The organism is Embleya sp. NBC_00896 (genome assembly GCF_045207785.1).
Taxonomy (GTDB): domain Bacteria; phylum Actinomycetota; class Actinomycetes; order Streptomycetales; family Streptomycetaceae; genus Embleya.
This window is the reverse complement of record NZ_CP108777.1, coordinates 859,526-974,868: the sequence shown is the minus strand read 5'-3', so window position 1 is coordinate 974,868 and position 115,343 is coordinate 859,526. Positions and strand designations below refer to the sequence as shown.

The 115,343-nt window shown below is 72.4% G+C and carries 97 protein-coding genes and 5 pseudogenes (1 of these 102 cut by a window edge); 45 read left to right on the top strand and 57 right to left on the bottom strand.

All coding sequences use genetic code 11. The annotated features are described in order from the left end of the window. Positions 1–180 precede the first annotated feature (180 nt). Positions 181–1,512 carry an MFS transporter gene (locus OG928_RS37595; protein ID WP_331766479.1) on the top strand — a complete coding sequence of 444 codons (1,332 nt, stop codon included), beginning with the start codon at positions 181–183 and terminating at the stop codon, positions 1,510–1,512. A gap of 25 nt (positions 1,513–1,537) precedes the next feature. Here OG928_RS37595 and OG928_RS37590 read toward each other — a convergent pair whose 3' ends face one another. Together OG928_RS37590 and OG928_RS37585 are read right to left on the bottom strand one after the other, a co-directional pair. Next, positions 1,538–2,560, bottom strand: coding sequence for a helix-turn-helix domain-containing protein (locus OG928_RS37590; RefSeq protein ID WP_331766478.1), 1,023 nt, complete (start codon positions 2,558–2,560; stop codon positions 1,538–1,540). Between the two features lie 257 nt (positions 2,561–2,817). Continuing rightward, the gene (locus OG928_RS37585) at positions 2,818–3,537 is read right to left on the bottom strand and encodes an isochorismatase family protein (RefSeq protein ID WP_406291561.1); all 720 of its coding nucleotides are present in this window, start codon (positions 3,535–3,537) and stop codon (positions 2,818–2,820) included. Between the two features lie 205 nt (positions 3,538–3,742). On the opposite strand from OG928_RS37585, the gene OG928_RS37580 reads away from it, so the two are divergent. Further along, positions 3,743–4,420: a response regulator transcription factor gene (locus tag OG928_RS37580; protein ID WP_331768255.1), complete on the top strand. Its 678-nt coding sequence runs from the start codon at positions 3,743–3,745 to the stop codon at positions 4,418–4,420. Here OG928_RS37580 and OG928_RS37575 read toward each other — a convergent pair. Continuing rightward, positions 4,393–5,325 carry a sensor histidine kinase gene (locus tag OG928_RS37575; protein WP_406292090.1) on the bottom strand — a complete coding sequence of 311 codons (933 nt, stop codon included), beginning with the start codon at positions 5,323–5,325 and terminating at the stop codon, positions 4,393–4,395. The two genes, OG928_RS37580 and OG928_RS37575, sit on opposite strands and share 28 nt — an antisense overlap. 674 nt (positions 5,326–5,999) lie before the next feature. Between OG928_RS37575 and OG928_RS37570 the strand changes: the two are divergent. The 4 genes and pseudogenes from OG928_RS37570 to OG928_RS37555 all read left to right on the top strand — a co-directional run. Beyond that, positions 6,000–6,317: pseudogene (locus tag OG928_RS37570) on the top strand (FtsX-like permease family protein); the annotation flags it as partial. Between the two features lie 660 nt (positions 6,318–6,977). Continuing rightward, a complete protein-coding gene (locus OG928_RS37565) occupies positions 6,978–8,621 on the top strand; it encodes a GMC oxidoreductase (protein WP_331766475.1) in 1,644 nt (547 codons plus the stop codon). Between the two features lie 186 nt (positions 8,622–8,807). After that, positions 8,808–9,119 (top strand): NIPSNAP family protein, encoded by a 312-nt coding sequence (locus OG928_RS37560; protein WP_331766474.1) that lies wholly within the window; start codon positions 8,808–8,810, stop codon positions 9,117–9,119. A 136-nt stretch (positions 9,120–9,255) separates the two neighbouring features. Further along, complete coding sequence (locus OG928_RS37555; protein WP_331766473.1) at positions 9,256–9,996, top strand: class I SAM-dependent methyltransferase; 741 nt, start codon at positions 9,256–9,258, stop codon at positions 9,994–9,996. Between the two features lie 139 nt (positions 9,997–10,135). Here OG928_RS37555 and OG928_RS37550 read toward each other — a convergent pair whose 3' ends face one another. Then, positions 10,136–11,080, bottom strand: coding sequence for an alpha/beta hydrolase (locus OG928_RS37550; RefSeq protein WP_331766472.1), 945 nt, complete (start codon positions 11,078–11,080; stop codon positions 10,136–10,138). 347 nt (positions 11,081–11,427) lie between these two features. Between OG928_RS37550 and OG928_RS37545 the strand changes: the two genes are divergently transcribed. Continuing rightward, the gene (locus OG928_RS37545; RefSeq protein WP_331766471.1) at positions 11,428–11,742 is read left to right on the top strand and encodes a helix-turn-helix domain-containing protein; all 315 of its coding nucleotides are present in this window, start codon (positions 11,428–11,430) and stop codon (positions 11,740–11,742) included. On the opposite strand, the gene OG928_RS37540 is transcribed toward OG928_RS37545, so the two are convergent. Further along, complete coding sequence (locus tag OG928_RS37540; protein WP_331766470.1) at positions 11,739–13,265, bottom strand: carboxylesterase family protein; 1,527 nt, start codon at positions 13,263–13,265, stop codon at positions 11,739–11,741. The two genes, OG928_RS37545 and OG928_RS37540, sit on opposite strands and share 4 nt — an antisense overlap. Positions 13,266–13,548: 283 nt before the next feature. Here OG928_RS37540 and corA point away from each other — a divergent pair, with 283 nt between their 5' ends. Next, the gene (gene corA, locus OG928_RS37535; RefSeq protein WP_331766469.1) at positions 13,549–14,625 is read left to right on the top strand and encodes a magnesium/cobalt transporter CorA; all 1,077 of its coding nucleotides are present in this window, start codon (positions 13,549–13,551) and stop codon (positions 14,623–14,625) included. A 57-nt stretch (positions 14,626–14,682) separates the two neighbouring features. On the opposite strand, the gene OG928_RS37530 is transcribed toward corA, so the two are convergent. Beyond that, positions 14,683–15,549, bottom strand: a complete 867-nt coding sequence (locus OG928_RS37530; protein WP_331766468.1) for a class I SAM-dependent methyltransferase — start codon at positions 15,547–15,549, stop codon at positions 14,683–14,685. A 185-nt stretch (positions 15,550–15,734) separates the two neighbouring features. On the opposite strand from OG928_RS37530, the pseudogene OG928_RS37525 reads away from it, so the two are divergent. Together OG928_RS37525 and thpR are read left to right on the top strand one after the other, a co-directional pair. After that, positions 15,735–16,419 (top strand): annotated as a pseudogene (locus tag OG928_RS37525) (winged helix-turn-helix transcriptional regulator). 79 nt (positions 16,420–16,498) lie between these two features. Beyond that, positions 16,499–17,086 carry an RNA 2',3'-cyclic phosphodiesterase gene (thpR, locus tag OG928_RS37520; protein ID WP_331766466.1) on the top strand — a complete coding sequence of 196 codons (588 nt, stop codon included), beginning with the start codon at positions 16,499–16,501 and terminating at the stop codon, positions 17,084–17,086. A 117-nt stretch (positions 17,087–17,203) separates the two neighbouring features. Here the strand turns inward: thpR and OG928_RS37515 are convergent, their stop codons facing one another. Beyond that, on the bottom strand, positions 17,204–17,923 hold the full coding sequence (locus OG928_RS37515; RefSeq protein ID WP_331766465.1) for a response regulator transcription factor: 720 nt from the start codon (positions 17,921–17,923) through the stop codon (positions 17,204–17,206). After that, positions 17,920–19,104 (bottom strand): sensor histidine kinase, encoded by a 1,185-nt coding sequence (locus OG928_RS37510; protein WP_331766464.1) that lies wholly within the window; start codon positions 19,102–19,104, stop codon positions 17,920–17,922. The genes OG928_RS37515 and OG928_RS37510 overlap by 4 nt, the downstream gene beginning before the upstream one ends. A 284-nt stretch (positions 19,105–19,388) precedes the next feature. On the opposite strand from OG928_RS37510, the gene OG928_RS37505 reads away from it, so the two are divergent. Further along, the gene (locus tag OG928_RS37505) at positions 19,389–20,237 is read left to right on the top strand and encodes an ABC transporter ATP-binding protein (protein WP_406291560.1); all 849 of its coding nucleotides are present in this window, start codon (positions 19,389–19,391) and stop codon (positions 20,235–20,237) included. A 63-nt stretch (positions 20,238–20,300) separates the two neighbouring features. Beyond that, positions 20,301–22,856 (top strand): FtsX-like permease family protein, encoded by a 2,556-nt coding sequence (locus OG928_RS37500; protein WP_331766463.1) that lies wholly within the window; start codon positions 20,301–20,303, stop codon positions 22,854–22,856. Positions 22,857–22,934: 78 nt separating this feature from the next. Here the strand turns inward: OG928_RS37500 and OG928_RS37495 are convergent, their stop codons facing one another. Next, a complete protein-coding gene (locus OG928_RS37495) occupies positions 22,935–24,365 on the bottom strand; it encodes a N,N-dimethylformamidase beta subunit family domain-containing protein (protein WP_331766462.1) in 1,431 nt (476 codons plus the stop codon). Between the two features lie 297 nt (positions 24,366–24,662). Between OG928_RS37495 and OG928_RS37490 the strand changes: the two genes are divergently transcribed. The 8 genes from OG928_RS37490 to OG928_RS37455 all read left to right on the top strand — a co-directional run bounded on the left by OG928_RS37490 (position 24,663) and on the right by OG928_RS37455 (position 32,008). Next, a complete protein-coding gene (locus OG928_RS37490) occupies positions 24,663–24,821 on the top strand; it encodes a hypothetical protein (protein WP_331766461.1) in 159 nt (52 codons plus the stop codon). Between the two features lie 149 nt (positions 24,822–24,970). Next, entirely contained in the window at positions 24,971–26,032 is a 1,062-nt protein-coding gene (locus tag OG928_RS37485; protein ID WP_331766460.1) for an aKG-HExxH-type peptide beta-hydroxylase, read from the top strand. After that, positions 26,029–27,225, top strand: coding sequence for a YcaO-like family protein (locus tag OG928_RS37480; protein ID WP_331766459.1), 1,197 nt, complete (start codon positions 26,029–26,031; stop codon positions 27,223–27,225). Before OG928_RS37485 ends, OG928_RS37480 begins: the two co-directional genes overlap by 4 nt. 193 nt (positions 27,226–27,418) lie before the next feature. Continuing rightward, the gene (locus OG928_RS37475) at positions 27,419–28,156 is read left to right on the top strand and encodes a class I SAM-dependent methyltransferase (protein ID WP_331766458.1); all 738 of its coding nucleotides are present in this window, start codon (positions 27,419–27,421) and stop codon (positions 28,154–28,156) included. Then, positions 28,153–28,986, top strand: coding sequence for a class I SAM-dependent methyltransferase (locus OG928_RS37470; protein WP_331766457.1), 834 nt, complete (start codon positions 28,153–28,155; stop codon positions 28,984–28,986). The genes OG928_RS37475 and OG928_RS37470 overlap by 4 nt, the downstream gene beginning before the upstream one ends. Positions 28,987–29,052: 66 nt before the next feature. After that, positions 29,053–30,024 (top strand): phytanoyl-CoA dioxygenase family protein, encoded by a 972-nt coding sequence (locus OG928_RS37465; RefSeq protein ID WP_331766456.1) that lies wholly within the window; start codon positions 29,053–29,055, stop codon positions 30,022–30,024. 8 nt (positions 30,025–30,032) lie between these two features. After that, positions 30,033–31,163, top strand: a complete 1,131-nt coding sequence (locus OG928_RS37460; RefSeq protein ID WP_331766455.1) for a glycosyltransferase family 4 protein — start codon at positions 30,033–30,035, stop codon at positions 31,161–31,163. Positions 31,164–31,213: 50 nt separating this feature from the next. Then, positions 31,214–32,008, top strand: a complete 795-nt coding sequence (locus OG928_RS37455) for a sulfotransferase domain-containing protein (protein ID WP_331766454.1) — start codon at positions 31,214–31,216, stop codon at positions 32,006–32,008. Between the two features lie 76 nt (positions 32,009–32,084). On the opposite strand, the gene OG928_RS37450 is transcribed toward OG928_RS37455, so the two are convergent. Continuing rightward, a complete protein-coding gene (locus tag OG928_RS37450) occupies positions 32,085–33,284 on the bottom strand; it encodes an MFS transporter (protein WP_331766453.1) in 1,200 nt (399 codons plus the stop codon). 294 nt (positions 33,285–33,578) lie between these two features. Between OG928_RS37450 and OG928_RS37445 the strand changes: the two genes are divergently transcribed. After that, complete coding sequence (locus OG928_RS37445; protein ID WP_331766452.1) at positions 33,579–34,580, top strand: DUF5937 family protein; 1,002 nt, start codon at positions 33,579–33,581, stop codon at positions 34,578–34,580. 90 nt (positions 34,581–34,670) lie between these two features. Here the strand turns inward: OG928_RS37445 and OG928_RS37440 are convergent, their stop codons facing one another. Then, positions 34,671–35,798 carry a M20 family metallopeptidase gene (locus OG928_RS37440; protein ID WP_331766451.1) on the bottom strand — a complete coding sequence of 376 codons (1,128 nt, stop codon included), beginning with the start codon at positions 35,796–35,798 and terminating at the stop codon, positions 34,671–34,673. Positions 35,799–36,059: 261 nt separating this feature from the next. Between OG928_RS37440 and OG928_RS37435 the strand changes: the two genes are divergently transcribed. Together OG928_RS37435 and OG928_RS37430 are read left to right on the top strand one after the other, a co-directional pair. Beyond that, positions 36,060–36,569: a DinB family protein gene (locus tag OG928_RS37435; RefSeq protein ID WP_331766450.1), complete on the top strand. Its 510-nt coding sequence runs from the start codon at positions 36,060–36,062 to the stop codon at positions 36,567–36,569. A gap of 154 nt (positions 36,570–36,723) precedes the next feature. Beyond that, a complete protein-coding gene (locus tag OG928_RS37430) occupies positions 36,724–37,233 on the top strand; it encodes an RDD family protein (protein ID WP_331766449.1) in 510 nt (169 codons plus the stop codon). A 253-nt stretch (positions 37,234–37,486) separates the two neighbouring features. Here the strand turns inward: OG928_RS37430 and OG928_RS37425 are convergent, their stop codons facing one another. Continuing rightward, a complete protein-coding gene (locus OG928_RS37425; protein WP_406291559.1) occupies positions 37,487–40,054 on the bottom strand; it encodes a collagenase in 2,568 nt (855 codons plus the stop codon). A gap of 327 nt (positions 40,055–40,381) precedes the next feature. After that, positions 40,382–41,032, bottom strand: coding sequence for a GNAT family N-acetyltransferase (locus OG928_RS37420; protein WP_331766448.1), 651 nt, complete (start codon positions 41,030–41,032; stop codon positions 40,382–40,384). 398 nt (positions 41,033–41,430) lie between these two features. Here OG928_RS37420 and OG928_RS37415 point away from each other — a divergent pair, with 398 nt between their 5' ends. Further along, on the top strand, positions 41,431–42,369 hold the full coding sequence (locus OG928_RS37415) for a hypothetical protein (RefSeq protein ID WP_331766447.1): 939 nt from the start codon (positions 41,431–41,433) through the stop codon (positions 42,367–42,369). A gap of 324 nt (positions 42,370–42,693) precedes the next feature. Continuing rightward, the gene (locus tag OG928_RS37410) at positions 42,694–43,611 is read left to right on the top strand and encodes a helix-turn-helix domain-containing protein (RefSeq protein ID WP_331766446.1); all 918 of its coding nucleotides are present in this window, start codon (positions 42,694–42,696) and stop codon (positions 43,609–43,611) included. A gap of 127 nt (positions 43,612–43,738) precedes the next feature. Here OG928_RS37410 and OG928_RS37405 read toward each other — a convergent pair whose 3' ends face one another. Beyond that, entirely contained in the window at positions 43,739–44,329 is a 591-nt protein-coding gene (locus OG928_RS37405) for a lytic polysaccharide monooxygenase (RefSeq protein ID WP_331766445.1), read from the bottom strand. A 278-nt stretch (positions 44,330–44,607) separates the two neighbouring features. Between OG928_RS37405 and OG928_RS37400 the strand changes: the two genes are divergently transcribed. From OG928_RS37400 to OG928_RS37390, 3 genes are all read left to right on the top strand, one after another. Next, positions 44,608–45,321 (top strand): hypothetical protein, encoded by a 714-nt coding sequence (locus tag OG928_RS37400; protein ID WP_331766444.1) that lies wholly within the window; start codon positions 44,608–44,610, stop codon positions 45,319–45,321. A gap of 1,047 nt (positions 45,322–46,368) precedes the next feature. Continuing rightward, complete coding sequence (locus OG928_RS37395) at positions 46,369–46,650, top strand: hypothetical protein (protein WP_331766443.1); 282 nt, start codon at positions 46,369–46,371, stop codon at positions 46,648–46,650. Beyond that, positions 46,647–47,303 (top strand): hypothetical protein, encoded by a 657-nt coding sequence (locus tag OG928_RS37390; protein ID WP_331766442.1) that lies wholly within the window; start codon positions 46,647–46,649, stop codon positions 47,301–47,303. Before OG928_RS37395 ends, OG928_RS37390 begins: the two co-directional genes overlap by 4 nt. Before the next feature lie 85 nt (positions 47,304–47,388). Here the strand turns inward: OG928_RS37390 and OG928_RS37385 are convergent, their stop codons facing one another. From OG928_RS37385 to OG928_RS37370, 4 genes are all read right to left on the bottom strand, one after another. After that, a complete protein-coding gene (locus OG928_RS37385; protein ID WP_331766441.1) occupies positions 47,389–47,829 on the bottom strand; it encodes a MarR family transcriptional regulator in 441 nt (146 codons plus the stop codon). Then, positions 47,826–49,232: an MFS transporter gene (locus OG928_RS37380; RefSeq protein WP_331768252.1), complete on the bottom strand. Its 1,407-nt coding sequence runs from the start codon at positions 49,230–49,232 to the stop codon at positions 47,826–47,828. The genes OG928_RS37385 and OG928_RS37380 overlap by 4 nt, the downstream gene beginning before the upstream one ends. A 346-nt stretch (positions 49,233–49,578) precedes the next feature. Then, positions 49,579–49,764, bottom strand: a complete 186-nt coding sequence (locus OG928_RS37375) for a hypothetical protein (protein WP_331766440.1) — start codon at positions 49,762–49,764, stop codon at positions 49,579–49,581. Positions 49,765–49,904: 140 nt separating this feature from the next. Next, positions 49,905–50,840 (bottom strand): hypothetical protein, encoded by a 936-nt coding sequence (locus OG928_RS37370; RefSeq protein WP_331766439.1) that lies wholly within the window; start codon positions 50,838–50,840, stop codon positions 49,905–49,907. A 224-nt stretch (positions 50,841–51,064) separates the two neighbouring features. Here OG928_RS37370 and OG928_RS37365 point away from each other — a divergent pair, with 224 nt between their 5' ends. The 3 genes from OG928_RS37365 to OG928_RS37355 all read left to right on the top strand — a co-directional run bounded on the left by OG928_RS37365 (position 51,065) and on the right by OG928_RS37355 (position 53,186). After that, the gene (locus tag OG928_RS37365; RefSeq protein ID WP_331766438.1) at positions 51,065–51,742 is read left to right on the top strand and encodes a papain-like cysteine protease family protein; all 678 of its coding nucleotides are present in this window, start codon (positions 51,065–51,067) and stop codon (positions 51,740–51,742) included. Between the two features lie 7 nt (positions 51,743–51,749). Continuing rightward, positions 51,750–52,562 carry a hypothetical protein gene (locus tag OG928_RS37360; RefSeq protein WP_331766437.1) on the top strand — a complete coding sequence of 271 codons (813 nt, stop codon included), beginning with the start codon at positions 51,750–51,752 and terminating at the stop codon, positions 52,560–52,562. A gap of 294 nt (positions 52,563–52,856) precedes the next feature. After that, positions 52,857–53,186, top strand: a complete 330-nt coding sequence (locus tag OG928_RS37355; RefSeq protein ID WP_331766436.1) for an STAS domain-containing protein — start codon at positions 52,857–52,859, stop codon at positions 53,184–53,186. A gap of 89 nt (positions 53,187–53,275) precedes the next feature. On the opposite strand, the gene argS is transcribed toward OG928_RS37355, so the two are convergent. The 9 genes and pseudogenes from argS to OG928_RS37310 form a co-directional block, all read right to left on the bottom strand. Next, positions 53,276–55,000 (bottom strand): arginine--tRNA ligase, encoded by a 1,725-nt coding sequence (gene argS, locus OG928_RS37350; protein ID WP_331766435.1) that lies wholly within the window; start codon positions 54,998–55,000, stop codon positions 53,276–53,278. Between the two features lie 45 nt (positions 55,001–55,045). Next, on the bottom strand, positions 55,046–56,611 hold the full coding sequence (locus OG928_RS37345; RefSeq protein ID WP_331766434.1) for an ATP-binding cassette domain-containing protein: 1,566 nt from the start codon (positions 56,609–56,611) through the stop codon (positions 55,046–55,048). Further along, positions 56,608–57,534 carry an ABC transporter permease subunit gene (locus tag OG928_RS37340; RefSeq protein ID WP_331768251.1) on the bottom strand — a complete coding sequence of 309 codons (927 nt, stop codon included), beginning with the start codon at positions 57,532–57,534 and terminating at the stop codon, positions 56,608–56,610. Before OG928_RS37340 ends, OG928_RS37345 begins: the two co-directional genes overlap by 4 nt. Before the next feature lie 44 nt (positions 57,535–57,578). After that, the gene (locus OG928_RS37335) at positions 57,579–58,532 is read right to left on the bottom strand and encodes an ABC transporter permease (protein ID WP_331766433.1); all 954 of its coding nucleotides are present in this window, start codon (positions 58,530–58,532) and stop codon (positions 57,579–57,581) included. A gap of 227 nt (positions 58,533–58,759) precedes the next feature. Further along, positions 58,760–60,034: an MFS transporter gene (locus OG928_RS37330; RefSeq protein WP_331766432.1), complete on the bottom strand. Its 1,275-nt coding sequence runs from the start codon at positions 60,032–60,034 to the stop codon at positions 58,760–58,762. Continuing rightward, positions 60,031–61,092, bottom strand: coding sequence for an enolase C-terminal domain-like protein (locus OG928_RS37325; protein WP_331766431.1), 1,062 nt, complete (start codon positions 61,090–61,092; stop codon positions 60,031–60,033). The genes OG928_RS37330 and OG928_RS37325 overlap by 4 nt, the downstream gene beginning before the upstream one ends. Next, positions 61,089–62,210, bottom strand: a complete 1,122-nt coding sequence (locus OG928_RS37320; protein ID WP_331766430.1) for a pyridoxal-phosphate dependent enzyme — start codon at positions 62,208–62,210, stop codon at positions 61,089–61,091. The genes OG928_RS37325 and OG928_RS37320 overlap by 4 nt, the downstream gene beginning before the upstream one ends. After that, a complete protein-coding gene (locus OG928_RS37315; protein WP_406291558.1) occupies positions 62,207–63,079 on the bottom strand; it encodes a Rossmann-like domain-containing protein in 873 nt (290 codons plus the stop codon). The genes OG928_RS37320 and OG928_RS37315 overlap by 4 nt, the downstream gene beginning before the upstream one ends. Positions 63,080–63,191: 112 nt before the next feature. After that, positions 63,192–63,326: pseudogene (locus OG928_RS37310) on the bottom strand (carboxylate--amine ligase); the annotation flags it as partial. Positions 63,327–63,688: 362 nt separating this feature from the next. Between OG928_RS37310 and OG928_RS37305 the strand changes: the two are divergent. Next, a complete protein-coding gene (locus tag OG928_RS37305) occupies positions 63,689–64,549 on the top strand; it encodes an isocitrate lyase/PEP mutase family protein (RefSeq protein WP_331766429.1) in 861 nt (286 codons plus the stop codon). Between the two features lie 24 nt (positions 64,550–64,573). On the opposite strand, the gene OG928_RS37300 is transcribed toward OG928_RS37305, so the two are convergent. Further along, positions 64,574–65,368: a siderophore-interacting protein gene (locus tag OG928_RS37300; protein WP_331766428.1), complete on the bottom strand. Its 795-nt coding sequence runs from the start codon at positions 65,366–65,368 to the stop codon at positions 64,574–64,576. Between the two features lie 256 nt (positions 65,369–65,624). Here OG928_RS37300 and OG928_RS37295 point away from each other — a divergent pair, with 256 nt between their 5' ends. The 4 genes from OG928_RS37295 to OG928_RS37280 all read left to right on the top strand — a co-directional run bounded on the left by OG928_RS37295 (position 65,625) and on the right by OG928_RS37280 (position 71,648). Beyond that, complete coding sequence (locus OG928_RS37295) at positions 65,625–66,833, top strand: ATP-grasp domain-containing protein (protein WP_331766427.1); 1,209 nt, start codon at positions 65,625–65,627, stop codon at positions 66,831–66,833. Next, positions 66,830–68,545: an IucA/IucC family protein gene (locus tag OG928_RS37290; RefSeq protein WP_406291557.1), complete on the top strand. Its 1,716-nt coding sequence runs from the start codon at positions 66,830–66,832 to the stop codon at positions 68,543–68,545. The genes OG928_RS37295 and OG928_RS37290 overlap by 4 nt, the downstream gene beginning before the upstream one ends. Positions 68,546–68,715: 170 nt before the next feature. Continuing rightward, positions 68,716–70,455, top strand: a complete 1,740-nt coding sequence (locus OG928_RS37285) for an IucA/IucC family protein (RefSeq protein ID WP_331766426.1) — start codon at positions 68,716–68,718, stop codon at positions 70,453–70,455. Next, positions 70,452–71,648 carry a type III PLP-dependent enzyme gene (locus OG928_RS37280; RefSeq protein WP_331766425.1) on the top strand — a complete coding sequence of 399 codons (1,197 nt, stop codon included), beginning with the start codon at positions 70,452–70,454 and terminating at the stop codon, positions 71,646–71,648. Before OG928_RS37285 ends, OG928_RS37280 begins: the two co-directional genes overlap by 4 nt. 68 nt (positions 71,649–71,716) lie before the next feature. On the opposite strand, the gene OG928_RS37275 is transcribed toward OG928_RS37280, so the two are convergent. From OG928_RS37275 to OG928_RS37250, 6 genes are all read right to left on the bottom strand, one after another. Next, positions 71,717–72,070, bottom strand: a complete 354-nt coding sequence (locus OG928_RS37275) for a metalloregulator ArsR/SmtB family transcription factor (RefSeq protein WP_331766424.1) — start codon at positions 72,068–72,070, stop codon at positions 71,717–71,719. Next, positions 72,067–72,513 (bottom strand): SRPBCC domain-containing protein, encoded by a 447-nt coding sequence (locus OG928_RS37270; protein ID WP_331766423.1) that lies wholly within the window; start codon positions 72,511–72,513, stop codon positions 72,067–72,069. Before OG928_RS37270 ends, OG928_RS37275 begins: the two co-directional genes overlap by 4 nt. 227 nt (positions 72,514–72,740) lie before the next feature. After that, the gene (locus OG928_RS37265; RefSeq protein ID WP_331768248.1) at positions 72,741–72,995 is read right to left on the bottom strand and encodes an SIMPL domain-containing protein; all 255 of its coding nucleotides are present in this window, start codon (positions 72,993–72,995) and stop codon (positions 72,741–72,743) included. Next, entirely contained in the window at positions 72,992–73,489 is a 498-nt protein-coding gene (locus OG928_RS37260; protein ID WP_331766422.1) for an SRPBCC domain-containing protein, read from the bottom strand. Before OG928_RS37260 ends, OG928_RS37265 begins: the two co-directional genes overlap by 4 nt. 443 nt (positions 73,490–73,932) lie before the next feature. Next, positions 73,933–75,876 carry a PhoX family phosphatase gene (locus OG928_RS37255; protein ID WP_331766421.1) on the bottom strand — a complete coding sequence of 648 codons (1,944 nt, stop codon included), beginning with the start codon at positions 75,874–75,876 and terminating at the stop codon, positions 73,933–73,935. A 211-nt stretch (positions 75,877–76,087) separates the two neighbouring features. Continuing rightward, complete coding sequence (locus OG928_RS37250; RefSeq protein ID WP_331766420.1) at positions 76,088–77,176, bottom strand: DUF5937 family protein; 1,089 nt, start codon at positions 77,174–77,176, stop codon at positions 76,088–76,090. 99 nt (positions 77,177–77,275) lie between these two features. Here OG928_RS37250 and OG928_RS37245 point away from each other — a divergent pair, with 99 nt between their 5' ends. After that, positions 77,276–78,649: an MFS transporter gene (locus OG928_RS37245; protein WP_331766419.1), complete on the top strand. Its 1,374-nt coding sequence runs from the start codon at positions 77,276–77,278 to the stop codon at positions 78,647–78,649. Positions 78,650–78,740: 91 nt separating this feature from the next. Here the strand turns inward: OG928_RS37245 and OG928_RS37240 are convergent, their stop codons facing one another. The 9 genes from OG928_RS37240 to OG928_RS37200 all read right to left on the bottom strand — a co-directional run bounded on the left by OG928_RS37240 (position 78,741) and on the right by OG928_RS37200 (position 87,470). Next, the gene (locus tag OG928_RS37240) at positions 78,741–78,938 is read right to left on the bottom strand and encodes a hypothetical protein (protein ID WP_331766418.1); all 198 of its coding nucleotides are present in this window, start codon (positions 78,936–78,938) and stop codon (positions 78,741–78,743) included. Positions 78,939–79,111: 173 nt separating this feature from the next. Continuing rightward, positions 79,112–79,582 (bottom strand): hypothetical protein, encoded by a 471-nt coding sequence (locus OG928_RS37235; protein ID WP_331766417.1) that lies wholly within the window; start codon positions 79,580–79,582, stop codon positions 79,112–79,114. Positions 79,583–79,827: 245 nt separating this feature from the next. Beyond that, entirely contained in the window at positions 79,828–80,598 is a 771-nt protein-coding gene (locus OG928_RS37230; RefSeq protein ID WP_331766416.1) for a maleylpyruvate isomerase family mycothiol-dependent enzyme, read from the bottom strand. Between the two features lie 118 nt (positions 80,599–80,716). Continuing rightward, positions 80,717–82,789, bottom strand: coding sequence for a SpoIIE family protein phosphatase (locus OG928_RS37225; RefSeq protein WP_331766415.1), 2,073 nt, complete (start codon positions 82,787–82,789; stop codon positions 80,717–80,719). Between the two features lie 388 nt (positions 82,790–83,177). Beyond that, positions 83,178–83,573 carry a hypothetical protein gene (locus OG928_RS37220; protein ID WP_331766414.1) on the bottom strand — a complete coding sequence of 132 codons (396 nt, stop codon included), beginning with the start codon at positions 83,571–83,573 and terminating at the stop codon, positions 83,178–83,180. Next, the gene (locus OG928_RS37215) at positions 83,570–84,244 is read right to left on the bottom strand and encodes an ATP-binding cassette domain-containing protein (RefSeq protein ID WP_331766413.1); all 675 of its coding nucleotides are present in this window, start codon (positions 84,242–84,244) and stop codon (positions 83,570–83,572) included. Before OG928_RS37215 ends, OG928_RS37220 begins: the two co-directional genes overlap by 4 nt. Further along, positions 84,196–85,233, bottom strand: a complete 1,038-nt coding sequence (locus OG928_RS37210) for a substrate-binding domain-containing protein (RefSeq protein WP_331766412.1) — start codon at positions 85,231–85,233, stop codon at positions 84,196–84,198. Before OG928_RS37210 ends, OG928_RS37215 begins: the two co-directional genes overlap by 49 nt. Then, positions 85,230–86,342: a class II histone deacetylase gene (locus OG928_RS37205; protein ID WP_331766411.1), complete on the bottom strand. Its 1,113-nt coding sequence runs from the start codon at positions 86,340–86,342 to the stop codon at positions 85,230–85,232. The genes OG928_RS37210 and OG928_RS37205 overlap by 4 nt, the downstream gene beginning before the upstream one ends. A 90-nt stretch (positions 86,343–86,432) precedes the next feature. After that, positions 86,433–87,470 carry a LuxR C-terminal-related transcriptional regulator gene (locus OG928_RS37200; RefSeq protein WP_331766410.1) on the bottom strand — a complete coding sequence of 346 codons (1,038 nt, stop codon included), beginning with the start codon at positions 87,468–87,470 and terminating at the stop codon, positions 86,433–86,435. Positions 87,471–88,466: 996 nt separating this feature from the next. Between OG928_RS37200 and OG928_RS37195 the strand changes: the two genes are divergently transcribed. Together OG928_RS37195 and OG928_RS37190 are read left to right on the top strand one after the other, a co-directional pair. After that, entirely contained in the window at positions 88,467–89,882 is a 1,416-nt protein-coding gene (locus OG928_RS37195) for an AMP-binding protein (protein WP_331766409.1), read from the top strand. Then, a complete protein-coding gene (locus OG928_RS37190; protein WP_331766408.1) occupies positions 89,879–90,796 on the top strand; it encodes a hypothetical protein in 918 nt (305 codons plus the stop codon). Before OG928_RS37195 ends, OG928_RS37190 begins: the two co-directional genes overlap by 4 nt. Here the strand turns inward: OG928_RS37190 and OG928_RS37185 are convergent. From OG928_RS37185 to OG928_RS37170, 4 genes are all read right to left on the bottom strand, one after another. Then, positions 90,763–91,917: a tryptophan 7-halogenase gene (locus tag OG928_RS37185; protein WP_331766407.1), complete on the bottom strand. Its 1,155-nt coding sequence runs from the start codon at positions 91,915–91,917 to the stop codon at positions 90,763–90,765. The two genes, OG928_RS37190 and OG928_RS37185, sit on opposite strands and share 34 nt — an antisense overlap. Then, positions 91,914–93,848: a LodA/GoxA family CTQ-dependent oxidase gene (locus tag OG928_RS37180; protein WP_331766406.1), complete on the bottom strand. Its 1,935-nt coding sequence runs from the start codon at positions 93,846–93,848 to the stop codon at positions 91,914–91,916. The genes OG928_RS37185 and OG928_RS37180 overlap by 4 nt, the downstream gene beginning before the upstream one ends. Positions 93,849–94,014: 166 nt before the next feature. Next, the gene (locus OG928_RS37175; RefSeq protein ID WP_331766405.1) at positions 94,015–95,226 is read right to left on the bottom strand and encodes a histidine kinase; all 1,212 of its coding nucleotides are present in this window, start codon (positions 95,224–95,226) and stop codon (positions 94,015–94,017) included. Positions 95,227–95,295: 69 nt separating this feature from the next. Then, positions 95,296–97,308 (bottom strand): MMPL family transporter, encoded by a 2,013-nt coding sequence (locus OG928_RS37170; protein ID WP_331768247.1) that lies wholly within the window; start codon positions 97,306–97,308, stop codon positions 95,296–95,298. Between the two features lie 388 nt (positions 97,309–97,696). Between OG928_RS37170 and uppS the strand changes: the two genes are divergently transcribed. Further along, positions 97,697–98,476 carry a polyprenyl diphosphate synthase gene (uppS, locus tag OG928_RS37165; protein ID WP_331766404.1) on the top strand — a complete coding sequence of 260 codons (780 nt, stop codon included), beginning with the start codon at positions 97,697–97,699 and terminating at the stop codon, positions 98,474–98,476. Positions 98,477–98,501: 25 nt separating this feature from the next. Here uppS and OG928_RS37160 read toward each other — a convergent pair whose 3' ends face one another. From OG928_RS37160 to OG928_RS37150, 3 genes are all read right to left on the bottom strand, one after another. Further along, positions 98,502–98,633 carry a hypothetical protein gene (locus tag OG928_RS37160; RefSeq protein WP_331766403.1) on the bottom strand — a complete coding sequence of 44 codons (132 nt, stop codon included), beginning with the start codon at positions 98,631–98,633 and terminating at the stop codon, positions 98,502–98,504. A gap of 186 nt (positions 98,634–98,819) precedes the next feature. Next, positions 98,820–99,683, bottom strand: a complete 864-nt coding sequence (locus OG928_RS37155) for a chitosanase (RefSeq protein WP_331766402.1) — start codon at positions 99,681–99,683, stop codon at positions 98,820–98,822. A gap of 222 nt (positions 99,684–99,905) precedes the next feature. Next, the gene (locus OG928_RS37150; RefSeq protein WP_331766401.1) at positions 99,906–100,043 is read right to left on the bottom strand and encodes a hypothetical protein; all 138 of its coding nucleotides are present in this window, start codon (positions 100,041–100,043) and stop codon (positions 99,906–99,908) included. A gap of 75 nt (positions 100,044–100,118) precedes the next feature. Here OG928_RS37150 and OG928_RS37145 point away from each other — a divergent pair, with 75 nt between their 5' ends. Next, entirely contained in the window at positions 100,119–100,316 is a 198-nt protein-coding gene (locus tag OG928_RS37145; protein ID WP_331766400.1) for an MbtH family protein, read from the top strand. A gap of 49 nt (positions 100,317–100,365) precedes the next feature. On the opposite strand, the gene OG928_RS37140 is transcribed toward OG928_RS37145, so the two are convergent. Then, positions 100,366–100,941 carry a Uma2 family endonuclease gene (locus OG928_RS37140; protein WP_331766399.1) on the bottom strand — a complete coding sequence of 192 codons (576 nt, stop codon included), beginning with the start codon at positions 100,939–100,941 and terminating at the stop codon, positions 100,366–100,368. A gap of 256 nt (positions 100,942–101,197) precedes the next feature. Next, on the bottom strand, positions 101,198–101,530 hold the full coding sequence (locus tag OG928_RS37135; protein WP_331766398.1) for a putative quinol monooxygenase: 333 nt from the start codon (positions 101,528–101,530) through the stop codon (positions 101,198–101,200). A gap of 110 nt (positions 101,531–101,640) precedes the next feature. Between OG928_RS37135 and OG928_RS37130 the strand changes: the two genes are divergently transcribed. Next, positions 101,641–101,973, top strand: coding sequence for a helix-turn-helix domain-containing protein (locus tag OG928_RS37130; RefSeq protein ID WP_331766397.1), 333 nt, complete (start codon positions 101,641–101,643; stop codon positions 101,971–101,973). A 132-nt stretch (positions 101,974–102,105) separates the two neighbouring features. Here the strand turns inward: OG928_RS37130 and OG928_RS37125 are convergent, their stop codons facing one another. Then, the gene (locus OG928_RS37125) at positions 102,106–103,167 is read right to left on the bottom strand and encodes a PHP domain-containing protein (protein ID WP_331766396.1); all 1,062 of its coding nucleotides are present in this window, start codon (positions 103,165–103,167) and stop codon (positions 102,106–102,108) included. 59 nt (positions 103,168–103,226) lie between these two features. Next, positions 103,227–107,510, bottom strand: a pseudogene (locus OG928_RS37120) (toxin TcdB middle/N-terminal domain-containing protein); the annotation flags it as partial. Here OG928_RS37120 and OG928_RS37115 point away from each other — a divergent pair. Then, entirely contained in the window at positions 107,446–107,706 is a 261-nt protein-coding gene (locus OG928_RS37115) for a hypothetical protein (protein ID WP_406292088.1), read from the top strand. The pseudogene OG928_RS37120 and the gene OG928_RS37115 sit on opposite strands and share 65 nt — an antisense overlap. Before the next feature lie 359 nt (positions 107,707–108,065). On the opposite strand, the pseudogene OG928_RS37110 reads toward OG928_RS37115, so the two are convergent. From OG928_RS37110 to OG928_RS37100, 3 genes and pseudogenes are all read right to left on the bottom strand, one after another. After that, positions 108,066–109,217, bottom strand: a pseudogene (locus OG928_RS37110) (SpvB/TcaC N-terminal domain-containing protein); the annotation flags it as partial. Positions 109,218–109,227: 10 nt separating this feature from the next. Continuing rightward, on the bottom strand, positions 109,228–112,383 hold the full coding sequence (locus OG928_RS37105; RefSeq protein WP_331766394.1) for a hypothetical protein: 3,156 nt from the start codon (positions 112,381–112,383) through the stop codon (positions 109,228–109,230). 230 nt (positions 112,384–112,613) lie between these two features. Then, positions 112,614–113,429: an NAD(P)H-binding protein gene (locus tag OG928_RS37100; protein ID WP_331766393.1), complete on the bottom strand. Its 816-nt coding sequence runs from the start codon at positions 113,427–113,429 to the stop codon at positions 112,614–112,616. 506 nt (positions 113,430–113,935) lie between these two features. Here OG928_RS37100 and OG928_RS37095 point away from each other — a divergent pair. Together OG928_RS37095 and OG928_RS37090 are read left to right on the top strand one after the other, a co-directional pair. After that, positions 113,936–114,859, top strand: a complete 924-nt coding sequence (locus OG928_RS37095; RefSeq protein ID WP_331766392.1) for a 4-hydroxybenzoate octaprenyltransferase — start codon at positions 113,936–113,938, stop codon at positions 114,857–114,859. Next, a protein-coding gene (locus OG928_RS37090; protein ID WP_331766391.1) for an FAD-dependent monooxygenase crosses the window boundary here: on the top strand, positions 114,859–115,343 show its beginning. 730 nt of this gene lie beyond the right edge of the window; only the first 485 of its 1,215 coding nucleotides appear in the window; it begins with the start codon at positions 114,859–114,861; its stop codon lies off the right edge, out of view. The genes OG928_RS37095 and OG928_RS37090 overlap by 1 nt, the downstream gene beginning before the upstream one ends.

Genomic DNA, 115,343 nt, shown 5'->3' with positions numbered 1-115,343 from the left:
GGTGCGTCAAGGCGTGTGCGCGGGATGGCAAGACCTGGTGAACGGGCGCGCCGAAGCTGGGGCATCCGCATTTCCGGACCGCGGCGTATCGCCTCCCGTGACCGGCCGGTTCGCGGCCCGCCCGGCGTTACTCGGCCGGCGGACTTCCACGTCGCCCCACCTTCTCGGACGGAAATCACGATGAGCACGACTGTGCCCGAACACGACCGGCCCGCGCCGGAAGAACCATCGGTGTCCGTGTCCATACCGGTGTCCGCGTATCGCCTCGGCCCGCTGTACCTGACCCTGCCGCTGGCCAACATCGCGCTGTACATGATCTGGATCGGGATGGGCAGCTTCCTGATCCCGTGGCAGGTGGCCGAGATCACCGGCGGCAACAACCCCGACGCGCTGTCGACGGCGAGCACCACCGGCGCGGTCCTGGCCACCATCGGCAATCCGCTGTTCGGCGTGCTGTCCGACCGCACCCGGTCGCGTTTCGGCCGACGCACCCCCTGGATCCTGCTGTGCGGCGGGATCGGTTCGCTGGCCCTGGTCGGCCAGGCGCACGCGTCGTCGATCGCGATGCTCGGACTGAGCTGGGGCGTCGTGCAGTTCTTCATGAACGGCTACATGGCGGCGTCCACCGCGGCCATGCCGGACCGGGTGCCGGTGCGCAAATACGGGGTCTTCTCGGCGATGGTCGGCCTGGGCATCCCCGTGGCCACGATCATCGTCTCGCTGATCATCGGCGGCGTACCCGGCGACAAGTTCGGCCTGTCCGGGACCATCGGCGGGTTCGACGGCAGGTTCATGGGCGCGGACGGCTACTACCTGATCGCCGCCCTGGTCGCGGCGTCCGCGCTGATCTTCGTGGTGGTGTCCCCGGACAAGTCGTCGAAGCACCTGCCGCGCGAGCCGTTCGACGTCAAGGAGTTCCTGTCCGGCTTCTGGGTCGACCCCCGCAAGCACCCGGACTTCGCGTGGGCGTTCTGCTCGCGCTTCGGCGTGATGCTCGGCTACTGGGTGGTCAGCGTCTACACGATGTACATCCTCGCCGACTACATCGAGGTGCCCGGTGCGGAACTGGGCTCCCTGATGGGGTACCAGCTGATCATCAACGCGGTGGCCACGATCGTCGCCTCGATGGTGATCGGCCCGCTGGTGGACAAGGTCGGCCGGCTCAAGCCGTTCGTCCTGGTCTGCGGCATCGGCTCCGCCGCGTCGCTGGCCATCCCGATGTTGTCGCCGACCGAGAACGGGATGAACTGGTTCCAGGTCGTCAACGGCATCTTCTTCGGCACCTACATGGCGGTCGACCTCGCGCTGATGACCAAGGTGCTGCCGACGACCGGCGACGCGGGCAAGGACCTCGGCATCGTCAACATCGCCGCCGCCGGCCCGCAGATCGTCGCGCCGACCGTGGCCGGTTGGATCGTCGACGCGGGCGGCTACGACATGATCTTCCCGATCGCCGCGGTGATCTCGCTGCTGGGCGCGTTCCTGGTCCTGAAGGTACGTTCCGTGCGGTAGCGCCGGTCGGCGGCCGCGTTCGCCCTCAAGTGCCGGGCGGGCCGAAGCCGGCCCGTCCGGCCCGGTAGGTGCTGGGGGACACGCCGTATTGATCGCGGAAGACGCGGCTGAACCGGGCCGCGTCGCCGATGCCCCAGTGGGCGGCCAGGGTACTCACCGGCATCCCGAGCAGGGCCGGGTCGGCCAGGTCGCGGCGGATGCGTTCGAGGCGGCGCTCGCGGACGAAGCGGGCCACCGACACCGGCTGGTCCTGGAACAGGCGGTGCAGGTAGCGCGTGGAGACGAAGTGCGCGCGGGCGATCATCGCCGGATCCAGGCCCGGATCGTCCAGGTGGTTCTCGATCCACGCCATCATCCGGGCCCGCAGCTCGCGGCGCCGTGCCTCGGCCGCCGGGTCCGATCCGGTCTCGGGCCAGGTGTCGCCGCGTTCGGCGATCAACTCGGCGACGACCGCGCGGCACAGCGCGGTCACGGTGTCGGCCAGATGCGGATCCACGCCCGGCGCCCGGGCCCCGGTCGGCTCGGTCACCTGGGTCAGCACGCCGGCGAGCAGCGCGGCGGTGCCCCGGCTCGTGTCGATGGGCACTCCCGTCAGCGGCGCCACCCGCTCGGGTTCGGTGCCGAGCAGCCGCCGCGGCAGCACCAGTTGGGCCAGGTGGAAGGGACTGTCGAAGTCGATCCGGTAGGGCCGGGTGCTGTCCGAGATCACCAGCCGCCCGCCGCACAGCTCGCCGTCCCGGCCGTCCTGCGCCGCGCTGCCCTGACCGGCGAGCACCAACACGACGTCGTACACGTCCGCGCCGTGCGCGGCCACGTCGGCGGCGGTGCGCCGGAAGTTGTGCGGCGTCGCCTCGATCCGCGCCAGGTCGATCGGGCCGAGCGGATGGTGCCGCAGCCGGCCCGCGAACCCGCGCCCCGCCGGGCGCTCCAGCTCCGCGGCGAAGAAGAAGTCGTGCACGATCGAACGCCACGCGTCGAAGTCGCCGACCCCGACGTCGGTGTCCCGCCCGGCGCCGCCGACCGCGGATCGCGTCCGTGATCCGTTCACCGCACGCTCCTTCCTCGCCTGGCGATTCGATTTGATTCGGTTCGGTTCGACTCGACACTATTCGACGCGACTCCGGGTGCGATGGGGAAGCGCGGGCCGGGGGCGGAGCCGGCCGGGCCGGAGGCGGGCCGGGGAGCGGGTGGGGATCAGGTTCCGGCGCGGCTCCGCCGCTCGTACAGGTCGATGAACCAGGTGTTCGTCGGCTTCATGCGCACCGGCCTCGGCGATGTCCTGCACCGTGACGCCGGCGTATCCGGCTACCCGGACCTCGGGACCCTCGTGACCCGGCAGGGTGAGGGGGCAGGGTGGTCGATCAGGTCGAGCACGTCGGAGGTGGGGCGGACGTCGCCGAAGTTGCGGTAGATGGTGTGCAGGGTGGCGTTGTGGTCCCGGTCGCGGCGGGCCGCGTTCGCGTCCGCGACCAGGATGACCCGGTAGCCGAGGGTGGCGGCGTCACGGGCCGAGGATTCACAGCAGACGTTGGTGACGGTGCCGGTGATCAGGACCGTCTCGATCCGGCGCTCGGTCAGCAGTTCGGGGAGCGGGCAGCGGCCGGGGAAGAACGCGCTGGCCGCGGACTTCTCCACGAACAGGTCGGCGTCGTCGGCCCGGAGGCCGGCCCACAGGCGCTCGGCCGGTGGCCCGGTGCCGCCCGAGGTGCGGTAGAGCTCGGCCACCACCGGGCCGTAGAACTCCTCGGTCACCGGCGAACCCGCGCCCACCGCGGGCAGGACCCAGGCGACGGTGCCGCCCGCCGCCCGCAGGCGATCGGCGAGCCGGTGGATGTTGGGCACGATGCCACGGCAGTAGGGGTTCTCCGCGACGAAGAACGGCACCATGTCGATCACCACGAGCGCGGTGCGGGTCGGGACGAGGTGTGTGAACGCGAAGCGGCGGCCACGACGCGCCTCGTGCCGGGCGTACTCCCGGTTCTCGATCCGCCAGTCGTGTTGCGTGGCGTCGGCGTCCGGCGGCAAGGTTCCTCCCGGTCCTCGGCGGATGTCCATCATGGACCGACGCCGTCGGGCGCGGCCGGCCGGTTCGGCCATCCGGTCGACGGGTCCGGCCGCTCCGGGGTTGGAGTCCGGCGGGGGCTCAGGGTTTTCTCAGCACCGGCCTGCTCTGCTGGTGCGGTGGGTACGGGCCGTGGACGGCACGGGCGACGACGAGGATGGTGTGGGCGTGCGGGTGTTGGTGGTCGAGGACGAGGTTCCGCTGGCGGAGACCGTGCGCCAGGGGCTGGCCGACGCCGGATTCAACGTGGACGTGGTGCACACCGGCACCGACGGACTGTGGGCGGCGACCGAGAAAGCCTACGACGTGATCGTGCTCGACATCATGTTGCCCGGCCTGAACGGCTATCGGGTGTGCGAACGGCTGCGCGCGGCCGGGGTGTGGACCCCGGTGCTGATGCTCACCGCCAAGGACGGCGAGTACGACCAGGCGGACGCGTTCGACCTCGGCGCCGACGACTACCTCACCAAGCCCTTCAGCTTCGTGGTCCTGACCGCCCGGCTGCGCGCGCTGGTCCGGCGCGGCGCCCCGGTCCGCCCCGTCGTGCTCACCGTCGGCGATCTGAGCCTGGACCCGGCCCGGCACAGGGTCGAACGCGCGGGGGAGGAAGTGCGGCTGACGCCCCGTGAGTTCTCCCTGCTGTGCTTCCTGATGCGGCGCGCCGGCGACGTGGTGACCAAGACCGAGATCCTGGAGAACGTCTGGGACACCCACTACGACGGCCCCGCCAACGTCGTCGAGGTGTACGTCGGCTACCTGCGCCGCAAGATCGACCAGCCGTTCTTCCACCACTCGATCCAGACCGTCCGCGGCAGCGGCTACCGGCTGGTGGACGACCCCGCCTGATCCTCGTCCGAGGCCTGCGGCAGCACGACCCGAAACACCGCGCCGCCTCGCGGGGCCGCCTCGACGTCGACCGTGCCGCCGTGGACGGCGACCACCTCGCGGACGATGGCCAGCCCGAGGCCGGTGCCCCCCGACCCGCGGCGGCGGCTCTCGTCCAGCCGGACGAATCGCTCGAAGATCCGCTCGCGGTCCTCGATCGGCACACCGGGCCCGTCGTCCTCGACCTCGACGATCGCGTGCCCCGCCGACTCCCGCAGCGTGAAGCGGACGCCGGCCGCGGCGTGCGCGGCGGCGTTGTCGGCGAGGTTGCGCAGCACGCGGGCGAGTCGATCGGCGTCGCCGCGCACCCGCACCGGGGTGATCGCCGCCGACACGGCCAGGCCGGGGTGCTGGGCGGCCAGGCGCCGGCGCTCGACGTCGACGAGGTCGTCCAGGTCCACGTCGACGAGCCGCGGCCGAAGCTCCTGCTCGTCCGCGCGAGCCAACAGGAGCAGGCTGTCGACGAGTTGGTCCAGTCGTTCGACCTCGGTGGTCAGCAGGTCGACCAGGCCCGCGTCCCGTGCGGCCAAGCGGCGGGTGCCCAGCACTTCGAGGCCGGTGCGCAGGGTGGTGAGCGGACTGCGCAGCTCGTGTCCGGCGTCCGCGACGAACCGGCGCCGGGCGTCGACCTGTTTCTCCAAGCGGTCGAGCATCGCGTTCATCGTCTCGGCGAGCCGGGCGACCTCGTCGCGTGCCTCGGGCACCGGGACCCGGTCGCCGAGCCGGGCCGCGCCGATGCCCGCGACCTTGCGGCGGATCGCCTCCACCGGGTTGAGCGCGCGGCCGACGAAGGCGTACGTCGCGCCCGCGACCACCACGACCAGGATCGGAAAGCCCACGATCAGCAGCGCGGCGGCGCCCTCCATGCTGCGGGCGATCGGTTCGAGGGACTCGCCGACCAGGACGGTGTAGATCCCGTCGGGCATGGCGACCCCGGTGGCCGCGACCCGGTAGCGGTCGTCCCTGCGGGACTTCCGCTCGCGATCCTCGCTCCGGAGCCGCCCGGCCGCGGGGCGCAGCGACGACATCGGCGGCCGGCCGTCGAGTGTGGCCGACCACGCGATCACCACGCCGTGCGGATCCAGCACCTGGACCTGCGTCGACCGGCCGCGATCCGCCGGGAGTTCGCCGCGGGCCATGCCGCCGCGGGCGAGGTCGGCGCCCACCGCGCGGGCCTGCCGGTTCGTGTCGGCGTCGACCGTGCGGACCAGCGATTGGTGATAGAGCAGGACGAACGCCGTCACCGCCGCAGCCAACACGAGCGCCACCACCACGGCGGCGACCAGCGCGGAACGCGTCCGTACCCCGGCGTGGCGCCGATACCATCCCCACAGCCGCGCCCACATGGCCGTCACCCTAGGGCCTGTCTTCAGTCCCGCGTCGGGCTCCGCGGCGTCCGGCGCCGTGCATCGGCGTGCCGGGGAAGCGCTCGCATAGTGGTTCTATTCGGCGCGGCGGACCGCCGGAGCGTGTCGGCGCTGCGCGTGGAGGCCGTGAGGGCGCTGCCCGCCGCCGACAACCTGAGCGTTGACACGGGTACGTCTTCGAACGCCGCCGCGAGATCGGCATGTTGCGCGCGATCGGGCTGGACCGCAGGCGGGTGCGCACGATGATCCGGCTGGAGTCCCTGGTCATCTCGGCGTTCGGCGCGGCGCTGGGGATCGTCCTGGGCGGGTTCCTCGCGTGGGGAATCCTGGGCACGCTCGAATCGAGCATCCCCGGGCTCGGTCTGATCGTGCCGTGGACGAGCGTCGGCGGCCTGCTGGTCCTGGGCGTGGTCGTCGGGATCGTGGCCGCCGTCCGGCCGGCCCGCACGGCCGCGCGTACGGACATCCTGACCGCGATCGGCACCGAGTAGCGGGTCCGGCCGGCGGCGCATCGGCCGGCGGTGTGCTCGGCGCGGGTCGTCGACGCCGCGCTCGGCCTCCGGCGCGAAGTCGAAGCTCGGCCACCGGTCTGGCAAGCCGTCAACAGCCGAACGTCCCGGCGGGATAACCGAGTTCGGTCGCCGCGAAGTCGCGACGGCCTCGGGCAGGGAGCGGCCGGCGCGGCGAACTCCCATACCCGGTAGCGCCGTCGGCGGTCCAGCGTCCGTGTCCCGGTTCGCCCGCCTGCTCCGGTGGCCGGCCGCCGAGCACGATCTGCGTGATCAAGCCCCACACACTGCCCTGCGTGACACCCTCCGGCCATGGGATCCCCGAGCCCGGCGAGACCGAGATCCGCAGCTGTGTCGACCGGCCGTATCCGGTCCGCCGGCTCCTCCTTTCCGCGCCGCGCGAGGGCGCCCCGCCGCGACCTGTACGCGTCGCGCAACACCCGTGCCACACAAGCCGGTTGGACCTCGCTTCGGGCAATAGGCGATTGTTTCGAGGTGGTTTCCGTTACCGCACATCGACGTTCCGCGACCTGATGGCAAAGGCATGGCGTCGGTCGCATGTTACTCATGAGTATGCCGTGACTTGTTGCGCGATCACCTCTAGAACTTGTTCCCACTCCACCCCAGAGTGAGGAACGTCACATGAGTGATTCTGCCAGGCGCAGCACCGGTTCCAAGGGTTTTTCGCGCCGCGGTTTCATAGTAGGAACCGGTTCTATTCTGGGTGCCGCGGCCTTCGCCGGCCGCGCCTCCGCCACCCCGCCACAGGCCGCCCCCGCAGCCGCTCCGATCCCCTCCGGAGCACACGTCCCGGCCCTGGTGATCGGCACCGGATACGGCGGCTCCGTCGCCGCTCTGCGTCTCGCCCAAGCGGGCGTCGACGTGCACATGATCGAGATGGGCATGTCCTGGGACACCCCCGGCCCGGACGGCAAGATCTTCGCCAACACCACCACCCCCGACTCCCGATCCTTCTGGCTCCGCACCAAGACCAAGCAGCCGATCAGCAACTTCCTCGGCTTCCCGATCGACAAGGACATCTCCCGCTACACCGGGATCCTGGACGCCGAGGAGTTCAGCGGCATCACCGTCTACCAGGGCCGAGGCGTCGGCGGTGGCTCACTGGTGAACGGCGGTATGGCGGTCACCCCCAAGCGGGAGAACTTCGGCGCGATCCTCCCCTCGGTGAACGTCGACGAGATGTACAACACCTACTACCCGCGCGCCAACACCGGCCTCGGGGTGGCCACCATCGACCCGGCCTGGTTCGACACTGCCGACTGCTACCAGTACGCCCGGGTCGGCCGTAAGCACGCCCAGCGATCCGGCTTCCCGTTCGTCTTCGTGCCCACCGTGTACGACTGGGACTACATGAAGCAGGAGGCCGCCGGCACCGTCCCCAAGTCCGCACTGGCCGGCGAGATCCTCTACGGCAACAACTACGGCAAGAAGTCGCTGCAGAAGACATACCTGGCCCGCATCAAGGAGACCGGAAAGGTCACCATCTCGCCGCTGCACAAGGTCACTTCGGTCTCCCCGGCGACCGGTGGCGGCTACACCGTGGTGATCGACCAGATCGACACCACCGGCGTCACCACGCTCACCAAGACGGTGACCGCGGACAAGGTGTTCTTCGCCGCCGGCAGCGTCGGCACCAGCAAGCTCCTGGTCAAGCTCAAGGCCACCGGCGCGCTGCCCAACCTGAACAGCGAGATCGGCCAGGGTTGGGGCGACAACGGCAACGTCATGTGCGGCCGCGCCAACCACATGTGGGATCCCACCGGGGCCCTCCAGGCGTCCATTCCCACCGGCGGCATCGACAACTGGAACGCCGGCGGCGCGTTCGCCGAAATCGCCCCGCTGCCCACCGGCATCGAGACCTTCGCCTCGTTCTACCTGTCGATCACCAAGAACCCGAACCGCGCCCGGTTCTCCTGGAACGCCGCGACGGGCCGGGCCGATCTGGACTGGCAGGCATCCTGGAAGCAGCCGTCCATCGACATGGCCAAATCGATCTTCGACAAGATCAACGCGAAGGAGGGGACGATCTACCGGACCGACCTCTTCGGCACCTACAAGGTCTGGGGCGATCACCTCACCTACCACCCGCTCGGCGGCGCGGTGTTGAACCAGGCCACCGACAACTACGGTCGGCTGCACGGCTATTCCGGCCTATACGTGATCGACGGCGCACTGATCCCCGGCAACACCAGCGTCAACCCGTTCGTCACCATCACCGCCCTCGCCGAACGCAACATCGAAAAGATCATCGCCACCGACCTGTAACCCCACCTCGAAAAGAACATCGCCCGAAGAAGCCCAGAGGGCAGGCCTCCGACGAGGCAAGCGAGGCAAGCCCAAACCCGGGGCCGTCCGAATCCGCCGGGCGGCCCCGTACACCGGAGCAGAGGTGTCGTCGTCTCGACCGAGGCCGCCTTTGGGTCCCGGGCCGGGACGCTGCATCATGTGGGCGTGATCACCATTCATCTGAAGTACGAGATCGACGCCGACAAGCTTGCGGACTTCGAGGAATACGGTCGCCGCTGGGTCGGGCTGGTCAACCGGTTCGGCGGCACCCACCACGGCTACTTCCTGCCGAGCGAGGGCGACAGCGACATCGCGTACGCCCTCTTCTCCTTCCCCGACTTCACCACATACCAGCAGTACCGCACGGACAGCGCGTCCGATCCCGAATGCCAAGCCGCGATCCAACTGGCCCATGACACCCGCTGCATCAAGCGCTACGAACGCCGCTTCCTCCGGCCGCTCGACGGCGTGTCCTAGGGCGTGTCTTCAATCCCCCGCCGAGCACCACGACGCCCTAGCACTGCGACAGCACTCGCCGGGACTTCTCGTCAGGGTGGTCGGCGGGCATAAATGCGTCGACAGTGCTCCTCGGTGCCCGGCAAAGTGGCCGCCCGTGACGAGCAGTGAGTTGTGGACCCGTGCGACCGCCGACCGCTACGACGCCGAGGAGACCGAGATGTCCTCGGCCGCCGTCCTCGGGCCGACTCTCGCCTTCCTCGCCGAGTTGGCCGGAGACGGCCGGGCGCTGGAGTTCGCCATCGGGACCGGACGAGTGGGCGTCCCGCTCCGGGAACGCGGCGTGCCGGTAGTGGGCATCGAACTGTCCGAGCATATGGCGGCGGTGCTGCGACGCAAGATCGACCAGGACACGCTGCCGGTAGCCATCGGGGACATGGCCACCACCGTCGTCCCCGGCGAGTTCACCCTGGTCTATCTCGTCTACAACACCATCACGAACCTCCTCACGCAGGACGAACAGGTCGAGTGCTTCCGCAACGCCGCACGTCATCTGGAGCCCGGCGGCCGATTCGTCATCGAGCTGGGCGTGCCGCCGCTGCGGTTCCTGCCGCCCGGCCAGGTCGCGGTGCCGTTCGAGGTCTCCGAGCAGCATCTCGGCTTCGACACCTTCGACCTCGTCGAGCAGATTCTCGTCTCGCACCACTTCACCCGCGACGGCGACGACGGCCGCTACCGCCGCGGCAACTCCCGGCACCGGTACGCCTGGCCGACAGAGCTCGACCTGATGGCACGGATCGCCGGACTCGAGCCGGAACGTCGCGTCGCGGACTGGGACGGGGCACCGTTCACTCAGGACTCCGCGAAGCACATCTCCGTGTGGCGCAAGCCGACCTGAGGTCGGCCACCGGGCCGTCGACGTAAGCTGTGCCTGTCTTGAAACTCCTATCGGGAGTTCAAGCGTCGCCGGCAGATCGGTGCGCGTCCGAGGGCCGCAATCTCGTCAGATCAAACACGGTCGCCGTACCGGGGATCGATCAGCCGAGGAACGCTACGAGTTCGTCGATCACGGCCTGCGGCTGCTCCTCGGGGACGTAGTGCCCACAGGCGTCGACGCGCACGACCCGCACGTCGGTCCCCTTGGTGGGCATCAGGTCGCGGAGGTAGGCGTAGTTGCTCTCGTCGCCGCCGAGCGCGAGGATCGGCGCGTCGACCGGGGCGTACGTCGCGGCGTCGGCGATGTCCCGGTTGAAGGTCCGATACCAGTCGTTGCCCGCGCGGATCGCGTCCGCGGTCGAGTAGGCCCGCGTGTACACCTGCCGGGAGTGCTCGTCGATGTCGGCCGGGTCCTTCGCCTGGCGGTCGAACAGCCAGTCCACGAGCAGCCGGGTGCGGCCGTCGAGCAGTTGCTCGGGGAGTCCGCGGACCTGGTTGAAGGCGAACCACCACAGGTAGGAGCGCGGCCCGGCCTCGATCACGCCCTCGACGTGCTGGTCGGGCTCGGGCAGCAGGCCCATGTCGGCCCAGCCCCGGTCCGGATGCGGCACGTCGAGCAGGGATATCTTCAGCGTCGCCTCGGGGTGATTGGCGGCGAAGGCGTAGGCGACCATGGCGCCGATGTCGTGTCCCGCGATGTGGATCGCGTCCAGGCCGAGCAGGCGCGCCAGTTCGCGGATGTCGCGCGCCATGGTCTTCTTGTCGTAGCCGTCGGCGGGCTGTGCGGAGCCGCCCATGCCGCGCAGGTCCACGGCGATCACCCGGTAGCGCCGGGCCAGCGCGGGCATCACCTTGTGCCACTGCCACCACGTCTGCGGCCAACCGCCCAGCAGGAACAGCGGTTCGCCGGCACCACCTTCGACGTAGTGCAGGCGGACACCGTTGACGTGTGCGTGGTGGGAGGTGAAGTCGCCGTCGAGCGAGCGCGCCAGGGCGGCGTCGGACAGGGCGTCGAAGAGGGGGGCGGTGGGCAGGGCATCGGACATGACTGTTCCTCGCGTGGCGTGGGGGAGGGGCGCGAACGCCCCTGCGGGCGCGAACGGGTAGGGGCGGACCCGGACCGTTCGACCATACGAATATCTCGTACTATCGATCGTACGAGACTTTCGTACATGGGCGCGTGCGCTGTCAACCGTCGGCCCGTCCCCGGCCCCCCGGCCGCGTCCCCGACCCCGTTCCCGAGCCCCGTTCCCGAGCCCCGTTCCCGAGCCCCGTTCCCGAGCCCCGTTCCCGAGCCCCGTTCCCGAGCCCCGTTCCCGAGCCCCGCCCCCCGGCCCCGCCCCCGGCCCCGTCCCCCGTCCACATCCGTACGAGATCTCCGTACAATAGGGACATGGCCGTCCTCCACCACCCCGACGTCGAGCGGATCGAACTCGTCGACGTGCTGGCCGCTCTCGGGCACCCCGTGCGATTGGCGATCGTGCGCGCGCTGGCGTCCGGTGAGGAGACCTTCTGTGGCGCGATCCTGCCCGAGGTGCCCAAGTCCAGCCTGACCCACCACTGGCGCGCACTGCGCGAGAGCGGCGTGATCCGTCAACGCCCCTCCGGCCGCAAGCTTTACCTCACCCTGCGCCGCGACGACCTCGAGGCGCGCTTCCCCGGCCTGCTCGACCTCGTCCTCCTCGACGGATCGGCGACCGCGACCTAGTGCCGCGCCCGGCACCAGCCGGTCGCGGGCTCGTTCGCGAGGTGGGTCACCGCGGTCGTGACGGTGTCGAAGCGCATGGTCGTGCGGGACCGTCGGTCGTAGGGCGCCCAGTGCGGCAGGGCCGGGTGGTTGGGGTCGCCGGTGCGGACGAAGGAGATCCAGGCCCGGTGCATGGACGCGGCGAGGCCGTCCCTGACCCGGACGTCGATCCCGTCCAGGAACGGGGCGTGCGACCAGTTGTCGAAGTTGTCGAAGGTGAAGGGCAGTTCCAGGCAGTGCGGGGCGCCGAGCCGGCCGCCGTGCGCGGGGGTGGGGAAGTCGAACTCGTAGACCCGGACCGGGCGTCCGCCGGCCGCGCGGGCCTCGGCGAACGCGAGGGTGGGTGTGCGGAACGCCTCGTCGGTGGTCATGTCGATCAGCACGTCGACCGGCCGCGCGCCGGGCCGGGCGGCCGCGTACGCCGCGTATGCCTCTTCGCTGCCCTCGCCGAACGTGGCCCGGGCGTGGCGTAGCACCTGCTCCTTCGTGGTCGAGGCGTACCTCTCGTCGACTCCGAAGCTGAAGGCGGCCTCCTCCCTGGTCCAGCCGATCAGGACGTCGATGTCGGCGCCGGGACCGGTGAGCAGGTTCTCGACGGGTTGGCGCGGGATCGTCGAGGCGTCGAGGACCGGGAGGAACGGCACGACCCAGTGGCCCCATTCCATGGTGGTCATGAGGAGTTCGACGGACGCCTCGATCAGCCGGGGCCAGGGGATCGCGCGCAGTTCGTCGAGGTCCTTCGTGCCGACGATCTCCAGGTAGGCGGCCGTGCGGGCGAGGGCTTCCGCGGGCGTGGCCATCGGCATGGCGAGCGGGACGCTCTGGAGGATGGCCCGGTGGAACAGGCGCTCGGCGCCGGGCCGGCCCGCGAGCGCCGCGGTGGAGAGGGCGCCGGCGGACTGGCCGGCGACGGTGACGTTGTCCGGGTCACCGCCGAACGCGGCGATGTTCTCGTGTACCCAGCGCAGCGCGGCGAGTTGGTCGGTGAGCCAGACGTTGCCGTGTTCGCCGCCGTCGCCCGACTCGAAATACAGGAAGCCGAGCGGCCCGAGTCGGTAGTTGAGGTTCACCACGACCAGGTCGCCGTTGCGGGCGAAGGTCTCGCCGGAGTAGTTGGGCATGGCGCCGGACCCGGAGACGAACGCGCCGCCGTGGATCCAGACCAGGACCGGTCGGGCGCGGTCGTCGGCGCCGGGCGTCCAGACATTGAGGGTCAGGCAGTCGTCGTCGAACGGCGGGAAGCCGTGACCGCCGAGCACGGGGTCGCCCTCGCGGAGCGGCTGCGGTGAGCCGGCGCCGTGCGCGGTGGCGATCAGCGTCCCGCTCCAGCCCGGGTGGGGCGCGGCCGGGCACCACCTGAGCGGCCCGACGGGCGGGGCGGCGTAGGGGATGCCCTTGAAGACGGCGACACCCCCCTCGACGGTGCCGCGGATTCGACCCGCGCGGGTGTGTACCTCGGGTGCGGGGTGCTCTTGTACGCGCATGATGTGGCGCTTCCTTCCACGGCGTCGGCGAACCGTCGGCACCGCCCGTGCGCTGCCGCTCGGGAGGGGTTCGGGAGAGCCGACGCCCATAGAAACCTACCGAGTGCACGGTTTGTTTTGGCGCGATTCCCAAGTTAGGGCGTAGGAATGACGAGCGTCAATCACGTGCGAGATATCGAGTGGGCGACGGCCCGCGAGTGTTGTGTGGGAGGGTCGCGGCAAGGGGCGTGTTCGAGCGCGGCGTGGCGGCGGTGTCCGTCGCGCCGGGAGAAGGGGAGCGGATATGGGCGCGCGGCGCACCACCAGGCGGCTGCTTCATCGGGTCGGCGGCCACAAGCGGGTCCGGGCCGATCTCGAACGCAGGCCCGTCGTGGTGGACTGCGCGCTGTACGACAAGGGCGTCCGCCGGCCCGGGGAGGTCGCCCTCGACGAGGCGCTGGACGCGGCCGAGGCCGGCGCCGGGACCTTCGTGTGGATCGGGCTGCACGCGCCTCGCACCGAGGACCTGGCCGAGATCGCGACCGCGTTCGATCTGCATCCCCTGGCGGTCGAGGACGCCGTCAACGCCCACCAGCGCCCGAAGCTGGAGCACTACGACGACACGTTGTTCCTCGTGCTCAAGACGATCGTCTACGTCGAGCACGACGCGCTCACCGCGACCAGCGAGGTCGTGGACACCGGGGAGATCATGGTCTTCGCCGGCGAAAAGTTCGTCGTGGTCGTCCGACACGGCAGCGCACCGCCGCTGACCGAGTTGCGTCGGTCGCTGGAGGCCGATCCCGAGATGCTCGCGCGCGGGCCGGCCGCGGTGGTGCACGCCATCGCCGACCGGGTCGTCGACGACTACCTGCGCGTCTCGGACAAGATCGACGAGGACTTCGAGAAGCTGGAAGAGGACGTGTTCTCGACCCGGCGGACCAACGACGCGGAGAGCATCTACCAACTCAAGCGCGAACTGATCGAGTTCAAGCGCGCGGTGCTGCCCCTGGGCCGCCCGCTGGAGCAGCTCATGGGCGGCGGACTGCCGGGCATGGACGGCGATTTCGACGCGTACCTGCGCGATGTGGCCGACCACCTGGCCCAGGTCCGGGAACGACTGGCGAGCCACGCCGAACTCCTGGACGGAATCCTGTCGGCGAGCCATGCCCAGGTGACCGTCCAGCAGAACACCGACATGCGCAAGATCGCGTCCATCGCCGCGATCCTGGCCGTGCCCACGCTGCTCGTGGGGATCTACGGCATGAACTTCGACCACATGCCCGAACTGCAATGGACGTACGGCTACCCGGCCGTCCTGGCCGGCATGGTCACCATAAGCGTGCTCATGTTCCGCGCGTTCCGCCGCAACGGCTGGCTCTGACCGGCGCGCCGGGGCATCGCGGCATCCGGGCACCGATCGGTCGAGGCCGGCGCCCGATCAGCCGCGCTTGCGGGCGGTGAACAGCAGGTACTCCCAGTCCATTTCGGTGGTCCCGGCACCGGCACCGGCACCGGCACCGTGGTCGTGCCGGCGGGCGAGGTCGGCGAGGTCGCGGTCCAGCGCGGCGACCCGGTCCGGGTCCTCGGCGATGGCGCGGTAGGTGGCGATGGTCGGGCCGTAGTGGGACTTGAAGTAGTCGCGGAACGCCTCGGGCCGGTCGAACCGATCGATGCGCACCGGCTGTCGGCGCGCGTCGACGTCCGTCACCCGGTCGCCCAGCAGCGCGCGCACGTGGTCCGGATCGCCCCACAGCGGCGGCGGCTGCGCCCCGGGAGGGGGCGGGGGAGCGTAGGGCTTCATCGTGGCGAACATCCGCCCGATGAAGCCCTCCGGCGTCCAGTTGAGCAGGCCGATGGTCCCGCCCGGACGACAGACGCGCACCAACTCGTCGGCGCTGACTTGGTGATGCGGCGCGAACATGATCCCGACACAGGAGAACACGGTGTCGAACTCGCCGTCGGCGAACGGCAGCGCCTCGGCGTCGGCCTCGCGCCACTCCAGCTTCGCGCCGCGCTCCGCGGCCGATCGCCGGCCGGCCTCCAACAGCTCGGGCGTGAGGTCACAGGCCACCACGTCGGCGCCGGCGAGCGCCGCGGCGACCGCGGCGTTGCCGGAGCCCGCCGCGATGTCCAGGACCCGCTCGCCGGGGCGCACCCCGCACGCCCGGACCAGGACCGGCCCCAGATCCGGGATAACCTCGGCGGCCACCGCGGGGTAGTCGCCCAGCGCCCACATCGCCCGATGCTTGGCCTTCAAGGCGCGGTCGGCCTCGACCGCTTCGCTCGCTTCACTGGCTTCACTCATGACGGCTCCCCACTCGGCTCTCCCCGGAGTCGTTCCGGCCTTCGAACCGAGGCTAGGAACGGGCGGATTCGCTGCCTAGTACAAGTTCTGTACCGAGGGGCGGATCACTCCCGACTCCCCCGAGCCGATGCGGGGGCCGGCCGATTCGCCCGGCTCGCGCCCCGGCCACACCCTAGGCTGCGGGCATGGGGTCGCAGTACTACCAGTTCTGCCCCGTCGCCAAGGCGATGGAATTGCTCGACGAGCGTTGGACCATCCTGATCGTTCGCGAACTGATGGCGGGTAGCGAACACTTCAACGAGGTGCGCCGCGGTGTGCCGCGGATGTCGCCCACCCTGCTGTCCAAACGGCTCAACCAGCTGGCCCGCGCCGGCATCGTGGAGCGGCGGGCCGACGGCAGGGACGTGCGCTACGTGCTGACGCCCGCCGGCCTCGAACTGCGGCCGGTGGTCGAGGCGCTCGCCGTCTGGGGCGTCCGCTGGATCGGCCGGGTCGGGGACGAGGACCTCGACCCGAAACTGCTGCTGTGGGACATCCGTCGGCACGTCGACCACGAGGCCGTCCCGGACGGGCGGACGGTGGTCGCGTTCGGTTTCCCGGACCTGCCCGCGCGCACCCGCAGCTGGTGGCTGGTGGCTGGTGATCGGCTCCGGCGAGGCCGACGTCTGCGACTTCGACCCCGGGTACGAGGTGACGGTCACGGTGACGGCCGGCCTGCGACACATGGTCGAGGTCTGGCGCGGCGACCTGGGCTGGGTCGACGCCCTGCGCTCCGGGGCGATCGAGGTACGCGGCCCCGAAGCGCTGCGCCGCAAGGTGCCCGGGTGGTTCACCCTGCCGCCGTTCGCCTCGGTACCGCGCCCGATCTGAGCCGCGCGGCGGGTCGGCCCCGGCGTCCGGGGGTGGGCCGCCGTGCGCCGGTCGGCGTGGATGCGATACGAAATCCCCTGTGACCGATGACGACCCGACCCCGCCGACGACCGTCCGCCTGTTCGTGGCCCTGGCCCCTCCCGACGACGCGAAGGACGAACTGCATCGCGCGCTGCGGCCCGTGTACGCCGCGCATCCGCTGCTGCGCTGGAACCGGATCGAGGACTGGCACATCACGCTGGCCTTCCTCGGCGAGGTCCCGGCCGACGTGGTCCCGGAGTTGCGTACGCGGCTCGCCGACGTCGCGGCGTCCGGGCGGCCGATCGCGCTCGAACTCCGCGGCACCGGCCGGTTCGACGAACGCGTCCTGTGGAGCGGCGTCCACGGCGAGCTCGAGGACCTGCACGCACTCGCGGAGGCGACCCGCGGCGCGGTCCTGGAGTGCGGCATCGCACTGGAGGACCGGCCGCTGCGCCCGCACCTGACGCTGGCCCGTGCGCGCCGGGGCAACCCCGACGGCATCGGGGCGGCCGCGAGGGAACTCGCCGGATTCACCGGGCGGCGCTGGCAGGCGGAGCGCCTCCACCTGGTCGGCAGCAACGTCGGCCGCGGCCCCGGACCGATCCGCTACCGCGACGTCGCCGCCTGGCCGCTCGGCGCCGGCTGAGCGCGGCGCCGGTTCCGCGTCGACGACCGCCGGCGCCCGCTCGGGCCTGTTCAGCCCCGAGGCCGACACCTCGACGAAGCCGTGCGGGTGGGTCCGGTCCCGAAGGCGGGACGCGGGTCATCGAGGCCCGGTGTCCAGGGGGTTCGAGGCGCGGTCGGTCTGTGGCGAGACCAGGCCCGCCTCGTACGCGGTGATGACGAGCTGGATCCGGTCGCGGGCGTCGAGCTTGGCCAGCAGCCGGGCCACGTGGGTCTTGGCGGTGGCGGGGCCGATGAACAGGTGGGCGGCGATCTCGGCGTTGGACATGCCGCGCCCGACCAGGGTCAGCACCTCGGTCTCGCGCCGGGTGATGCCGGCGAGCCGGCCGACGCGCGGCGGCGGTGCCGCGGGCCCACGGTCGGCGACGGGTTCGGGACGGCCGGCGAACTCCTCGATCAGGCGGCGAGTGACGCTCGGTGCGATCAGCGCGTCGCCCGCGGCGACCACCCGGATGGCGGCGAGGAAGTCGTCCAGGGCCATGTCCTTGACCAGGAACCCACTCGCCCCGGCGCGCAGCGACGCGTAGACGTTGTCGTCGTCGTCGAAGGTGGTGAGCATGACCACGCGCGCCGTCGCCGAGTCCGCCGTGATCAGCCGGGTGGCCTCGATGCCGTCCATCCCGGGCATCCGGATGTCCATCACCACGACGTCGGGTCGAAGTTCGCGGACCAGGTCCACCGCGTGGGCGCCGGTGCCTGCCTCCCCCACGATCTCCAGGTCGGGGGTGGCGTCGATGAGCAGGCGCAGCCCCGAGAGCACCAACGGCTGGTCGTCGGCGAGCACGATCCGGATCGTCATGCCGGCAGCCTCGCCGCGACCCGGAAGCCGCCCTCGGGTCGGGACCCGGCGCTGAACCGGCCGTGCAGCAGCGCGACCCGCTCGCGCATCCCCGCGATGCCGTAGCCGGATCCCGCCGTCCCACCGGTGCGTACCGGGCCACGCCCGTCGTCGACGATCTCGATGGCCAACTCCTCGTCTCGATACTCCACGGACACCCGACAGTGGTCGGTGCCCGAATGCCGCACCGTATTGGTGACCGACTCCTGGATGATCCGGAAGGCGGCCAGGTCGACCTCGGGGGGCAGCGGGCGCCGTTCGCCGTGCCAGTGCACCTCGACCCGGACGCCGGCGTCCGCCGACGTCTCGGTCAGCCGGTCGACCGCCTCCAAGCCCGCCGCCGGAGCGGTTCTCGGCGCATCCGCCTCGGCCTGCCGGAGCGCGCCGAGCATCCGCCGAAGGCCGGCCAACGTCTCCCGGCTGGTGCTCTCGATCACGCCCAGCGCCTCGCGCGCCCCGGCCGGGTGGACGTCGATGACCCGGCCCGCCGCGCCGGCCTGGATGGCGACGATGCCGATGCTGTGCGCGACCATGTCGTGCAGTTCACGGGCGATCCGCAACCGCTCGGCCTGGACCGCCCGGAGGGCGGCCTGCGCGCGCAGACTCTCCCCGTACTCGCGGCGCCGGCAGATCGAGTTGCCGGCCATCCAGGCGATGACGGTGGCCGAGGCGATCGGCGCCGCGACACCGAGCAGGCCGGGTTGCCAGGCCCCCTCCACGCCGATCCGCCAGCCGCCGAGCTCCGCGGCCAGGGCCACGACGGCCGCCGCGGTGGCGATTCGGCGCGGACGGGTGGCCGCGACGTACAGGACCAGCACGTCGGTCGCCGCCAGGAACAGCGCCCACGGCCGGCCCAGGAACACGACCGCCGCCACCGACTCGGCCAGCATCAGGGCCAGGACCGGCAGCGGCCATCGGCGGGCCAACCCGATCGGCAGCGCCGTCGCCACCGCCAGTGCCGCCCAGGCCCCGAGCCCCAGGTGCAGGAGCCCGGACGGATGCGGCTTCCCCGGCAGCGGGTCGTTCGGCCGCAGGCCGTAGAACGCCGACGCGAACGCGACGGCCGCGCCCCATGTGAGCGCCGTCCACGCGCCCGGCCGGATTCGCCCCAGCAGTGGGGGCGGCGGCAGTTCTTGATCCATTCGCGGAGCGTAGCCGGCCGCTCCGTTGCCGGGCGTCCCCCCTCCGGCGTACGCCCCGCGGGCTACCGGCCCTCGCGCGCTGTCCGCCCGCGTCCGGACGCCGCGAGGGCCCGGCCTGCGACAGCGTGATCCCGGCGCAACCGCCGCCTTCCGACGGCCGGTTCCGTCGAGGGGCGACGGCGCGTACCCCCTGACGTCGCGGCCGACCGCGCCGGACGTCACGGCCGGGTCCGGCCGTCCGGATCCCCCACCCGATCCGCCCACCTTCCCGACAGGAGCACTCCGTGACCACGATCCCGGCGACGAACGCGTCCGCTTCCCACACGGGCCGCCCGGCGGCCGCCCGCGCCACCGGCCTCGGCAAGGTCTACGGCGCGGGCGAGACCCGCGTGGTCGCCCTGGACGACATCGATGTGGAGTTCCCACAGGGCGAGTTCACCGCCATCATGGGCCCCTCCGGCTCCGGCAAGTCCACGCTGATGCACTGCATGGCCGGGCTGGACAGTGTCTCCAGCGGTTCCGCGACGATCGGCGAGATCGAGCTGGTCGGTCTCGGGGACCGGCAGCTGACGCGGCTTCGGCGGGACCGGATCGGCTTCGTCTTCCAGGCCTTCAACCTGCTGCCCACCCTGACGGCGCTGGAGAACATCACGCTGCCGGCGGCCATCGCCGGCCGAAAGCCCGACCGGGATTGGCTCGCTCGCGTGGTCGACACGGTCGGCCTCCGCGACCGCCTCGCGCACCGCCCGTCCCAGCTCTCCGGCGGTCAGCAGCAGCGGGTCGCGTGCGCCCGCGCGCTGGCGAGCAAACCGGACATCATCTTCGCCGACGAACCCACCGGAAACCTGGACTCCCGCTCGGGCACCGAGATCCTGTCCTTCCTGCGCATCTCCGTCCGCGAGTTGGGCCGGACGGTCGTGATGGTCACCCACGACCCGGTCGCCGCCTCCTACGCGGACCGCGTGGTCTTCCTCTCCGACGGCCGGATCGTCGACGAACTGCGCGAGCCGACCGCCGACACCGTCCTGGACCGGATCCGCCGCCTCGACACCGGCACCGACACCGGCACCGGCGGCGGGACGGGCGGGCGCTCCGAGCGCGCCGGTACCGGCACGCGCACGAGCACCGCCTGAGCACGCCTGAGCACCGGCACGAGCAGCCGCCCGCCCGAACCGACCTCACCCTGGACCTACCTCATGTATCGCACCGCACTCCGCAATGTGCTCGCCCACAAGGGCCGGCTGGTGCTGACGGCGCTCGCCGTCATGCTCGGCACGGCCTTCGTGGCCGGCACCCTGGTCTTCTCCGACACGGCCGACCGGGCCATGCGCAACAGCAACTCCGAGAACTACACCGACGTATCGGTGCTGGTCACCGACGAGGCGGCGGGCTCCAGCGCGATGGCCGCCCGAAAGGACAAGAAGAGCTTCGCGCAACTGACCGACGCCACGGTCGCCCGGCTCGCCGCGCTGCCGGGCGTCGAGCGGGCCCGCGGCCTGGTGACCGGCTTCGTCGGCGTCGCCGACAAGAGTGGCGACCTGATCGGCCCGGTCTGGAGCGACCGGGGCGCCAACTTCGTCCCGGACGCCGCCGGCAACGACGCCCGCTACCCGATGACAGCGGGTCGCGGGCCGCGCACCGGCACCGAGATCGCGCTCGACAAGGAGACCGCGAACAGGGCCGGCTACAGCATCGGCGACACGGTCCGGATCGCCGCCAACGGCCCGGCCGTGCAGGCCACCCTGACCGGCGTCTTCCGCACGAACGACCCCATGGTCGCCGCGGGCGGCACGCTGACCCTGATGGATACCGCGAGCGCGCAGCGGATGCTGCTGACGCCCGGTCAATACGACAGCATCGCGGTGACGGCCGAACCCGGCGTCTCCGAAAGCGCGTTGCCCGCCGAGATCACCCCCGTGCTGCCGAGCGACGACCGGTTCACGGTCGAGACGGGCCGACAGCTGAAGGACGATCAGGCCGAGCGGATCGCCCAACGGAGCAAGGGCATGCGAACCGCGCTGCTCACCTTCGCCGGCATCTCGCTCTTCGTCGGCATGTTCATCATCGCCAATACCTTCACGATGCTGATCGCCCAGCGCACCAGGGAACTCGCCCTGCTGCGCGCCCTGGGCGCCGGCCGCTCCCAGGTCACCACGTCGGTGCTGATCGAGGCGCACGTGATCGGTGTCACCGCCGCCGCGGCGGGTCTCCTGGTCGGCATCGGACTCGGCGCGGGCCTGAACGCGGGCATGAAGGCGCTCAACCCGACCATGCCCACCGGCGCGCTGGTCGTCACCCCGACGACGGTCGGCGTCGTCTTGGCGGTGGGCACGCTGATCACGGTGCTCTCCGCCGCGCTGCCCGCGCTCCGCGCCTCGCGGATCCCGCCGCTGGCGGCGATGCGCGACGGCGACGGGCCGGCCGGCCCCAAGGCCCTGGTCGGCCGCACCATCGTCGGCACGCTGCTCACGGCGGCCGGACTGGGCCTCATCGCGCTGGGTGCCTCGATCAAGGGCCACCGCGGGTCCTACCCGATCGAATTCGGCGCCGTGCTCGCCCTGATCGGCGTCTTCGTCCTGCTGCCGCTGCTCGCCCGCGCGGCGACCGCGCCCGTCGGCCCGGCGCTGGCCCGGCTGTTCGGCACCCCCGGCAGGCTGGCCCGGCTCAACGCGGTGCGCAACCCGCGACGGACCGCCGCGACGGCCGCCGCGCTCACCATCGGCCTCACCCTGATCACCGCGCTGAGCGTGATCGGCGGTTCGGTGACCAAGGCGCGGAACACGGCCGTGACCAACGGTTGGCGGGCCGACTACATCGTCGTGATGGGGCACAACGGTCTCGCCCCGCAGCTCGTGAGCGCGATCGCCGCGGCCCCGGGTGTGGTCGCCGCCAGTCCCACCGCCAGGGTGTACTGGGAACTGGACGGCACGACCGTCCCGGTCGAGGGCCGCGACGCCGACAGCTTCGACCGATTGGTCGACGTCACGATGCGCGGCGGCTCGACCGAGGCGCTGAAGCAGGGCCGGGCGCTGATCAACGCCGAGGTGGCGGCGAGTCGGCGGCTGTCGGTCGGCTCCACCGTGCGGGTGCGGTACCCGGACGCGTCCACGGGCACCATCACGGTAGGTGGCGTATTCGAGGACAACCCCATGCTCGCTTCGGTGCTGATGTCCAACGCCGCTATCGCCGAGCGCCAACCGCACGCCTACATCAGCGACATGCTGGTCAAGGGCACCGACGGCGCCACCGCGGCGCTCAAGCAGGCCATCAAGGACGCCACCGGCGGAAACCCGATGGTCGACGTGAGCAGCAAGCAGGACATGCGGGAGCAATCCGGCCGCACGGTGACCCTCGGCCTGAGGATCATGTACACCCTGCTGGCCATGTCCGTGCTGATCGCCATCCTGGGTGTGATCAACACGCTGGCCATGTCGGTCGTCGAGCGCAGGCACGAGATCGGCATGCTGCGGGCGATCGGCCTGGATCGCGGCGGCGTCAGGCTGATGGTCCGGCTGGAATCGGTGGTGATCTCCGTCTTCGGCGCGGTCGTCGGGGTGGCGCTGGGCACCTTCCTGGCCTGGGCCGCCGTCAGCACGCTGTCCACCTCCATACCGGGCATCCGCACGGTGATCCCGTACGGCAGGGTGCTGCTCTTCGTGCTCCTGGCCGGGCTGGTGGGCATGATCGCCGCCTGGTGGCCGGCCCGCCGCGCCGCGGGCCTGGACATCCTGGCGAGCATCGCGCCTCGCTGACACCGACCCGTGCCGGGCACCCTCGCGGGCCGCCCGGCACGGGGTGCGTCGCGCCCGGCCGGTGGGGCGATCGGGTCGTCAGGGGCGGGTCAGCAGGGTGAGGACGTTGTGGGTGATCGTGCGGACTTGTGGGTCGAGGGGGAGGAGGCGGGGCCAGTCGGTGGTGGCGGCGGTGAATACCGTGCCGCCGTCGGTGTGGAGGCCGAACGTCGCGGCCCGGTCCGGGTGGTCGTCCTCGCGGACCGCGGCGTGCCAGCCGGACGCCGGGTCAGAGGGGAGGTCGGCCACGCCCAGGATGGTGAAACCCGCGGGTGTGCCGTCCTTGCCGGTCGCGAACGCCGGCCCGTGCGGCTCGCGCGCGTGGGCGGCACCGTCGCATTCGTAGCCCACGAGGGCGTGTTCGGCGCCGAGGATGTCGCCGTCGCGCAGGCCGGTGCCCGCGAACACCTCGTGGTCGGTGTGCTGGACCGTGAAGCCCAGCGGCGCCCGGCGGCCTTCCCAGTGGCCGCCGCCGTTGCGGTAGCTGACGCCGGTCAGCGAGTTCTCCGGTTCGGATTCCCACCAGTGGTCGGGGCCGCCGCGCAGCCGGTCGGCATCGGCGCCCGCGGGCGTGCCGGGCGCGTACTTCGCGCAGCGCACGGTGCTGCCGTCGGCGGCGAACTCCACCCGCCACCAACAGGTGTTCGCCCCGAACACGGCGATGTTGCCGCCGCGGTCGCGGAATTCGGTGACGTGTCGTCGGTTCCGCGCGCTCCAGTACTCGTCGTGCCCGGCGGAGAGCAACAGCCGGTATCCATCGGTGAGATGGGGATCCTCGTGCAGGTCGAGGTCGGTGCAGTAGTCGCTCGTGAAGCCCGCGCGTTCCGACCAGGCGATGAACGGGGCGTCCCAGTGCGCGAACGTTTGGCGGGGCGTGCGCGGGTCGTGGGCGTCCGGGTGGCCCTTCACCGGTCCGCCGATGCCGCCGCCGGGCCGCCGCAGGGTGATCGTGCGGATGCCGGTGCGCCGGCCGGCGTCGTCGGGGTGCGTCGATCCGTACAGGCTTCCGCCGCCGCTCAGGTTGTACGCGTGGTAGGTCAGGATCGGCACCTTGTACAGGATCCGTGCCCGGCCGGTTCGGCGCGGCGTCACCACGAACAACAACCGCGAGTGCCGCGCGTCCAGCGACTCGGCGTGGGCGGGCGGTGGTTCGAGGGGTCCGTCGGTCTGGTCGCGCAGTACCGCGATGTACACGCCCGACGGCCAGTGATCGGGGACGGCGAAGTCGTAGCCGGGCCAGTGCCAGTCCTCGTCGTGCCGACCGGCGGGTACGTGCCGGCCGACGAGCCCACCGATACCGCCCATGTGGCGCGGCTCGGCCCCGCAGCGGAAGAAGTCGGCCCGGAACCGGGCCGCTCGGGTCGACACGTGCAGCCGCAGGGTCTCCCCGGCCCGTACGCCGGCCCTGGCCGGATAGCCGTCGACGGTTGGACGGGCGGCGGAATCGGTGTCGGGCCGCGGATCGGACACGGGTTCCTCCGGGGTGTGGGCGATGCGATGAACGGCGCACGGCGCGGGCGGCTGTCGATCCGGACAAAGTCTGTCGGCTGCCCACCTCCGCAGGAACAGGCGTATCCAGACGTTTCATGAATCTCCCGGCACGAATCGGGGCGGCCCGTATTCGTACCATCGCGTTCGGTGACGTGCGGGACGACCCCCTTCGGCCACCGATCCGGGTTCGCCGGCACGCCGGGACACGGGCGCGAACGCGCCGGCCACGCCTCGGCCGGTTCTCGCCCCCTCGGATCGGTCGCTCTTGGCGATCGCATGATCACCCATGATGCTGATCCCGCCGTCGAGGACCCGTCGTCGGGGCGGGCCCCGGCGGACCGAAGGGAGCTGGACATGAACGAGGTCATCGAGCCGGTCACGCCGGAGGAACTCCCGGAACTGCCGTTGTTGATCGACCTTCCGGGCGACCAGTAGCCGTTCGCGCGTGACACACGCGGCGGCCCTCGGTCCGCCGCGTGCCACAGCGAAACCGCTGCCAACAGCGAAACCGCTGCCAACAGCGAAACCGCCGTCCGGCACACCCGCCGGCGGATGCCCGTTCGGTGCGGAAGAGGGGTACGCACATGGACATCGAGCCGGACGCGGCGGCGGCCGCACATGATCAGGACAGGGTTCGGCGGCTCACCCACAGCGCGCTGAGCCGCGCGGAACTGCTGCGCCCCACCGACTCGACCGAGACCCCGCCGGACGACGAACTCGCCCACCCGGCCGTGGTCGAGGTCGCGCACGCCGCACAACGCGCGCTCCGCCAAGGGCCCCTGCCCACCGGGCGCCGCGCAGAACTCGCGGACGGACTCGACCTGGCCCTCGAACAAGCGCGGGCCACCCCCGCGGACACGCGGAGCACGGCCTCGTGGCCGGTCGAACTCGCCGGACCACAACCGCACTTGGCCAGGGCGGTGACCCGCGCGCTCGCCGGCAAGCCCGCCGCTGCTGCTGCGCCCGACCGCCCGGCCCGACCGACGACCTGCGCGGTCGCGACGTGGACGGACGCCGAACGCGAGATCTTCGACCGGGCGGCCACGCTGCTGGCCGCGGTCTGGCCCGGCATGCTCGACGAACTGACCCGCACGACCCGCCAGATCGTGCTGCTGCGCGGGGAAGCCATCGACGGATTCACCGACTTCACCGTGCACGGCGCGGTATTCCTCAACCGCCATCGCCTCACGCCGGAGACCGGGCCGGCCGGCTCACCCGGGATCCCGGGCGAGCTGCGCCTGGCGGAGGCGCTGGTCCACGAGGGAACCCATCAGCGCTGCAACGCGGCACTGGTGTCGACGCCCTTCTGGAGCCGCGACGCCGACCGGGCCGGCCCGGTGGTGACGCCGCTGCGCGCCGACCCGCGGCCGCTCGGCGGCTTGTTCCACCAGATGGTGGTGCTCGCACGCGGCGCGACGTTCCACCGACGGCTCCTCGACCGCCTCCCCGACCATCTGCCGGGCCTCCTTCCGGGTATCCTCCCGGGCCGCCCGATCGACCGCGAAGCGCTGCGGTCCGGACACGCACGCCGGCTCGACGACGTCCGGCGGGCCGCCGCGACCCTCGACGAGCACCGGTCCAGGCTCACCGAAGCGGGCCGGCGGCTGTTGGCCCAGGGGATCACCATCGCCGGGGCACCGGGATGAGCCGACCGGACGCGCCCCCCGCACAGCCGTGGGCGGCACAGGTCTTCCAACCCTTCCCCGAGGCGCGAGGCATCGTGTTCGCCCGCGCGGCGGCGCGCTCCGCGCTGTTCACCGGGGTCGACCCCCGCGCCGGCGACGACGTGGTCGTCGGCAGCGCGGCCGGATTCGACGCGCGGGACACCGCCGGCAGGGCCACGGGCGAACTGATCGAGCGAATGGCCAACATCGTGGCCGGGCGCGCCGCAGAGGCCGAGGGGCAACCGATCGCCACCCACCGGGAGTTGCGCCGCGCCGGTCGGCGGGCCGTGGACCCCGGGCTGCTGGACCCGCGTGCCCACGCCGCCGCGAACGGCGACGAGGCACGGGACGCGGTACACCTGTGGGTGCCGGGCCGGTCGTTGTCGACCGGGGACGAGGTGCTCGTGCCCGCCGCGGCCGTGTACCTGCGGCACCGGCCCCCGTCCCGCTGCCGGGCCGGCGGCGCGGCCGGGTCCACCGGTGTCGCGGCGCATCCCGACGAGGCGTCGGCGATCGGCCACGCCGCGTGGGAGGTCCTGGAACGCGACCTGATCCGACGCAGTTGGTACCAGGTCGAGACCGCGCCGCCGGTCGCCGTGGAGCTGCGGCTGCGGGCCGACCTGACCGAGTCGCTCGCCGCGTTGCGGGTGACCGCGACCGGCTTCCTCCTGCCCGCGCCGGCGGGCGTGGCCTGCGTGGTCGTGTGCGTGCACGGCCCGGAGGGCACCGGGCAGACCTTCGGGGCACGCTGCGGCCCCGCCGCGGACGTGTCGGTGTCGGCGGACAAGGCGGCATACGAGGCCCTGATGGTCCGGTGGAGCCTGGACACGGCGATCGCCCGGCGCGGCTGGGACCGGTGGGCGGGGGCCACGGCGCCGCGCACCGCGCTGGAACACGCGCTGTGGGCCTTCCACGGGCAGGACAGCCTGGGCCTGTGGCTCGCCGACGCACGCGCGGGGCCGGCGAGCCCGTCGGCGCGCGCCGTCGACGCGGGCTCCGTGCTGGCCGCGCACACCGGCGGGGACGCGATCGCGGTGCCGACCATGTCGGCGCAGGCCCGGGAGGCCGGACTGCACGTGGTGCGGGTGGTGGCCCCGGGGGCGTTCGCGCTGCCGAGCGGCCCGCCCGGCGCCGGCGGCCCGCCACGATCGCGCCGACCACATCCCTTCGGCTGACGGCCGGCCGGATCGCCCGGTCCGCCGTGGCCGTCGGGTACGCCCGCCCTGCCCTTCCCGCAGTTCCTGCCATCCCCGCCGTTCCCGATGTTCTTGCCGTCTCCGCCGTCTCCGCCGTCTCCGCCGTCCCCGCCGTCCCCGCCGTTCCCGAAGTTCCTGCCGTCCCCGCCGTTTCCGAGGAGGACCGTTCGCGATGACCGAGCAGGACCCGTCCCACTACGCAGCCCGGTTCGCGGCCAACTACGACGACTGGTTCCCCTCGTACGTCACCGACAGCACGGTCGAGCGCCTCGCGCTGCTCGCGAAGGTCGCGGGTGGTGGTCCGGTGCTCGAACTGGGCTCCGGCACCGGCCGGGTGGCCCTGCCGCTGGCCGCGCGGGGCCTGGAGGTGCACGGCGTCGAGGCCGCCTCGGAGATGACCGACCGGCTTCGTGCCAAGCCGGGCGGTCGGGACATCCCGATCACCGTGGGCGACTTCAGCCGTGTCCCCGTCGACGGTGCGTTCGCTCTGGTCTACGTGGTCAACGGGACCTTCTTCGAACTCGACAGCCAGCACGACCAGGCACAGTGCTTCGCCCACACGGCGGACCACCTGCTCCCCGGCGGACTCTTCGTCCTCGACGCGCACGTCCCCGAGGCCCTGGTCGCGCCGGACGCCGCGGTGGCCACCCTCCCGATCCGGGGCGGGGGAGTGACGGTGCGCCTGCGCCGGGTCGACCGCGCCGCGCAGCGCTACACCTCGCACTACCTGATCTTCGACGGCGGCGGCATCCACCACGTGCCGGTGTCCTTCCGATACGCGTCCGCGGGCGAACTCGACCTGATGGCCGCGATGGCGGGGTTGCGCCTGCGCGAGCGATTCGGCGGGTGGGCGGGCGAGAAGTACACGGCCGCCAGCACCTACCACGTCTCCGTGTACGAACGACCATGAGGAGAAGCCTGGTGGACCCGGACGCGTGCATGCGGGAGAACCGGCGGCAGTGGGAGATCTGGACGCCGCTGAAGGCCGCCTCGAGCTCGTACGCCCTCGACGACTTCCGCGCGGGCGGACTGCGACTGCGCGCGCAGGAGCGCGCCGAGGTCGGCGAGGTGGCCGGCCGAACCCTCCTGCACCTGCAGTGCAACATCGGCCTCCCCACCCTGTCCTGGGCCCGGCTCGGCGCACAGGTCACCGGCGTGGACTTCGCCGCCGAGGCGGTGGCGATCTCCCGCGACCTCGCCGCCGACGTCGCACCGTCGGCCCGGTTCGTCGAGGCCAACGTGTACGACCTGCCGGACGTCCTCGACGGCACCTTCGACATCGTGCACACCGCCCACGGCGTCCTGGGATGGCTGCCCGACCTGCGCCGCTGGGCCGAGGTGGTCGCGCACTTCGTCACCCCGGGCGGCTTCTTCCATCTGTGGGAGGCCCATCCGGCGGCGTGGACCTTCGACAACACCACGACCGAACCCCGACTCCGGCCGCACCACCCGTACTTCGGGCAGAACGAGCCACTGTGGTTCGAGTACCGCAGCCGGCACGCCGTGCCCGACGCCGACGTGGAGAGCGTGGAGTGCTCGTGGGGGCACACGCTCGCCGACATCGTCTGCGCGCTGACCGGCGTGGGCCTGCGGATCGACTACCTGCACGAATGGCCCTTCGCCGACTGGCGGATGTTGCCCTTCCTGCACGAAGGGGAGGACGGCTGGTGGCACCTGCCGCCCGAACTGCCCTCCTTCCCACTGTCGTTCTCCCTGCGGGCGAGCAAACCCGCCGGCTGACCGGCGCCGCCGGCCGCACCGCACCCGCGTCCTCGAAATCCGCGTCTTCGAACGGGAGGCCCACCCATGTTCGCGTCCGCCCGAAACCCCGGCCCGGCTCCGGTCGACAGGCACGCACCACTGGAAGTGCGCCCCGGCCCCGACTCCCTCGGCGCGCCGCTGCGACGGGTGGTCGACGAGGGTCGACTCGTCGTGATCAAGCGCGGGCTGCAACACCTGAACGCCCTGGAACCGCTGCGCCGTGCGATCGCGGTCGCCGCCCGCGAAACGCTTCCCGCCGACGCCGCCCGCACCCTGGAGCGGGACGGGATCGAACAGCTGCACGCCGCCGCGACCGTCGAGGAGGCGACAGCCCTGCGCACCCGTCTGGAGACCCTGATGCGGCCCATCGCCGCCGACGCGATCCTCGACTTCGCCGCGACGGCGGACCCCGAGGGACCACCGGTATACGTGAGCCGCCATCTCGGCGTACGCACCATGCTGCCGCACGCCGTGGTCGCGGGCCGCGACGAACTCGCTCCGCTCGCGGGCTTCATGGTGCCCAACGCGCTGCACGTCGACTCGTGGTTCAACACCACCCTCAACTCGGTCAATCTGTGGATCGCCCTGGGCCGAGTCCGCCCCGGCAACGGCCTGCTCGTCTACCCCGACCTCTACCGTCGACCGGTGCGCAGGGTCGGCTACGGCCTGGCCCCCGACCAGGAGCTCGGCGCCCCGGTCCGGTTCACCCTGGACGCCGGCGACATCCTGGTGTTCTCGGGAGACCACGTGCACGCCTCCGAGACCAACACCACCGACGAGACCCGATGGGTCCTCACCAAGCGCGTCAGCATCGGAGCCCCTCGGTTCAATCCGAAGGGCAGCGGCTGGGTCCCCTACGACGACCCACGCCTGCTCCGCGGCCCGTTCCGGAGGTCGGCCTCCCTTCGATCCCGGGCCACCCGCGCGTACGGCAGGCACCTCCTGCGCACCGCCCTGCGGCGACCGCCCGGCTACGAACGCCCGCAGCCGTCCGCGCCGTCGGCCGGCCAGGCGTAGCCGGCGGCATGCGAATCGCGTACCTGCACGCCGGGAGCATCCCCTCGGTCTACGCCAACGGCATCCACGTCATGCGCATGTGCGACGCGTTCGCCGACGCCGGACACGACATCACCCTGTACGCGCTGCCCGGCACCCAGCCGGCCGACGATCCGCACGCCTATTACGGGGTCCGGCATCGGTTTCCCATCCGGGGAGTGCCCGCCCCGGACTACACCCCGGCCGGCTACTGGGCGCGCGCGGCACGGGTGCGCGCGCTGCTCCTGCGCGACACCGCCCCCGACCTGCTCTACGGGCGTGATCCGTACAGCCTCGCCCTCGCGTCGGACATCGCGCCCTTCGTGTACGAGACCCATCAACTCTGGGGCGACACCTATCCGACCAGGGTGGAGCGTCGCCTGCTCGCCAGGCCGACGTTGGCCCGGGTCGTGGTGATCACCCACGCGCTCGCGCGCGACTTCCGGCAGGCGCACGATCGGTCGGCGCGGCTGCCGCTCCTCGTCGAGCCCGACTGCGCCGACGTGCCCGACCACCAACCGGCGTCGCCGGCACCGGACCTGCCCGGGCGGCCCGGGGTGCCACGCATCGGTTACGTGGGCCACCTCTATCCCGGGCGCGGCATCGACTTGATCCTCGACCTCGCCGACCGGCTCCCCGGCCTCGACTTCCACCTGGTCGGCGGCACGCACGAGGACCGGGTCCGGTGGGAGGAACCCTGTCGACTGCCCAACGTGTACTTCCACGGACATCGTCCGCCCGGTGTCGTGCCCGCGTACTTCCCGCTCTTCGACGTGGTCCTGGCCCCGTACCAGGAGAAGGTGTACGCCGCGGGCGGGCTCGGCGAGACGAGTCGGTGGGCCTCCCCGATGAAGCTCTTCGAGTACCTGGCTCACGGCCGCGCCGTCGTCGCCTCCGACCTGCCGGTCCTGCGCGAGGTGCTCCAGGACCGGGTCAACTGCCTGCTGTGCCCACCGGCCGACAGGGCGGCATGGGTGGCCGCGCTCACCGAACTGTGCGCCGACGGGGCACTTCGGCGGGCACTCGGCGACGAGGGTCGCAGGCAGGTCGTCGAGCGCTACACCTGGCGCGAACGCGCCGAGCGGGTGCTCGCGGCCCTCGACCGTCCGGCCACGGTGTGAACCGCGCCGACCGCGTACACCGCCCACACCGCGTGAAAGGGGCAGCGCCCATGACGTTCGTGCCGGCCGACGACGCCGACGTGTACATCCTGTCCTTCCCCAAGTGCGGACGCACCTGGCTGCGTCTGCTGATCGTCAAGGCGCTCTCGCTCGGTTTCGAGCTGCCCATGGAACTGTGCCGCGACCTCGAACCGGCCGATTTCGCCCGGGCCGCACCCGAGTCGCTGCCCGTCATCGCGTTTCTGCACGACGGCGACCCCGGCGGGAGGTCCCCGGCCGAGCAGAATCCGGACAAGAGCTGGTACGCCGACCGCAGGGTGGTCTTCCTGACCCGGGACCTGCGGGACGTCATCGTGTCCCACTACTTCCAGCGCACCCGCCGGCAGACCCACCCGTACGTCGGGACCCTGTCCGAGTTTCTCGACGAGGAGCGGGGCAGCCTCAGGTCCTGCATCGCCTACTGGAACATCTGGCACGCCCACCGACACACGCCGAGCGCGTTCCTGGACCTCTCCTACGAGCGATTGACCGACGACCCCGCGGGCGAACTCGGCCGGGTGCTGGCCTTTTGCGGAGTGCCCGCCGTGGATCCGGCGGTGCTGGAGGAGGCGGTGCGGTACGCCGCGTTCGCCAACATGCGCGCGATGGAGGCGACGGGCACCCTCGACTCGCGGCGCCTGCGTCCGGGCGACCCGATGGACCCGGAGTCCTACAAGACCCGACGCGGGGTGGTCGGCGGCTACCGGGACTACCTGACGCAAGATCAGATCCGGTTCGTGAACACCGTGATCACCGAGAACCTGACCGCGAGCCGACACCCCGCGGCCTTCGCCGCGGGACCGTAGGACCCGGCGGCCGCGGGGGCGGGCCTCGAACGCCGTGCGGGTGGACGCGGAGCACGGCGCCCACCCGCACGGCCGGTCAGCCCTGCTCGGCGGCGAGCACGCCGAGTCCTCGTGCTCGGCCCGTTCGGGCGGGGCCTGTCCGCAGGACGGCAAGGGCCGCGACGGTCAGCAGTCCGCCGACCAGGAACGTGCCGCGGACGCCGACGACGGGCAGGAGCAGACCGCCGAGCAGCGCGCCCGCGGCCACGCCCAGGTTGAACGCCGCCGAGTTCGCCGCGAGGGCCATCTCGGTCCGGCCCGGCGCGACCCGCAGGACCTGGTTCTGGGCGGCCATGAAGAGCGGGCCGACCGAGGCGCCGAGCAGCGCGAGCATGGCCACCACGACCGGCTGCGATCGCCCCGCCGCCCACAGCGTGAGCAGCGCCAGGGCCTGTCCGACCACGGGGACCGTCAGCGTCGCCCTGGGGAAGCGGTCGAGGAGCGGCCCCGCGCACGCGACGCCCACGATTCCCGCCGCGCCGAACACCAGGAACAGGGCGCCGACCGCGTCGTCGGAGAAGCCGCCGACCTCGTCCAGGAAGGCGACGATGTACGTGAAGCCCGCGAAGACGCCGGTGACGGACAGGGCCGTGGTCGCCACGACGATCCTGAACCGGCGGGCGTCGGGAGTGGCGCCGTAGGCGGCGTGTCCCTCCTCGGGGCGCGAGGTCGGCAACAGGACGGCGACCACGACGAGCGCGACCAGGCCCAGTCCGCTCAGCACCAGGAACGGGGCGCGCCAACCGCCGTGCCCGCCCAGCCAAGTGCCGGCCGGGACGCCGAGCACCGTGGCGAGCGAGCCGCCGATGGACAACAGGCCGAGCACCCGACCGCGCCGCTCCGGCGCGAACAGCCCCACCGCCACGGGTCCCATCACGGCCCAGAAGAGCGCCTGCGCCAGCGCGGTCGCCACCCGGGCCGCGAGCAGGACGCCGTACGCCGGGGACATCGCGGACAGCCCGCTCGCGAGGACGAGCACGGCCAGCACGCCGCCGAGCACGAAGCGGCGCGGAATCGCCCGGGTCGCGTGCGCGAGCGGCAGCGAGAAGGCGGCCACGGTCAGGCCGTATCCGGTGACCAGGGCGCCGACCGCGGCCTGCGTCACGTGGACGTCGGCCGAGATCAGGTCGAGCAGTCCGATCGGCAGGTTCTCCGTGGTGTTGAACGTGAACGCGGCCAGCATCAGGGCCGCGACCACGGCGCTTCGGCGCCAGGTGGCGGGACGCGTGACGGGCATCCGTCCTCGTTTCGGTGCGTGGGGTGGGATTCGCGGCCCGCGTTCACGCCGGCCGGGTCGGCGCGCGGGTCGCGCTGCGCATCTCGCGCTTCGAGTAGCGCGTTCACATCTCGCGCTTCGAGTCGCGTGCTACGCATCTCGCGCTTCGCATCTCGCACTTCGCGTCGCGCACTTCGCGTCTCGCGAGCACGATGCGGCAAGCCTGCCCGGTCGCCGTGCCGCCCTCTAGACTTTCGGCTTGAGCCGAATCCCGGCCGAATCCCGGCCGAATCCCCGAACCGGCCGGAGGGCGCGATGGCGCTGCGCATGCACCTGGATGCCGAGGATCTGCTGGGTTGCCGGTTCGCGATCTCGCCGCTGTGCCAGACGCACGAGGCGGTACGGACGCTGCGCCGGACGGAGCGGCACGCCTACCACCGGGCCTGGCTGCGCCGTGCCGGCGCCGCGACGGATCTCGACCTGTCCGCGCTGTGGCTGTTCATGCCGTTGCCCGGCGGGTACACGCCGGACTTCCTGGGCCCGCCGCCGGACACGCCGTATGCCTCGTTCGAGGAGGAACTGGCCCGCATGCGGGCCATCGATCCGGCGTCGGCCAGGGCCGAGATGGCCCGCTCGCTGGCGTGCACCCCGGGCGCCGCCGAGTCACCGCGCGGGCGGGCGGCGCTGGAGGATCCCGCGGCCGCCGTGCAGGAGTTGGCCGACGTCACGGAACGGGCCTGGCAGGCATTGGTGGCCCCGGACTGGCCGCGCCTGCGGGCGCTGCTGGAGGCCGACATCGCCTACCGTTCACGGCGGTTGGCGAACGGGGGCCTGCGGGCGCTGTTCGCCGATCTGCATCCCGCGATCGGCTGGGCCGACGAGACCCTCACGCTCCCCACCCGCGGCGACGTCCCCGGGGTGCAACGCCCCGCCGGTCGAGGCGTGTTGTTGATGCCCAGCGTCTTCGTGTGGCCGGACGTGGTGAGCGGCTTCGCCCCGCCGTGGCAGCCCACCGTGATCTATCCCGCGCGGGGAGTGGGTGGGTTGTGGAGCGACGCGCCCGCCGGGCTGCCGGATCCGCTGGTACGCCTGCTCGGCCGCAATCGCGCCGCCCTCCTGGCCGGCCTCGGCGATCCGGCCGGCACCACGGCGCTCGCCCACATCCACGGCCTGGCCCCCTCGTCCGTATCCGCGCACCTCGCGGCACTGCGCGACGCGGGGCTGCTGGTCTCGCGCCGACACGGCCACCAGGTGCTCTACGAGCGCACGCCACTGGGTACGGCGTTGGCCGAGGCGGCGCGAGCCCGGATCAGGTAGCGCGGATCCGCCGGCCCGCCGCGGCCGGGGACGGGCGACGTCCCCGGCCGGGACAACCGAGCCGCGCACTCGGCTCGGTCGGATCGTCCGCTAGCGGACCGCGCAGAGTCGATTGATCAGCGCCGCGAGCAGGGCCGTTCGGGTGGGCATCGTGGTGACGTCGACGAACTCGTCCCGGGCGTGCGGGTGGCCGCCGACCGCGCCGAGGCCGTCCAGGGTGGGTACGCCGATCGCCGCGGTGAGGTTGCCGTCGGAGCCGCCGCCCGAGCGCACCGACTCCGGGGGTCGTACGCCGATCTCGCGTGCCGCCTCGCGGACGTGGTCGAACAGGTCGCGGGACATGGCCTCCTCCATGGGGTAGCGGTTCACCTCGCCGTCGACCACGAGTTCGGCGCCGCTGACGGTGGGGGTGAGCGCGCGCATGTGCGCGTCGACGCGATCGAGTTCGGCGCGGGTCCAGGCGCGTACGTCCACGTAGAGGTGCGCGAGTTCGGGCACGGTGTTCCGCGTCGCGCCGGACGAGGCGATCGTCGGCGTCGCGGTCGTGCCCGCGTCCGGGCGCTGCACCGGTTGCACGGCGAGGATCTGGTGGGCGAGTTCGATCGTGGCGTTCACCCCGCGTTCGGGTTCGAGGCCGGCGTGCGCGGCGTGGCCCTGTACCCGCAACCGGTACGCGGCCATGCCCTTGCGGGCGATCTTCACCGCACCGTCGGCCCCGCTGGGCTCGCCCACCAACACGGCCGGCGCGGTGGCGGCGACCTCCTCCACCAGGGGTCGCGAGTTGACGGATCCGGTCTCCTCGTCAGCCGTCAGCAGCAGCCCCACCTCGCCGCGAGCCGAGCACAACCGGGCCGCCTGGAGCATCTGCACGATGCCGGCCTTCATGTCGAACACGCCCGGTCCGCGGGCGATCCCGGCCTCGATCGAGAACGGCAGCTCTGCGAGGGTGCCGAGCGCCCAGACCGTGTCGTAGTGCCCGAGCAGGAGCGGCGCCGGGCCCTTGGGGCGCCACAACAGGTGGGTCACGCCCGCCAGGACGACCCGCTCGGGGGCACGCCCGAGCGCGGCGGAACCCGCGTCGGCGAGCAGGTCGGCGCACGCGTTCAGCGCGGTCGGGTCTTCGGACGGTGACTCGCAGAGCACCAGGTCGCGTAACAGGTCGAGCATCGGGGACAGTTCGGCGGAGGCTTCTTCGAGCAGTCGCACGGAAGTCGTCATGACCGGATCCTCACCCGTCACGGGCCCGCCGACCCGAATTCGTGCGTGGGGCGCGCGTGCGGGCGCGCGCAACTCCCATTGCCCGTACCCCGACACGACACCGAACGAACGAACGCCCCCCGGCCACCGAACTCGTCGAGGCCGTGACCGCGGTCCTGGAGCGCCGAGCCGCCCGCTCCTCCTCCTGAACCGTCCCAGGAAGGGCGGCCGAGGCCGAAACTCTCGTGCGATGTGCCGGCGGGCCCAGTAGCGTTGCCGGTCATGACACCTCCTCGGCTGCGCCCCGCCTATGACGCCGATGAGCGGACCCAGCTCGTCGGGTGGCTCGACATGCAGCGGGCGATCATCCAGTGGAAGTGCGACGGCCTGTCCGAGGCGGACGCCCACCGGTCCGTGCTGCCGGCCTCGCCGTACATGACGATGGCGGGCGTCCTCTCCCACCTGCGGTGGGTGGAGCACCTCTGGTTCGAGGTCATCCTGATGGGGCGGCCGGCCGTGGGGCCGCGGTTCGAGGGCCCCGAGGACGCCGACATGATGGTCGAGGGCGTTCCGCTCGCGCAGCTCCTGGCGGAGTACGAGCGGCAGTGCGTGGTGTCGAACGAGATCGTGACGGCCCGGTCGCTGGACGAGGTGGGCCTGCATCCGGATTTCCGCGCCTCCGCCGCGACGCTGCGATGGATCATGTTCCACATGATCGAGGAGACCGCCCGGCACGCGGGTCAGGCGGACGCCATCCGGGAGCTTCTCGACGGTGGGAAGGGCTACTACTGACGGAGGCCGCGGAAACCGGACGGTCGACCCGGGGTGTCACCTGATCGGCCCACCCCGGGCCCCTCCGATGTGCCGGGGTGGCCGAAGGGGCGCAGGCTCGATGGGACGGCCCGCCGCGTCCCGGCCGGCTGCTTCATTCCAGCGAGGTGCTCCCATGGCGACCTACGGAGGCTCGGCGCCGATATTCGGCCGCCACTCGGTGGCGAGCGAGAAGACCACGGTGGTCACGCGCCGGGTGGCGCAGTACATCGTCGACGTCATCGCCAACGGCGTCCTCAGCGCCATCCCGTTCCTGCTCCTGGTGGCCGCGTCGACCGACTCCGCCGGCAACGTCGAGGGCGGTACGGCCACCTCGGTGCTGTACGCCATCGCGATCGTGCTCGCCCTCGCGGTGAGCGTCTGGTACTGGGTGCTGCGTCCCGCCGCACATCGCGGCCGGACGTTCGGCATGGCGCTGATGCGCATTCGGGTCGTCGACGCGGACACCGCCGGCGAGGCGCGCAAGGGTCAGCTCGTGATCCGGTGGATCCTGCTGATCGTCGACACGCTCTTCGCCGGCCTCGTCGGCCTGATCACCATGCTGGTGAGCAAGCGGCACCAGCGTGTCGGCGACATGGGCGCCCACACCCTCGTCGTCCGCGACCGCGGCCCACGCGTGTACTGAACTCGAAACCCGAAACGCCACCCCCCCGACCCGGAGGCCACCCACGCGGCGACAGCCGCACCGGTGGCCTCCTCCCACACGAGCGGGCAACGCCGGGCGCGGCACGCCCGCGCCCGGCGTCCTTGGCCGAGAGCGTGTCGTGACGGCCTGAAGGCGATGTGAGGCCCCACCGGCAGCCGGTCCGTTGCGCGCCCGGCGGCGGGGCCCTGGTTCGGGCCCCGCCGCCGGGGTGTCGTTTGGTGGGTGGGTGGGGTCAGTAGGTCGTGGTGACCGTGGTTCCGGTGAAGGCCTGCTGGCCGTACAGGGTGATGTAGTGGTAGCCCTCGGACGGGGACGTGATGGTCAGGGTTTCGGCGTTGCCGGTGTTGGCGGAGCGGGACGTGTAGGCGGTGTTCGTGGCCCAGGTGTTGCTGTTGTAGTACAGGTCGGCGTTGCCGGTACCGCCCGTGGAGACGATGTCCAGCCGGGACGTGCCGGCCGGGGTGTAGATGTAGAGGTAGGCCGTGTTGCCCGTGCCGGCCGACAGGGCGCTGCGGCGGCAGTTCTTGCCCAGGGCGCGGGTGTCGGGGTCGGTGCACTCGGTCGCGCCGCCGCCGCCGTCACCGGTGACGGTGACGCTCTGCGAGACGGTCGCGGTGGCGCCGCGGTTGTCGGTGACGGTCAGCTTCGCGGTGTGGGTGCCGGCGGCCGCGTAGGTCCGGCTCGGGTTGGTGGCGGTCGAGGTCGAGCCGTCGCCGAAGTCCCAGGCGCGGGTCGCGATCGTGCCGTCGGGGTCGGTGGAGGTGTCGGTGAACGTCGCGGTGTTCCCGTTGACCGCGACGGTGAAGTTCGCCGTCGGCGGGCGGTTGCCCGCGCTGCCGCCGCAGTCGCCGGCCGCGCAGGCCTCCAGCCACGTGTACCAGTCGCTGTCGTAGCGGGAGCCGATGGTGCCGGTCAGGAAGGAACGGGCGCCGTTCCAGTCGCCGGTGCGGTAGTAGCCGAGCAGCCGGGTGACGTCCTCGGGGTGCTTCTGGAGCATGTACCGCACCGCGAGGTAGCCCCAGCGGTAGATGCGCGTGGTGTCGTGGTCGTAGGTGGTGTCGAAGAGCGTGCTCAGGGCGTAGGTGCGCTTGGCCGCCTCGGTGATCGCCGCTTCGTAGGTGATGTCGCGGTAGGAGTAGGAGACGTACTCCGCGAAGCCCTCGATCCACCAGATGGTCGGGGTCGAGACGCCGGCGTTGAAGTCGCCGAACATGTCGAATCGGCCGTCGAGGTAGTGCGTGTACTCGTGGTTGAGGTTCCAGATCTCGAAGACGGGCTTGACCCACTCGGCCTCGTAGGCGATGAAGCGCGGTTGGTTGCCGGCCGCCGCCGGGTCGCCCTCCAGGTACATCCCGCCGTTGTTCGTGTTGATGCCGAAGATCGCCCCGGCATAGGTCTGATAGTCCTTGCTGGAGTCGAACACCACTACCTCGATGGTGGTGTTTTTGTCGTTCGCGACCGGACCGCTGTCCCGGGCCACGCCGTGGAAGTACGCGTCCTGGTTGCGCAGACTGGTGCACGCCGTGGCGAGGTCGGACGAGGTCAGCTGCTGGGCGCGGATGCGGATGCTCGGGCTGCACGTGTGGTCGACGGTCAGCACGGCGGCGATCAGCCGGGCCTGGAGATCACACGTGTTGTAGTAGGCGCACTCCGCCTTGTCGTGGAAGTCGACCAACTCGGCCAACGCGACCCACAACGCGGCGGTCGGCCCGGTCATCGAGCTCTTGTTCAACTGCGCGCGAACCAGCGGGCGCACCTTGGCCTGCAGCGCCGGGTGTTGCACGAAGCGGGCCAGTTCGCGCCCCGAGTTGGCGGTCAGGTAGGCCTTGTCGGTGCCGAGCAGGTCGTGGTGCGCGGTCGCGAACGCGTCGAGCGCGTCGATCACGCTGGGGTCGGCCTGGACCGCGGTGACGAAGTCCGGCACCTGGTGGCCGCGGAAAAGCACGGTGAAGACGTTGTTGACCGCGTTGACCATCCACCACGACGCGTCGTAGGAGCTGTCGTAGTCGGCCATCAGCCGTTTGACGACGGACAGGTATCGGGCGTTCTCCTCGGCGCTGTCGATCAGCGTGACGCTCTCGGAGAGGGTCTCGCCGTTGGCGTCGGTGACGTCCGAGGAGTGGGCGTTGGCGAAGAACGTGTCCAGGCCGGACCGGATCGCCGTCTGCAGCGTCGGGCCATAGGTGCCCACGGTCTCCGGGTTGTACCAGTGCACGAAGTAGCCGGCCCGCAGGAAGAGCACGAGCTGGGGCATCCCGGTGGTGGCGTTGCCCGGGTAGGAGACCGCGGTGTCGCGCATGGCGTACGCGACCGTGGTCATCTGGGCTTCACGGAAGACGTTGTAGGCGTCGGTCCCCGTGACGCGGAAGAGCGTGTTGACGCACTCCGTGGTCGACGCCTTGATCTGCTCCACGAGCGCCGGGCCGGTCCGGCTCGCGAAATCGGCGACCGAACAGGCCGCCGCCGCCTTGGCGTTCGGCCGTTCGGCCATGGACGGGCGGGCCGGCAGGCGCGCCGCCGAGGCGTCGGCGTAGTCGCGCCGCGCGTTGTCCTGCGCCGACGCGGACAGCGGCGGCCGGTCGGGCACCGGCAGCGGCTTGCCCTGGGTGTGCGGGAACTGAGCGTCCGCGGTGCCGGGTTCGGGGGCGGCACCGGTGGGGGGCGTGGACGCGGTCGTCGACGTGGCGGGATCGGCGGGGACTGCCGATCCGGGTTGAGTCAGCAGTCCAAGGCCCATGGCGAGCGAGATCGCGACGATGGAGATTCTGCGGACTGTTCGTCGTGCCGGGTTGGTTCGCAAAGACCGTCTCCTTGCGGGACAAAGGCACACGCTGAAGTGCGCCTCTGGAGGGGGTGGTTCACGGCATGAGCGGTTCGGTACTCGGAATCGGCCCGGGGAGACCGAAGCGTGGCGTGCGAAGTGCCTGACCTGACCCTGCCTGCACTTGAATCACCAGTGGTGACAAGGCAGTTCGTGCCACAGCGGCACCGGAGGGGAGCGTCCGGAGAACCGCGTGACATGTACCATGTCACAAATCACATATTGCGTGAAGGCCTGATGAACACCGAGTGTGGCCAACGGAATCGGCCGGGTGGGCTCGCAAGATCGTCGCCGACCCCGACTGGTCTAGACCTTGATTATTGGTCCAGACCTTAATACGCTCGCTTTTACTGTGTGAGCCGGGCCATCGGCGGTTCCGTCCGCCGATGATGTGTCCCGCGCCGAGGCACGAACGTGACCGGGTGTCGCGGATAGGTTTCGCGAATCCCGGACCGCGCTTCCGGGGACGGTCCCGGTGGGGCGGAGGAGCCGGCCCATGTAGTACTCGTCGATGTCCGTGCCGTCGATGTGCAGGGCCGCACGGCGCAGGCCCTCGATCCGGAAACCGCAGCGCAGGTACAGGCCCAGCGCGGCCCGGTTGTGTGTCATCACGGTGAGCTCCAGGCGCCGCAGGCCCCGGTCGTGTGCCCGCGCGATCGCCGCCTCCAGCAGAGCACGGCCCAGTCCCCGCCCGGCGTGCGAGGAGCGCACGCCCATCACGACGTATCCGGTCCCGCGCGCACGCGCGTAGGGCAGGACCGATACGTCGACGTAGCCGACCGGTTCACCGTCGAAGCAGATCAACCGATAGGAGGGATCGGGGAGTTCGGTGCCCCGCTCCCCGGGCTCCAGGAGCATGTAGCGGGATTCCCGGTCGAGTGTCGCCTGCAACGCGAGCAGTCCTGCGGCGTCGGTGGGGTCGGCCGGCCTGATCTTCACATCCGTGTCCGTGTCCATGCGCGGATCCCTACCCGGCCGCGTCCGCCGGTGCGCGACCGGCAGCGGCGCCCCGGCGTGTTCGTGGTCGGCGTCCGCCGCGATCACGCTCGGGGGCTTCCGTAGGGGTCTCGTACCCCCAGGGTTGTGGCCGGCCACGGCTCGCGTACCACCTCCGTCGTGGTGGGCGGACGCGAGTGCCGTCCGTGGGTGTCCACCCGGCTCGTTCGGCGGCAGGAGGTCGTCCCGCGGGATCTCGCGGAGACTGGATCCCAGGCCGCATCGCTCGCCGAAGGGCGCGGCCACGATCACGAACTTCGGTGCAGATCACGGCTGTTCGAAGGATCGGACCAGGTCGCCGGGCACGTAGCGGCGACCCGGTCGTCGACTCGACCACCACACCCGAATGGAGCCCCACCATGCGCATTTCCAAGACCTCCCGGCTGCTCGGCGTGCTGACCGCTGTCGCTGTCGCCTCCTATGCCGCGCCCGCCGCGATGGCCGGCACCGTTCCCGAGGCGTCCCCGACCCGGGCCGCGTCGGTGGTCGACGAGGCCGCCGGTCGCCAAGCGGTCGACGTCGGGGCGGGCGTCGACGGACTCTCCGCGCCCGCGTCGGCCGCGCCCGGCCCGATCACTTTCCGGGTCTCCACGTCCCACGCCCGACACGGACACGTGGGACTGGTCCGGCTGAACCCGGGGGTGTCGTTGGAGACGTTCGTGCCACACCTGGTTCGCGCGCTCTCCCACGACCCCGAAGATGTCAAGGCCGGAGGGCGCGCATTGACGCGCGACGGCGAGTTTCTCGGCGGCGCGGCGACCGTACCCGGCAAGACCGTCTCCTTCAGCCTGGTCCTCCAGCCCGGGACGTACTACCTGATCGACTTCCTGGACTTCGAGACCGCGACCCCGGCGGGCCCCGACCGTGTTCGTGCGCTGACCGTGGCGGGCAGGCCCGCGACGGGCGAGACGCCCCGGCCCGAGGCGGTGATCGCCTCCGTTCCGGGGACGAATCCGCGGTTCGTCGCGCCGGCCCGGATCCGACCCGGCGCGCCGCTCCTGGTCGTGAACCTGCTTCCCGGGCAGGTCAACGAGGCCATCCTGTATCCCGTTCCGGCCGGCACGACCGACGCGCAACTCGCCGACTTCTTCCGGGCGTTGGACAAGGGCGAGTGGTCCGCCCCACCGTTCGACACGGCCGCCGGCCTCGGCGCGACACCGCTCTCGCCGGGGCGGTCCCTCGTGTTGGAAGCCCCCGTCACCCCCGGCCGGTACGCCCTGGTCACCTGGGTCCACGACATCGGCGACGCCCACCGGTTGGGGGCCAAGGGAGTGCACGGCCTGATCGACGTCGAGTAGCCGCCACCGCGCGGGAGCGGGGCCGGCGCGGTGCGGACGTGGCGCGACGGCAGGGTGGGAGTGGCGCGGCGGCGGGGCGGGAATGGGCAACGCGCGGGCACAGGCGGAGCACGAGCGGACCATACGCGTGGCACAAACGGATGGAAAGCTTCCGGAAAAGGGCGAGAAACAGTCGGTCGAAGGACTGTCGGGACCGGCCGCGCGTCGCTAGCATCCGAGCGTCCCGAAACCACGTGACGTCCCCGTCTGCGAACGGTCGAACGTCCCAGAGAAGCCCTCGGGGCGGGTGACGACACGGTCGCGATCCTCCCGGAGGCGTCCGCCATGCCGCACCGCTCGCTCCTGTCGCCCGCGCACGAGGTCGTCGAGGTGCCGCCGCACCCGCTCCTGCGGCCCGGCGTCCGGTTGTACCGGGGTCTCCGCGTCGAGTTCGACCGACCCCGTAAGCGGCTCGAACTACCCGTCGGTTGCGCGACGTTGTTACTCGGCTTCGATCACCGCATCCGGGTGGGGCCGGTGGAGGACGGTGCCGAGGCCGCGGCCTCGACACGGACGTTCACGTCGCTGTTCGCGGGCATGCGGACCCGGGCGGTGGTCGGCGAGCACACGGGGTCGGTGCACGGCATCGAGGTCGTGATGCACCCGTGGGCGGCGTACGCGATGTTCGGGATCTCGATGCACGAACTCGCGGAAGCGCTCGTCGACCCGTCCGACTTCGCCGGCGCCCGGATCGGCCGGCTCACCGACCGGCTCGCGGAACTGCCCGACTGGCCCGCGCGGTTCGCCGTACTCGACGCGACCCTGATGCGGTGGCAGGCGTCGGGGCCTGGGGTGGCGCCGCGTGTCCTGCGGGCCTGGGAGTTGATGGTCGACTCGGGCGGCGGTATCCCGATCGGTCTGCTCGCGGCCGATCTGGGCTGGAGTGAACGTCAGTTGGAACGCCGCTTTCGCGAACAGCTTGGCGTCGCACCCAAGTCCGCGGCCCGCGTGCTGCGATTGCAGCGCGCGCTGCGGCTGCTGATCGCGGGGCGCCCGTTCGCCGAGATCGCCGCACGGGCCGGGTTCTACGACCAGTCACACCTCAACCGCGAGGTACGTACCGTGACGGGGCTGACCCCCGGCGGATTCCTGGACCGGAAGTCGGCGACCCCGGCCGGGCCCTCTCGACTCGACGGAATGGTGACGACGCTGCTGCTGTCCCCGTCCGGGCCGACCCTGTCCGCAAGCCCCGGACAGGCCTGACGGGTTCGTCCCACCCGGGGATCGGGCGCGCCGGAAGGGGACACCGTTTCGGCGTACCGGCGCGGGACCGGCGTACCGGCGTACCGGTGGGCCGGCCGCCGACGCGGCCCACCGGCTCAGGCGCGGATCAGAAGGTGACGTCCGAACACTGGTAGAACGCGTTCCCGGTGTCGTTGATGTCCCAGACGGCGAGGATCACCGCCTTTCCGCTGCGCCCGCTCGGGAGGGTGCCGGTGTGCGAGACGGTGGCACCCGGCTGGGCACCGTTGTAGGGGACGGACAGGAAGGGGGTGCTCTCCAAGGTCGCGCGGGTGATCGGCTGGGTGGGGTCCCAGCCAGCCTTGGTGACGAAATAGCGGAACGAGGTGGTCGAGTGCCGCGCGGTGAGCTTCCAGGTGAACGTCTTGCTCGACCCGGACGTCACCGGCGTGCTGGGCCAGGTGCCGTTGCGCGGTGCATCGAGTTGGGCGAAACGGGCGTTGCCGCCCGCGCAGATCCTGCCGTCGGCGGGTCCGCGTGCGGGGAAGCCCTTGGGGCCTTCCACGCTTTGCGGTTCCCACTGGATCTCGCCACAGTTGGTCACGGTGCCCTGAGCGCAGTACGCGGCTCGGCTCGGTGGGCTCGTGGTCCAGCCGTGTGCGTTGGCGGTTCCCGCCATGATCAACGGAATCGAGACGGCGGGGACGGTCAATGCCGTCAGGATGGTCCTTTTGCGCATGGAACTCTCCTGGGGGACGAGTGAATGCGAAGGACGGTCGAACGGTCCGGGTCCGCGTCGACGCCATGTGGCCACCGGCGGTTCACGTCGGTGACACTCCTCAAGCTAAGAGGTGCAGACCACTGGGTCAATGGTCTGGACCAAAGCCATATTGCCGAAACCCCCTCACCGACAAGGGAGTTGTGCAACCATGCCGACCTCGCAGCCGGCGACGTGGACACTGCGCGTGGCGGCTGGGAGCCTTGGGTACGGACCACACACGCATCGGGGGATGACACGTGGGTTTCTTCGACCGGGACCTTCCGTCCGGCACGGGCGACGACGAGCCGGCCGATCAGGTGCTGCACGCCGCCCACCCCGACGAGCCGCGGATCGGCCCGCCGACGGAATACTTCGCGCCCGGCATCCTGCCGTGGACCCGCGAGTTGGGCGCGGGGCCGACCGCTCGGGTGCGGCTGCTTCGGGTCGAGGTCTGGCCGAACGGCATCGGGCTCGAACTCGGCACGTACCGCAGGGTCGGCCGGCCGACCCGGATCCCGGCGCCGTTCCCGTTCGGCGCGGGCGACCGCGAAGGGCTGCACGTGGGCGTCCTGTTCGCCGACGGCACGCGCGCCTCGTCACTGGTCGGGCGGCCCTCGCCGACGGAGCCGGCGATCGAGCCGACCCTGCGCCTGCTCGGTGGTGGCGGCAGCACGTTCCACCACCTACATCGCGCGTACCTCTCGACGCTGCCGCCCGAGGGCCCGTTCACCGTGATCGTGGACTGGCCCGCCGAACAGGTCCCGGAGACGCACACCGTCCTCGACGGGACGGCCGTCCGCGCCGCCCTCGCCGACACGATCGAACTCTGGCCCGACCTCCCACCGGGCCCACCCTGGCACGGGGTCGCCCACATGGCGCAGGTGACGGTCTCGGGCACGGGCGGCACCGTCACCGGGACGACACGGCCGCCGACCCCGCGGCAGCCGGGGCCCCACCCGGACACGCCCTGACCCCGACACGCCGTTGACCAGCGGGCTCGGTCGAGTCCGGGGCGTTTCGTCACGGCACGGGAGGACGGACGTCGACCTACGGCAACCTCGGTGCGTCCCCAGGTCATCCGGATGCGACGCATGCGGGCCCATGTTTCTCTGGGACGGGAGCCGCTCCGGTGTTCGCGCGCCGGAACACGCACGTTTGTGGCTCCTGATCGAGTCGCGAGCCCCCTCTCGCGTCGGCGACACGCGGAAGGACCATCGGCTCGATGTTCGGCGGGGCCGCGGCGGTCGATTCCCCATGCCTGCCGATCGAGCGCTGGTCGCGCACCGAAGACCTGTCCGAACCGCCCGAGCAGGTACCCGCTCCCGTCTCCGGGGCGTGTGCCGGGAGCGGAATGGCAATGTGCAATGTGTGAGAACGAGAGGCGGAACAGGCGGCTGATCCCCGTCTCGGGGATTCTGGGCGCCCTGGTCTTTGCGGGATTCGGGGTCGTGATGCCGCCGTGCGTCGCGCAAGCCCAAGTCGGTCCGGACCCGCCGTGTTGCACCCCCAAGCCGCCGACGGTCACCGACCCACCGGGCGGTGCGGCAAGCAAGCCGCCGCCTTCGGCGCCGGGCAAGCCCTCAGTGTCGACCAAGCCGCCGACGTCGACACCTCCCTCGAACGGCAGCCAATCCCCCTCCCGGAGCACAACACCCGCCCCGGATCCTCGATCGCAGCCGGCTCTCGTCCTGGCGCCCGCGACGGGAAGCGCCGACACCACGCTGACGGTCTCCGGCTCGGGCTTCTCGGCCTGCGCTCCCGGATACCGCGTCGACCTCTATTGGGACGGTGCGGGTATCGCCCCCTTCGTGGTGCCGGTTGCCCCGAACGGCGGCTTCAGCGCCCGGCTCGTGGTCCCGAAGGCCGCGTCGGAGGGAAGCCATGAGGTTGCGGCGCGATGTGGCGAAGCCGGTCACGCGTACGCTCCGTTCGAAGTGACGGCGGATGGCCGATCGGCGTCGCAGTCCGGCTCTCCTTCGAAACCGACCACGACCCGCTCTCCGTCGTCGTCGGCCGCGGTGCTCGACTCCGGAACCGGCGCCAGTGCGGCCTCGGGGTGGGTGATCGGGACGCTGGTGGTCGGCGGCTTCCTGGTGGCCGCGCTCGCCGGCTACATGGGCCTCTTCCGGGGGCGGCGGGGACCACGTTGGACCCGCCGACACGTCCGCGCCGTCATGCGCCTCGGCTTCGCGGCGGACGGAGTGCAGGACGTCAGGGACGGGCCCGGACCGAGCCGAACAGTACGACTGGAACCCCGTTCGGACCCCGGTGAACAAACGATCGAGGAGGTGGACCCATGACTGCCGCTGTAGCGCAGCCCACGTCCGTGCGCGAACTGCTGTTCGGCGACGACGGCGAGGCCGCCGCGGAATCACTCGTCGACGCGGCTCGCGAACACGAAGTGGCCGCGATGGTCGAGCGCGGAGCCCACGGCCTGACCGGCACGGCGGGGGAGACCGTCGAGCGTGAGGTCGCCTCGATGGTCAACGGGTTCCTGAGCCTGGATCTCCTGGACCTCGTGGCCGCCGGATGGGCCAAACACGGCGCGATGGTCGAGGCCGCGCGGCGCACCCGTGCCGCTCCGGAGACCGAGGAGGTCGTCGCTCTGGCGACTCACCAGATCACGTCCACCCACCGCCCCTGCGTCGACCTGAAGGTCGACGGTGTCAGGGTCGGCACCCTGAAGGTCTGCCTCACCGTCGACTTCGACATCGAGGGCATGCTCGCGGTCGTCCGCCAAGCCCGTCTGACGTCGTTGCGGTGCGGCACCTGCACAACGACCGGCACCCTGGCGATGCAGCAGGCCGTCGTGGCCAGCCGCCGCTGCGGCCTGGACCTGCCCGGCGCCGTGCGGCTCCGGTCCGGCATCGCTCTCCTCCCGACGCGGGACGCAGCCGCGCCACCGGCCCCGCCACCGGCCCCGCCTTCGGTCCCGCCCACCGACCCGGCATAGCCCGGCCGCGCGCTCCCCGTCGAGCGGGACGCCCGGCGGCCGTCGACACGTCCGCGGTGTGCGGCCGAGGAAACGACCGGCGGGCTCAGGCCGTGTCGAGCAGGGTGGTGATGACGCGGTCGAGGAGATCGAGGTCGGCGGGGTCGAGGTCGCGGAGCGTCTGCGGCGGTTCGTCCAGGATGGCTCGGGCGATTTCGGCGATCCGCAGGCCCTCGGGGGTGATCGTCAGGACCCGCTGTCTGCGGTCGGTGGGATGCACGGTGCGCTCGATCAGGCCGCGGCGGGTCAGGTCGTCGACGACCAGGGTGGTGTACGGCTTGTCGGTGGACAGCCGTGCGGCCAAGTCGCGCATGGACAGCGGACCGGCGGCGATCCGGCGCAGCGCCTTGGCGCGGATGAAGCTCAGGCCGGTCGCCTCGGATACCTCCCGGCGGCGGTCGTGCTGCTCCAGGACCAGGGCGCGCATGCCGCTCCATACCCGGCCGGCGGTATCCGCGGGAGTGTCGCTCGCGGCGGGCCCGGTCATCGCCTCACGTCCGTCGTCTCCAACTCCAAAGGGGGCGTCTGCGGCATCAGTTCCGCGCCCGTGCGCTCGGCCGTGCGCAGGGCCCAGCGGCCGGTGGTGAGCATACCGAGGCAGGCGACCGCCGCGCCGCAGCCCAGTACGATCCACCACCCCGTGTGGGTGGCGGCGGCCAGGCCACCGGCGCTCGGGGCGGCCAGTACCGACGCCATCGTGGTGCCGACGACGGCGACCCCGAACGACTGGCCGACCTGCCGGCTCGTCGACGCGATCGCGGCGGCGACCCCCGCTTGCGCGCGCGGCATCCCGGACACGGCGGTGTTGGTGATCGGCGCGTTCACCAGCCCGAAGCCGATGCCGAAGAGGGTGTACGCGGCCACCATCCGCGCGGTGGAGGTGTGGTCGTCGAGCCCGGTCAGCAGCCCGGCGCTCGCCGCGATCGCGATCCCGGCGACGACCAGCGGCACGCGCGGACCGATCCTGCCCACGAGGCGACCGGAGATCGGCGCGCACACGACGGTCATCAACGCCATCGGCAGAGTGCGCAGGCCGGCCTCGATGGGCGAGAAGTCGCGCGCGTCCTGGAGGTAGAGCGTGTTCAGGAACAGGAATCCGGACATCGCCGCGAACGCGCACACCCCGATCACGGTCGCGCCGGTGAACGGCGCGCTGCGGAAGAAGCGCAGGTCGATCAGCGGTTCGGCGCGGCGGGGTTCGTAGCCCGACAAGCCTGCGAGGCAGCCCGCGGAGAGGGCGAACAGGCCGATGATCAGCGGCGAGGTCCAGCCCGCCTCGGGACCCTCGATGATCGCGTACGTCAGCGACAGCAGGAACGTGAACACGAGCGCCTGGCCGACCGGATCCGCGCGGCGCGCGTGCGCGGCCTTGGACTCCGGCACGAACAGCGCGGTGAGCACGATCGCCGCGATCGCCACCGGCAGGTTGATCCAGAACACCGATCGCCAACCGAGCGAGTCGACCAACGCGCCGCCGACGATCGGGCCGAGCGCCATGCTCACGCCCACCACCGCGCCCCACACGCCGATCGCGCGGGCCCGCTCGCGCGGCTCGGTGAAGGTGTTGGTGATGATCGACATCGCGACCGGGTTGAGCATCGAGCCGCCGATCGCCTGGATCACCCGGAAGGCGATCAGCCAGTCGAGCCCGGGCGCGACCCCGCACAGCAGCGAGCCGAGGGCGAACAGGACCAGGCCGGTCTGGAAGACCCGACGGCGCCCGATCCGGTCGGCCGTCGAACCGGCCAACATCAGGAGGCTCGCCAGGACCAGCGTGTACGCGTCGATCGTCCATTGCAGCTCGGACATCGAGGCGTCCAGGTCACTGCGGATCGAGGGCAGCGCGACGTTCAGGATCGTGTTGTCGAGCCCGACGATGAACAGGCTCATGCAACAGGTCACGAGGATGAGCAGCTTCCTGCGCCGCTCGCGCTCCGGCTCGCGCTTGCGCTCGCGTTCCGGCTCCGGCTCCGGCCCCGGCCCCGGCCCCGGCTCGGCTTTGGGTTCGGTGCGAGACACGACCACCCCAATCGTTACTGCAATACAATCATTATTGTTGTACAACCAAAATGATCGAGGGTCAACCCGAGGACGGTCGAGCGGCGGGGCGAGAGGGGAACCGCCCCACCACGCGGCCGGCTGTGTGTGGTGGGCGGGCGGGCGGGCGGGCGGTCGCCGGCGCCGCGGGCCCGGGCGGCGGCCACCCGAGGCACATGGCACCCGAGGCCCGAACGCGTCACCGCGCCGGCTCGGTCGCGGTCTCCTCGGACCGGGGCTCGATTCGGTAGTCGTACGCGGTGGTGCCCACGTCGACGACCGTGGCTCCGCCGTCCACCGTCAGGGTCGCGCCGTTGTCCCCCGCGGTCGCGGCGCCGATCCCGGTCCCGCCGCCGGTCACGATGGCCACCGGTGTGTCCGTCATGGAACGCCTCCTCGCACGCTCGGATATCGTTTGGGATCGAACAATATCCGAAGGTCGGCCCGGTCGGCCCGGCTCGGGAAGATCGGTCCCCGCCTACCGACCCCCGCCGCCGTGCGTCTCGTCGGGGGCGCCGAAGTCGCTCACGTCCAGTCCCAGCCGATGCCGAGGATGCCCGGGCCGACGTTCTGTTCGGCCAGGTGGACCGCACAGTGCCGGCCGCTGAGGGTCAGGTCGCGCTGGGCGGTGCGCGGCGCGGTCGCCGTACTCTGCGCGAAGCGTCGGCAGTGCACCGGGAGGGCCGCCGGATCGAACCGCACCTGCAGCACGTACTGCCCGCACGGCAGCGTGAAGCCGCGCACGTACTCCCCGCTGGGCCCGCCCGTACCGTCCTCGAAGCCGTATCCGAAGACGTAGGTGTCGCCGGAACGCAGCCGCGCGTCGAAAAGCAGTTCCGCCACCAACACCCCCCGGTCCCGCTGCCAACGCACCCGCCCCACACGACAGTTCTCCGTCGCCCGGACCGTCATTCGCTCCGGTTCGCATCCCGGGTCCCCGTAGTGGATGGCCAGGTAACGGTCCACGCCGTCGCGATGCGCGCGGACGACATGGTGCGATTCGCGCCCCCGGAGTTCGCGCCCCGGCCCGATGCGCACCCGTTCCAGATGGCACACCGTGTGCAGGCCGCCGTCGGCGGGCGCGTCCAGGTCGGTCAGCAGCCGGCGGAGTGCCCCGGATTCCTCGACCACGGCTCGGTAGGACCGGGCGGCGGAGCGCTCCGCTTCCGCCGGTTCCAGCAGTCGGGTCAGCGCGTGCGGCGGCAACTCCAGGACGTCCTCCAGGGCCCGCACCGCGCGCAGCGACTCCGGGCGCTGCGGTTGGCGCGCGCCCTGCTGCCAGTAACTGAGGCTGGTCACCCCGACCTTGACGCCGCGCTGGGCCAGCCGATGCTGGATCCGGTGCAGGGCCAGGCCGCGGGCGGCCAGCGCCGCCCGCAACGCCAGGTGGAAGGGGCCGGCGCTCAGCGCCCGCGCCAACTCCGCCTCGGCCGCGTCGGTTTGCGCGTCGGTCCGCCGCATCGCACGCCTCCCTTGTGAACGTTCACGATGGGCCGGCCCGAACCACCCTGGCGGACCGCCGTGTTCCGGTCGGCCGGTCGCCGTCCGTTCACAGGGCGTTCGCGCCGTTCACATCGTCGCTCCACCCGCATTGAAGCGTCTTGAAATACACCACGACAACACCCGATGCTCCAGGTGCAGCGTCCGGACGCGCGCCACGCCCACCCCGTCACGGAAGGAACGCCATGACTCGAACGTCCCCCCGAGCCGGCCCCGTATCCGTCGGACGCGCCTCCGCCCTGAGCCTTGCCCTGATCGCGCTGCTCGCCACCCTGCTCGCCACACCGTCCGCGGCCGGCGCCGCGTCGGTCGCGCCCCGGACCCCCCTCGCCCGGTCGCAGCCGCAAGCCGGCGCGCCGGGCGCCGGGCAACAGTTCGCGCTCGCCGCCAAGCGGCTGAACATCACCATGCAGGCCCAGCAGAAGACCAATTGGTGTTGGGCCGCCTCCGGCAACACCGTCGCGTCCTGGTACGGCCGGAACTACAGCCAGAACCAGTTCTGCAACGCGGCCTTCAACCGCCCGCAGAACTCGACGTGCCCCAACAACCAGGCCACCCTCGGCAACGTGCAGACCGGGCTGCGCTGGGCCGGGATCAGCCCCGGCTCCTACGTCAACGGTTGGCTGCGCTACGACACCGTACAGACCGAGATCAACGCCGACCGGCCGATCGAGACCCGCATCCAGTGGTCCTCCGGCGGCGGCCACATGCACGTGATCCACGGCTACGACACCAGCCGTGGCTGGGTCTACTGGGGCGACCCCTGGCCGGACAACACCCGCTACAACTGGGCCGCGCACGACTGGTACATCGACAACAACGAGTTCTCGTGGACCCACTCGCTCTACCGGATCGGAGCGTGACGCCATCATGACCGGTAGCGGCATCAAGCGCCTGTTCGCCGTCGGAGCCCTCGCCGCGGCCCTCGTCACCCTCACCCCGCAGGCGGCGCACGCCTCCTCCGTTCCCGTCCCCGCCGCCCCCGACCCGGCGAGCGTGAGCGCCGCGCGCGACGCGGCCACCGCGCCATCCACCCTCGACACCCTGTCCCGGTTCTTCGCCCGCGACGGCGCGCTCGCCGGCACGGCCGCGGCGCCGCGGATCGAGGGAACCATCGTCCCCGTCTACACGCTCGCCCCGGAGTTCGTGGCGGCCGAACCGGGCAAACGGTCCGTACCGATCGCCCGTCAGGAGTTCTTCGCCGGCACGGCGGTCGCGGCCGACGGCCGCAAGGCGTCGGTGTGGACCGCCCACACCGCGCGTGGTTGGCAGGTGGTGAACATCGCCGACGGTGACGACGAGCTCCGCTACGCGGCGGCCGGCGCGAGCCGGATAGCCGGCGGAACCGTCTTCCGCGAGCCGCAGATCAACGCCTGGTACGTCCAGGGCGGCGATCGCGTGCTGCCGCTCAACGTCGACGCCGAGCGCGCGATCGGCGTCGACGGGACCACCGTCGGGGCGTACCGGCAGCGTGTGCACCGGGCCTACGCGGACAAGCTCCCGGGCTCCCGGTACGACGCGAAGGGCCTGGCCGGCGGCTACGAACCCGCCGCCCGCGCGGACGACGGCCCGTTCGCCGCCGGACCCACGGCGGTCGTCGCGGCCGGCGTGCTGGTCACGGTCGGACTGGCGGGCATCACGGTCCGGGTCGGGCGCCGCCGCGCCCGGCCCGACCCGGCCTGACGGTCCGGATGCGAGGGCCTTCCCGGCCCGCGGTGTCGAACTCTCCCGTCGACACCGCCCGGGAAGGCCCTTCCGCGTCGTGAGGCGGGCCGGATCCGCCCCGATCCCCGCGCACTACACGCGGACCCGATGATCCCCACGACCGAGCCGAATCGCCGTATGGTGTGCGGGAAACCGCGGTGCGGATCCCGTACCGGCCCCAGGGCCGGTCACCCGTGCCCGGGACCGATCAGGTCGCCTCCCAGACCCCGGGGCCGCCGCCGACACAGGCAGGGCCCAGCGTCAGGACACGCGATGCTCGTGCATCCGAACCTCACCATCGCCACGTCCCTGACGGGCCGCCACGCGCTGATCGTGCCCGCCGGCGAGATCGACATGGACTCCGTGCCCGATCTCGATCGGATCCTGGACGCCTGTCTCGCGCACCGCCCCGTCGCGATCCACGTGGACATGCACGCCGTCGCCTTCTGCGACTGCCGCGGTCTCAACGCGTTCGTCCGCGCGCACCGGCTCGCTCGGGGGATCGGGGCGACGCTGTGGCTGTACGACACCACGCCGATCGTGACCCGCCTGCTCTTCCTCACCGGCACCGACGTGCTCCTGGCGACGGCCCTCGCCGCGTGACCCGCCGACGCGCGGGACCGACGCACGGGACCGACGCGCGGGTGCGCCCCGCGCCGGCGCGTGCTGCGCGGGCGCGGGGGCGCACCGGTCTACATGCGGTCGGGGGCCTCGATGCCCAAGAGGTCCAGGCCGCGAGCCAGCGTGCGGGCGGTCAGGTCGCACAGGATCAGGCGGGAGCGCAGCGTCTCGCCCGCCGAGCGGAGCACGGGGCAGGCATCGTAGAACTGGGTGAACGCGGTCGCGAGCTCGAACAGGTAGTGCGCGAGCCGGTGGAACTCCAGCGAGTCGGCGACCTCCTCGAACAGGCCCGGGAAGGCCAGGAGTTGCAGTGCCAGCGTCCGCTCGGCGGGCTCGGCGACGACCGGGGCGCCGGTCCCGCGCGGCGCGGCGACGCCGCCCTTGCGGAAGATCGAGCGGATCCGGGCCAGGGCGTACTGGAGGTACGGCGCGGTGTTGCCCCTGAGGGACAACATCCGGTCGTAGTCGAACCGGTAGTCGTTGCGCCGATCGGTCGCCAGGTCCGCGTACTTGACCGCGCCGATGCCGACCGCCCGGGCCACCGCCGCGCGGGTCGCCTCGTCCAGGTCCGGGTCCTTCGCGACGATCACGGCGGCGGCCTTGGCCACGGCCTCGTCGAGCAGGTCCACCAGCTTGAGCGACGCGCCGGCGCGGGTCCGCAGCATCCTGCCGTCCGCGCCCAGGATGGACCCGAAGCCGACGTGCTCCACCCGCGTGGGTTCGGCGAGCCAGGACGCGTCGCGGGCGGTCGTGAAGATCATCTCCAGGTGCCCGCTCTGCGGTGCGCCGACCACGTACAGCATCCGGGTCGCGCCCAGCACCCGGATCCGGTGCCGGATGGTGGCCAGGTCGGTCGCGGCGTAGCCGAAACCGCCGTCGCCCTTGCGGACGATCAGCGGCAACGGATCCCCGTCGCGGTTCGTGAACCCCTCGGGGAAGACGCACTGCGCGCCCGCGCTCTCGCGCAGCAGGCCCAATGCGGCCAACTCGTCCAGCACCGGCTGGAGTTCGTCGTTGTAGAAGCTCTCGGCGAAGAAATCCTCCTCGGTGAGGCGGACATCCAGGCGGGCGTACACGGCCATGAAGTACTTCTTGGACTCCGTGACGAGGATGTGCCACAGCCGCAAGGTGGCCGGATCGCCGGCCTGGAGGGCGACCACCCGTTTGCGCGAGCGGTCCTTGAACGCGTCGTCGGCGTCGAAGGCGCGCCGCGCCGCCTGGTAGAAGCCGTTGAGGTCACCGATCGACAACTCGTGTGCCGCCTCGGTCTCGCCGACGTCGAGGAGGTGCTCGATCAGCATGCCGAACGAAGTGCCCCAGTCGCCGAGATGGTTCTCCCGGACGACGGTGTGCCCCTGCCACTCCAGGACCCGCACGGCGGCGTCGCCGATGATCGTCGACCGCAGGTGGCCGACGTGCATCTCCTTCGCGGTGTTGGGCCCCGAGTAGTCGACGACGATGGTCTCGGGCCGGTCGGCGAGTGGTACGCCCAGACGTTCGTCGTCGGCGATCTCCGCGAGCAGCGCGCCGAGTTGCTCCTTCGCCACGGTGAGGTTGATGAAGCCCGGTCCGGAGATCTGCACCGCCGAGCACAGGTCGTCGAGTCGGACGTGGTCGAGGATCTCGGCCGCGACCTCGCGCGGGGCGCGGCCCAGGCGGCGCGCCAGGGTGAGCGCTCCGTCGCACTGGAAGTCCGCGTGCCGGCCCCGACGGATCGACGGGTCGACGGGCAGCCCCGCGACCTGTTCGAACGCCGAGGCCAGCCGCTCCGTGAGCAGCACCTCGAGATTGACCATGTACGGAAGCTAGCCGAATCGGCGTCGGCGGTCGCGGGAATATCGTCACCGGCCGAGGCCCGCCGAGTCGGAGTGTCGGGCGCCGGTATTCCGCCGGCCTCGCCCCGCGTGTACGAGGGACCTGGTGAACTCGTGTCGGGGGGCGGTGAGGAGTTGCCGGGTCGGGCCCTGTTCGATCAGCAGGCCGGCGTCCACCACCGCGATCCGGTCGGCGATCCGGGCGGCGGCCGACAGGTCGTGGGTGATGAACACAAGGGCCAGGCCGCCGTGTTCGCGGAGGTCGGCGAGCAGGTCGAGGAGATCGTGCCGGGTCGTGGCGTCCAGGCCCGAGGTGACCTCGTCGCACACCAGGACCCTCGGCCGCGCGAGCAGGGCCCGGGCGAGCGCGGCCCGCTGCAACTCGCCGCCCGAGAGCGCGCTCGGGCGCCGGCCCGCCGACGCGGCGCTCAGGCCCAGGCAGGCCAGCGTCCGAACGGCTGTCTCGCGAGCCTCCTTCGGGCCCGCGTCGCGCAGGCGCACGGCGGTTCGGGCGACCTGGTCGAGCACCGGCCGATGCTCGTCGAAGGCCGCTCGGGCGTCCTGGAACACGTACTGTACGGCGGCCAGTTCGTCCCGCCGACGACCGCGCAGGCTGCGCGCGAGGGGTATCCCGTCGAGCAGGACGTGCCCGTCGTAGGCGCTGTGCAGCCCGGCCACGCAGCGGCCCAGCGTGGTCTTTCCGCCACCGGAGCGACCGACCAGCGCGAGGCACTCGCCGCCCGCCACGGAGACGTTCGCGCCCCGTACGACCGTGACCGGGCCGCCGCCGGTACGGTGCCGGGCGACCAGGTCCCGTACCTCCAGGCGCGCGACCGAGGTCTCGGGCACCCGGCGCGGCGCGGGCGGGACCGGCCGATGCGTCGGCGCCGGCCGCGCGCTGTACTCGGGCCCGGTCAACACCCGCTCGGCGGGCCCGGATTCGGCCACTCGGCCGTGCCGCAGCACCACGACCTCGTCGGCCAGTCGCCGCACCACGTCCAGGTCGTGGCTGAGCAGGACCACGGCGATGCCCTCCCGTGCGGCGGCCGACAATTGGGCCACGATGCCCTCCTTGGTCAGCGCGTCCTGGCCGGTGGTCGGCTCGTCGGCGACGAGCACACGGGCGCCCAGCAGGAGGGCCTGGGCCAGCACCACGCGCTGCTGCTGTCCGCCGGAGAGCTGGTGCGGAAAGCGCCGCAGCAGGTGCTCCGGGTCGGGGATCCGGGCGAGCCGCAGGGCCTCGTGCACGCGGCGGCGGATCGCGACCCGATCGCCGCCGGCACCGCGCCGGGCGATGTCGCGCAGCAGGGCCTCGACGGGGCGGGCCGGGTTGAGCACGGCGGCGGGGTGCTGGGGCACATAGCCCACCGCCCCCACGCGCGGCGGCCCGTCGCCGATCCGCACGTCGCCGCCCACGCGTGCGCCGTGGGGATACTCGCCGAGGAGGGCGAGCCCGATGGTGGTCTTGCCGCTGCCCGAGGCGCCGACGATCGCGGTCACCTTTCCCGCGTACGCGTTCAGGCTCACCCCGGCCACGATCGCCCGCCCGCCGATCTCCACCCGCAGCGCCTGTACCTCCACGATGGGTCTCATCGGATTCCCTCCTTCACTTCCCGGGTTTCCTCCCGGGTTTCCTCCTGGGTGTCCTCCCGGCACAAGTTCCGGCACTCGTCCGGCGCCTCGCCCCGGCTCTCGCCCCGGCTCTCGCCCGGGCTCCCGTCCCTGGTCTCCTCGGCGTGGCCGGACCGTTGCAGGGCCGCGTCGAACAGCAGGTTGGTCCCCATCGACAGCGCGACGATCAGCGCGGCCGGCACCACGACGGCCCAGGGCTGTAGAAACAGGCCGGGGCGGTTGCGGTCGACCATCACCGCCCAGTCGGACACGTCCGGCTGCACGCCCACGCCGAGGAACGCGGCCGTGGCGACCAGGTACAGCGCACCGGTCAGTCGGATGCCGGCGTCGGCCGCGAGCACGCGGCGCATCGACCGGGCCACGTAGCCGACGGCCGTCCGCCACCACGACTCGCCCTGCATCCGCAGCGCCTCGACGGCCGGTCGGGCGGCGATCTCGACGGCCGTCGCGTGCACGACGCGGGTCGCGTCCGGGACGGCCGCCACGGCGACCACCACGGTGAGCCCGCCCGGTCCCGGGGCGAGCAGGGCGGCGACGAGCAGCACGAGCAGCAGTGAGGGCACCGCGAGCAGCACGTCGAGCGGTCGCATCAGGGCCTCCTCGACCCAGGCCCGGCGGGTGAGCGCGGCGCCGAGACCGAGCGGGAGCGCGACCGCGTAGGTCAGGACGGTCGCGGCGAGCGCCACCAGAACCACCGAACGGCCGCCGAACAGGACCTCACGCCACACGTCGCGCCCGGCGAAGTCGGTGCCCAGTGGGTGTCCGTCGCCGGCGGTGAAGGAGACCGCGCGCGGTTCGGCGGGGCCCGCGACGAACGGTCCCAGCAGCGCGAGCAGCAGCGGCACGGCGATCAGCAACACGGCGAGCGCGTACCGACCGACCAGGCCGCGCCGGGTGTTCGCCCGACCGAGCGGGCGCGCGCTGCCCGTCACGCCGCGACCGCCGAGCGCGGCGCGAGCCGGCGAGTCAGCACGTCGGCCGCGAGGTTGACCGCGACCGTGACGACACCGAACACGACCGCCATGCCCTGGATCACGGGCACGTCCCGCGCGGCGACCGCGTCGATCAGCACCGTGCCCAGCCCCGGGATCACGAACAGCGCCTCCACCACGATCACCCCGCTCAGCAACCAGTCGCAGGTGCGCGCGAGTTGCTGACCCGCGGCCGCGACCGCGTTGGGGAGGGCGTGCGTCCAACGGACCCGGGCACCGGGGATCCCGCAGCGGCGGGCGTGCGCGACGTACGGCGACGCCATGGCCTCGATCATGCCCGCGCGCACCAGCCGGCTGATCGTGCACACCGGCCGGGCCGGCAGCACCACGACCGGCAGCACCAGCGTGGCGGGATGCGCCGTCAGGTCGCCGTCGGTACCGACCGCGGTCGGCGGCAACCAGCCGAGCCGCAGCGCGAACACAGTCGTCAGCAGCACGCCCAGGGCGAACTCCGGGAGCGCGTGCACGGCCAGGGTCGCGGCGCTGAGGGTCCGGTCCAGCGGGCCGCCCTCGCGGCGCGCGGCCAACACGCCCAGGCCGACGGACAGCGGCACCAGGAGCGCCACGGTGACGCCGGTGAGCAGCAGGGTGGGGCCCAACCCGTCGAAGAGGTACGCGGTGACGGGCCGTCCGGTGACCAGGGACGCGCCCAGGTCGCCGCGCGTCATCCCGGCGGTCCAGGCCAGGAAGCGTTCGACGGCGGGCCGGTCCAGGTCCATGGCCTCGCGGATCCGGGCGATCCGTTCCGGATCGGGTTGCTCGCCGGCCAGGGCCACCGCCGCGTCGCCGGGCAGCGCCTCGGTGAGCGCGAAGATCAGCACGACCAGGGCCGCGGTCTGGCCCAGGCCCAGGACGAGGCGGCGGCCCACCCACGCGCGGTCGGGGCTCACGCGAGCCAGACCTTGTCGAAGCGGGCCCAGTCGGGGGTGTCGCTCATGGGCCGGTGTCTCCGTTGCGATGCTGGTGGTGGCGGGTGTCGGTGGGGCGCGGATCCGTGGGGCGTGGGTCGGTGGGTCGTGCGTCGGTGTGGTGCGGACCGCCGGGGCCTGGCTCGGCGGGCGGCAGCCGGTGGGCGGCGGGCGATCACGTGCGGGCGGTCCACGCGTGCGCCGCGCGCTCATCGCGAGTTGGCCCCGGTGGGGGAGTCGACCTTCGTGGTCGAGGGATCGGGCAGGGCACGCGCGCGTTGCAGTCGGCCGACGGCGGCGGCCGAGATCAGGCCCAGGGCCAGGCAGCCGGCCCAGGGCAGCCAGGCGAGGCCGGTGCGTTCGGCGGTGTCCATCGCCCACCCGATCCCGGCGTTGCCGGCGGCGGCGGCGACTCCGGAGACCAGGTAGAAGAGTCCGAAGTGGGTGCCGGTCAGGTCCGCGCGGCCGAAGGCGGGGATCAGTTCCAACACGAACGGCTGGGCGATCATCACCCCAAGGTTCAGCAGCAAGGCCCCGACGAGTACCGGCAGCAGCCGCAGCGCGGCGTCCGCCGTCCCGTGCGGTGCGCCGCCGCCGGCCACGAGCATCGGCGGGACGAAGGCGAGGCCCATGACCGCGGTCCCGCCGGCGATCCAACGGCCGCGGCTGCCGCGGTCCTTGAGCAGCCGGGTGATGCGCAGTTGCAGGAGCACGTTGGCGGCGGTGCCCACCAGGAAGAGCAGACCGACGGTGGCCCGCGAGCCGGTGGCGTGTCGCGCGCCGTCCGGCAGCAGGAGGTACAGCTGGGTCTCCAGCCCGTAGAGGCCGGCGAGTGCGATCGAGAAGGCGACGAAGGCGCGGTTGGCCAGGACCTCGCGCCAGTCGCCGAGTACGGTGGTGGTGCGGGCGGGGACCGCCCGGGCGGGCAGGACCAGTGCCTGGGCGACGGTGAGCAGTGCGAAGATCGCCGCCGCGGTCAGCGCCGCGGCCCTGAAGTCGACGAGCAGCAGCACGCTCCCGAGCAGCGGGCCCAGCAGGGCGCCGGTGGTGGCGAAGACGTTGAACAGGGCGAAAGCCTCGGCCTTGCGCTCGCCCGACTCCCGGGCGATGTACGTGCGCACGGCGGGGTTGAACAGGGCCCCGGCCAGCCCGCTGAGCACGGAGGCCGCGATCAGCAGGGCGAGTCCGTCGCCGAGCGCGAACAGGCCGAATCCCACGGTGCGCAGCGCGCAGCCGGCGATGATCACGCCGCGCGCGCCGAGCCGGTCGGCGGCCGAGCCGCCGAGCACGAACAGCCCCTGTTGGCTGAGGTTGCGGACGCCCAGGACCACGCCGACCAGGGCGGCTGACATGCCGAGGTCGTCCGCGAGGTGCGTGGCGAGGTGGGGGATGAGCAGATAGAAGCCGGTGTTGACGCCGAGTTGGTTGATCAGGAGCAGGCGCACCGCGAACGGGAAGCCGGCCGCGGTGCGCAGGGTCCTCACTGCGCGGCCCCGGTGTTCGTGGGCCGAACTCCCAGGCCGGAGTGGGCGGAGGCGCGGACGACGCCGTCCGTGCCGCCGATCCCGGTCCACGGGTCGTGGGCCAGGAGCAGGTGGCCGTCGAGGTCGACCCAGCGGGCCCGGTCCACCAGGTGCACCGCCGGCGCGATGCCCAGCGAGTCGGCGGTCAGGCAGCCGAGCATGATGTCGGTGCCGCTGCCGCGCAGGGCCTCGACGATGCGCAGCGCGGCGCGAACCCCGCCGCATTTGGCGAGCTTGATGTTGACGCCGTGCACGTGCCCGGCCAGGCGGAGCGCGTCGTGGTACGACACCGCGTCCTCGTCGGCGATCACCGGGATCGGCGAGCGTTCGGCGATCCGGGCGAGCACGTTCGGTCGGCCCGGGGCGACGGGCTGCTCCACGGCCTCGACGCCGAGCGCGGCGAAGCTCGGGAGCAGGTCGAGCGCCTGCCGCTCGGTCCAGGCGCCGTTGGGGTCCAGGAGCAGCGTGGCGTGCGGGGCGGCTGCGTGTACGGCCGCGACCCGGGCCAGGTCCAGGTCCAGGGCCGGGTCGGGCGAGCCGGCCTTGATCTTGACGACGGTGAATCCGCTCGCACAGAGGTGGGCCGCCGAGGTCGCGGCGTGTGCGGCGTCGACGATTCCGATCGTGCGGGCGGTGGCGGCGGCCGGTGTGTGCGCGGTGCCGAGCAGGCGGTGTACGGGCTCGCCGGCGCGCTTGCCGACCAGGTCCAGGAGGGCGGCCTCGATCGCGGCGAACACCCCGGGTGGGAGGTGCGCCGGTGCGGTCGAGTCCTCGGCGGTGGCGGTCGACGCGGTTTCGGGGTCGGGGTGGCGCTCGATCCAGGGCCGGGCGGCGGCCGGCGCCCGGATGATGCGCGGGGTCGGCAGGTCGAGGTAGGTGCGTGCGACGGCCTCGCCGTACCCGCGGATCCCGGCGTGCTCGACGGTGACCCGTACCGCGTCGCGGGTGGTGGTGACCGAGCGGGATATTCGCAGTGGCTCGGCGAGTTCGAGCGTCGTGGTGTGCCAGGTGAGTCTCATGCCGAGTCCCCGGAGTGCGGGGCCGGCACGCGGGCTCGGCGCGGTGTGAGCGGTCCGCCGACGGCGCGGCAGCGTGCCCATCCGGTGACTTCGACCGCGCGCGGATGCGGGATCTCCATCGGGCGGGCAGGCAGGTCGCAAGTGTCCAGACCGTGGAGCCGGCAGAAGTCGTCGTCGTAGACGGTGCCGAGGTAGCGATGCGGCCCGTCCGGGAAGACGGTCGCCACGATCGCGCCCGGCTCCACCCGGGCCGCCCACGCCGAGACCAGGGCGACCGCCCCGGTGCTCCAGCCGCCGCTGACGAAGCTGCCGCGGGCCAGTCGGCGGCAGGCGTCCACGGCGGCGGCCGGGCCGACCCAGTGCACCTCGTCGAACTCGCCGTGGGCGACGTTGCGCGGGTGGATGCTGCTGCCCAGGCCGCGCATGAGCCGGGTGCGGGCCGGCTGGCCGAAGATCGTCGAGCCGACGGAGTCGACCCCGATCACCCGCAGGGCCGGCCACCGCCGGCGCAGCGGCCCGATCAGCCCGGCGCTGTGCCCGCCGGTGCCGACGCTGCACACCAGGACGTCCAAGTGGTCGAGCTGGCCGGTGAGTTCGGTGGCCGTCGACGCGTAGCCGGCGGCGTTGTCGGGGTTGTTGTACTGGTCGGGCCAATAGGCGTCCGGGGTCCGCGCCAACACCTCGCGCAGCCGGGCGAGCCGCGCGGCCTGCCAGCCGCCCTCGACGGCGGGGCGCTCCACCAGGTACAGGTCCGCGCCGTGGGCGCGGAGCAACTGCCGCATGGCCGGCTCCAGTTCGCGGTCGCCGATCAGCAGTACGGGGTGGCCGAGCGCCTGGCCGGCGAAGGCCAGGCCGATCCCCAGGGTGCCCGAGGTCGACTCGATCACCGGTGCGCCCGGGCGGAGTTCGCCGCGCAGGCGGGCGCCGCGCAGCATCGACACGGCCGCGCGGGCCTTCATTCCGCCCGCGCCGAGGCATTCGAGCTTGGCCCAGAAGCCGGGGTGCGGGTGCGGCAGGGCGGTGCGGATCCGGGCGAGGGGGGTGCCGCCGAGCAGCGGCAGCAGGTCGGCGTTGGCGGTTCCGGACGCGGTGGGGTCCAGGGTGGACGTCGTGGTCATCGGATGCTCCCGTAGCGGTGGACGATCCCGGGGCCGCCGTCGAGCCAGAAGAACGGGTAGGGCTCCGCGCACACGGCGGTGACTCCGGACCCGATGAAGCGCGGCAGGACGGCGCTTCCGGTCTGGGCGAACAGCACCAGCGGCTTGCCGGTCGCGGCGGCGTGCGCGCGCAGCGGCTCGAAGGTCGCGTTTCCCAGCGTCATCCCCGAGGCCAGGATCGCGTCGCAACTCGCCAGGGCGGCCTGGGCATCGGTGTGCACGGGTTCGCCCCATTCGGTACGGCCGCCCTTGAGGTCGCAGGGCACGTAGCCGACGCCGTGTTCGCGCAGCCGCTCCAGGAGGGAGTTGACGACGCCCACGACCAGGACCGTGCGCAGCCGGTCCACCGGCAGCAGGTCCACCACCGCGCGGGCCCGGGCCCGGGACTTGTGCAGCGAGCTGCCCGCGGGCAGTGGGTAGGGTCGGGCGCCGTTGGCCGGGGTGTGTGGTCGGTGCCGCATGAGGTAGGCGTCCAGCGCGGCCAGGCGCACGGCGGGCACGGGGTGGTCCAGGAGTTCGGCGATCGTGGCGCCGACGCAGTCGTCGATCGCGGCAGCGGGTAGGGTGCCGGGTTCGACGGCGCAGGAGCCGACCGCCTCGGCCAGGCGCAGGCTGAGCACCTCGTTGCGGTATCCGCCGGCGCGGCGTGCGTGGTGGACGGCCTGGACGGTGCGAAATGCCGTGGGCACGCGTTCGCGCGCGGGGTCGGTTCCGTAGGCGCCGGCTCGGACCCGGGCGAGCAGTTCGTCGAGTGATCCGACGCCGGCGGTGGGGGTGTCGCAGGGGTGGGCGTTCGCGGGGTGGGCGTCGGCGGGGCGGGCGGGGCTCACGCGGTTGCCGCCGTCGGCAGGTCGTAGCGCGGACGCAGGCGGGACAGCAGGCGTTCGGCGTGGGCACGGGCGCCCGTGCCCTCGGCGTCGATGGTCATGACGTGGCCGAGGTATGCGTTGTTGCTGGTGGCGCCAGGTGCAGGTCCCGGGTGAGGAACGTGAACTCGTGGCCTCCCTCGCCGATGGCACGCGGCAGCAGCGCGCTCATCGATCCGACCCAACTCTCGACAACCAACAGGTGGCCCACCGGATTTCCCCCTCGAAACGCGATCACGGGTTTCGGGCACGCGACGCCGCGAGCATTCGCTCGTGGCGGGTGCGTCGACTCGCAGGACGTTATCGATAATGGAAGTCGTTTTCAATACGTGACGTTCGGAGTCGAAGTCGGGCTCGGGCTCGGGCCCGAAGTCGGGCTCAGGTTCGGGTTCGGACTCGCACTCGGAGTCGGGCTCGGTTCGGGCGCGACGGGCGAACGGGAAGTTGGCCGAGATTGACACCAGTTGATCGAGATCTGCATACTGCGTCCGTATTCGATGGACAGCACAGAGTGACCATCGGTGTTCCGTCCGCCTCGGGGGCACGGCCCCACGCCTGTTCTCCGGAGAGCTCGTGCACTACGGCAACGCCCTGCGGGCGGAGATCTCCCGCCCGCACACCACGCCGCTCGTCGGCATCTACGACATGTACTCCGCGTCGATCGCGGCCCGCCACTTCGACGGCTTCTTCGTGTCCGGGTTCGGCTTCGCCGCGTCGCACTACGGGTTGCCCGACATCGGCTTCATCGCCTGGCCGGACATGGTCGCCTTCGCCGAGCGCCTGCGGCTCGCCTTCCCGCGCCACCACCTGCTGGTGGACATCGACGACGGCTACGGCGACCCGGAGGTCGCCTGCCACGTGGTGCAGCGCCTGGAACGGGCCGGGGCGTCCGGGGTGATCCTGGAGGACCAGTTGCGCCCGCGCCGCTGCGGGCACGCCGACGGCAAGCGGGTGCTGCCGCTGGAGGAATACCTGGCCAAGCTGAACCTGGTCCTGGACAGCCGCGCCGACCTGGTCGTGGTCGCCCGTACGGACGCCACCGAGCCGGACGACATCCTGCGCCGCGCACGGGCGCTCGCCAAGACCGACGCGGACGTCGTCCTGGTGGACGGTGTGCGCAGCGTCGAGTGGATCCGCCGGATCCGGGACGCGGTCGGCGACAAGCCGCTGCTGTTCAACCAGATCGCGGGCGGCAAGTCACCGAGCCTGGCGCTGACCGACCTGGCGCGCCTCGGCGTCGACGTCGCGATCTACAGCACCCCGTGCCTTTTCGCCGCGCACGCCGCCATCGACACGGCGCTCACCGAACTCCTGCGGGCGGACGGCCGCTTGCCCCGGACCGACGCGGCGGACGCGATCGGCGTCCGGGAGGCCACCGAGTTGCTGGAGCGGAACATCAGCCGCCACCACGAGGTGGCCGGCCGGGCCCGGTGAACCGGTCCGGCCGACCGCCGACCGCTACTGCGCGAGTTGCCGCTCCGGGACGCGGGCGTGTGCGGTGTCCTCGGTGTGCCCGACGCGCCAGTAGCCCATGAACGCGATGGAGCGGCGGTCCATGCCGCGCTCGTGGACGAGGTGGCGTCGCAGCGCGCGGACGCGGCCGGCCTCGCCGGCGATCCAGGCGTAGCCCCGGTCGGCCGGCAGATCTGTGCCCTGCACGGCCGAGAGCAGTCGGCACTTGGTGTGCCCGTCGTCGTCCGGGTACAGCCACCGGACGCGCACGCCGGGCGGCGTGACCAGGTCCTGCCGGTCGGCCGCCGTGGTCACCTCCACGAAAACGTCCCCACGCGCGTCCGCCGGCAGCGACTCGACGATGGAGCCGATCGCCGGCAGCGCCGCCTGGTCGCCGACCAGCAGGAGGTGCCTGCCGGAGGGTGGCTCGAAGCTGTAACCACCGTTGCGCTCGGCGGTCGGCCCGAGCAGATCGATCGGATCGCCGACGCGGGCCGAACGAGCCCACCGCGAGGCAGGTCCGCCGGGGGAGTGCAGGGCGAAGTCGATGTCGATCTCCACCGGTTCCGACCGGTGGGCGCGCACTGTGAACGTGCGCTGGTGGGGCCGGTCGGCCTCCGGGATCCGCTCCCACGCCTCGCGCCAGGTCTGGCCCTCCAGGGCGAGCCGCGGCGCCGGCCGACCCTCGCGCGGAACGAAGAGCTTGACCCGCTGATCGGGTGCCCCGGCGACGAAGTTCGCCAGGTCGGGGCCGGTCAGCGTGATCCGGGTGGCGTTGCGGGTGATCGGTGCGTTGCGCACCACGGTCAGGTGGAAGGGCCGGTAGACCTGCGCACGGCGTTCACGTTCGGTGGAGATTGGAACTCGCCCTCTCGGACACGATCGGACACGAGACGATGTCAAGGTTAGGCTACCCTAACCGAATACTTCCAAAGGTCTCACCGATGGTGTGGCGTGTCACTGAACGACCCTGGCCGGCAAGGATTTGGCTGCCAGGTATGCCTACCCTAAGTTGTTCCGCGTCCGGGATGTCGTGTCCGAGAGGGACCGATCACGCATGCGGCTGTATCTGCTCGCGCTCAACCCCACCGACTCGGTGACCGAGGGATTCCTGCCGGCCGCCCTGGACCTGGGGATGGACGTCACGCTGCTCGCCGACGCCGCCCACGAGCAGGCACACCGAAAGGTGTGCGCCGCGTTTCCGGCCGTCGAGGTCCTGGCCTGCGACGTCCGCGACTTCCGCGAGGTCGTCGGCCGGATCTCCGGCCACCACCCACCGGCCGCCGTGTTCACCAACAGCGACCACCTCCAGGTCCAAGCGGCCCTGGCGGCAGCGTACTTCGACCTGCCCGGCAAGGACTGGAAGGCCGCGACGCGCGCGAAGAACAAGGCGCAGATGCGGCACCACCTCGCCGCCGCCGGCGCGGACACCGTGTGGTCGGTCGAACTGGCCCCCGGTCGCCCGGCCTCGGACCTGCTCGCCCTCGAACCGCCCTATCCGTGCGTGGTCAAGCCGCGCGAAGGGGTCGCCGGCGAAGACGTCGTACTGGTCGCCCACGACGCGGAACTGCTCGTGCGCTGCGCCGAGATACAGGCCCGACGGCCCGCGGCCGCGCTGCTGGTCGAGGAGTTCCTATCCGGCGAGCTGTACACCCTGGAGACTCTCGGCGACAGCCGCGGCATCCGGGTCCTGGGCGGCTTCCACACCCACCTGTCCCCACCGCCGCACTTCGTCGAGACCCGGCTCGACCTGGTCCCCGACCCGCCGCGCGCGATCACCGACCGCGTGCTCGTCCAACTCGACACGCTCGGCGTCGGAATGGGCGCCTGCCACACGGAGTTCGTCGTCCAGGCCGGTCGGCCCCGGATCATCGAGGTCAACTACCGTGCGGTCGGCGACCAATGCGACCTGCTGCTCGCCGACGTCCTCGACATCCCGCTCTTCGCGCTCATACTGCGCACCCATCTGGGCGAGCGACTCCCCGCCGACCTGGGTGCCCGCACCGACCGGCACGCCCGCGTCGACTACCCCTGCGCCGACCGCGCGGGCACCCTCACCGACGCCCCCGGCGACACGGACTCGGCCCCCGACGGCGATGTCCGGCTCACCTACCGCCCGTTGCGCGCGAAGGGCGAACGGCACGAGCACCACCACTCCAACCGCGACTACCTCGGTGTCCTGCGCACCACGGGCACCGATCGGCGCGCGGTGGACCGCGCGGCCGAGGACTTCCTGGCCACCCGGCGCTGGAGCATCACGCCGTGAGGGACCGCGCCGACGCCGACGCGTCCATATCCCCGACGGCATCCGGCGCGGCGTCCCCCGCGGCGCCCGGCGCGGTCGACGAACTCCTGTCGCGGGTCCTGGACACCGTGTTGCGCGAGGACATCCTCGGCCTGCGCTCCACGGCGACACCCGTATGCCGGCCCGACGGAACATGGCTGCGACTGACGGTTGTCGACGGCACGGCGTGGCTGCTCCCGGTCCGGACCGACGGGTTCCAGTGCGAGTACGCCGCCCGGCTGCCACTGCTCGAAGCCGAGACCGGCGGCGCGCGACTGACCGATACCGACACCGTGCTCGCGGCGCTCCGGGACCTGGCCGACCCCCGGGACCGGCCCGGCTTCGACGACTTCGCCGCGGAGTGCCGACAGGCGCGGGTGGCCGGCCGACTGTACGAGACGGTGGGGCCGGCCGTCCGGGCCCGGCTCGCGGACCGCCACGGCCCGGACCCGAGCACGTGGACCGGCCTGGGCGCCGGCCCCGCCCTGGACACCCTCGCCGCGTACGTCGACCACCCGATCTACCCGACCGCACGCGCCCGGCCCGGCCTCGACGAGCGGGCGCTGCGCCGACACGCGCCCGAACTCCACCCCGTCTTCCGACTGCGCTGGGTGCTGCCGGCCAAGGACACGCTCACCGTCGCGGGGGCGCTGCCCGAGTGGTGGCCCACCCCCGCCGAGCTCGGGCTGCCGCGACTGAACACGAGTCACCTCGCCCTGCCCGTACACCCGTTGGCGATCGGGCGGCTGCCGGACGGCGTGATCCATACCGATCGGCCGTACCTGGACGTGGCCCCGACGCTGTCGATGCGCACCGTCGCCTCGACCGCGGACCCCACCGTGCACCTCAAACTCCCGCTCCCCACCGCCACCCTCGGGCTGCGCAACCGCCGCACCATCAAGCCCGGCACCCTCGTCGACGGCGCGGCCGGCGAACGGCTCCTGGCGGCCGTACTGAAGCGGGAACCGCGCTTTGCGGGCCGCGTACTGCTCGCCGACGAACAGACCTACCTGCACGCGGGCCACGAGCTGCTCGCGGTGCTGGTGCGCCGCTACCCGCCCGACATGGACGACGCGCTCGTGCTGCCGCTCGCCGCCCTGCTCGCCCGCGGACCGGACGGCACCCTCGTCCTGGACCGGGTGGCGGACCGCTTCCACGGCGGCGACCGGTTCGCGCTGCTCGACGCGTACCTCACGCTGCTGCTCGACTGGCAGACGACCCTGTTCCGGTACGGGATCGCGCTCGAATCGCACCAGCAGAACCTCTCCCTGATCCTGGCCGAGGGCCGCCCGCCGCGGTTGTTGTTTAAGGACAACGACGGGCCGCGCGTCAACACCGCCCGATGCCCGCTCCCGCACGACGGGTTCGACGACCCGCGCACCTTCACCACGCACGACGGGCCGCTCGCCGACCTGTTCGTCACGATCACCGTGCACCTGTGCGCGGGCGCCCTCGCGTTCGCGCTGGCCCCGCCCGAGCGCGACCGTCTGCTCCGCCTGATCCACGACCGCGTGGCCACGCTCGCGGACCCGGACCTGCGCCGCCGGGTCCTGGACGCGGAGCGCCTGCCGGTCAAGGCGATGGTCACCGCCGGCACGCTGTTCACCAAACAGCGCTCGGGCGCGGTGGACATCAACAAGCACTACACGACCGGGCCCAACTACCTGCGCCGCGCGGCCGCCGCGCCTCGGTGACCGCCGCGCCCCACTCGTTTCCCCGCTCGTGCTCCGCTCGTTCGCCCACTCGTCCCCCGCCGCCCGTTCTCCGTACACTCCTCCGCCCGTTCCTCCGCTAGTTCCCCCGCTCGTTCCTCCGTCCGCACCGCACCGCACCTCGCGTCGCCCTCGAACCGCTGGAGTCGCCCATGCCGTCGGCCCAACCCCGGACCACCACCGCGTCCCCCGGCCCGGCGCCCCCGGCGCCCCCGGCGCTTCCCTCCGCCGACGACGCCGTCGCGCACACCCTGCTCAACTGCCTCCAGCGGGAGGTCTCCGGGCCGGAACGCGGCACCCTGGTCGAACCCGACGGCGGCGGACACCTGCGGCTGCGCCTGGCCCGTTCCGGAACGGACTTACGGGTGCGGATCCGGCGCACGTCGCTGCTGGGTGACCACCGCTTCATCGGTCCGGTCGCCGAACGGAGCGGGAGCGGCTGGCGCGACCTGACCTGGCGGGATCTGGGCCTGCGCGTGCACGACGAACTGGGCCTGCGCAGCGGCGTCCACAACGACGAGTTCCTCGATCAACTCGCCTCCAGCCACGACGGCGTCGCCGCCGGGCTGGATCGACACGCCCCCGCGCCGGCATCGCGCTACCTCGAATCGGAACAGGCGCTGGTGTTCGGGCACCGCTTCCATCCCACCCCCAAGGCCCGGAGCGCCGACCGCGCGACGTGGGCCGCCTACGCGCCCGAGGCCCGCGCCACCTTCCGGCTGCGCCACCTCGCGGTCCGGAGCGAACTGATCGCCCAGGAACGCCTCTCGCCGGACGCCACCGCCGTGCTCGACCGGCTCCGCCCGGTCCCGGCCGGCTACACGCTGCTGCCCGCCCACCCGTGGCAATACGAACTCCTCGCCGGCCACCCGGCCCTGCGGGCCGCGCTCGCGCGCGGCGACGTGCTCGACCTCGGCGAGGGCGGCGCGCGCTTCACCCCCACCGCGTCGGTGCGCACGCTGTCCGGCGAAGGGGTGTTCCTCAAGTTCAGCCTGAACGTGCGGATCACCAACTGCGTGCGCAAGAACGCCGCGTACGAGCTGTCCGGGGCGGTCGCGCTCACCGGCGCGCTGGCGCCGATCCTGGCCCGGCTGGGCCGCCGCTTCCCCGGCCACGCGGTGCTGGGCGAGCCCGCGTACCGCAGTCTGTCCCCGGCCCTGGCGCCCGAACTGCTCGAAGGGTTCGGCGTGATCGTCAGGGACGGCCTCGACGCGCACCTGCGCGCGGGCGCCACCCCGCTGCTCGCCGCCGCGGTGGCCGACGAGTACCCCACCGGCTCCGCGCACATCTCCCGGCTGCTCGACGGCGGCGGGCCGCGCGAGGCGCTGCGCTGGTGGGAGTGCTACCTGCGCCTGCTCGTGCCGCCCGTACTCGCCGCCTTCCTCGAACACGGAGTCGTGTTGGAACCGCACCTACAGAACGTCCTCGTCGCGGTGGACCGCGCCGGGCGTCCCACCCAGGTCCTGTTGCGCGACATGGAGGGCAGCAAACTGCTCCCCGAGCAGCATGCCGCCACCCTCGCCGCCCTCCCGCCGTCGGTCGCCGAACCGATGACGTACAGCGCGCGGCGCGGCTGGGACCGGGTGACCTACTGCCTTGTGGTCAACAACATCGCGGAGGTCCTGGCCGCGCTCACCGACCTGCACCCGCATCTGGAGGCCCGGTTGTGGGCCCGGGTGCGGGCGGTCATCGAGCACTGCTCGCACGAGCACGGCCATCCGCCGCGCCTGCGCGCGCTCCTCGCGGGGGCGCCGCTGCCGGCCAAGGCGAACCTGCTCGCGCGCTGGGACCGCCGTGCCGACCGGGAGGCCGAGTACATCCGGATCCCCTCGCCGCTGGGCCGATCGGTCCTGGACGAGGCCATTCGCACACCCCTGCGGAGCGCGCCGTGATCACACCGTCGGTACGGGCCCGGGTCGAGCGCCTCGACGCCGGTGAACTGCCCGCGTACATCCACGACCTGGCCGGTCTGCGCGCGCACGTGGCGGGGGTTCGGGCCGCGCTGCCGGAGCGGGTCGAGCTGTACTACGCGGCCAAGGCCAACCCGGCGCCCGAGATCCTGGCCGCGCTCGCCGGCGGCGTCGACGGCTGCGAGGTGTCCTCCGGCGGCGAACTCGCCCACGTCCGCGCGCACCTGCCCGACACCCCCCTCGCGTTCGGCGGCCCCGGCAAGACCGCGGCCGAACTGGTCACCGCCCTGGACCTGGGCGTCGAGCGCTTCCACGTGGAGAGCGGGCACGAACTGCGCCTGCTGGCCGCGCTCGCGGCACGCCACGCGCCCGACCGCGACGTCGACGTGCTGCTGCGGGTCAACCTGCCGCTGGGCCCGGAGGTGCTGCGCGGGGCGGCGCTGGCGATGGGCGGCGACCCGTCGCCGTTCGGCCTGGACCCGGACGGGGTCGAGGCGTGCCTGGGCCTGTTCCGCGGCCCGGACGCGGGCCGGTTGCGCCTGCGCGGCATCCACGCGCACCTGGCCAGCGGCCTGGACGCGGACACGCAGGTCGACGTCGCCGGCCGCGTCGTCGCGTGGTCGCTGGCGCTCGCGGATCGCCACGGGGTGGAGCTGCACGAGGTCAACGTGGGCGGCGGCATGGCGGTCGACTACGCGAACCCGGCCGACCGCTTCGACTGGCGGCGCCTCGGCGCGGGCCTGGACCGGATCCTGGCCGGCCGGCCGCGACTGACCCTGCGGGTCGAACCGGGCCGGGCGCTGACGGCGTACTGCGGCTGGTACGCGACGGAGGTCCTCGACGTGAAGCACAGCCACGGCGAGGCGTTCGCGATCCTGCGCGGCGGCACGCACCACCTGCGCACGCCGGCGGCCAAGGGCCACGACCAGCCGTTCACCGTCGTCGCCGGCACGAACCCGTGGCCCCACCCGTGGCCCCGTCCGGCGGTACACGACACGCACGTCACCTTGGCCGGCCAACTGTGCACCCCCAAGGACGTACTCGCCCGCCACAAACCGATCACCCGCCTGCGCGCCGGTGACCGCGTCGCCTTCGCCCTGGCGGGCGCGTACGCCTGGAACATCTCCCACCACGACTTCCTCATGCACCCGCATCCCACGTTCCACTACGTGTGAGCCCGCTGCCCCGCCGGCCGGGCGGTCGCCTGCGGCCGGCGGGCTGCACGGCTGGACCGGTCACCGCACTACCGGCGCGAATCCCGTTCCGCCGCCTCGGCGGTGTGCTTGATGTTCGCCAGCCGTCGGTCCCAGTCGGCCGCGAGCGAGGCCATCCACCGCGCCGTCGCGTTCAGCGCGGCGGGCCGCACCGTGTACCGCACCTCGCGTCCGACCCGGCCACCGGAGACCAGTCCGGCGGCGTCCAGGACGGCGAGATGCTTGACCACGGCCTGCCGCGAGACGGGAAGTCCTTCGGCGAGCGTCGTCGCGGTGGCCTCGCCCCGCGCGGCGAGCAGATCGAGCAGCAGACGCCGCGTCGGGTCGGCCAGCGCGACCAGGACATCGTCCACCGCCCCGCTGCCGCCGCGTTCGTCCGTCATGCGGATGGCTGTTCGGCGCGCGCCTTGAGCGCGTCGAGCTCCTGGGGCCAGCCGCCGCTGTTGTTCTGCACGGCCTGGCTGCGCAGCTCCTGGGACCCGGCCAGCGCGGCGAACCCGCTCTCGACGACGCGGAGTCGCGTCTTGTCGCCTTCCGCGGTCAACGTGAACTCCACCAGGGTGCTGTTGTCCTCGCGCAGCTCCTCTCCGGGGAACGCACTGGCCCAGCGGTACGCCAGGTACGTCGGCGGCTCGACCTTCTCCACCCGCACGGGGAAGTCGCCGTGCTCGGGGTTCCTCGCCACCATCGACTCGCCTGCCTTGGCCAGGGTGCCGGCCAGACTCGCCTTGTCCGCCACCCAGAATCCGGGCTGGGCCACCAGCGACCAGACCCGCTCCAGGGGCGCCTCGATCAGGGTTTCGCGTTCGATCCGGTCCTCGCTCATGAGGGAACTCCTTCGTCGCCGTCATCGAATGTGCAACCCCAGAGTGGCACGTCAATCCACGAGGTGCAACCCGTCGATTGCACCTCGATCGACCACGGACTTCTCCGACCATCCCAACAATCGGCTCGCACCATGTCGCCGATCCTGTGCAGATCGGCTCTGCGAACGAAAGGAGGGCCTGGCGCCCGCCCGCGCTCGTGGCCGGGCTCCAGGCCATGTGTGTGGTGTCAGCCGCCGATGATCGAGAAGCCGATCACCACGCCCGCCGCGACACTGATCTTGCCGGGGGCGAGGTCGCCCTCGCCTCCGGCCCCACGGGCTCGTCCGTGCCCGCGGTAGGAGCTCTGCAACTGCTCGGAGTCCACATCCTTGATGTGGACGACGGGGCCGAGTCGGACATCCGCGGCCTCCGCGTACAGGGCCGCCTTCTCACGTGCGGCGGATACGGCGGCCGTGCGCGCCTCGGCGCGAAAAGATCTCAGGCCGACGCAGCCGACGACATCAACTGCTCCAGCTTGTTGAGACTCTGAGTCCAGCCTTCCTCGTGGAGAGCTTGGCGCCGCTCGGTGGCGAAGTCGCCCTGGCTGACAGTCAATTCGGCCCATGTACCGTCGATATCGCGAAGCGACAGCGTCACCACCGTCTCCCGATCCTCGGGATCGGGATCCTCCCACCGGAAGGTGTAGGACAGGCGTACCGGAGGGTCGACCTCAAGGAATTCCCCCACCAGGTAGAACAGATCGCCTTCCGGAGGCTGCATCGCGATCCGATAACCACCTCGTGGCCGAAGGTCACTTTCCACACCAGGGGTGGCGAATCCGTCAGGGCCCCACCACTTGGCCAGTTCCTGCGGTTCGGTCAAGGCTCGGAATACGACCGGGCGCCGTGCGCGGAGGACCCGCTTCAGATGCAGCCTCAGCTTGGCATCGTGCGTCATCACGAACCTCCTCCAACCGAAGGCGTCGAGATCGACCACCGCACCTATCCTAAGTACTGCAGCCATAGGCCGCGATCTCGCTGGTCAGGGGCGATGTGAAGACACGTACGACCACCGTTGATCATCGCGTGCCGAGTGGACAAACGAAGATCGAGCGGAGGCCGCAGGCCGCGTCGCGGTTGCTCTGATGACGGCCCGATCGATCTCACCCGCTTGGAGGTGCCGGCGGAGCGAGCGCGGCTCGTTTTGCGGTAGCGATGCGAGCCCCGACGCATTCCGTGCGGTGTTGGGCATTCCGAAGGCGAGCGCGACCCGTTCGAGGACATCGATGGCCATGACCGTCCGATTGCGTTGTCATAGGGCGTCTTGTCGGTCACGGACCACAGGGTTCCATGTGGGTTCGTGTGTGGTGCAGCGGTTTTTCGGGTGGCGGGGCGGGGCCGGAGGTGGCCCCGCCCCTTGCCGGTGGGCGGGCGGTCGGGTCAGGTGCCGATGATGCCGCCGTCGCGCTTGCGGATGACGACCGTGGCCGAGCGGGGGCGGCCCGTCGGGTCGAAGTCGGGCCAGTTGCTGACGGCGCGCGGGTTCTCCGGGGTCGGGGTGCCCCAGGACGTGGTGGCCTCGCCCGGGTGTTGGACGTTGACGAACATGGTGCGCTGGTCCGGGGCGAAGGTGATGCCGGTGAGCTCGCTGCCTCGCGGGCCGGTCAGGAAGCGCCGCACTTCGCCGGTGGTCGGGTCGGCGGCCAGCATCTGGTTGTTCCCGATCCGGTCGTAGCCCTTGTCGGCGCGGTTCTGGCTGGAGTTGGAGACGTCCGTCTGGATCCACAGTCGGCCGTCGTCGTCCACCGCGAGCCCGTCCGGCGAACCGAAGACCTGCGACTCGGACAGCGTGACCTTGGGGTCGTACTTCGGGTCGCCCGCGAGCAGGAAGATGTCCCAGCGGAACCGCAACGCGGTGCTGTCGCCGCGCTCCTCGCGCCACCGCACGATCTGTCCGTACGGATTGGGCGTGCGCGGGCCGACCGGACCGCCACCGCTGCCGTTGGTCAGCGTCAGGAAGACGTCCTTGCTGCGCGGATGCACCGCAACCCACTCCGGCCGGTCCAGGGGCGTCGCGCCGACCGCGTCCGCCGCCTGACGGGTCCGCAGCAGCACGTCGGCCTGATCCGCCCACCCGTTGGCCGCGGTCAGCGCGCCCTCGCCGAAGACCAGCGGCAGCCACCTGCCGGAACCGTCCGCCTCGAACTTGCCGACGTACAGGGTGCCGTGATCCAGCGGGTCCTTGCCGCGGGCCCGCAGCGACCGCCACGACGCGTTGCCGACGAACTTGTAGACGTATTCCTTGTCCTGGTCGTCACCGCTGTAGACGACGACTCGGCCCCGCGACTCGGTCACCGTCGCGCCCTCGTGCTTGAACCGCCCCAGCGCGGTCCGCTTGACCGGCGTGGCGCGCCCGTCGAGGGGGTCGATCTCGACGACCCAGCCGAACCGATTCGCCTCCTTCGGGTTCGCCGCGATGTCGAATCGCGGGTCGGCCTCGTGCCAGCGATAGCCGGCCCCCGCCTTGTCCACCCCGTAGCGGGCCTGCTCCGGGCTCGCCTGCCAGGACTGGTCCGCGGTCCCGAAGTAGCCGTTCCAGTTCTCCTCGCAGGCCAGGTACGTACCCCAGGGCGTGGCGCCGTTGCTGCAGTTGTTCAACGTGCCCTGCGCCGGACCGCGCGCGGCCAGCGCCGGATGCCCGTCACCCACCGGGCCCGAGAAGCGCACCGGAGTCGAACCCGTGACGCGACGGTTCAGCCGCGAGTCCACCAGCTTCCAGCGCCCGCGCTCCTCGGCGACCTCGACCACGCTCACCCCGTGGCCGGCCAGCGCCTTGTCGACCTTCTCCTTGGTCATGACCGCGGCGCCGTCGGCGAACAGCAGAGCCTGGTCGACGTACTCGTGGTTGAGCACGAGCACCCCGTGCCGGCTGCACTCGCGGCCTCGGCCCATGGGGAAGAAGTGCATCCCGTCATGGTTCATCCCGATCTGCTGCGCCTGGTCGGCCGCGGAGTTCGAGCCGTCCTTGCGCCAGGCGGGGCCGCGCGAGCGCAGCGGCGTGCCCCACGGTATGAGGACCTCGGCCGTATAGCCCGGCGGTACCACCAGCGTGTCCGCACTCGAGGCGGGCACCGCCGCGAAGCCGAGCAGCCGACTCGGCCGACCCGGGCGGTCGTCGTCGTGTCCGCGTTCGTCCGACGGCGCGGCCGACGCGGCACCGGCGCCGAACACCCCGCCACCGGCCAGGAATCCGGCGGCGGCGACGGCCGAGCCGCCACGCAGGACCGATCGGCGCGAGGCCAGCACCTCGCCCAGCGTCCGGTTGCCGGACGGGTTCGAGGGGGTGTCGTCGGGATCGACGACGAACGAGTGATCAGCGGACATGGCGACCTCACTTCTCGGGGGATGAGCGCGACGGCGCCGGGGCAGCGCCACACGACCGCAGATTCACTTCATCCGAGGCTGATGTGTTGGACAGGACGCTAGGCCCACAGGTTGACGGCCCGGGGGAGGAGAAGTGAACGGCGGGCGTACCGCGCCGTACGGGCGTACCGAGGCGTACGACCGGGCCGCGCGCCGCACGGCTGTCGGCGGGTCAGCGCAGCACGGCCGTCATCAGGTCGGGGCCCAGGGACGCGATCGTCGCGGTGTCGAGGTCGTACAGGACGTATCGGCCGCGCCGTTGTGTGGTCAGGAGGCCGGCCGTGCGCAGTACGGCCAGGTGGCGGGAGACCTCCGGGGCGGTGAGGTCCCATGCCGAGGCCAGTTCGCCCGTGGTGTGCGCGCCGAGGGCGAGCGTACGGACCAGGCGGAGCCGTACCGGATGGGACAGTGCCTCCAGACGGAGCCGGATCGACTTCAGGGGAGCCGGTTCCGGGTCGCCACCCACCACAGCGACCGGATACTGCAGCACCGGGCGCCACCCGTGTGCGTGCACCACGACCAGGTGCGGCCGGCCGAACACGGTGGGGATGAACGTCACCCCGTCGCCCGCCGCGGTGGTCGCGTTGTCCTGGAGCTTGTCGATGACGATCCGCTGCTTGGCCTCGTCCAGTTCGATGGCCCGGGAGACGGATGCCAGCGTCTCGGCGACGCCGCGCCGGGCCAGGAGGTCGGCCTTCAGGCGCAGATCCGCCGCGAGCCGCGGCTTGATCCGGGCCCAGTTCGCGCTGAAGAAGGCCGGCCCGCAGTCCTCCAGCGTCCGCCGCACCCGGGCCCGGACCAGCGGCGGATCCGCGAGCAGCCGCTCCGCGAAGGACACCTGGCGCGGTCCGCGCGCGTGGGCGAGATCGAGGGCGCGCTCGCGCGTCACCCGGTCGGTCAGCGGTGACGGCAGGGCGAACAGCAGCCGGTCGCTGCCGCAGGTTGCGACCAGCGCCGCGGATACATAGGTGGCGTCGTCGAGGCGGTCGACCGCGTCCAGCTCCGCCTCCAGCGTCGCCCCCGGTCGGGCCGGCAGCAGGAAGTCGGCCCGCGACGCGCGCCACAGGTACTCGGCCTCGAGCAGGCGCTCGGCCAACTCCGGCTCCAGCGCCGCCCGGGTGTCCGCCACCCAGGCATGGTGCTCCGGATGATGCGCGGGCTCCGCGAGGACGTGCAGCATGGCGGTCAGTTCCGCCAGCGGGGACGCCGCGAACAGCATGCGCTCCGGTGGGACTCCGGCGATGTCGACGGTCAGGCTCACGTCGCGCATCATCGCAGGTGGGCGTGCGGGTGCCGGCATGGATTGACGACAACGGTCAATCGACGTGACCGGCTCGGAGCGGGCGGCCACGGTGGCGCCATGACCACCACCCCACCGGCGCCGACGGCCTCGACCGCCCCCGCCGTCCCCACCGCTTCCGGCGCTTCCGGCCCGGATGTCGCCGCCGGGCGGTCCGCCGAGCGGCCCGCGCGGCCCCGGCTCGGCGAGCTCATCCGGGTATCGGGCGGGCCCCGTTACGCCGTGGCGCTGGGCGTGGACGCCTTGGGCTCGGGGATGCTGCGGCCCTTCCTGCTGCTCTACGGGATCAAGGTGCTGGACCTGGGCGTGACCGCGACCGGTACGGCGATGTCGCTGGGCATGCTGCTCGGCCTCGCCGCGGTGCCGTTCCTCGGGCGGTGGATCGATCGCGGCGCTCGCACAGCGGCGGTCGCCGCCGCCATGGCGATCCGCGTCGTGGGCGTCGCGGCGCTGCTCACCTCGGCCGCCCTCGGTGGCTTCGCCGTAGGCGGGTTCGTCGTCGCCGCGCTGTTCCTGGGGATCGGCGACCAGTGCTGGCCCCCGGCGCACGCCGCGCTCGTCGGTACGCTCGCCGACGACCGGCGCCGGGACGCCGCGCTGGCCGCGGGCCGTTCGCTGCGCAACGCGGGCCTGGGCGCGGGTGCGCTGATCGCGGCCGTGAGCATGACCGGCGGTACGGGGGCGTTGCGGGCGCTGGCCGCGGTGACCGCGGCGGGCTACACCATCGCCGCCGCGCTGGTGTGGTCGATGCACGTCACCGCCCCGCGCCCGCGCCCGCTCCCCGGACCGGGACCGGTCGCGGATGCGGACTCCGCGCCGGTCGGTCGCGGGCGAGTCACCGCGCTGGATGTCGCCAACCTGCCCTACGCGTTCTGCTTCAACGTCCTCGAAGTGGCGCTGCCCGCCGTCCTGGTCACCCAGCTGCACGCGTCCCCGGCCTGGTCCGCGGGCATCTTCGTCGGCAACACCGTCATCGTCGTCACCACCCAGCTCGCCATCGTCGTGTGGATGTCCCGCTACCCGCGCCGCTCGGCGATGGCCGGCTCCGGCCTCGTGCTCGGCGTCTCGTACCTGGGCTTCTGGGCGGCCGGGAGCATCGGCGGCGCGGGCGCGGCGGCGGCCGTCACGGCGGTGTCCGTGCTGTACACGGTCGGCGAGATCATGTACACCGGCAGCGCCACCGCCCTGATCATCGCCACCACCCCCGAGCACCTGCTCGGCCGCGCGCTGGCCCGCTTCCAACTCACCAGCGGCGTCGGCATGGCGGCGTCCCCCGCGGTGCTGATGGCGCTGTTCGCGTGGGGGCCGGGAGCGCTGTGGGCCACGCTCGCCGCGGCGACCCTGGCGGCCGCCGTGGTGGTCCACCGCCGGGCTCCCGACGACCGGGCGATCGCGCCGGTCGCGCCGGTCGCAACCCCCTCGGCCTCGGCCTGATCGAGCCGGGTACGCGTCGGGTGAGGGCGGCGTCGAAGCGTGGGCGGGTGCTCGGCGCGGTGCGCCTACGCCTGGGGCCGCGCCGGGCCGGTCACGCGGTGCCGGCGTCGCCGCGACCGGCGTTCTCGTACACGCGCTCGTCCGTGATCCGGGGCAGGAGGGGTCCCATGTCCGACAGGACCTCCGCCACGAGTCGCTCGAAGTCGGCGTTGTCGAGCCACTGGGGCTCGGCCTCGGATCCGGCGTCGGGCTGCCGCTGCTGCTCGTCCATGAGGGTCGATGCTGCCACGCGACGAGTCGGTTGTGTACCAAGGGAGAGGAAACCACGGCCGGTCGGCCCCGGGAGGCCGGGCCCGACCGGGGGCTTTCGGTGCCGGGGCGGTCGCCGCATGCGCAGGATCGCGGCGGCCCCGCCACCGACCGCAACGCCTCCCGCGGGAGGGGACGTTCGGCCGGGGCGGGTCAGTGAGCCGGTACCGGGGCGGCCAGCCGGACGGCCGCGATGCGGTGTCGGGGGAAGGACGTGGGGTCGGTCAGGCGCAGCCGGAGGGTGTAACCGTGGGCGGGCTCGGGGCTGTCGCGTTCCAGGGTGCCGGTGACGCAGTCGATGGTCGCGGCGTCGGTGTGCCGGACGAAGAACGCCGGGCCGGCGACGGCGGCGAGCAGGGCGATGGCGTCGGCGAGCAGCCGAGCGCTGCGGGGGTGGGTGTGTACGACGTCGATCGCGTAGATCCGGCCCGCGAGGATGTCCGTACCGATCAACCGCCATGGCGAACCGGGCAGATCGCACGCCACCCGCAGCCGAGGCAGCAGATCCGTGTGCGGGTCCCGCCTCGACCACTGCGGGTCTATCGCGCGCTCGGCAAGGTCGTGCAGTGCGCGCAGGGGCGCCTCGGCATCGTCATGCGCTCCGGAGATATCAAACGACTCCATAGAGCTACTATACGATTACTCTCTATAATCGTCCGGGTGACCGCCGCGTTCCGGTTTTCGGGCGCGCCGCCCCGGTTCCCAGGGACGAGGCGTTTCGGCACTCGGCCGGGCCGGATCGGGTGCAGTACGTCGGCGGTGCCGTTGGTGGCGAAGGCGATGGCGATGGCCGTTGGTCGCACGTCGCGAACACCCTCGCCATGCTCGGCGTCGGCTCCCGCGACGAGGTCGCCGGTGCGGAGCACGGATCAGGCGAAGGCGACGTGGCCCAGCCAGGAGTCCAACAACTCCGTGTCGCCGAGGATTTCGATGCCCTCGCCGGGCACGGCCTTGCGCCGGTAGATCACCAGCAGCAGGTCCGTCAGCGATCCCCGCACCGCCGCGGCCGCCGGCGCGGGGTCCGTCCCCCGGCGCCAGACGATGACGTCCCCCGTGAGGTCGACGAACCAGGCGGCCTCGGTGTCCGTCGCCTCGAACCCGAGAGTGCGGCCCGGGCCGAGCAGCTCCCGCTTTTGCGGCTTGTAGTCGAAGTGCTGCGGGAGCGCGTCGAGTTCCATCCACTCGTCGATCGCGTCGAGCGCGAGGTCCGGCGACACCACGAATCCCGTGCCGGCCGCCAGGGTCGCGTCGGCACGGTGGACGAGGCTCTCGTGGGTGAACCGGCGTGCCCAGAACGAGGTGGTCGCATAGTCGAACGGGGCCCAGACCTCGGCGTCCGGCCCGGCGGCGCGCAGGGTTTCCGCGAACCGCGTCGCGCCCTCGAGGAGCCAGTCGACGGGCAGCTTGGCGGAGTCGTCGCCGTCGAGCTTGCGGACCTGGTCGTCCGGCAGGAAATCGGTCGCGCGGGTCCGGACGATCTGCTCCGCCCAGCGATGCCCGCCACCGATGTGTCGCACCAGGTTCCCCAGGCTCCAGCCGGGGCAGGACGGCACGGGCGCGCGCAGGTCCGCGGTCGCGAGGTCGGTCGTGAGCAGTTCGGTCTGGTGCACGATCTCGGCGCAGTGGCGGTCGAAGTCCATCAGTGAGTGCCCTCTCGTGCGGTCGGGCCCGGTCTCGTGGACCGGGTGCTGTCACGAGATGGTCGGAGCCGGGGTCGGATTCTCGACATCCGTCCGCGATGCCGGGACGGTCGACCCGTCACGGGCCGCTCGCCGCGTCGGAGCCCGGCTGATCCGGGTCGAGCGCCTGTTCGGTCCAGATGGTCTTGCCCGTGGCGGTGTACCGACTGCCCCATCGGGTGGTCAATTGGGCGACGAGGAAGAGGCCGCGGCCACCCTCGTCGGTGTTCTGGGCCCGGCGCAGGCGCGGCTGGGTGTTGCTCGGGTCCGACACCTCGCAGACGAGGACGTGCCGGCGGATCAGCCGCAGCCCCACCGGGCCGCCCGCGTAGCGGATGGCGTTGGTGACGAGTTCGCTGACCACCAGCTCGGTCGTGAACGCGAGGTCGTCGAGCCCCCAGGCCGCGAGTTGCGCGCAGGCCAGCTCGCGCGCCCGGCCGACCTCGGCGGGGTCGGCGGCCAGTTTCCACGTCGCGACGTCGTCGGCCGGGATGCTCTGGGTGCGGGCGATCAGAAGCGCCACGTCGTCCCGGCTGCCGGTGGGCAGGAGGTCGGCCAGAATCCGATCGGCGATGTCGCCCAGGGGGCGCCCGGTGCCGCAGTCCCGCAGCTGTTCGCACAGCCGGTCCATGCCCACGTCCACGTCGCGACCGCGCTGTTCGACCAGCCCGTCGGTATAGAAGGCCAGCAGGCTGCCGGGTTCCAGAGTCAGCTCGGCCGTCTCGAACGGCATGCCGCCCACGCCCAGCGGCGGGCCGGGGGAGAGGTCCACGAACCGGACGTCGTCCCCGTTCGGCGACACCACGGCCGGCGGCGGATGACCCGCCCCGGCAAGGGCGCACCGACCGTCGACCGGGTCGTACACCGCGTACAGGCAGGTGGCGCCGAGGACCGGTTGCCCGCCATCGGGGTCGGCCTCGTCGGCTTCGGCCGACAGGCTGATCACCAGGTCGTCCAGATGAGTCAGCAGCTCGCCCGGGTCCAGGTTGAGGTCGGCCAGCGTCAGGACCGCGGTACGCAGCCTGCCCATGGTGGCGGTGGCACCAAGGCCGTGCCCGACCACGTCGCCGACGACGAAGGCGACCCGGAGCGAGGACAGCGGAATCACGTCGAACCAGTCCCCGCCCACGTCCGCGCCGCCGCCGGCCGGGAGGTAGCGGCCCGCCGTCTCGGCACCGGCGGTGTGCACCACGGGGCGCGGCAGGAGGCTGCGCTGGAGGGCGAGGGTGGAGCGGCGTTCGCGCGTGTACCGGCGGGCGTTGTCCACGCTCAACGCGGCGCGCGAGCAGACCTCCGCGAGCACGGCGGCGTCCGCGGCGTCGAACGGTGCGGGGGTGTCGGTACGCCACAGCGTGGCGCAGCCCAGGATCAGGCCGCGCGCGTACAGCGGGACGGCGACGGAGGAGTGCGTGCCCTCCGGGATGGTCAGCCGGCTGAGGTTGGCGTCCAGGCTCAGGGCCTGGCGCAGGGCGTCCATGTCGTCGGCGATCGACGGTTCGCCGGCCATCAGGGGCTGCATCGGCGTCGGGTCCGGCAGCGGCGGGAGGGTGCGCCCGGCCGGCAGCAGGTCGGGCGGCCAGGTGCCGTCGCGGGTGATCGCCGCGACCCGGCGCAGGCGCACGTTGGCGGCGTCGCGGTACGAGGGCGGATCGTTGCCTTCGACGACCTCCTCGGCCAGGTCCACGGTCACCAGGTCGGCGCAGTCCGCCACCAGGATCCGGGCCAGGACGCCGGCGGTCTCGCCGACGTCGAGGGAGGCGCCGAGCAGGATCGCGGCGTCGTGGGTGAGGTCCCGGTGGCCCCGGCTCGCGGCGGGGCGGTCCGCGTCCGGCGTGATGGTGACCAGCCAGTGTCCGGCGGCGACCGGGGTCGGGAGCGGTGCGGCAGTGAACGCGACGGGCAGCGGTACGCCGGACGGGTGGGGAAGCATCGCGTGGCCGCGGGTGAGCGCGTCGCCGATGCGGTCGCGCCAATCGGCGGGGGTGGCCAGGAGGTCGCCCAGGGGCAGGGCGCGGACGTCGTCCGGGGTGCGGCCGAGCAGGTGCGCGGTGGCGGGGTTGCCGTAGACGACCGCGCCGGCGTCGTCGAGGATTGCGACGGCGGGGTCTTCGTACGCCTGTGCGGTGTTGCCGTGGGCGGGGGGTGCGTCCATGGTTCCTCGCTGTCCGCCCCGAGGCGTGTGGGGTGAAGCCCCGTCTCTTTCATTGTGGTGCCGGTGGCTTCGCCCGGCAGCTTGGGTGGCCTCAAGCGCCGGCCGGGCTGAAGGGTGGCCTCAAGCGCCGGCCGGGCTAAAAGGTGACCTCAGGCGTCGGTCGGGCTGCTTGGCCTCAAGCGCCGGCCGGGCTGACAGGTGGCCTCGCGCGTCGGCCGGGCTGGGTTGGCCTCAAGCGCCGGCCGGGCTAAAAGGTGACCTCAAACGCCGGCCGGGTTGCTTGGCCTCAAGCGCCGGACGGGCTGAGAAGTGGCCTCAAGCGCCGGATGGGCTGAAAGGTAGCCCGTCCGGTGTTTGAGGACGCCCTCGGCCTTGGGCCGGCAGTGGGTCAGGTGAGGGTGATGGTGGACAGGGTGGTTCCGCAGAGGCGGATCGGGGTGGTGGGGTTGGGGGCGGGGGCGTGCCAGGTGGTGGTGGTGTCTGGGGGGAGGAGTGCTTGTGTTGTGGTGTCGGTGGGGCCGGAGGCGGTGGTGAAGTGGATGGTTATCGTGATGTGGGCCGGGCTGGTCGAGTGGTTGCGGATCGTTCCGGCTGCGCCGGAATTTCCGCACTCGTCGATGAAGACGACCAGCTGTCGGCGGAGCTCGTCGACGGAGGACACGTCCCGGGCCTCCCTGGCCCGGTCGCCGGGGATGTAGAGCAGGCCGCACGCGGTGAGCGCCTGGGCGCCGAGCAGGACGGCGGCGGTGCGGGCGATCGTGGTCGCCTTGGTCGTCGTTCTCATCCCACGCCTCGCAATGTGACGTCGGCTCCGGTGATGAGGCCGACGAGGTCCTGACCGGTGAGTCCGTCGATCGATCGGTCGGCGGCGACCGTGCCGTGCCGCAGCACGACCACGCGCGAGCACACCTCCAGGACGTGCTGCATGCTGTGGCTGATCAGCACCACGGCCACGTCCTGGTCGGCGAGCCGGCGACACAGGTCGAGCACGTGCGACGCCTGCTCCACGCCGAGCGCGGCGGCCGGCTCGTCGAGCAGCACGATGTGGCTGCCCCACGCGACGGCCCGGCCGACGGCCACGGCCTGGCGCTGCCCGCCGGACAGCGCGCCGACCTCCTCGCGGAACGACGGGATCCGGATCCGCAGCCGGTCGAGGGTCGCGCCGGTCCGTTCCTCCATCGCCTTGTGGTCCAGCCACCCCAGCCGCCGCAACAGTCCCCGGCCCCGGACCAGTTCCCGCCCGAGGAAGAGGTTCGCGGTGACGTCCATCGACTCGACCACGGCCAGGTCCTGGTGCACGGTCTCGATGCCGAGGGCGCGGGCCTTCTCCGGTGTGCCGAGGTCGGCCGGTCGGCCGTCGACGAGGATCTCGCCGGCGGTCGGTCGCAGCGAACCGGACAGGCACTTCACCAGCGTGCTCTTGCCCGCGCCGTTGTCGCCGAGCAGCCCGACCACCTCGCCCCGGCGGACGCCGAAGCCGACTCGGTCGAGCGCGCGGACGGCGCCGAAGTCCTTGACCAGATCCCTGACTTCGAGGGCTGGTGCGTCGTCCGTGCGGCGGTGAACTGGAAGATGCTGTCGCCGCCGCGGGCGATGAGTTCGACCACCTCGCGCTCGCCGTTGATCCCGCCGACGTACACCTGACCGGGGCGGGTCGAGGGGTTCTGCTTGTACGCGCGATACGCGCCGAGCGCGCCGGCGTCGACCTGGGCGAGGACCATGTCGAGTCCCGGATCGGTGCGCAGCCAGGTCTCGACCGTCTCCTGGGCCGATTGCGGGTCCTGGGCGCAGTCCTTCTCCAGTGGCTTCTTGCCGGTGAGCGCGACGATGCGGTCCTTGGGGATCTCGGTGCGCTGCTGGATGGCCGGCGGGGCGAAGCTGCAGGGCAGCAGGCCCCAGGAGAAGTCCTTGAAGTCGCCGTGGAACTTGTTCCGGAGCCAGGCGACGGCGTCGTCGGCCTCCAGTTGGCCGGCGGTGCGGTCGTCGAAGGTGATCGCGCCGTCGGCGTCGGGGTGTTGGAAGGCGTACGAGACCATCGCCACGCCCTTGGCGCGGCCCTCGCGCACGACCCGGTCGTACGCCTTGCCGTCGCCGCACAGGCCGAGGAAGGTGATCGCGTCGACCCCGGTGGCGAGGTAGTTCTCCAGGTCGCGGATCTGGTTCTCGCACTTGGAGCGCGCCTGGCCCTCGACCAGCGTGACGCCGAGTTGGCCGGCGCGCTTCTTCGCCGGGTCGGCCGGCAGCGCGTTCAGGGGCGTGTCGTCCATGCCGACGCTGAAGCCGAGCCGGACCCGGCCGAGGTCGCCGTCGGGCGGGCCGGCCGGTCGCGGGCCCGCGTCCTCGGTGCAGCCGGTGATCAGCGCGAGGCAGCAGCCGAGCAGCAGCGCGGTGGCCGCCAGGCGCGGGCGCGGGCGCGGGCGGACGCGCGGGATCGCGGTGGTCATGTGCGGTCCCGTGCGGGTACGGCGATGGCCGCGTCGATGGCGTCGCGCTGGTGCGGCTGGAGGTCCTGGCCGGCGAAGCCGCTCACGATCGGCAGGAACGGGTCGTCGAGGGTGCGTACGCCCGCGAGCGTCTCCATCACGGCCAGTCCGCAGAACGGCACGTATGTCGGGTTGTAGCCGCCCTCGTGCGACATCGCCACGCGTCCGCCGCACAGCTCCGCGGCGGTGTCCAGGAGTCGTGTGGTCAGTGCCCGGTAGCCCTCGGAGGTGACCATCTGATGGGCCATCGGGTCCATCGCGCTCGCGTCGAAGCCCGAGGCCACCACGATCAGTTGGGGCCGGAAGGCGCGGAGCGCGGGGGTGACGACGGTGTCCATCGCGTACAGGTACGCGCCGTCCCCGGACCCGGCCGGCAGCGGCACGTTGAGCGCGGTGCCCAGGCCCTCGCCCGTGCCGCGTTCGTGGCGCCGGCCGCTGTGCGGCGGGAACACGTCGTCCTGGTGCAGCGAGATGGTCAGCACTCGGGGGTCGGCGTAGAACGCCTTCTGGGTGCCGTTGCCGTGGTGCACGTCCCAGTCCAGGACGGCCACGCGTTCGAGGCCGTGTACCGCCAGGGCGTGGTGGACCGCGATGGCCACGTTGCCGAAGACGCAGAAGCCCATCCCGCGCCCGGGCTCGGCGTGGTGGCCCGGGGGACGGACCAGCGCGTAGGCGTTGTCCACGCGTCCGGCCAGCACCGCGTCGACGGCCTCGACGGCGCCGCCCGCGGCGAGCGCGGCGATCTCGTATCCGCCCTGGCCGAAGGGGCTCAGCCCGTCCCCGGCGTCGCCGCCCTTGGGGAGCAGACTCTGCGCCTTGACGCGGTCCAGGTGGGCGCGGTCGTGGACGCGGAGGATCTCCTCCTCGGTGGCCGGTCGCGGCCGGACCCGGACCAGGTGGTCCATCAGGCCGGAGACCACGAGGAGTTCGTGCAGACGGCGCTTGGTGTCGGCGTTCTCGACGTGCGCCAGCGGCTGGATTCCGGCCTGCGGATGCGAGGGGAACAAGCCTGCGTGGGTGCCGGTGTCGTGCCAGCCGAAGATCTCGTGGTAGACGTACCCGGTGGTCATACGGTCTCCTGTCCGCTCGGGGAGTCCGGCGATGTGGAGACAGCTTGGGCGTCGGGACCCGGCGCGCGGGTCCGTGAGACTACGGACGCTTCAGGCGCGGATCAGGGGTCGGGACAGCGGGTCCCGGGTGAGCACCGCGACGTCGCCCAGGCGTCCCGGTTCCGGTGCCGGGCGCAGCAGGCCGTTGCGGGCCGCGAGGGCGGCGAGCTCGCTGCGCGAGGCGCAGCCCAGTTTCGCGAGCAGTCGTTCGACGTACGTCTCGACGGTGCGTCGTCCGATCATCAGCTGCGCGGCGATGACGGGGTTGGCCAGGCCGCCGGCGATGCCGGTGAGGACGTCCACCTCGCGGAGGGTGAGGCCGCTGTCGTTGGCGTAGGGGCGGGTCATCAGCAGGACGCCGGCCCGGTTGCAGTGGTCGGTGCACACCAGGACGACCTGGTGCCAGTCGCGGCCGTCGGACCACAGGAAGGCCAGCGTGCGCTTGCGAAGCGCCGCGAACGCGTGGGCCAGCGCCGCGATCGTCTCGTCCCGGCTCAGCGGGCTGTCGGCCCGCCCGGAGAGTGGCACGCTGCGGCCGTCGGCGGTCAATCTGTTGCCGGTCCAGTCGGCGTCGAAGGAGGCGTCGAGCTGGGGATACCGGTACGGGTCCACGTGCGGGGCCAGGATCCTGGCCACCTCGGCGACGAACGCGCGGGCGGGTTCGCCGAAGGCGGCGCGTCGGGTGGCGCTCATCTGGATGAAGCCGACCGCGCGGCCCTCGTCGCTGCGCAGGCAGGTGCCCAGGCCGTCCTCGAAGCCGGCGGGGTTGAGCCAGTCCCGGAAGTGCGGTGAGGTGCGGAAGCCCAGTCCCCGGTCGTCGATCAGCAACGGTCGTGGCGACGCGAGCAACTGCCGCCCCCACATGGTTCGGGGCATCGCGACCAGGTCGGCGGAGACCGCGCGCGAGTAGCCGCGCTCGGCCGGCACCACGAAGCCGCCGGTCACCGGATCCCACCCGTTGACCTGTACCGCGCAGGCCCTGGGCACGGCCGAGGTGAGCGCGTCGAAGGCCAGTTCCCAGTCGGCCCCGCCGGGCCGGTTGACCGCCAGGCCCATGCCCACGGCCGCCGCGACTGCGTGTCTGTCCATGTGACCTCTTCCGGCCCGGCCCGGCCCGGGAGCGGTCTCTCCGGGACATCTCGGAAGATATATTGTTTGGGTTCAAATAATGTTCCGAGTTGGTAAAGCTTGGGACACGGGCCGGTGCCCCGTGCGGGGGGCGACGGCGGCGAGACCGGGCCACCGGCCGGGCGCGATCGGGTCCGCGCGCGGGTCCGCGATCGGTCGATGGGCGCCCCGTGGCCGGAAGTCGCTCGACGAGGGGTCGGCGTTCGATCCCGGTCGGTGAGACGGGCGACCCGAATGATGGACGGCAGAGGTGGGGGATCCCGCCTGCGGTCCGTTCCCGTTCGCCGCCGACGAAGCGGTGGATCAAGATTCGCGGGCCGGAACCCGACTTCCGGAATCTCGACATGCGGACGCATTTTCTCAGCAGTGAATTCCCTGTCGGGTATCACCGGGGGCCGGCCGAAAACGATGGGCGGGCCGGGCCGGGCCGGAAAAGATTCCATGTCACATCCATGCCACGGCGACCGCGCGGAAAGTTGACAGGTTCGATAATGCGCGGGCGGTCGCTTTCTCGAAAAAACTTCCCATCGGTGGAATACGACCGGTTCGAGACGAGCCGGGATTGCCCCTCCGACACTCGGGCGAACCCTCGCGAAATGCGTCTGATCAGGGCAGGAACAACCAGTCGGGCGGGGTGCTGAGGCGGTGTCGACCGCAATACGCGCGATTCGCGCCGATATTTTGGAGGTTTATCCGACGGCTCGCGCAGCATCGAGAAAGACCCCTTGACAGGTCAAAGTCTGCGCTTAAGTATTACTGGCGTTTGCCTGCCCGGTGAACTTTCGACGTAGGAGGTTTTCGAATGTCCGCGATCGTTTCCACCCTCAAGCACACGAAGTACATCATGGGTTCCATGGCCGCCGTGCTGTTCTCCAACTGCCCCAGCTAGTAGCGGCGCCGGGGTGGGCGGCGTGCGGCCGCCCGCCCCGGCACTTCAGCGAGATCGGGGGAGGATTCATGTTCGACGCGGGTATCCGGCAGCTTCGGTTGGCGCTGGCGACGGTGCTCGGCCGGCCGATCGACGTGCGCTCCGCCGAGAAGCTGGTCGGCGACGCACTGGCGACACTCGCCGAATTCGGGTCTCCGGGCGAGGACGTCGAGCAGCTGCTGCGCGGCGCCGCCGCCGACCCGCAGATGCGCGAGGACCTGACCAACAAGGCGCTGCGACGCACCGCCAAGCGGCTCGCGGAGAAGTCGGTCTTCTACGCGGAACACTTCGAGGCATGTGGTGCGGACCTCGGCAAGCTCGCCATCGACACGGTCGGCGCGATTCCGGTCACCACCAAGACGGACCTGGTCAAGCGCGCCGCCGACTTCCTGTGCAGTGAGCCGTTCCTCGCCTCTCGCACCACCGGGACCACCGGCCGGCCGGCGGAGGTCTGGTACTCGCGGTACGAGGAACAGCTGTGGCCCGCCCTGGTGACCCTGTCCCAGGTGCTGCGCGGCAACATCCGCACCACCGACCTGATGCAGTTCAACGTGAGTTCGCGCGCGACCGGCACGGCGTACGCCGAGATGCAGGTGGCCCGGATGGGTGGCGCGGCGATCCGCATGGTGGGACTCGTACCGCCCGCCGAGACGCTCGACCTCACCGTCGGCACCGGCGCGAGCGCACCGACGCTCATGGTCACCTACCCCAGCTATCTGGGCCAGTTGATCACGCTGGCCCGCGCCCGCGGCCTCGGCCCGGCCGACTTCCGGCTGCGGACCATCAACGTCGGCAGCGAATGCCTCTCGCCCGCCCTCGCGGCCGCCGCGGCGGAGACCTTCGGCGCCCGGATCCGCGACGGCTACGGCATGACCGAACTGACCCCCGTGTCCGGCGGGATCTGCGACCAACGCCACCTGCACATCGACGCCAACATCGGCCTGATCGAGGTGTGCGACCTGGACACCGGCGAGCCCGCGGCCCCCGGCGAACTGGGCACGATCGTGGCGACTCCCTTCTATCCGTACCGCGAATGCATGCCCGTCTTCCGCTACGACACCCGGGACCTGGTGAGACAGCTGTCCGGTGAACCGCTGACCTGCGACATGGCGAGCGTGCCCGCCACCTCGCACGTGCTCGGCAAGGCCGACCACGTGCTGCGCACCCGCGAGCGGGTGGTGACGCCGCGCGATGTCATCGAGATCCTCGACGTCCTGCCCGGCATCGAGTGGCCGGTGCGCTACCGGGCCGGCGTCGTCGACGGAGGGTTGCGGATCGAACTGCCGCGCGCACAGGCCTCCGGCTGGGACCGTGCCGATCTGGTCGCCCGCTTCGCCGCCGCGGGCATCGACGCCCGCGTCGACGTCGTGGACGTCGACGGACGCGAACTCCGGCGCTACCGCTGCGACCTGGTCGAGAACAGCTTCTCCGGGACCGCCGCGTGAGCGCCGGCCAGCACGTCTTCTTCGTCCTGGTGACGCTGGGCATCTCGGTGGGCGTGGCGGTCGCCGGCGTCGTCTTCTTCCGCAACATCGTCCTGCCCCGACCGGCCGTCGGCGCCTTCAACGGCAACGACATGGTCGTCATGATGGCCTTCGTCGTGGTCCTGCCGTTCCTGTACCTGGGACTGCCCGGCTGGCTGCTGCCGGGCGTGCTCGGGCTCACCCTGATCGGCGGCCTCGCCGTCACGTACGGCTCGGTGGTCCGGCCCGGCTGGCTGCGCTGGCTGCTCCTGCTCGGGCTGATCGCCGCCGACTGGGTCACCGCCCGCTCCGCCGAGGACTCGCCCACGGACGCGACGCCCTACTGGATCGTCAACAGCGTGCTGATCATGCTGATGGCGGTCGGCGCGGCCAACCTCAACGCCCAGGGCGGACTCCGGCTGCGGCACGTGTCCCGCTTCGCGCTCGCGCTCGCCGTGTACGACATCTTCTTCGCCACCGTGATCCCGCTGACCCAGAAGCTGTTCGACGCGCTCCAGGGCTACGCCTTCGCGCCCTCGGTCGGCATCCGCACCGGCGACCTCGGCGCGGTGGTGGGCATGGGCGACCTGCTGGTGTACGCGCTCTACACCACCGTCGCCTACAAGTCGTACGGGCGACCGGGATTCCTCACCGCGCTCGGTCTGGTCGCCGTGTTCGGCGGGCTGTTGCCGCCGCTTACGCCGCTGATCGTCGAGGCGATCACCGGGGACCTGCCGACCGTGATCCCGGCACAGATCTTCTTCGGCCCGGCCTGCTTCGTCGGCTACCTCGTGCTGCGCCGGCGCGGCCCCGAGCGCCGGATGATCGAGGTCCGGCCGCCCGCGCCGGCTCCCGAGACGGCTCAGCTCCCGACCGCGAGCGTGTCGAACGCGTAGCCGGCGCGCGGGAGTTGCCGGCGCCGCCAAAAGGGCCGGTCGGACCAGCGCCGCTCCAGCGCGTACGCGTCGCGGTGGTTGCGCCGGTAGACGCCGACCACCTCCGCGACGCGGGCCCGGTAGTCGTCGAGGGCGGTCGATCGGCCGCGCAGGCAGGCGTGCGCGGTGTCGCCGGCGGTCAGGCCGGTGTACAGCGCGGTCAGGATGCCCTGCGAGGACACCGGATCGAACGCGGCGGCCGCGTCGCCGACGGCGATCCAGCCCGGCCCGCACACCGAGTCCAGGTGGGCGCCGTGCGCGGCGGCGCGGCGCGGGAGCAGGGCCGCGGGGAACGGGTGCGCCGCGGCGCGGGCGGCGACGTGCGCGGTGCCCGCGAGGAGGTCGCGAAAGGATCCGGGATCGCCGGCGCGGGCGCCCGGCAGGTCGGCGTCGGTGAAGTGCGCGATCAGGCGCCGGCCGGCGGGCAGCGGCGCCGTGTACCACCAGCCGGCCGCGGTCGATTCCACCAGCGTGCCGGGCGCGGTGTCCGCGTCGCCCGCCGGCAGGGTCACGTGCACGGCCACGAGCGCGTCGTGGGTGCGTCGGCGGGCACCGCCGGGCCCGCCGGCGATCGCCGCGCGCCGCCCGGTGGCGTCCACGATCCACTCGCACACCACGACGCCGCGCCGACCGGCCCGGCCCAGCGGCACCGACCACGCGCCATCCGACCGGCGCAGCGGCGCGCCCACCGGGGTCCCCTCGACGACCTCCGCACCGGCCGCGCGGGCGCACGCGCGCAGTCGGCCGTCGAACAGCGGCCGATCCAGGTGCAGTCCGGGGCCGTGCGGGTCCTCGATGCTCGTCACCGACGCCAGGAGCGGCGAGCCCCACGCCGATCGGGTGACATGGCAGGGCAGATGCCCGGGGCCGGGCACCCGGTCGGCGACGCCCAGGTCGGCGAGGAGCGTCCCGGCGGCGGCCGGCAGCGCCTCGCCGACCGCGAGCGGGCCGCTGCCGGCATCGGCGAGCAGCACCGAACGGCCCGCCCGGGCCAGCGTGATCGCCGCCGCCGCGCCGGCCGGCCCGCCGCCGGCGACCACGACGTCGTAGCGCCGCCGACGGGGACCCGGCCCCTCGGTCACGGCGTGTCCAGGTAGGGGTCGATGTTGTCGACGTACCCCACGGTGACGTCGGACGTGGTGTGACCGGTCATCCGGGCCACGTGCGCGGTGTCCGCGTCGGTCGGCTCCGCCACGTGCACGTTCACCAGGTTGTTGGTGTCGGTGCCTTGGTCCAACGGCGCCGCGGGCGGCGACTCCACCTGGAGCAGGTCCGGGAACCGGCCGTCGCCCACGGTGTAGGGGCGCACCTCGACGATGCCGAGTTTGTACCAGCCCTCGACCATCTGTCGGCGCTGCTCCTGGGGGGTGGTCCCGGTGAGCCCGCGCAGCCACACGGCGCGGTTGGCGAACGCGGCGTCGCGGTCCGCCGCGTCCGGGCGGTTGACCGTGTCGTAGTCGCTCTGCTTGAGCACGTGGTTGGGCACCCGCGCGGGCCAGAACGTCGGCACGTACGGGTCGTAGCGCGGCCCGAGCCCCGCCTGCGACTCGTAGCCGGCCCGACAGCCCGCGGTGTCGGTCTGCCAGGGGACCGCCATCCACCGGCTCAGGTCGCCCGGCCCCTGCGCGTGCAGCGGACCGGTCGCCGCCAGTGCCGCGTCCGGGGTGAGCGTGTCGCCGTAGTCGGGGTCGGGCGCGCCGGCGGCGCGGTGCTTGACGCGGAACGGCTCGGCGAACATCGACGCGTGCCGGATCGGCCAGGTCACCTCGATCCCCGGGTGGAACGCGTCGGCCACGCAGAAGTCCAACGCGGCCCGATCCAACAGCGCGGGGCGCGCGCCGAGTTCGGCGTCGTCGAGCTCGTGCGGGTAGCCGGCGAACGGGGTGGGGTCGAAGTCGCCCTTCGACCACGCGAGCAGCATCCTGTCCTGGGTGGGAGACAGCGTCATGTTCTGCCGCACCGTCCGCGGCACGCTCGCCATGCCGTCGCCGTACAGCCACGGCCACGGCATCGGCGACTTGCCGTCGCGCCCGTAGTCGCGCAGCGAGGTGTACACCTGCCGGCGCAGCTCCAGGTTCCGGGCCGCCGGACTGGACAGCCGGGCCAGCGTCTCGGGCGCCAGGAAGTGGTCGGCTCCGCCCCAGCCGAACCGCGCCGCGAATCCGGCGTTGACCCACTGGAGTTCACAGAAGCGACGCAGGATCGGTTCGATGTGCGCGCCGAAGGAGACCCGGGCGGGAAACGGCAGCGAGCCGGCCGTGACGAACACGTCGAAGAGCAGGTCGTAGAGCGTGCGCACGGTGCGCACGTCGGGGGCGAAGTTGGGCGGCGCGACCACCACCCACGCGGGATCCACCGGGATCGCGACGCCGTCGATGGTGACCTTCGCGGTGACCGGCCCGTCGGAGATGTCGTCGTACCAACCGGAGTTGTTGGTGACCGAGGACAGCGGCGCGTGGTCGGGGGAGCCCGAGGTGCCGTGTCCGCCGAGGACCACCAGGCGGCCCCGCTCGTCGGTACGCATCTCGCCCAACGCGACATCGACCCGGCCGAGGAACCGGCCGCCGGTGAACGGCACCGGGGTGCGGGTCGTGGCGGCGATGGTCTTGCGACCCGGGTCGATCACGAGCGTGCGGCGGTCGGTGACCGTCGGGTTGCGCCGCACCGACGGCTTGGCCGCCGGGTCGCGGGAATCGGGGATGTCCAGCGGCAGGTGGAACTCGTACCACCCGGCCTTGCGGTTCGCCACCTGCACGCCCCACTCCACGGCGGTGTTCGGGTCGGCGGTGGTGATCTCGCGCACCACCCGCCCGTCGGCGGCGTGGCCGTAGAGCCGGAATCGCGCCGCCTGGCGCTTGATCGCGCCGTCCGCGTCCTTGTGGAAGCCCGGGGGCGGCACTCGGGGGTTCGGTGTCTCCGGGGCGTAGTACCAGCCGTCGGGCCGCGTGCTGTTGCCCACGCGCGCGATGCCGATGGCCGGGTGGATCCGCACTTTGACAATCCGGTCGCTCACGGCGTTCCCCTTGCTGTCGTCGCTCGTTCGATCCGCTTCGCAGTGCTTCGATCCGCGCGCGGGTGTCGGCCACGATCCCGGCGGACCGCGCGCGTTGGGTCCACGCTTGCCAATGTGGGTCGAGCGGCACAAGGAGCCGGTCGGGTGAGTCTGCCCCGATGTGGATTCAGGCGTGGCCCTCCAGCGGGGTGGTGCGCGCGTGCAACGGCAGGACCGCGGCCACCTCGAAGCCCCCGGGTTGCCGCGGGCCCGCGAGCAGGGTGCCGCCGACGCTGCGGGCCCGTTCGCGCAGGCCGATCAGGCCGAAGCCGGATCCGGAGGTGTTGGCGGTGGGTCGGCCCTCGTCGGTGACGGTGACGTGCAGCGCGCCGTCGCGGGTGCGGACGGTGACCGCGGCCCGGGCGTCGGGGCCCGCGTGCCGGACCGAATTCGTCAGTGCCTCCTGGACGATGCGGTAGGCGGCGGCCGCGACCGCGGGCGGGATCGGCACCTCGGACCCGGTGTCGAGGGTGAGGTCCGCGCCCGCGGCGCCGACCAGGTCGGGCAGCGAGGTCAGGTCCGGCAGCGGGCCGCCGCCGTCGCCGTGCCGCAGGACCTCCAACGTGGTGCGCACCTCGGCGCGGGCGTCGCGGCAGGTGTCGGCGATGTCGTCGAGGGTCTTGGCCAGACCGGCCCGGTCGAACCGGTCGGGGTCGGCGGTCAGCAGGTGCGCGGCCACCGAGGCGCGCACGCCGATCAGCGTGATGGAGTGCGCGAGCAGGTCGTGCAGATCGCGGGCGATCCGCAGCCGCTCCTCGGCGACCCGACGCGCGGCCTCCTCCTCGCGGGTGCGTTCGGCGCGTTCGGCGCGCTCCACCGTGGCGATCACGAGCCGGCGCCAGACGCGGACGTTCGCGCCCGCGATCAGCACGGCGACGATCCAGCCGGCGATCCGCAGGGTGTTCAGCGGGTCGTCCCCGCCCGTGGCCAGGTTCGCGCACACCGTGCCACCGATCACGGCGACGCCGGTGAGTACCGTACGGCGGGCCCGCCCGGTCGCCGCGACCGTGTACAGCATGATCATCGAGCCCGGGATCGGCGCGAAGTGGGTGTATCCCAGGGCGTGATACGGGCCGATGAAGGCGATCATGACCGACAGTGCGGCCAGGGGACGGGTTCGTCGCCGGATCAGCGGCACCTGGCCGCCGAGCAGGAGCGCCCAGCCGAGCGCGTCGGGTCGGCTGCCGTCGCGAACGGCCAGTCCCAGCAGGGTGGAGAGGACCATCAGGGCGCCGGTGAGCACGACGTCGTTGCGCAGGGCGTGCGGTGCCTGGGCGGGGTCTCGGTTCAGCGCGGCGAGGGCGCGCCCGCCGGGGCTCGCGCGCGGGGTGTGTTCCACGGTCACATCCTCCGACAGGGGCGCCCCTTCGGAACGAAGGGGCGCCGGATCGCGATGGCGGCGAATCCGCTACGCGGACGTCGACGGTGTCTCGACGGGTCGGCTCAGCCGGCCCGGCCACCACACCTTGCGCCCCAGCAGCAGCGACGCCGAGGTGACCAGATAGGTGCGGACGACGAACGTGTCGAGCAGCACTCCGATGGCGATCACGAAGCCCAGTTCGGCCAGTTGCACCATCGGCATGTTCATCAGCACCGAGAACGTCGCGGCCAGCACGATGCCCGCCGAGGTGATCACCCCGCCCGTGGAGCGCAGCGCGCCCAGCGTCGCCGCCTCGGGTGCCGCCCCCGCCAGGGCCTCCTCGCGCATGCGGTGCATCAGGAAGATGCCGTAGTCGACACCGAGCGCGACCAGGAAGACGAAGGACAACAGGCCCAATCCCGGATCGGTGCCCTCGAAGCCGAACAGCGAGCCGAAGATCAGACCGCCGATGCCCAGCGCCGCGCCCCACACCGCGACGACCGCGGCGACCAGGATCAGCGGCGCGATGAGACTCCGCAGCAGCACGATCAGGATCAGCAGGACCGCGACCAGGACGATCGGGATGACCACCAACCGGTCCCGCGCGTTGGTGTCCCGCAGGTCGAGCTGTTGCGCGCTGGGGCCGCCGACGTAGGAGCCGTCGAGCGCGGCGCGCAGACTCTTGATCGTGGCGGTCTCCGCGGCCGATTCCGGTGCGGCGGTGGTGGTGACCGAGAACTCGGTCCAGCCGTCCCCGGTGCGGCCGGGCTCGACCGCGACCACGCCGGGGGTGGTGCGGGCCGCGGCCTGGGCCTGCTCGGCCCGGTCGGTCGGCGAGAGCACCGTGATCGGCTGGCTGCTCAGGTCGGGGTACGCCTTGTTGAGGGTCTCCATCGCGGCGATCGACTCCGGCTTGGAGGTGAAGCTGTCCTCCTGCTTGAGGCCGCCGGGCAGGTTGAACACGCCCAGCGACAAGGCGCCGAGCAGCACCACGCCACCGACCAGGACCGCCACCGGCCGGCGGCCGACCGATTCGCCGATGGCGGCGAACATCCCGCGCCGGCGCCGTGGTTCGCTTCCGTACGCGGGCACGAGCGGCCAGAACACCCGGCGGCCGAGCAGGACGAGCACGGCGGGCAGCAGGGTCAGCATCGCGAACAGCGCGCACAGCACGCCCACCGCGGCGGCCGGTCCCATTCCCCGGCTGCTGTTGAGATCCGCGGCCAGCAGGCACAACATCCCGATCGCGACGGTGCCGGCCGAGGCCACGATCGCGGGCGCGCACTTGCGCACGGCGATGAGCATCGCGTCGTACGGGCGCTCGATCCGGGCGAGTTCCTCCCGGTAGCGGGCCACCAGGAGCAGCGCGTAGTCCGTACCCACGCCGAAGACGAGGATCGTCATCACGCCGGAGCTCTGGCCGCTGACGGTCAGGCCGAAGGCCCGGTTCAGGCCGTAGGTGACGGCCATCGACAGCACGTCCGCCGCGCCCGCGGCCAGCAGCGGCAACAGCCACAGGGTCGGGCTGCGGTAGATCAGGATCAGCAGGATCGCGACCACCAGGACCGTGGTGTACAGCAGCGGCCCGCCCAACGCGTCGTAGACCTTCGAGGCGTCGGTGTCGTACGCGCCGGGCCCGCCCACCTCGACCCGCAGTCCGTCGCTGCTCGCGGCGACCTCGCGCACGGAGTCGACGAACGCGTTCCTGGCCTCCTCGTCCTGGCCGGGCTCGGTGCTGGTGACCGGGTACATCAGCGACGTGCCGTCCCGCGACGGGACGGCCTCCGGCGCGGTCGGGCCGGTGAGCCGGTGCGAGCGGGCGATCTCGGCGATCTGCTCCTGCGCCGTGGTCCGGTCGGCGGCGGAGAGACCGCCGTCGCGGTGGTAGACGATCACCAGGTCGGTGGACTCGCCGCCGGGCAGCCGGTCCTGGATTCGCGCGACCTGGGTGGAGTCGGCGTTGTTGGGCAGGTAGTCGACGACCCCGTCGCGCTGGACGTCGGCGAGCTTGCCGGACAGCGGTACCGCCACGGCCAGGAGCCCGATCCACAGCGCCAGCATCAGCCACGGCAGCGCGCGGCCGGTGCGACGACGCCCCGCGGGCGCCGCTTCGGGCGGTGCTTCGGGCGGTGCCGCGGGCGGTGCGACGCCCGGCGGCGTCTCGTTCGTTGCGGCCCTCATCAGGGGGCTCCCCTCTCGGCGGTGGATGGATCACGTCCATCGTCACGGCGCCGCGAGGCCCGTTCTTCGGCCACAGGATCGACATCCCCGTTACTCCCCCGGGGGCGATGTCGCACCGGTTGATCCCCGGGGAGTAACGCGAACGCGGCGGGTAGGCGTCGGGAGCGGCGTGGCGAGTCGGCATCGGGGAGCGACGCGGCGGACAATCTTCACCGAATCTCCGCAGATTCCACCGCGGACCCCCACGTCGGACTGATTGGCTCGCCCCATGCTCCGATCCCTGCGCCACGCCGTGTACGGCCTCTACACCCGTCGGCTGCGCGCCCGCCTGGGTGGGGCGGTACTCCCGCGCCACGTGGCCATGGTGATGGACGGCAACCGCCGGTGGGCCCGCGAGATGGGCTTCGAGAACCCCAGCGTCGGGCACCGATACGGCGCCGAGCACGTGGACGAGGTGCTCGGCTGGTGTGTGGCCTCGGGCATCACCCGCGTCACGATCTTCCTCGCGTCCACCGACAACCTGCGCAAGCGCCCGGCCGGCGAGGTCGAGTTCCTGACCCGGGTCATCGAGGAGGTGGTCGCCGAGCGGCTGTCGCGCCCCACGAACCCCTGGCGACTGCACCTGGCGGGCCGCCTCGACGGCCTGCCCGACTCGACCCGCGAGACGTTGAAGCTCGCCGCCGACGCCACGCGCGAGCGGCGCGGCTTCGACCTGACGGTCGCGGTCGGCTACGACGGGCGCGACGAGATCGTCGACGCCATCCGCTCGCTCCTCGACCACGAGGCCCGCGCCGGCGCGTCCCTGGCCGACATCGCCGTGCGGCTGACCGCCGACGACATCGCGGCCCACCTGTACACCAGCGGGCAACCCGACCCCGACCTGGTGATCCGCACCAGCGGCGAGATGCGCACGTCCGGCTTCCTGCTGTGGCAGGCGGCTTACTCGGAGCTGTACTTCTGCGACGTCAACTGGCCCGACTTCCGCGAGGTCGACTTCCTCCGGGCACTGCGCTCCTACGCGGCCCGCACGCGCAGATTCGGCGCGTGACGCGCATTCCGAGCACGCCCCCTTCTCAGTCCGGGATCGCGTCCGTGGTCAGGCATTCCAGCAGGGCGAGTACCTCGGCCGGCGGGTAGGCGTCACCGGCGATCGCGTGGTGCAACTCGATGCCGTCGACCGCGGCGTGGACCAACTCGGCGAACACGCGCGCCAGTTGATCGCTCGTGCCGGCCAGGACGCGCGCCGGTGGGGCATCGGGTGGCGCCCGTTGTCGACCCGTCGTCCCGTCGTCCCGTCGTCCCGTCGTCCCGTCGACCCGCCGACCGGCCGAACCGGACGCCGGCCTCGAAGCGGGGGATCGTTCGCTTCGGGGCCGGCGTCGGATCGTGGGCTAGCTGTTGATCGAGTAGCTGTCCCCGTAGACCTTCCACTTCAGCGGCGGGTCGAGGGCGAGGTTGCCGTTGCGCAGGAAGACCCGCTGGGCGGTGTCGACGCGGCTGGTGTCGCTGTGCGCGTCCTCGTGCTTCATCGCGACCTTGCGGGCGTCCAGGAACGCGTTGAGGTACGTGGTCTGGTTGCCGCCCTGGGCCGGCGTCTTGGCCTTCTTCAGCGCGTTCTTGCGGATCGAGCCGAAGCTGTCCCGGTCGTCGCCGTTGCCGTGCATGACGATGGCGTCGTAGTAGATGAACTGGCCCAGCGCGTCGAGGCCGTCCGCCTTGGCCCGGGACAGTGCCGGGTTGAAGTACACGCGATCGCGTTCGTCGTCCTGCGCCTTGCGGAACGCGGAGTCGCCGGCGGCCTTGGCCCAGTCCCGCTCGAACGGTGCGCCCAGACCGGCGTGCGAGGGCGTGCCGTTGACCTTGCGCAGCGCGGGCAGGTACTTCGCCAACACGTTGCCGGGCTTGCGGGCGGTGTACAGCTCGACGAGGTCCAGCATGTCGCCGGTCCCGGAACAGAATCCGATGATGCCGGCGGTGTAGCCGCGATCGTCGTCGATGTCCTCGATGTACTTGTACTGCGCCTTCCAGTCCAGCGAGGAATTCTCCGCGCTGGCCACGATCTGCATCGCGATGTCCTTCTTGTGCGGGTCGTCCAGGTCGACGCCCGCCGCCGCGAGGGCGCCGGCCGTGGTCGGCCCCGACTGCCCCGCCCCGTTGTGCGCGGCCTGGGCCAGGGGGGCGGGCAGGGCGACCAGGAGACCGGCCGCGACGAGCAGGGTGAGGCGCTTGTGGGGGAGTCCGGTGGGTCGGTGCACGTGCGTCTCCGTTCCGGCCGCGGACGGCCAATCTCGGGTTGCTCGGTGCCGGCCTTTCGTTAGGAAAGTTTCCTAACTGGGCTTGAGCTGTATTCAAGCACTCCCGGGCGGCGTCGCCAAGAGGCGGACGCGAGAAGGGAGTTGGCATACGACGGATGGCCCCGAAGCGGATCGGGGCGGTGAACGCGCGTCGATCGAGAGCCGGCCCGGGAAGCCCGCTGGTCAGCCCGCAGTGCCGGGGGTCACTCGGGAGCCGCGGCAGGCATTCGGCGGCAGCGCGCCGCCCACGTTGAACGCGGCCGTCGCGAACGCCCCGGCCAACGTCGGCGCGTCGGCCGCCGGGTGGAACACCTGCGGCATCGAAGAACGCCGTATGCGGGTACACGCGAACCCAATGCCGAACCACAAGCTGTCCGAACCGAAACCGGAGGCGGTATGAACCCCGACGAGGAGCGCTACCGGGTAGTGCTCAACGACGAAGAGCAGTACTCCGTATGGCCGGCCGACCGCCGACTCCCGGCGGGTTGGCACGAAGCCGGCTTCACCGGCACCCGCCCGGAGTGCCTGGCCCACATCGACGAATCCTGGACCGACACGCGCCCCCGCAACCTCCGCCTGGCCATGGACACCTGACGACCCCCGCCGGCGGGCCCGAACAGGGCTCGCCGGCGGTCCGCCGGTCTCAGCGAACCCAGCCGAACAGGGCGTCTGTCTCGAGCGTGAGGTCGACAGGGGCCGGGAGATGGACGGGCTTGCCGAAGGGGCGCGTGACAATGGTGATGTAGGCACCATCGGCGGGGTCGCAATACACGACGGTCTCGCCGCGGTCACGGTCGATCAGGAGATACAGCGGGATGCCGGTCTCGGCATACGCGCGGGGCTTGTCCTCGCGATCGCGGCGGTCGGTATCCGGGTCGAAGGAGGTGACTTCGACGACCATGAGCACCGCCGCGGGGTCGGCCCATTCGCCGTGGCCGGCGAAGCTGCCCTCGGGTGCGAGCGTGCAATCGGGGCGCGCCCGACCGTTTCGGTACTGCTCGATGGTCAGGCCGCGTTCGGGATACAGCGAGAGTTCCGGCCGCCGCCGTACGAACTCCTTGAGCAGCCACACGACAATCTCGTCGTGGCCGCCGTCGGGCATCGCCTTTACCCCTACCCTGCCGCCGACGAGTTCCAGTTTTACCGATTCGGCGGTGTCGCGGGCGATGCCCTCGAACTCCTCGACGGGCATGCCTACGCGTGCGGTCGCCGTGGTCACGGGTGGCCTCCGTCCTGGCTCGCGTCGCGTCATGTCTCCATGATTTGCCGCCGACCGCGCATCGGGCCATCACCCGAGCAGATGCGCTGCCGTCGAATCGACCGTACGCATGTGCCTGCGGCCCCGGCGCCAATCCGGACGGGATGCACCCGAACGGGTGTCGGCAGATCTCCGGCACCTTCGCGGTCGCCTCACGCTGCGACTGATCCATCTCCGGAAGCCAGTGCGGCGCCGCCCCGGACGGGTGTCGGTCGGGTCAGTGGTCTTGCCGGGGCGGGGGGCTCTGGGGGTAGGGGCTGCGCATGTCGAGGAAGTGGATTTCGAGGTCGGATTCGAGGTAGTCCATTCGGCTTTCCCAGAAGGCCTTCATGTGTGGCAGTTGCAGGTGGGCGTCCAGGTCTGCCTGGGAGCGCCATGCCTCGTAGAAGACGAACGTGCTCGGGTCGTCGCGGTCGGCGTGGAAGTGGTACTGGAGGCAGCCCGCCTCGCGGCGGGTGGGTTCGACGAACGAGAGCAGCAGGTCGGCGAGTTCGGCCGCGCGCTCGGGCTTGGGGTGGGCGAAGCCGACCAGGGTGAATGGCTGGGTCATGGGACTGCCCCTTTCTCGGATTCGGCTCGAAGGTAAGGCAATGGTCGTACCTGGCGACCGTAGCGAGCGGTCAGGTACGATGCAAGTCGTACCTACTGGAGGGGCGTGTGATGACCGAGGTCGACGGCGGGCCGACTGCGGCGGAGATGGAGCTGGGCAAGGTGCTCTCCGCGCTCGCCGATCCGTTGCGTCGCAAGGTGGTCAGGGAGTTGATCGCCGAGCCCGACGGCACGGATCGCTCGTGTGTCTCGTTCGGCCTGCCGGTGACGAAGGCGACCCGTACCCACCACTTTCGCGTCCTGCGCGAGGCCGGCCTGATCAACCACGTCGATCGCGGCAACAGCCGCACCGCAGCCCTACGCCGGGCCGACATCGAGCACCGATTCCCCGGCCTGCTGGCCATCATCGCCGCCGAACCGCAGGCGCCGCCCCCCACGGGCTGAGCGGTTCGGCGTCACGTTCGGCGAGGCTGCCGGACCGTTGCGGACGGCCATCGGCAGCCGTCATGCCCTGGAGAACCGTTGAAGCTGCCCATACTCGTGATCCGGTGACGGGTGTCTCATAGGCACACGGCCCTACTCGGATTGTGGGTGGTTGTGGGTCCGGGCCAGCAGGGCGGAGGCTTCCCAGGTGGTGATGATGCGGTCCTGCGGGACCTCGCATTGTTCGGCTCGGGTGCAGCCGTACTGTTGCCAGTCGAGTTGGCCGGGGGCGTGGGCGTCGGTGTCGATGGCGAAGAGGGTGCCGGCGGCCAGTGCTTGGCGCAGGAGGCGTAGTGGGGGGTCCGAGCGTTCGGGGCGGCAGTTGATTTCGACGGCCGTGTCGGATTCGGCGCAGGCGGCGAACACGGCCTCGGCGTCGAAGGTGGATTCCGGGCGCTCCTTGCCCTGGATCAGCCGGCCGGTGCAGTGGCCGAGGATGTCCACGAGCGGGTTGCGGACGGCGGTGACCAGGCGGCGGGTCATGGCGGGGGCGTCCATGCGCAGCTTGGAGTGGACCGAGGCGACCACCACGTCCAGGCGCGCGAGCAGTTCGGGGTCCTGGTCGAGCGAGCCGTCGTCGAGGATGTCGCACTCGATGCCGGTCAGCAGTCGGAACGGGGCGAGTTCGGCGGCCAGTTCGGCCACGACGTCCAGTTGCGCGTGCAGGCGCTCCGCGGTCAGGCCCCGGGCCACCGTCAGGCGCGGCGAGTGGTCGGTGAGCACCACCCAGGCGTGGCCGAGGTCGTGGGCCGTCTCGGCCATCAGTCGGATGGGGCTGCCGCCGTCGGACCAGTCCGAGTGCATGTGGCAGTCCCCGCGCTGCGCGGCGAGCAACGTCTCGCCGCCCTGGGTCAGCGGCCCGAACCGCGCTTCGAGGTCGGCGAGGTACGCGGGCACCGTGCCGGCCCGGGCCTGCTCGATCACGTCGGCGGTCTTGGGCCCGATCCCCTTGAGGTCGCGGAGCGTGTGGTGCTCGATGCGCCGGCGCAGCTCCTCCGGGCCCAGCTCCGCGATCACGACGGCCGCGGCGCGGAACGCCTTGACCCGATAGGTGGGTGCCTGGTCGCGTTCGAGCAGGAAGGCGATCCGCTCCAGCGCGGCCACCGGCTCGGGCGCGGAGGCGGCATGGGCCCGGGCGGTGCGTCGTTCGGCCATGGGAGGACTGTGGCCGCGCCGGCGCGCGCTAAACCGCACGGCCGGCACCGGGCGGGCCGTCACCGCAGGTCGTCCTTGATGAAGTCGAGCAGGCCCAGTTCGATCCGGTTGCGGCGCAGGTACGTCTGGAAGTCGTCCCATACGAGCGTGCCGGCCGCGTGCAGATCGACCAGGACGGTCTGGGTCAGCGTGCTGCCCGCGACGTGCGCGAACGGTGCCGCGGCGTGCGGGAACAACGCGCCCGCGTAGTGGCCGGCCATGCCGACCGCGGTTTCCGACGCCGCTTGGCCGAGGTTGTTGACCGGCGCGAGGGAGGATCCCACCGGAGCCGGCGGCACCTGCCCGAGGGGCGGTTCGGGGGTGTAAGGCGGTTGGGATGCCTTCGCCAGCGTGTCCCCGACGGAGCCCTTCGGCGGGGTGATCCCACTGACCGCCCCGAGCGCCGCGCCCGCCGCCGCGCCGATGATCGCGCCCACCAGGACCTTTTCCATGACGTCCGTGAACCCCTTGTTGCGGCTGCCGGCGAAACCGGCGGCGAAACCCATCGCCGCCCCGTTGATCGTGCCGCTGATGCCGCCGGCGACGGCGCCGCCCACGACGCCGGACAGTCCCATGCCGGCCGCGGCCGCCGCCCCCGCGAACGCACCGGCGAAGGCCGCCCCGCCGCCGACCAGACCGCCGACGCAGATGCCGAGGGCGATGTCGGCCGCGCTGCCGCCCGCGCGGGCCGCCGCGATGCCGCCGACCACCCCGCCGGCCACGATCCCGGTCATGGTCGCCGCGAAGACCGCGCCCCAGGTGACGCCGCCGAGCGCGATCGCCCCGGGTGTGCCGACCCCGAAGGTGCACACCGAGACCACCACGACCAGGGCGATGATGGCGACCGCCGCGACGACCGAGACGAAGACCTTCCAGAACTGGCGCCCGGTCGGATCGGTGTAACTGGTCGGGTTGTTGCGGCAGTACGCGTACGCGTTCCAGGCGAGCGCGTCGTACGCGTCGCCCACCAGCGGATCCGGCGACACGAACCGGCCCAGCCGCGGGCAGTACCAGCGCGCCCCGAGCAGCACCAGGCCCGAGCCGGCGTCCTCGCCGCCGCCGACCCCCTGGGGCGCCGACGCCGGGCCGGTCGCCGCCAGGACGCGGCCGAACGGGTCGTATCGCCGCTCCAGCACCACCGCCCCGGCGGCATCGGTGACCAGCACCAGCGACCCGGTGTGGTCGGTGTGCAGCCATTCGCGCCGGCCGTCGGCCACGTGGTGTCGGGCGACGACCGCGGCCCCGTCGGTGAACTGCACGACGAGTTCGCCGTCCTCGATCCGGACCAGGCTGTCGGGGCAGGCCACTTCGCCGATGACCGCGCCCGCCGCGTCGCGCCGGACCCGGCGTACCAGGCCGCCGTGGTGGCCGTAGGTGAACTCCTCCCGCCCGCCCGAGGTCAGGTCGATGGCGCGCAGCCGCCCCTCGGCGTCGAGGGTGTGCGTGCCCCACGGCGCGGAGGTCAGCCGGCCGCACGCGTCGTAGCCGAAGGTGTCGGTGCCCACGGAGGTGAGGCAGGTCGGCGCGGCGCCGTCCCCCCCGTAGCCGTACGCGCCGTCGCCGGTGGCGGTCAGCCGGTCGCCGCCGGCGCCGTAGGTGTAGGCGAGCGGTGCGGCCGGGCCGCCGCCGGTCGCGCCGACGAGTTGGGAGCGGTCGTCGTACGCGAACTCCCAGCACAGCTCGGTGGTGGGGCTGTCGATCCGGGTCAGGTTGCCCAGCACGTCGTGCGTGTGGCGCACCTCGCGCAACGCGCCGGCCGGTCCGTCGAGCCGGTCGACGGTGGACCACCCGGTACGCGGGTCGCGTTCCTCGGTGCGCACGACGCCGTTGGCGAAGCGGGTCGCCACCCTGCGGTCCGCGAGGTCGTAGTCGATGGCGTCGACGACCCCGTCCAGGCGGATCAGCCGGCCCCTGCGGTCGTAGTGGTACGAGGCGACCAGGGGCGCGGCGCCGTCGAGAGCGGGATAGGTGACGGTGTCGGGCAGACCGTCGGGGCGGTAGGCGGTCACCAGCCGCAGCGGCGGGCGCCCCGCCAATGCGGCCACGCCGGCGACGGTCATGGTCTTGACCGCGATGCGACCACACGCGTCGTAGTCCAGGACGGTGCCGCCGCCCTCGTCGTCCACCCGCACGAGCCGCCCGCCCGCGGTGTGCGCGCCCGCGTCGGCCGGCGCCGGACTCCCGTTGTCGTGGTAGATGCAGCGCAGCACCGGGGCCGCGGCGGCCGAGCCGTGCCGCACCTCGGCGATCCGGTTGGCCCGGTCGAACGTGCGCAGCACCACGGCGCCGCCCGAGCGCGACTCGACCGAGTTGCCGGCCGGGTCCAGGACGGCGACGTGGGTGGCCTCGGGCCGCTCGGTGCGCAACAGGCGCCCGAACAGGTCGTAGCGGAACCGGCTGGTCGAGCCCGCCGGATCGGTGTGTTCGAGCAGGTTGCCCTTGAGGTCGAGCTGGAACGTGGCGGTGTGGGTGTGCCCGGCGGACTCCTCGTCGGTGCGCACCGTCCGCCCCGACGCGTCCACGTGATGTCGGACGGTGCGGCCGGCGGCGTCGGTCTCCTCGAATCCGTCGGGCAGTCGGTGCACGGTCAGGGTGGTGCCGTCGGGGCCGATGGTGCGCAGCGGGCGGCCGAGTGCGTCGTAGAACAGTTCGGCGTGCGGTCGGGTGGGGTCGGGGACGGTGTAGTGCTCGCTGGTCGGGCGGTGTGGCAGGTAGTGCCGCACGGGTAGTCCACGGGCGCCGAACTGCGTGCAGGAGTCGGTCACTTCGCCGATCTCGTCGCGGCTGCGGCGTTCCAGCAGGCGACCGGCGCCGTCGAGGAGGTCGCGCCGTTCCAGGGGTGGGCCGCCGAGGGCGCCCCGGTGTCGGGCCTCGATGACGATCGGCAGGCGGTCGGACCGGTAAGCGTAGGTCACCGTCGGCTCGGCCTCGTCGGCGCCGGGTTCGATCATGGTCACCGGTCGGGCGAGGGCGTCGAAGCGGGCTCGGCGGGTGGCGCCGGAGGGCTCGGTGAGTTCGACCGGTTGGCAGCAGCGCGGGTCGAAGTCGGCGGTGACGGTGTTGCCCACCGCGTCGGTGACGCGGGCCGGGTAGCAGCCGGTGGGGTCCATGGCGAGGGTGCTCACGTGGCCGCGGATCCCGGTGAGGGTGCCGTGGATGGTGCCGTCCGCGGCCACGGATCGCGTGTACGCGCCGAGGCGCACCCACCACCCGGGGCCTTCGGGGCGGCGGAGGTAGCCGAGCGCGGCCCAGTCGGGCGGGGCGTCCCCGTACACCTCGGCCGCCGACTCGTCGGTGAGCACCAGCGCGAAGCGGGCGGTGACGAGCCCGTGCGCGCCGACCGTGCCCGGCGGCCGGTCGTCGTACATCGTGAGCGTGTCGGCCAGCACGGCCCCGTCCGCGTCCTCCTGGCGCACCCGGCAGATCCGTTGCCGGTAGCGGCCGGCGGGGTCGGTCGCGTACGTCATGCGGGTGCGCAGTGTCCGGGTCGCGGGCGCCGGGGCGATCGGCGTCGCGGTGAAGCCGCGTTCGACCTGCTCCAGGATGTTGCCGTCGGCGTCCCAGCGGGTCGTCTCGGTGGCGATTTGGCGCGCGGGCGCGGATTCGGGCGCCCCGTCGAAGGTGCTGGTCGTGGTGCGGCGCATCCGGGGCACGGCGATCGTCGGCCGGTCGCCCGCGATCGCCTCCCACGTGTGCTCGACCCGGTCGAGCAGTGTGCCCCGCGGATCGCGGTGGTCCTGGCGGATCAACCGGCCGCGGATCGCCCGGAGTCGGCCGCGTTCGGTCGCGTCGACGGGTTCGGCGTCGTCCGCGCGCAGGCCGGTGTGGAACCAGCGGGTGGTGGTCAGCACCGGCACGTGCGCGTCGCCGGGGTCCTCCTGGTCGACCCGGCCGAAGCCGCAGAACTCGCGTCGGACGTCGTCGTAGCGGCCGTCGTGGTAGCGGTAGCGGGTGGTGTCGGTCCGCCCGGTGATCCGGTCGGTGACCGTGATGGAGGTGACGACCGGCAGGACGAAGGGCAGCGTCGCGGGCCAGTCCGCTCCGGCGGCCCGGTCGCGGGCGCGCTCGGCCGCCGAGGTGCCGTAGTCGATCCGGGTCAGGTCGCCGGTGCCCGAGTCGATGTGCTCCAGCAGGCCGCAGCAGGTGCCGCCGAGCGGATCGAGGGCGTACCAGCGGGTCCGTGCCGGGCCGCCGCGGGATGTCCACGCGGGGGCGGACCAGCACAGGGCCGGCCTGCCGGTGCCGAGCAGGTCGGCGATCCGGGGCGCGGTGATGGTCGCGACCGGGACGTGGCGGATGGTGCGTTCGGCCCGGAAGTGGTCGCCGGCGCAGTTCGGCCACCAGCGGACCGCTCCCGCGCGATCGTCCAGGTACAGCAGGTCGGCGCAGCCGTCGCCGGCCAGGTCGACCACGAACAGCCGGTCGGCGCGCAGGTCGTGGGGCAGCGCGGGCGGCGTGCCCATGCGCACCGCCGCGCCGAAGGCGCCCCGGCCCAGGTAAGGCCAGTAGGTGACGCCGCGACCGTCCACCCGGACCAGGTCGGGGGTGCCGTCGCCGGTCATGTCGGCGCAGTGCACGTGCGGGTCGGCCAGGTCGGTGGGCAGCCCGTCGGCACGGGCCGCGACCACGAGCGGGCGTTGCTGCCAGCCCTGTTCCGTGCGGTGCGCCAGCAGCAGGGAGCGGCCGGTGCTCCACACCAGGTCGGCGACGCCGTCCCCGTCGAGGTCGACGAGCCGGGCCTGGGGGGCGTCGATCGCCACGGACGGGCCCGCGCTCCAGCGCAGGGGGCGGGTGAAGCCGGTCCGGTCGCGCGGCTGGTAGCCGGTGGCGGGTACGTCGACCCGGACGGCGTCGGCGAGGCCGTTCCCGTCCAGGTCGATCAGCGCGGCCCGGGCCTCGCCCGCGAGGGTGGGCAGGCCGGCCACGGTGCGCGACCGGCCCCAGTGGCCTTGGCGGTTGGGCCACACGCGCGCGTTGCCGCCGGCGGAGATCTCCACCAGGTCGGGCAGCCCGTCGCCGTCCCAGTCCATCAGTTCGATCCGGCCCCGGCCGTCCGGACCCGGTGGCGTGTCGCGGGGATCGTCCGCGACGACCTCGCGCAGCCGGACCGGGCCGGGCGCGGCGTATCCGAGGGTCAGCGGCGGCGCGGACAGCCGGCCGCCGTGGCGGTCGGTGCCGGTGAGCGTGATGCTCGACAGCACGGACGCCCCGGTGGGCTCGGCGACCGTGTAGCCCAGGTCCCATTCGCGCACCACCGACGGCTCCTCGTCGGCCGGGCCCGCCGAAGTCCCCCGGGCAGGGTCCAGGTGCAGCGAGATCCGGGCGCAGCGCTCGTCGGTGGCCAGCACGAAGCCGGCCCTGCTCCAGCGCAGCGGGTCCGGACGGCGCTCGTACCCGAACCGCACCCGGTAGCCGCCGTAGGCGATCTCGGCCAGGTAGCGCTGCGGCCCGGCCGATCGCCAGTGGTAGGTCGCCGTGTTGCCGAGGTTGTCCTCGATCTCGGACAGGAGCCAGGCCCAGGGCGCGCCGACGCCGTCGATCCGGCTCTGTGCGGTGGTCCCCAGCGCGAAGCGGGTCCCCGCCCGGTCGGTGACCAGGTAGCCCTCGCCGGAGGGGCCCGGCGCGATCCGCCAGTCCCCGGTGTCGACCTCGGGCCGCAGCCCGCCCGCCCCGTCGGCGACCAGCGGTCCCGCTCCCTCCAGGATCAGCGCGTCGCCGGTGCCGCCGAGGTCGCCGCCGTACTCGGGCCGACCCCGGCTGGTGGAGCGGATCAGGCGGGGCAGCGGCAGCGTCCAGCCGAGCCCGAAGGGTCCGTTGGGGTTGCCGGTGTCGTAGCGCAGGCACAGCTCGGGCCCGATGTCGTTGGGGCCGTTGGGCAGGTCGAGCTCCACGGCGAACGTGCCCGTGCCGGTGGACAGGTCGGGGGCGAAGGTCTCGCCCAGTCCGCCCGCGCCGCCGCCCGCGGTGGGCAGCGACGGGGTCTGGGCCGCGAAGCCGATGTCGGAGCTCACGCCGGCCTCCTCAGATTCGCGGGGTGAAGGCGTACGACAACAGCACGGCCAGGTTGTCGATGTGGTCCAGGGCGAGCCGATCCAGCACCACCAGGCCCGGGTTGTCGGCCGCGCGGAGTTCGATCCGCCACTCGCCCAGCGCGCTGCCGCCGGTCGCGGCGGCGAGGTCGGCGGCGGCCACCGTCCCGTCCGCCGCCGTGGTCACCGTGACCGCCGCACGGCCGGGCGCGGTGACGGCCAGCACCACCCCGCCGGCCGAGGCGCGCGGCGTGGCCGTGAGCACCAGGCTCAGGCCGCCCAATACCGGGTCGGTCTGCGGCGCCGGGAAGTCCCGGGCGCCGAGCGCGAATTCCAGCACGCCGTCGGCGTAGAAGGAGAAGAAGGCGTCGGGGAACAACCAGCGCAGCGGCAGGGGCCGCTGCCGCTCGTTCACCGTCGGTCGCGCCCGCAGCTCGGCGAGTACGCGGTCGCGCAGGTCCGGGTCGAAGCGGGCCTCGTAGGTGAAGGTCAGCCGGACGTCGGTGATCGCCTCGTAGTCGAGGTCGTTAATCTCCTTGGGCAGCTCCAGCGTCCAGGACGAGGCCACCCCCGCGCCCTGGAAGATCCGCAGCCGGCGCCGATCCCCGTCGGACAGCAGCGCGTCGGTCACCGGGTCGAAGTCGGAGAGCACGAGCGTCTCCCGGTTCTGGACCCGGTACTTCACCCCGGACCCCTCCGGAGTCCACCCGCGCGAGGGCAGCCGGTACACCGAGATCCCCGCGTTGGTGAGGGTGCCGGTGCGGCCCCGGGCCGGCACTATGCCGTCCACATCGACCTGTACGTGCAGGATCCGGCCCGCGTAGGTGCCCGGGTAGTGGGTGTCGAAGTCGTCGAGCGAGGTCTGGAAATCCATCCGGCCGGTGCGCCGGAGCTGGGTCTCGAACGCGAACGGGTGACGCTCGGCGAGCGACACCGTCTGCCGGAGCGGCTGGCGCTTGGGCGCGCTCGACATCACCAGGTCGTACGTGAAGGAGTGCACGTCGGCGAGCAGCGTGTCGGCGGCAAGCAGGCCCTCGACGGTGTCGCCGGAGTAGTCCGGCCTGATCACGGCGAGCGCGGTGTCGTTCTCGAAGTTGTACGCCTGCTGCATGCGCTTGGCCATGTCCAGGGCCATGGCCAGGTAGCGCTGGGCGAGCCGGTTCATCCGGTCACCGAGCGCGTGCCACACGTCGGGGCCGAAGCGTTGGTCGTCGAAGGCCGCGACGAGCTGCCGGGCGTGCGCCACGCGCAGCTGCGCCGCGCGCTGGCCGGCCACGGCGGCCGAGACGCGAGCCGTCGCCGCCCGCAGCTCGGCGCGCGCCTGCACCGTGACTCGGGCCAGGTCGGCGACCTGTCGCCCCAACGCGTCGATCTCGTACTGCCGTTGCAGGCGCGCCGCGGCGAGCTGCGCCGCGGCGCCGTCGGTGGCCGCCGGGGCGTCGGGAAGGTGGCTGTCCCCCTGCATCCTGCGGTTGGCGAGCCAGGTGAGCACGCCGGGATCCCCGTCCTCGCCGCCCGACATCTGCGCGGAGAGGGCCTGTTGCAGGGTCCAGGCCCAGGACTTGGTCGTGTAGTCCGCCATGGCCGCGTTCGCCTGACGGGCGCGCGCTTCGGCGGTGAGCACCCCGAACTCGTACGCGTCGCTCTCCGCCTCGGCCGCGGCGCGCTGTCGCGATACGGTCTCGTACTCCGCCAGTGCCTGGGCGGTGTTCTGCGCCAATTGCGTACGGGTCAACCGACCCTGGTCCGACTTCTCCCAGAAGGCCATGGCGTCCCGCTCGGCGCCCACCGCCAACTGGCCGAAGGTGATCGCCGCCGCCTGAAGGTAGTCGAACGTCCAGATCGGGACGCCGGCCGCCCAGTGCCCCCAGAAGTCCAGGCCGCCGTCTATGCGTTGCAACCGGGCCCACACGTCGAACAGCACGGCGGAGATGCTCGGGCTCGCGGTGATCTGCTCCGGCTCGCGCAGCCGCGCGATCACCTCGCGGGCGACGTGGGCCGCGGGCGCCAGGCCGGGAGTGGCGTACAGCTCGGAGTCCGGCGCGGTCGCGTCGAGCCTCAGCACGCGCTCGTACACCGCCAGCGCGGCCGCCGGGTCGTCGGCGCGGAACAGCGCGTCGCCCCAGTCCAGGTACAGCGTGGCCAACCGGCCCCAGAGGTAGGGGACTTCCACGGCCTCGGTGAGGAACTCGTACCGGGCCGCGGACAGATACCACATCTCGGCCGTCGTCCACTCGCCGAGCGCGTGGTGGCACTCCGCCAGCCCCAGTGGCACCTCGTAGTGCCACATGTGCGGGAGGCTGACGGCGACATCAGCCGCACCGGTGGGCGCGAGCAGCAGATCCGGCCGGCCCCGGTTGAACCGGCGGGTGGCGTAGACCTCGGCGAGCACCGCACCGGGGTCCGCGACGTCCCCGTGCGCCCAGGTCAGCGACCTGACCTCGCCCTCGCCGGTGCGGAACGCGAAGGTCCGCTCGCCGGTCACCTCGGGCGGGATCCGGATCGACGGGGTCGGCCCGACTGTCGGCGGCCCGGACGCGAACTCCGTGTCCCCGACCATCCGGCGCCCCGGGGGCCGGGCCACGACGTCGACCGGCCCGTCGCCGTTTCGGGGGATGCCGCCGTGCTCCTCGATCGCCTTGACCAGCTCCGGCGCGAGCTCGGCCGCGAGGTCGCGGAAGCGGTCCGCCGCGGGATCGCCCGCCGCCCGCAGCAGCGCGGCGGTGTGCAGGCGTGCGACGGCCGCCGGGCCCCGACCCCGGAGCCCGGAACCGAGCAGCCCGAGCTGCTCGGGGGCGTCCACGTCGAAGTCGACCCGGGGGTGCACCCCGATCTTCGGCGTCTCGACCGGCAGCACGTTCAGCCAGTCGCCGGCGACCGAGACCAGCGGCTCGAACAGGTTCGACGCGGCCAGGCCCTCGGCCGAGAGGATGCCGCGGGCGGGGAACAGTTGCGCCCACACCAGTGCCTGCACGGCCTCGTAGCTGTCGATCGCGTCGCGGTAGCGCCGCGCCCGGAACGCGTTCCCGGCGTCGATCAACAGCGCCTCCACCCGGGCGAGTTGCCGACCGCGCAGGTCCTCGGCCGCGACGAACCCGACGGTCCGTCGGAAGCCGTACGCGATTTCGCGATGCACGAATACGGACACGGTGCCCCCTAGCGTCGCCGGGCCGTGCCGCGCGCCCGGTGCCCCGCCCGGCCTCCCCGCCGGGCTCCTCGCACCCTCCAGCGAAGCGATCCGTGGAGGTGATCGCAAGAGTGGCGATGGCAAAATCCACCGGAGCGGGCGAATCCGTGCCGAGTCGGGCGGGAGCACGATCACCCGCGCCGGGCGGTCGAGGACTCACGCCCGACAGCGCCCGGGCCCGGCGGCCGGTGCTACGGCCGGAAGGCGTCGGCGTGTTCGGCGGCCCAGTCGGCGTAGGTGCGCGCGGGGCGGCCCGTGACCTCTTCGACGGTGGGCACGACCGTGTACGCGGACTCGGGCGGGGCGGCGTGCCAGCCGACGACGTAGTCGATGACGTCCTCCGGCACGCCCCTGTCGCGCAGGCGCTGATTCGCCTGCTCGCGGGTGAGTTCGACGAACCCGATGTCGCGGCCGATCGCCGCGCCGATCGTGCGGATCTTGTCGTGCACGGTCAGCGCCCGGGGGCCGGTGAGGGTGTACGTCCTGCCCGCGTGGCCGCCGTCGACCAGTGCGGTCACGGCGACCGCGGCGATGTCCCCCTCGTGCACGGCCGCGCTCGGGACCTCGGGGAACGCCTCCCGGACCACACCCTCGGCCCGGACCGAGTCCACCCAGGTCAGGGCGTTGGACATGAACTCCACCGGCTCCAGCAGCGTCCACTCCAGGTCCGCCGCCGTCACGGCCTGCTCGACCGGACCCGGCTCGCCGCCCCACAGGACGGTGACCCGGCGCACCCCCGCCCGCACGGCGAGATCCATGATCTCGGGCGCGGTCGCCAGAGGGGCGTTGTCGAAGAAGGACATGAGGTGCATGCCGGTGACACCAGCCAGTGCTCCCGCGAGGGTCTCCGGTGCGTTGAGGTCGCCGCGCACCACCTCCACCCCCGCCGGCAAGTTCGCCTTCGCCGGGTCGCGGGTCAGGGCGCGCACGGGACGGCCGGCTCGGGCGAGTTGCTCGACCACGTGGCGGCCGACATTTCCGGTGGCTCCGGTCACAAGAATCGTCATGGTGGTTGTCCCCTATCGGGTACCGCTATCGGGTACCGCGGTTCGGTTCGGTTCGGGTTTGGTTCGCGTTCGGTTCGGTTCGGGTTTGATTCGGGCTCGGTGTGGGTCCCACCCTGTCCGGCCGGGGTTCCGGAAACGTTCCGGTCCCCTTCCGGTCCCCTTCCGGTCGCCCTGCCGGTCGCCCGTCGAACCCCGGCCGCGCCCCTGTCGAATCCCGGGATCAATACGAATGGCATTCCGTGTAATGAATATGAATCGGAAATAGCATTTAGTCATTGTGCCGAATGTTCCGATCGATTTCCGGTGTATGGATTTGGCATTCGAGCCTCGGATTGCGATAAATTCCGGCCGGCAGGATTTTGAATGCCGCGGGATGGGAGCCCGCCTTGCGTTCGGGGGCACGGGCCTGCGTCGTCGGGCCTCGCCTCGATCCGACCTGCTGTGCCGAACCGGCCGACGCGGCCGACTCGAACGAGCGCTGCCCCGACCCGCTGTTGAGGACGACCATGACACTCTCGCCGCCTGCCCCGCGCCGGACCCGTACCGGCGGTGCGGCCGCGCACTGGGTCGCCCGCAGCCCCGTCCGGGTGCGCCCCTACCTCGAGCTCATGCGCGTCGACCGCCCGGTCGGCACCTGGCTGGCGGTGCTCCCGGGCTGGCTGGCCCTGGCCCTGGCCGACGACTTCCCGCCCGACCCCCGCACGGCCCTGGTCCTGCTGCTGCTGGCCTTCCTGATCCGCGGCGCCGGCTGCACGATCAACGACATCGTCGACCGCCGGTTCGACGCGCGGGTCGTCCGCACCGCCGGCCGGCCACTGGCCGCCGGCCGAATCGACGTCGGCCGCGCCCGGGTGTTCTTCGCCGCGCAGCTGGCGATCGCGCTGCCGATCCCGCTGCTCCTGGGGCCGGGCGCCTTCGTAGTGATGGCGGTCGGCTGGCTGCCGATCGTGGCGTACCCCTTCATGAAGCGGATCACCCACTGGCCGCACCTCTGGCTCGGTCCGTGCATGAGCTGGCTCGCCCTCGTCGCCTGGATCGCGGTCACCGGCTCGCTCGACGCCACCGGCGGCCTGCTGTTCGCGGGGCTGGTGTGCTGGGCGGTGGGCTGCGACGTGGTGTACGCGCATCAGGACCGCGAGAGCGACGCGTTGGTCGGAGTGCGCTCCGCGGCCGTGCTGCTCGGTCGGCGGAGCGTTCCGCTGCTCGTGGGGCTGTACGTCGCCACCGTCGGCTGCTTCGCCGCCGCCGGTTGGTCGGCCGGGCTCGGCCCGGCGTTCTGGCCGCTGCTCGCCGGCGCCGGCGCCCAGCTCGCCTGGCAGCTGCGGGAGTTGGACATCGACGATCCGGCGAGCTGCCGACGCGTCTTCCTCTCCAACCCGCGGTTCGCGGGCATCGTCCTGGTCGCCGTGCTCGCCGGCCGGGCCCTGTAGTGGCGGCCACCGTCGGCCCCCCGCCGCCGAACCGACCCGCGAGCGCGCCACGGATCGCCGTCGTCGGCGGCGGCATCGCCGGACTCGCCTTCGCCCTCGCCGCCCACCGCGTCGGCCTGGAGTGCACCGTGTACGAGAAGTCCCGGCAACCCCGGGACGGCGAGGCCGGACTGCAACTCGGCCCCAACGCCGTGCGCTCGCTGTACCGGCTCGGGGCCGGGCCGGGACTGCGCGCGGTGTCGGCGCTGCCCGCCGAGCTGGACTTCCGTCGCTGGGACGACGGCACGTCGCTGCTGCGGGTGCCGATCCGGCCCGGCTACGCCGAGCGCTTCGGCGCGGAGCACCACGTCCTGCTGCGGGCGGACCTGCGCGAAGTGCTGCTGCGTCTGCTCCCGGCCGGCACCGTTCGCTACGGCGGACGCTGCGTCGGGCTGCACGAGAGCGCCGACGACGTCCGGATCGACTTCGCGGACGGCGCGTCCGC

Excerpts from the sequence above, each read along its gene's own strand:
- corA (WP_331766469.1), top strand. The coding sequence starts at position 13,549 with ATGGGCGCGCGGCGCACCACCAGGCGGCTGCTTCATCGGGTCGGCGGC.
- OG928_RS37275 (WP_331766424.1), bottom strand. The coding sequence starts at position 72,070 with ATGACGGACGAACGCGGCGGCAGCGGGGCGGTGGACGATGTCCTGGTC.
- OG928_RS37440 (WP_331766451.1), bottom strand. The coding sequence starts at position 35,798 with ATGACGACTTCCGTGCGACTGCTCGAAGAAGCCTCCGCCGAACTGTCC.
- OG928_RS37435 (WP_331766450.1), top strand. The coding sequence starts at position 36,060 with ATGACACCTCCTCGGCTGCGCCCCGCCTATGACGCCGATGAGCGGACC.
- argS (WP_331766435.1), bottom strand. The coding sequence starts at position 55,000 with ATGGTCAATCTCGAGGTGCTGCTCACGGAGCGGCTGGCCTCGGCGTTC.
- OG928_RS37150 (WP_331766401.1), bottom strand. The coding sequence starts at position 100,043 with ATGCCGCAGGTGTTCCACCCGGCGGCCGACGCGCCGACGTTGGCCGGG.
- OG928_RS37245 (WP_331766419.1), top strand. The coding sequence starts at position 77,276 with ATGACCACCACCCCACCGGCGCCGACGGCCTCGACCGCCCCCGCCGTC.
- OG928_RS37145 (WP_331766400.1), top strand. The coding sequence starts at position 100,119 with ATGAACCCCGACGAGGAGCGCTACCGGGTAGTGCTCAACGACGAAGAG.
- OG928_RS37550 (WP_331766472.1), bottom strand. The coding sequence starts at position 11,080 with ATGTCCGATGCCCTGCCCACCGCCCCCCTCTTCGACGCCCTGTCCGAC.
- OG928_RS37235 (WP_331766417.1), bottom strand. The coding sequence starts at position 79,582 with ATGGAGTCGTTTGATATCTCCGGAGCGCATGACGATGCCGAGGCGCCC.
- OG928_RS37575 (WP_406292090.1), bottom strand. The coding sequence starts at position 5,325 with ATGGAGGGCGCCGCCGCGCTGCTGATCGTGGGCTTTCCGATCCTGGTC.
- OG928_RS37530 (WP_331766468.1), bottom strand. The coding sequence starts at position 15,549 with ATGAGTGAAGCCAGTGAAGCGAGCGAAGCGGTCGAGGCCGACCGCGCC.
- OG928_RS37205 (WP_331766411.1), bottom strand. The coding sequence starts at position 86,342 with ATGACCACCGGGTACGTCTACCACGAGATCTTCGGCTGGCACGACACC.
- OG928_RS37100 (WP_331766393.1), bottom strand. The coding sequence starts at position 113,429 with ATGACGATTCTTGTGACCGGAGCCACCGGAAATGTCGGCCGCCACGTG.
- OG928_RS37365 (WP_331766438.1), top strand. The coding sequence starts at position 51,065 with ATGACTCGAACGTCCCCCCGAGCCGGCCCCGTATCCGTCGGACGCGCC.
- OG928_RS37410 (WP_331766446.1), top strand. The coding sequence starts at position 42,694 with ATGCCGCACCGCTCGCTCCTGTCGCCCGCGCACGAGGTCGTCGAGGTG.
- OG928_RS37430 (WP_331766449.1), top strand. The coding sequence starts at position 36,724 with ATGGCGACCTACGGAGGCTCGGCGCCGATATTCGGCCGCCACTCGGTG.
- OG928_RS37465 (WP_331766456.1), top strand. The coding sequence starts at position 29,053 with ATGTTCGCGTCCGCCCGAAACCCCGGCCCGGCTCCGGTCGACAGGCAC.
- uppS (WP_331766404.1), top strand. The coding sequence starts at position 97,697 with ATGCTCCGATCCCTGCGCCACGCCGTGTACGGCCTCTACACCCGTCGG.
- OG928_RS37545 (WP_331766471.1), top strand. The coding sequence starts at position 11,428 with ATGGCCGTCCTCCACCACCCCGACGTCGAGCGGATCGAACTCGTCGAC.
- OG928_RS37540 (WP_331766470.1), bottom strand. The coding sequence starts at position 13,265 with ATGCGCGTACAAGAGCACCCCGCACCCGAGGTACACACCCGCGCGGGT.
- OG928_RS37095 (WP_331766392.1), top strand. The coding sequence starts at position 113,936 with ATGACACTCTCGCCGCCTGCCCCGCGCCGGACCCGTACCGGCGGTGCG.
- OG928_RS37195 (WP_331766409.1), top strand. The coding sequence starts at position 88,467 with ATGTTCGACGCGGGTATCCGGCAGCTTCGGTTGGCGCTGGCGACGGTG.
- OG928_RS37225 (WP_331766415.1), bottom strand. The coding sequence starts at position 82,789 with ATGGACGCACCCCCCGCCCACGGCAACACCGCACAGGCGTACGAAGAC.
- OG928_RS37220 (WP_331766414.1), bottom strand. The coding sequence starts at position 83,573 with ATGAGAACGACGACCAAGGCGACCACGATCGCCCGCACCGCCGCCGTC.
- OG928_RS37360 (WP_331766437.1), top strand. The coding sequence starts at position 51,750 with ATGACCGGTAGCGGCATCAAGCGCCTGTTCGCCGTCGGAGCCCTCGCC.
- OG928_RS37210 (WP_331766412.1), bottom strand. The coding sequence starts at position 85,233 with ATGACCACCGCGATCCCGCGCGTCCGCCCGCGCCCGCGCCCGCGCCTG.
- OG928_RS37370 (WP_331766439.1), bottom strand. The coding sequence starts at position 50,840 with ATGCGGCGGACCGACGCGCAAACCGACGCGGCCGAGGCGGAGTTGGCG.
- OG928_RS37405 (WP_331766445.1), bottom strand. The coding sequence starts at position 44,329 with ATGCGCAAAAGGACCATCCTGACGGCATTGACCGTCCCCGCCGTCTCG.
- OG928_RS37420 (WP_331766448.1), bottom strand. The coding sequence starts at position 41,032 with ATGGACACGGACACGGATGTGAAGATCAGGCCGGCCGACCCCACCGAC.
- OG928_RS37445 (WP_331766452.1), top strand. The coding sequence starts at position 33,579 with ATGGCGCTGCGCATGCACCTGGATGCCGAGGATCTGCTGGGTTGCCGG.
- OG928_RS37455 (WP_331766454.1), top strand. The coding sequence starts at position 31,214 with ATGACGTTCGTGCCGGCCGACGACGCCGACGTGTACATCCTGTCCTTC.
- OG928_RS37475 (WP_331766458.1), top strand. The coding sequence starts at position 27,419 with ATGACCGAGCAGGACCCGTCCCACTACGCAGCCCGGTTCGCGGCCAAC.
- OG928_RS37415 (WP_331766447.1), top strand. The coding sequence starts at position 41,431 with ATGCGCATTTCCAAGACCTCCCGGCTGCTCGGCGTGCTGACCGCTGTC.
- OG928_RS37375 (WP_331766440.1), bottom strand. The coding sequence starts at position 49,764 with ATGACGGACACACCGGTGGCCATCGTGACCGGCGGCGGGACCGGGATC.
- OG928_RS37135 (WP_331766398.1), bottom strand. The coding sequence starts at position 101,530 with ATGACCCAGCCATTCACCCTGGTCGGCTTCGCCCACCCCAAGCCCGAG.
- OG928_RS37230 (WP_331766416.1), bottom strand. The coding sequence starts at position 80,598 with ATGGACTTCGACCGCCACTGCGCCGAGATCGTGCACCAGACCGAACTG.
- OG928_RS37170 (WP_331768247.1), bottom strand. The coding sequence starts at position 97,308 with ATGCTGGCGCTGTGGATCGGGCTCCTGGCCGTGGCGGTACCGCTGTCC.
- OG928_RS37200 (WP_331766410.1), bottom strand. The coding sequence starts at position 87,470 with ATGGACAGACACGCAGTCGCGGCGGCCGTGGGCATGGGCCTGGCGGTC.
- OG928_RS37255 (WP_331766421.1), bottom strand. The coding sequence starts at position 75,876 with ATGTCCGCTGATCACTCGTTCGTCGTCGATCCCGACGACACCCCCTCG.
- OG928_RS37470 (WP_331766457.1), top strand. The coding sequence starts at position 28,153 with ATGAGGAGAAGCCTGGTGGACCCGGACGCGTGCATGCGGGAGAACCGG.
- OG928_RS37490 (WP_331766461.1), top strand. The coding sequence starts at position 24,663 with ATGATCACCCATGATGCTGATCCCGCCGTCGAGGACCCGTCGTCGGGG.
- OG928_RS37515 (WP_331766465.1), bottom strand. The coding sequence starts at position 17,923 with ATGACGATCCGGATCGTGCTCGCCGACGACCAGCCGTTGGTGCTCTCG.
- OG928_RS37485 (WP_331766460.1), top strand. The coding sequence starts at position 24,971 with ATGGACATCGAGCCGGACGCGGCGGCGGCCGCACATGATCAGGACAGG.
- OG928_RS37500 (WP_331766463.1), top strand. The coding sequence starts at position 20,301 with ATGTATCGCACCGCACTCCGCAATGTGCTCGCCCACAAGGGCCGGCTG.
- OG928_RS37450 (WP_331766453.1), bottom strand. The coding sequence starts at position 33,284 with ATGCCCGTCACGCGTCCCGCCACCTGGCGCCGAAGCGCCGTGGTCGCG.
- OG928_RS37285 (WP_331766426.1), top strand. The coding sequence starts at position 68,716 with ATGCCGTCGGCCCAACCCCGGACCACCACCGCGTCCCCCGGCCCGGCG.
- OG928_RS37325 (WP_331766431.1), bottom strand. The coding sequence starts at position 61,092 with ATGAGACTCACCTGGCACACCACGACGCTCGAACTCGCCGAGCCACTG.
- OG928_RS37385 (WP_331766441.1), bottom strand. The coding sequence starts at position 47,829 with ATGACCGGGCCCGCCGCGAGCGACACTCCCGCGGATACCGCCGGCCGG.
- OG928_RS37390 (WP_331766442.1), top strand. The coding sequence starts at position 46,647 with ATGACTGCCGCTGTAGCGCAGCCCACGTCCGTGCGCGAACTGCTGTTC.
- OG928_RS37355 (WP_331766436.1), top strand. The coding sequence starts at position 52,857 with ATGCTCGTGCATCCGAACCTCACCATCGCCACGTCCCTGACGGGCCGC.
- OG928_RS37565 (WP_331766475.1), top strand. The coding sequence starts at position 6,978 with ATGAGTGATTCTGCCAGGCGCAGCACCGGTTCCAAGGGTTTTTCGCGC.
- OG928_RS37295 (WP_331766427.1), top strand. The coding sequence starts at position 65,625 with ATGCGGCTGTATCTGCTCGCGCTCAACCCCACCGACTCGGTGACCGAG.
- OG928_RS37130 (WP_331766397.1), top strand. The coding sequence starts at position 101,641 with ATGACCGAGGTCGACGGCGGGCCGACTGCGGCGGAGATGGAGCTGGGC.
- OG928_RS37320 (WP_331766430.1), bottom strand. The coding sequence starts at position 62,210 with ATGACCACGACGTCCACCCTGGACCCCACCGCGTCCGGAACCGCCAAC.
- OG928_RS37380 (WP_331768252.1), bottom strand. The coding sequence starts at position 49,232 with ATGAGCCTGTTCATCGTCGGGCTCGACAACACGATCCTGAACGTCGCG.
- OG928_RS37125 (WP_331766396.1), bottom strand. The coding sequence starts at position 103,167 with ATGGCCGAACGACGCACCGCCCGGGCCCATGCCGCCTCCGCGCCCGAG.
- OG928_RS37480 (WP_331766459.1), top strand. The coding sequence starts at position 26,029 with ATGAGCCGACCGGACGCGCCCCCCGCACAGCCGTGGGCGGCACAGGTC.
- OG928_RS37595 (WP_331766479.1), top strand. The coding sequence starts at position 181 with ATGAGCACGACTGTGCCCGAACACGACCGGCCCGCGCCGGAAGAACCA.
- OG928_RS37270 (WP_331766423.1), bottom strand. The coding sequence starts at position 72,513 with ATGAGCGAGGACCGGATCGAACGCGAAACCCTGATCGAGGCGCCCCTG.
- OG928_RS37345 (WP_331766434.1), bottom strand. The coding sequence starts at position 56,611 with ATGAGACCCATCGTGGAGGTACAGGCGCTGCGGGTGGAGATCGGCGGG.
- OG928_RS37460 (WP_331766455.1), top strand. The coding sequence starts at position 30,033 with ATGCGAATCGCGTACCTGCACGCCGGGAGCATCCCCTCGGTCTACGCC.
- OG928_RS37510 (WP_331766464.1), bottom strand. The coding sequence starts at position 19,104 with ATGGATCAAGAACTGCCGCCGCCCCCACTGCTGGGGCGAATCCGGCCG.